Here is a 115,343-nt window from a genome sequence, read left to right as displayed (position 1 = left end):
TGATAAAGGAAGCCAGATTCTGCAAAGTTAATCCTGCTCCAGCAATCAATTGAATATGAGATTGTCTGGCTAAGCGATCCAGAGTAATCATTGGCTCGGTAGCTTGTATCACTGAAGGTTGCCCCCCTGAAGTTAAAATATGCGTAATCTGAGGATAGCGTGACAATATCTCCAGCCCTCGCTCTAGATCATCCAATTCGTCAAAAGCACGATGGAACGTAAAAGGCTTGCCATCTGCCGCATCCAGTAGTCGCTCTAATGCAATAATGTCAATCTCTCTATCCGCAGTTAGTACACCAGTGACTATCGCTGCTACATCCGTACGAGAGATATGACGGATATCTTGTATCATCTGCGTTAGATCAGCAGCATCATATACAAAATGATGACTATGTGGACGCACCATCATATTGATAGGAATAGAGACCGATTCGGTCATTTGTTCGATAACGTCGAGGCTGGGTGTAAGCCCTCCTTCTTGTTGAGCCGCTATCCATTCGATTCGATCTGCACCTGCTTGATCTGCAATGATAGCATCTGCTGGCGTTGTTGCAATCACTTCCAGTATTTTTCGCATAACAACCTCTCTTTCTGTACTCCTATTTATAGACAGCTTACCATGTTCCCGATTGCCATTTTAAGATTTTTAAAATGAATCTCAGTCTTTTTAGTAGGAAATCTGGAATTTTTGGGCATCCACCCTTATAATAGATAAGATACCTACTCTGACAAAGATTATTGTTGTTTGTCAGAATTTTGGTGATAAAATCATTTTCTCATTTGACTTAGTCGTGCTGGTATAGATAAGCACTTATTATGAAAACGTAACTGAGATGGACGGGAGACAAAGATGGATCAACCGTTATATGGAATATGGATCGGAGACGTATTTTTTTGTTTTTCCGGTGAAATGTCTGAACCTAAGGTCGATGCTTGGATGAAAGTCATGCGTCGTCTAGAGATGCCAATCGGTCGTAAGCCGTTTGCACAATCTGGATTGCGTCTAGCTGAATTGAAGTTCGGTCCTTCAGGTGGAAGTGCCAAAGAAGTACCTACACGTCGCGCAGGAAGAAGCAAACGCCTGCCAGGTAGAATGGTGGAAGGACTCGCTTTATCCCCTGAGCAAGCTTATGATTTGCTACTAAATTGGGATGAAGCACTGTTAGCACGTCAAGGAATTACACCGGGTGGAGAGATGCGCTACTGGCATAGAGCTGTTCAATTTGCACAAAAGCTATTGCGAGAAGGTAAGATTTTGCCGGATAGCACAGTGATTGCAGGAACAGGTCGCCGCAGTGCACAAGCCACATTACATGGAACATGGAAACCTCTTTTACAAGGGGAAGACCGTGAGATGTTTGGCAAATTAGCAGATGCTATTCCGATGATCGGATTATCAGCGCTATCGCTTTTCCCTGCTTCAGAACCGGATCGTCCGGCACAAGCACGTGCAGATGTACTACATTCATTCTTGGTCGCTGTGATGGATGCCGAGATTCGGCGTATGTTCCGTGATGCGGGTTATGGCAAGTTTAGAGCTTATATGGCAGCTTACCGCCGCGGAACTTCACCACAAGCTCATTTGTGGTGGAACTCGATGTTTGATGCGACAGGTGATCTAGCAGTACAAGGAACAGCCGATGATATGGCCGAACTGGCGGCACAGATTCGTGAACATAATGGAGCCGCTGTACCTGTGCCTGAAATGGACAGTGTTGAAGAACGCAAGGGAGAATTACGCCTTGTGGTGCGATTGGAACCACCGGTTTCAGCAGATGCTACACCTGCGGAACAAGCGATGTACTCGAACACTCAAGAATGGCGAATGTCTTTCTGGGCAGATGATGAATCCGATGCAGCTATATTGATACCTGTAGGTGTGTTATGGAAGCATGATGATACAGAGTTAGTTGTACGTGGTCGTACGTATGAAAATGTACAACAGCATATTTTAATTCAACTTGGACAAGCGGCAGAACGTTCACCGATTGTAGCTTCTTTTCTAGAAGTAGCAAGCCCTGAAGGTGGATATATGGAAGCTGCGGATGTCTATACTTTTCTCAAAGAAGATGTGCCTAGATTGCGCAAATCTGGCGTGGCTGTGCAGATTCCTTCACGCTGGACAAGAGAAGGTAAGCGCCGTAGCGGAGTCAAATTAAAACTTAAAACTCCACAAGATAGCAGTCGTGGACCTGAAGAAACATCCCGTCTGGGTATGAATCAGATGGTTGCTTTTGAACCGGAAGCTGTTCTAGATGGCAAAACATTAACTGTGGCTGAATTAGCGGAAATCGCTAAAAACGGCGTGCCTTTGATTCCTTTTGATGGTGGCTGGATCGAAGTCGATCTGACCGAAATTCGTCAGGTATTGCGCTTTATTCGCCGTCATGAAGAAGGCGAAATTTCGTTCAATGAATTGATGCATATCTATGCGGATGAAGACGAAAATTCATGGAATGGTCTGCATATTTTTGAAATTGAGACTGGATCGTTGTTGAATGGTCTGATGGAAGGCAATGCTTGGCGGGATATTCCTGTGCGTCAAGTACCTGAAGGTCTTCATGGAACACTACGTCCTTATCAAGAGCGAGGATTCCAATGGCTTGCGGCTATGCGTGATCTAGGATTCGGTGCTTGTCTTGCTGATGATATGGGACTCGGTAAAACAATACAGGTAATCACTTGTATGTTAGACCAACCTTCCGCAGGCCCACGTCTTATCGTCTGCCCGACCTCTTTACTCGGGAACTGGCAACGTGAATTGGAACGTTTTGCACCTGAAATGAATCTCTATATTCATCACGGCAGTCGTCGTCCACGTGGCGAAGAATTTCTACAAGAAGCTCGCTCCCATGATATTGTGCTCACCACGTATCATTTAGCTGGACGAGACGGAGAAGATTTACGTGAAGTGCACTGGGCTTCGATTGTCTTGGATGAAGCTCAATATATTAAAAATTACCGTACCAAACAAGCGCAAAGTGTAATGAAACTCAATGCGCCTCACCGAATTGCAATGACAGGGACACCTGTAGAAAATCGCTTGAGTGAGTTATGGTCTATTTTCCAATTCTTGAATCCAGGATATCTGGGCACTTCTTCATCGTTCCGTCAGATGTATAATGCGTCTGGTGTTGAGATGGAGAGTCGTTTACAGACGTTACGCAAATTAGTAGCTCCATTCATGTTGCGTCGTCTGAAAAGTGATCCTGATATTCGCCGTGATCTACCGGATAAGATCGAACTCAAATCGTATTGTTATATGACGGTCGAACAAGCCGGTCTATATCAAAGCGTAGTGTCTGAAATGTTAGGACGGATGGGCAGTAGTGGAGGCATTACACGTAAAGGGATTGTGCTCTCTTCATTGACCAAATTGAAGCAGATTTGTGATCATCCTCATCTGGTAGCCAGTAACGGTAAGCCAGATACGTCCAAACAAGAACGTTCTGGTAAAATGGCACGTTTGATTGAACTGCTGGATATGATTCGTGATAGCGGGGAATCTGCGTTAGTCTTTACCCAGTATGTCGAAATGGGTGAACTGCTTACTGCTCGTTTGAGTAAGCATTATGGACAAGAACCGTTCTTTTTACATGGTGGAGTCAGCAAAGTATTGCGTGACGAAATGATCGATGCTTTTCAAAATGATCAAGGACCTCCATTATTCGTACTTTCTCTCAAAGCAGGTGGCGTAGGGCTGAATCTAACCCGAGCGAATCATGTGATTCACTATGATCGCTGGTGGAATCCTGCGGTAGAGAACCAGGCGACAGACCGTGTATTCCGAATCGGACAGCGCCGTAATGTACAGGTGCATAAGTTAATCTGTCAGGGTACACTAGAAGAGCGTATTGATGAATTGATTGAAAGTAAAAAAACACTGGCAGAGCAAGTAATCGGTACAGGCGAGCAATGGCTAACTGAAATGTCAGATGAAGAATTGAAGCAATTGGTATCTCTTCAATCTGCGGAATGGGGAGCTGACGAATGAGTGATATAGAATGGACAGTAAGCAACTGGCAAGTCCATACAGGGCAGATTCAGGCTCAGGTCTATCCTTCTACAGCCAAAGCCACTGAAGATTCAAATGTAACTTTGCATATTGAACTTCCATCGGAAGACGAAAAGCAAAAAATGTTGGGATCACTCAGTGCTTCGGCATGGAGTATGTATCTATTGTTAAATATGGAATCTCCTTCAGCGACAACCAAAGACGTCGACCTGATGCCCAAACATGTGCTTCAAGATGTACATGAATGGTCTTCGACTGGAGAAGATTTACTACTTTATACACCTTATCTCAAAGAACAATCTACCTCTGCCAATCTACCTGTACAACAAGTGGAAAGTCAGTGGGAATTGCAAAGTCCGCAAGTGCAAGCTGTGATCCAGAAGTCGATCGAACGTCTGTCAGCGAATCCTTTGCTGGCATGGCAATTAGCAGGCTGGAGTCCACAGACGTTATCCAAAGATATTTTCCATATCTGGGGCAAACATGTCTCCGAACAAGCTCAAAGTGAATTTGCTTTAGAAGATGGTACGATGGCTGGACAGCCTTTTTCAGATGAACCGAATCTAGGCAGTTTACTTGCTGAAGCGGCAACAGCCGGAACACTGCATCAACCCGGAGAAGGACTAGCAGAGATTGAAGCATATTTGAACCAATCAAGTAAAAAGTGGAATAAGCAATTAGAAGGCGCAACCGCCAAAAAGATAATTCCATTTGTCGAAAATAAAGAATTACAAATACCTGATATTCAAGCATTATTACCAGGGGTACAAGGCGCCGGAATAGGTTATCAAGAAGTACGCAAACAGGTGGCAGAACGTATGATGCGGAGTCATTTTGCAAAATAAAGGAGATTTATAATGAATACCAAAAAGCCATTACGTGTGCAATGGAACATGATTATTCCAGCAAGTGTATTGTTATCAGGAGTCTTATTAGCAGGTTGTGGAGCAAGTGCAGAACAGGCAACGACAGCTCCGACCAACAATACAGCTGCTACAACAGCAGGTAACGATTCGTCGACTGCGCAGACAACAGGTTCGACCAGTGGCACTGCTTCTACGGCGAGCAATACAGCCAGCACTGTAGATCCATTGATTCAACAGCGTGAAGATAGTTCTCTTCAATCGACGATCAAAAAGATGAATGGCAAAATGGTAATCACTAATCCTGAATCAATGACAGTCATCGTTAACAAAAAACGTTCGCTGCCTGACGGATATATTCCGCCTGATTTGGTTGTACCGAAAGTCGCTTTTTCATATGACGGCGTATTAGAAAAAAGCCATATGCGTAAAGAAGCCGCAGGAGCATTAGAAAAACTATTTGCAGCTTCCAAAAAAGCAGGTCTGGATCTACGAGCGGTATCTGGGTACCGTTCATACAAACGTCAGGTTACGATTTACAATAATAATGTAGCGACCAAAGGACAAGCATACACTGACCGTGTGAGTGCTAAGCCGGGAACCAGTGAGCATCAGACAGGACTAGCCATAGATGTATCGGGTCCGGGTATCGGGTATGGCTTGGAGCAGTCTTTCGGAGGAACAGCAGAAGGCAAATGGTTAGCCAAACATGCGGCTGAGTACGGATTCGTGATTCGTTACAAAAAAGGTGCAGATGCCCTAACAGGGTATACATGGGAACCGTGGCATATTCGTTATATCGGCAAAGATTTAGCACAAGATGTTACCGCTAAAAATCTTACGCTTGAAGAATATTTTGATGAAGATCAGATTCAAAAATAAAGGAGGGAAGCTATGAACCATCGGCGGAAAATGACGGTATTTGCTACTATTTTACTGTTGGAAGCGACCGGATGTGCGTTTAACCCAAGCGCATCGATTCAGAAGTCGACTCCATCTGTTGAAGCGTCAGTTGCGCCATTGGTTCAAGAAGGCAAGATCAGTCTGTATGCGAGTGAAGAGAAGAACGGTGTCTATCACAACATAGCGATTGATGAAGGTCAGGGCGAGCAAGCGCAACAGTATGACTGGGAGACAGTAAGCAACCCGGGTTATGAACCGATGATTCATGAACAAGATCTAAATGGGGACGGGCAAGCAGAGATGATTGTGATCACGACTAAAGGCTATGGAACAGGTGTATACATATCCGAAGCCCATGTGATTGAGACCAAAGAGCAGACTGAAATCACTGTTGAGGATGCACTAGCGTATACCAAAGCGCATGTTTCCTTTTCAGTGGTGCATCAATCAGGAACATCTTCGGTCAAAGCTACTGTCACCGATCAGCCTGCGGTCGAGTTGTCTTTGAAAGCTACCGATAAAAATGAATTGCCTCAGTTCGGCAATATTATTGATTATCGTCTGGATGAAGATCATACATTAACCGCAGAAGTGGCGGCTCAATTAGCAGATGGTGAAGCGGTCGGAACAGCCATTTTGCATTATCAGTGGGATGCCGGAGCAATGAAAGTCAGTCGAATTACATTCGAAGCTGTGGCCTCATAAACGAACCAAAAAGCATGCGATTCTCATCCTATAATGGAGATCGCATGCTTTTTGGTGTGTATTTATAGCTTAATTTGATGATTCTTTGCGTACATATGGAGGTGGAGGAGTGACCGAATCATCTAGGGATAATACCTCTTTTCGCAGATTCAGCATTTTAAGATCCAATTCATCTGCGGCTTTGGCAGCTTCTGTCAGTTCATTTACAATATGTGCAGGGACTTGTTTGTCGTATTTATAGAAAATAATATGTTCAAGACTTGCCCAGAAGTCCATTGCCAGTGTACGTAACTGAATCTCGACTTTGATCCAACGCTTGCCTTCCATTAAGACCAGTGGAACAGCTACAATGACATGCAGACTTTGATATCCATTGGATTTGGGATTAGCAATATAATCTTTAATTTCGATAATCTTGATATCTTCACGTTGTTGAAGATGGTTGAACATGCGATAAATATCTTGCACAAAAGCACACACGATACGCATACCTGCAATATCATGAATATGTTCAAAAATATTTTCGACCGTTGTATCCAGTCCTTTACGAACAAGCTTTTCGATCATACTTTTGGGATCTTTAAGACGAGTCTTAATATGTTCGATCGGGCTAAAGCCATCGGTTAATTCCCATTCGGCTTGAATTAATTTGATTTTATTCTGCAATTCTTCTAATGCTAGCTCATACAAAATCGGTAGCTTTTTCCACTCTTCAAATTGTTTAAGTGTATCGGCATGTTCACTGATTTCTTTAAGCTTAGCTAAATCTAGATTGTTTAGATCTAGCGAAATAATCTTGTCTAATTCACTCATACGATTCACCTCTATTTCTATTGTACATGGGTTGAAAAGGGAAACAAAATATAAGGCTATAGAGCTAGCGTTACATTTGCATAAAGACTACGAATAGTTAGGATTTAAACGCTTCGATCAAAAAGCGTGACGGCGCAACTGTTTTACCATGATGCATTGCAGGCGAAGACACATACAGCTCTTGTTTGGCACGTGTAACGGCAACATAAGCAATGCGGCGTTCTTCTTCTAGTGCGGCTTTCATCAGTATCCCTTCTTTATCAGGACCTTTCATGTTTTGCGCAGCCCGCACATCTTCAGGTGCAAAATCTTGCAAAGCTGCTTCATGCGGTAAAATACCTTCCGAAGCGCCCAGTAGATACACACAAGGGAACTCTAATCCTTTGGCACGATGAATCGTCATCAGATGAACACCTTGCGGTGATTCTTGCTTGAGTAGTTCAGTCATTTTTTCACGTTTCATAGATAATTCATCGGCGAACTTAACCATTTCTTCTACTGTAGCAAATTTGCCAGCAGCACTTTCAAGTTCATCCAGTGTCTCACGAATTGTATCTTTGTGTCGGGTCGCTGGCCCACTAAAGTCTGCACTGGCGAATTTATCATAAAATACACGCCGAATTTCTTGAATGGCATACAGTGGCTTCATTTCTTTGATTTTTTTGAGAAACACAATCCGATCTTTCACTTGTTGACGCTGAAAAGATTTGAGTCGATCCCAATGATACAGATGAATTAAAGGATACTTCTTAGATTGCTGCTGTTCTTTCATCATAATGTGATCCATCCCTGCATCTCTAGAGATATAGAGTGGGCCAATCACGCCGGGAAGAGCATCCATCCGCCTTGGCTTAACGGCTAAGCGTAAATGATCCATAATTGGTCGAATCAGCGCATGATCATAGAATACAGGAGCTTCACCGTATTGAATAAATGGAATATCTTCCATCAACAACCGTTCTGCAATCGCTCGTGTACCGCTTATCGTGCGATGAAGTAAAGCAATATCACCTAACGGAATCCCTTGCTTTTGTTGTTCTAACAATCGTTGAACCACTTGATCGGCTTCAGCATCGGCATGTGCAGGACGCAGATAACGTGGAGCTTGTCCTGCGGCTACGCCAGCTTTCAATACTTTGTGATGACGAGCTGTATTATGAGTCACAATATGTGTACCCAGACCTAGAATCTGCGGATGACTCCGATAATTAATATCAAGTGCAATAATTTTGGTTCCCGGATATTCTTGCGGAAAATTCAAAATGTATTCTTGCTTCGCTCCATTAAATGAATAGATCGTCTGATCATCATCACCAACCACCATAAGATTGCGATGAGCATCTGCAATTTTACGAACCATTCCGTATTGCAGTCGGTTACTGTCTTGAAATTCATCGACCATCACATATTGAAAACGTTCCTGTAATATCGCTAACGTATGTGGATCGTTTAACAATATATCGGTACGTAACAAGATATCATCAAAGTCGATCCGGCGATATTCTTGCTTCCATTCTTCATAACGACAAAGTAAAGCGCAACGATCTCGCTCTTCAGGCGTATCTTTAGGTAGATCCTCTGCGGATCCGCCATCTAGCTTCATCGCCGATAAGGTAGCTAGTAACGTCTCGGGTGGAGTGGTGCTTGTCGAACCAATTTCTCGTCGTAAACGTTGTAATACCGCATGTTGGGCACGTGCATCACCGAAGATTTCTTCTTTCAGATTGCCATATCGTCTAAGCATCAATAGCCCAAATGAATGAAACGTACGTGCTTCAACAGCACGTGCTTTGGCGGCGGAGATGCCGGGCAAAGCGGCAATTCTGGATTTCATTTCAGCAGCGGCTTTGGTGGTAAATGTCACTAATAAAATCTGACGCGGATCTATGTTACGTACAGAGAGTAAATATCCTGCACGTGCAGTCAATACAGTCGTCTTGCCACAACCTGCTCCAGCCAATGCCAAAAGTGGACCTGTGCCATGACGAACAGCTTCAATTTGCGGTGCGTTCAGTAAAATACCCTGACTTTCCAGAGCACGGAAAAACGAAGCATCGTCCTCTTCATCCGAAATAAGGGTTATACTGGTATCACGAGGTGCGCTTTCGGCAGCCGGAACAGTTGTATGCGGTTGAATACCTTGAGGTCTCGGGTAATCTTGCCATAGGGTGTCTTTCAACAGATAAATCTTCCTTTCCGGCTTATCTTTTTCAAGTACAGCAGAAATTTGGTATGATAGAAGCAACCCGTATCCGGGTACTGCTATACATATCCTTCTATTATAATGGATAGATAGCAGTTGAAGTAGTACCCCGAGTATATTCATATGAAAAATTCAATGAAAACGGTAACGATCATTCATCCATGAGAACATGATGAAATGATGTGAATTAGAGGAGGAGAACAGTCATGAATTTGTTGCAACGGCTCAAAAGCGGCGCAGGTAAAGCGACCGAGCGTGCACAGAATGCAGTAGAGATTAACCGGTTAAACGGTCATGTGACAGATATTGAACGCGAGATTGAGGTTCATTATTTGCGGATGGGTCAAGTATTTTACGAAGGGTACCGTGCCGGAGATATGTCTCTTGCTGAAGAAGAGATGACTGATTTGTGCAAAGCATGTGATCTTCTTATGGAAGAAATCGATGAAGTGCATACGAAGATTGCTGTTTTGAAAAACGAACGGGTATGCGAATGCGGAACCGTTGTATCGTTAGAAGCTAATTTCTGTCCAAATTGTGGACGCAAAATGGAAAAGTTACCGGTTGCGTCTAAACGTGAGCAAGGATTTGGCGATGATCCAGATGATGAACGTAATTCACCTATCGTCTATCCTACTCAGTATGAACAGGAATTGGACGAAGAAGACGAAGAGTTACAAGACATGACTGTGGACGAAGAAGAATCACGTCGTGCCGATCGTCTACGTGAAGAACATGAACGTCAAGAAGAATTGGATCGTCTGGTTCGTTCATGGAAAGAAAATCTAGGTGTCGATGAGAACCCGGATGAAGAAGATTACCCTGCTCAACCTGAACCGAAAGTGAAACTGGAAAAAGAAGAGTTGCAACAAGAGCCTGTGCAGAAGCCTGTTATTCCTGCGGCGGCAACAGCTACATCTGCGCCAGTGATCGAAGAAGAGATGGAACCTGAACTAGGAACAGATATGTTCAGTTGTCAGGTATGCGGAAGTTCTTTGCAAAAAGGTTCCAAATGGTGCCCGAACTGTGGCGCAGAACAGCTATAATTTCAACATTATACTGTTCGGTAAGCATAATGATCGTATCTGCAATACATCAATAGACATCTTCTGAACACCAATCGGGAAGGATGAAGCACCTGATGGAACAATTGCTTAACCATTTACGCCATCTAGGGTTTACTGAACTGGAAGCCAAAGTGATGGTAAGTCTGACTCAGCAAGGGACACAATCCGGTTATGAAGTGGCTAAGCGACTGGGTGTATCAAGATCGAATGTATATGCTACACTGCAACGTCTGGTATCACGAGGAGTGATCCAACTGACACCAGGCGAACCTGCTCGTTATACGATGATGCCGATCAAAGAATTTACTCAGATGATCTCAGGTCAGATGGGCGAATCATTAACTTATTTAGAACAACATATGCCTAGTGAAACTCATGAACAACCTTCTTTCTTTATTGTAGAAGGAGAACGTAAAGTGATTGAGACATTGAATCGTGAACTGGATAAAGCGAGCGAAGAGATTGTAGCAGGAATATGGCGGGAAGAAGCCAAATGGTCAAGGCAAGGATTAGAGCGAGCAGAACAACGGGGTGTACGAGTACTTTGGTCTTTTGAAGGTGACGAAGATGGGAAATTCTCAGGCATGTTGCCTTTAACTGCGAGTCAACAAGGGGGACGCAAGTTCTGGCTGGTGGTCGATCGGCGTTGGTGTATTGTAGGTATGAGAGGCGATGAATTGCCTGCTCAAGCGATCGTTACAGAACATCCATTGATGGTAGAATTGTTACTTCAGCATTTTGCCCAGGAAATTATTCTGTTTGAACTTGAAAATGACCTGGGTGCTGAGCTGATTCAGCGCTATGGAGAAGGATATGAACACATTTTAAATAAATATATGCCTAGCTTTGTACACAAAGATATCGATTAAAGAGTGAGCAGCTTCTGGAAAACATCGATATAATAATGCCCTTCATGAGGAACAAATTGTTCACGATGTACAGTGAGCTTGTGAATCGTTGCTGTGGTATCTGTCGTATAGACCCCAGAAGCCATCACTTCATTGCATTTTCCTTGATAAAGTTCGATCATGGCTTGTAAAGGCGCTTCAAAAATACCGGAGACTTCATCTTGTTGCAATTGATACTTAGGAAGTTCATACGGACTGAATGCACCGAATACACTGCTGACTTCACGATCTATAAATGCTCCATGACGAGTACTTCCAAATGTCTCATCACGAATATCCAATACATGAGTTAATTGCTCATAACGAAGTGGAAGTCCTAATTCTTCTTGAATTTCGCGTGCAGCATCTATAAATGTCTCACCCGCAGATAAATGACCAGCAGCCGTAATATCATACATATCAGGAAAAGTATCTTTATCAGGATGACGCTTTTGAAAAACCAATAGTCTTCCATCAACAGTATCCCGGATTAACCAGCAATGAAAAGTATGATGCCAGTGTCCTAGTCGATGAACCTCAGAGCGTTCACATGTACCTAAATGTTGATCTTGTTCATCATAGATATCGAGCATTTCAGTTGTTACCATTTGGTGACACTTCCCTTCAAAGTTAAATAGTTCATATTCAAACAGCACATATTTGTTCTATTATTGAATTATAAGTTGTTTTGGCTACGTAAAAAAAACGACTTTCTACTATTATAATAGTAGAGTTCTTACAGAGAAGAAATACTAATATACGGAGAGGATGAGAAACAATGGAATGTATTGTAAAATTTGATGTTATTCATGACCATGAAGTGAAGGCGTTAAGAGGTCTTGTTTTTGTCGAAGATGGCAAAGCACCTACAACAGAACAGTTGGAAGAAATGTTCAAAGATATGAAATATGAAGTGACCGCAGACAGAGGAGATTCTTTACGCTTTATGCCTACCCAGTCGCCTGCTCCTTTTCACCATATTCGTATAAAAGAACTGGATACCGGTGATAAAAAGTTTACAGAAGATCGGGATTTAAAAGGAATACTGTCCAACTTGTTGCCTACCTCTAATCGCCCTATCTAATATGTATAATGATACAGAGGGAGCAGAAAAATGATTACAAGGTTGCAATCTATTCTGATTATATAAAAAAACCTCTTTCCGTATTGATGGAAAGAGGTTTTTTGTGCATATTTACGCATGTGCCTTATGTAGCTCGGATGTACACTGCGGGCAACGACTGGCTTTGATTGAAATTTCAGTCATACAGTATGGACATTCGCGTGTAGTTTTCTCAGGTGCAGGCTTTTCGTGTTCTTTCCGTTTCATCATATTGATTCCTTTGATTAATAGGAACACACATAGAGCAACGATCAGAAAGTCGATAACCGTATTAATGAATTGTCCGTATGCGATAACAGCCGCTCCTGCTTGCTGAGCCTCTGCAAGAGAAGCATATGTTGCTGTAGAACCACTGAACGTTTTGTCTAAGTCCCAGAATAAATCTGAAAAGTTAGTTCCTCCGAGCAATTTCCCAACAGGAGGCATGATGATATCATTGACGACAGAAGTGACAATCTTACCAAAAGCCGCTCCGATAATAACCCCAACTGCAAGATCGATCACGTTACCGCGTACCGCAAACTCTTTAAATTCTTTTAACAATCCCATAGTTCTTTATTCCTCTCTTTTAGCATTTATGAATAATTCACGTTACTTTGGGGTAATGCTCCATTATGCCTTTTGAACAATTCAATCGTAACATAAGTAATACAGTGGAAGAAATGGAATAATGACAACTATTTAGACTTTATACTCCTAATTATAATCATGTAAAGAAGATAATAGGCTATAAACCTAAAATTTGAATTGTTTAATTAGTTACCTGTTATTTGATTGGGAACTAGATAATAAGACTCAATTTAGATACTTTGCTCAAATAAAGTGAGTCTTAGGTATAGTCATCCGACATTTAGTGTTGCTTTCTGCTCAGTTCAAAAGGGATAGAAAGTCGAAATTTAAATAAATAAAGTTTTATTTTTATACTAGATTTCGACATGATTTTCAGATAACCTATTTTATAATTATGCGAAACGAATAAAAAGAGACAGGATTAACAGGAGGGAAATAACTGTGAGAAACCAGAACGTCCTTAATGATCAGTGGATTCAAAAGCGGAATGGTGTTAAAGCTTTCTTTCATAAACTTTCCGTAGATCCATCGCTCAAACAGGAAAAAGAAAGCAATAAAGATTTTGATGTCAATGAATGGCTTACGAAAGCAACTTCTCCATTACCTAAAGAAATATCCCATCAGTATGGCATTTATGAAGGTAAAACATATCGTCCTTTGCATACAAATACGCAAAATGGAGTCAATGTTGCTGTGTTAGTAGACTTACTTTTCAAACAATCGGGTCTAACAGCCAGTGCAGATGATCTTGTAAAACATATAAATAATGGCGGTACTTTGGAAGGATTTATCACAAAACAAGAGAAGTAAATTGCCTAAAAAAGTAAAATGTAAGAAAATTTGCAATTGAAAGAGGTTTACAAAATTTTCAGAACGCATTATAATGAGCGCAGGAGTTATTCAAAACGAATAACTTTTGGATTGGAAATCATATTACACAAATGTAATAATTTAGAAGCTTAGCTATTATGCGATGAAATTATAAAATCATTTTAAGAGAGGTGGGCGCGTGATGAAAATCAGTTTTAAAGGTATTGATATGGAGGGTACGCCTCAAGAAGTATTTATGCTGATTCGATTGATTGACGGTCCGCTTCAAGAAAAGACTCATATAGAATCAAGGACATCAGTTAACGAAGAAGTGTTGGAGACAAGTCAAAGTGAATGGACAGCTATTTCAACTCAATGGGCAGCTAAACAACCACTTCATACACAAACCTTTTTTCAAACTCCGTCAAACCCCTATCAGGTGTATCCGGATCATGTGGCTGATGAAGAAGTTACAACATTTGCTAACCTCGGCACCTAAGATGTTTCCTACTATTGCAGTACACACAATTAGATTTATGGACAGAGTTGTGATACTCTAGCGATTCCAACCCAGTCACAATAGACGGCTATCTCTCGTAATCTAGGAATTATGTGAACGCCGTTATTTCTTATTCAAACTATGTTACAAATTTGTAATAAATAAATGACAGACTGTAACTGATTGTGATACAACTTGGGTGGAGTCATGTTAGGCATTGGTCATCAGGGGATATTTTCAAAATAGGAGGAGTGTTGAAGTCATTCAATATACACATAAAGAACGGTCGCATAGGTTCGTAGCCTGAAGATCCGTTCAACTTATACGTAATTGGAGGTAGGATTGTGGAGATTAAACAATATTTTAATATTATTAAAAAGCGATTATGGTTGGTACTTTTGATTATTGTGGTGATTACGGTCGGAACTGGCGTGTACGCTTATATGACAAATAACCCGCAATACAGTGCTACAGCCAAATTGGTTGTAAACAGTAGTCCAACAGCAGGTGAGGATAGTACAACCGCTAATATCGGAGCGATCAACTCTAATATTCAGTTAATCAAAACGTACAAAGAAATTATTAAAACGCCTGCCATTATGAACAAAGTGGTAAAAGAGTATCCAGATTTGAATGCTAACGCTTCTCAGTTGATCAATCAGGTGAGTGTGAATGCAGTCAATGAAACACAAGTTATGTCTGTATCGGTAGTGGATACATCTTATGAAGGTGCTGCTAAAAAAGTAAATGCGATTGCAGCCGTGTTCCAACGTGAGATTCCAACATTAATGAATTTTGATAACATCATTATTTTGGACAAAGCAGATCCTAGTGTTCCTACAGCACCGATTACAACAAGCCCAATGTTATTTGTTCTTATTGCATTAGTATTGTCTGTGGTTGTTGGTATCGCTATTGCTTTCTTGTTGGAGTATATGGACGATTCAATCAAAAGCGAGGAAGATATCCGCGATGTTCTCGGAATGCCTGTGCTTGGAGTGATTGCCAAAATGAAAGAAGAAGACATGACGGCAAAAGAGAAAGTACCAGCTAAGCCGTTTACAGGAGGTGGAGAACGTGCCAACCACACTTAAATGGCCGTTAATTACCAAAGAGAATCCAAAGTCATTGATCGCAGAATCTTATAAAGGTCTGCGTACAAATATCGATTTTTCCCGATTGGATGCCAAAGTGAAAAGCATTATCGTCACTTCTGCTACATTGGGCGAAGGTAAAAGTACAACTGTTGCTAATCTAGCTATAGCATATGCTGAGACAGGGCGTAGCGTACTCATTATTGATGGAGACTTACGTAATCCAGCCATGCATCGTATTTTTAACATTTCTAACAATATCGGGTTATCCAATGTGTTATTTGATAAAGACGATCTATCCAAAGCGATTCAATCGACACGAACATTGAATCTGAGTGTAATGACTTCCGGTGCTGTACCTCCGAATCCTTCTGAAATCTTGGGTTCTAAACGGATGGAAGCGTTAATGGAAGAAGTGAAGTCCGAATACGATCTTGTAATTCTCGATACACCGCCTTTGTTACCATTTACCGATGCACAGGTAGCGACGCCGCTATGTGAGGGTGTTGTCATGGTTATCAAAGCAGGTGGAGCCAGTCGTAAAGATATTGTCAAAGCTACAGCAAGTCTTGAATTTGTAGGTGCTCATGTATTAGGAGCGGTACTCAATCAAGCGAGTCGCAAAACATTATCAACGGCTTATCATGAAGAGCAATAATTGACTTACAACTATATAGGTCAAGCTTGGGGTAATGTCTCCTGCACCCATATCACTGGAGATACTCGGTCATGCTGTGGGCTATGTAAGTAGCCTTAGACGTTTATCGTCAAGGGTATGATGGTGAGGACGGGTTAAATGCCCGCATTCTTATAATGTAAGAGAGCCTGAATGTGAAGATGCTGAAGATGTGCGTTATAGTAAAAAACCATTGGAGAGAATATAACTCCTGTCTTCAGACTTCCTACCGCAACAATAGGCTCTAAGCAGCGACCTCACCTTCTATGAAAAGGTTGAGATCGAAATGCTTACATACCTGCAACTTGGCCAGCATGATGCACAAAAACAAAAAAAACAGGATAGGGCGTGATTTTATGAAGAAGGTTCGTAAAGCTATCATTCCCGCGGCGGGGCTAGGCACACGCTTTTTGCCAGCAACCAAAGCTATGCCGAAAGAAATGCTACCGATCGTAGACAAACCAACGATCCAATATATCGTTGAGGAAGCTATCGCTTCGGGTATTGAAGACATTATTATCGTAACTGGTAAAGGTAAACGTGCGATTGAAGATCATTTTGACAATGCTTTTGAATTAGAAGCGACTCTGTTGGAAAAAGGCAAATTGGATTTGCTGGATGAAGTTCAGAAGTCTTCTAAAGTCGATATACATTATATTCGGCAGAAAGAGCCAAAAGGATTAGGGCATGCAGTATGGTGTGCACGTAATTTTATTGGAGACGAACCATTTGCCGTGTTATTGGGTGATGATATTGTACAATCCGATACGCCTTGTACACGTCAATTGATTGAACAATACGAACTCACTGAGAAATCAGTTATCGGTGTACAAACCGTTGCTGAAGATCAGACACATCGATATGGAATTATTGATCCGTCGGAACAATTTGGTCGACTTCATCAAGTTCGCCAATTTGTAGAAAAACCGCCAGCAGGTCAAGCACCATCCAATCTAGCAATTATGGGACGTTATGTGCTTACACCGGAAATCTTTGAATTTCTAGGAGAGCAAGAAGTAGGCGCAGGTGGAGAGATTCAACTGACGGATGCGATTCAACGCTTAAATGAATTGCAACAAGTATTCGCTTATGATTTCCAGGGTACACGCTATGATGTAGGTGAAAAATTAGGTTTTATTCAAACAACGATCGAATTTGCGTTACGAAACGAAGACCTGAAAGCACCTTTATTGCGTTCTCTTAAAGAAACATTGGAAAGAGAGTTACTGCAAGAAGAGTTGCTCGTGGTAAGAGGTGATAGCTAATGACTCCAAGACAAGGGAGTGAAGCGGAAGCCTGGGCGAACTATAGCGAATTTTATGCAAGACATGTTGGTAAAACGTCAGCTAGATTACGTTTTTATGTACTGATGAAACGCATGTTGGATATCTTTTGCTCATTGCTCGGTCTAATTGTATTGTCACCGCTCTTCATTGTACTTGGCATTTTGATTAAAGTTGAGGACTCCAAAGGAAAAGTATTTTTCTATCAGACACGGATCGGTAAAGATGAACAGCCATTTAGGATGTACAAGTTCAGATCAATGGTATCGGATGCCGAAGAGCGTCTGAAAGAACTATTAGAGAAGAATGAAATCCAGGGTGCGATGTTCAAAATGAAAGACGATCCACGTATTACTCGTATCGGACGCTTTATTCGTAAAACGAGTATCGATGAACTTCCACAATTGTGGAATGTACTTCGCGGTGATATGAGTCTGGTTGGACCACGTCCTCCATTGCCAAGAGAAGTCGAAGAATATACTAAACGTGACAAATTGCGTCTAAGTGTTATACCGGGATGTACCGGATTATGGCAGGTAAGCGGACGTAATGAATTAAGCTTTGAAGAAATGGTTGATCTAGACCTGAAATATATCGAGAAAAGAGGAATCCTGTTCGACATTTATATTCTTTTCAAAACAGTTAGAGTCCTTTTCGGTTCTAAAGACGCGTTTTGAGAACAACATCATAAGATAAGGACGAGGTGACACATTAATGAATAAAGATGCCAAAATCTATGTGGCTGGACATAAAGGGTTGGTTGGATCTGCAATCCTACGTGCGCTACAAAAACAAGGATATAATAACTTAATCTATCGCAGCAGTTCTGAATTGGACTTGCGTAAACTAGACGATGTGTATCGCTTTTTTGAACAAGAAAAGATTGATTATGTCTTCCTAGCCGCAGCAAAAGTAGGCGGTATTGCGGCTAACAACGATTTCCCTGCTGATTTCATTCGCGACAATTTGTTGATTCAGACAAATGTTATCGATGCAGCTCACTTTAACGGAGTACAGAAATTGTTGTTCTTAGGATCAACTTGTATCTATCCGAAGTTCGCACCACAGCCGCTTAAAGAAGAATATCTTCTAACAGGCGAGTTGGAACCAACAAACGAACCTTATGCGATTGCCAAAATCGCAGGTATCAAAATGTGTGAATCTTATAACCGTCAATACGGTTCACGATTTATCTCAGCAATGCCTACGAATATGTATGGTCCGAATGATAACTTCGATCTTAAATCATCTCATGTATTGCCAGCATTGGTACGCAAAATTCATGAAGCCAAAGAAAATAACAGCCCAACGGTTGAAATCTGGGGCACAGGAACACCAAAACGTGAATTCCTACATGCGGATGATCTTGCAGATGCGTGCTTGTTCTTAATGGACAACTACGAAGATAACCAAATCGTGAATGTGGGTGTTGGTGAAGATATCGCGATCAAAGACCTGGCGCTGATGATCAAAAACATTGTTGGGTACGAAGGCGACTTGGTATTTAACTCAAGCGTGCCAGATGGTACACCACGTAAATTGGTGGATACAACTAAAATTAACGCATTGGGCTGGAAAGCAAGTATTCCTTTAGAAGAAGGTATCCGCGCTGTCTATGCTGATTTCCGTAATACGGTTGCTGTAAATCAATAAATTAAACTCATACATTTCAAATATATTTTAAAAAAATAAAAACATACTGTGGAGGGAATTAATTATGAAAAGAGCACTAATTACTGGAGTTACTGGACAAGATGGATCTTACCTGGCGGAATTGCTTTTAGAAAAAGGATATCAAGTATTTGGACTTCGCCGCAGAACAAGTACACCGAACTATGAAAATGTAGCGCATATCCAAGATAAAATCGAATGGATTTCAGGCGATTTGACGGATTTGGCTTCATTGATCGAAGCGGTACGTATTTCTAATCCGGATGAAGTATACAACTTGGCAGCCCAATCATTCGTAGCGGCTTCTTGGCCACAACCGATTGCGACAGGTCAACTGACTGCACTTGCTGTAACGAACATGTTAGAAGCGGTACGTATTGCTAAGCCAGATGCTCGTTTCTACCAAGCATCCAGTAGTGAAATGTTCGGTAAAGTACAAGCTATCCCGCAAATCGAGACAACACCTTTCTATCCGCGTAGCCCTTACGGCGTCGCTAAATTATATGGACACTGGATCACAGTTAACTATCGTGAAAGCTTCAACATGTTCGCTTGCTCTGGTATCTTGTTCAATCACGAATCACCACGTCGTGGTCTTGAATTCGTAACTCGTAAAGTTACTGACGGTGTAGCACAGATCAAATTGGGTCTAGCCAAAGAGCTTCGTCTAGGTAACTTGGATTCTCAACGTGACTGGGGCTTTGCAGGAGACTATGTTAAAGCAATGTGGTTGATGCTTCAACAAGATACACCGGACGATTTCGTTATCTCTACAGGTGAAATGCACACGGTTGAAGAGCTAGTACAAGTTGCTTTTGATCATGTGGGTCTGAACTGGAGAGACTATGTAGTTATTGATGAGAAATTTGTTCGTCCAGCAGAAGTAGACTTGTTGCTTGGTGATTGCACGAAAGCGAAGCAAGAATTGGGTTGGGAATTGGAAGTTGGTTTCAAACAATTGGTAGCAAACATGGTGGACGCAGATCTTAAACGTCATGCTGGAAGACCAGTAGAAGTACCTGTATATTAATCGATTCCTTTCATAAAGCGAATAGGAAAAGATCAGTTAAGGGGTAACTTACTGCCACGGACTTTTGCAAAATGATGAAGTGAGATGATAACCACATGGCTAACCCGATCGCCAAAATGCGAAAGAAATTTTCGATGACGCCAGAGAAACGCAAAATCTTTTTCAATACCAACTGGCAGATCATGGACAAGTTCGGACGACTTGCGATCAACATGATCATCAGTATCTGGATAGCGCGTTATCTGGGTCCCGAGCAATTTGGACAATATAATTTCGCGATTGCTTTTGTCACTATTATTGGTGCTGTTGTTCCATTAGGACTTGCTAATATTATTGTCAAAGAACTGGTGCAAGACCCTGATAATAAAACGGAAATTCTCGGAACAGTCTCATTATTACGTCTGTTTAGTGGATTGATTGCTTTTGCAATTACCGTTGTTGCTGCTTTTACATTGCCTGGACAAGATCCAGTCGTACAGTGGAGCATGGTCATCATTGCAGCTAACCTTCTGTTTCAACCGCTGGATGTGATTTCCCAGTGGTTCGATTCAGTCGTGGAAGCCAAATATGCTGTCTATGCCAAAGGTGCTGCTTTTGCATTAACCACCATTATGAAAATAGTGCTTGTCGTGATGCACGCACCATTAATCTGGTTCGCCGTTTCATATGCACTAGAGTTAATTCTTGGATTTCTTTTCCTACTATTCACACAGGGAAACAAAATTCAATTTACCAAATGGTCATTTAACTGGCCGCTTGGTAAACGGTTGATGAATAGCTCATGGCCTTTGATCGTAGCCGGAATCTCCACGATCATCTATCTCAAAATTGATCAGGTTATGCTGAACTACATGATCAATGAGACAGCCGTTGGAGTATACGCTGTAGCCGCTAGACTATCTGAAGTATGGTACGTCATACCGACGGTAGTCGCTGCATCGTACTTTCCGAGTATGATCAAAAACAAGCAACTAGGCCCTGATATTTACAAAGCCGAACTGCAAAAGCTGTACAATATGCTGTTCTGGTTCGCACTGGCTATCTGTATTGTCGTCACGTTTATGGCTAAACCGGTGATCTCGATCTTATACGGTCAAGAATACACAGGCGCCATCAGTATTCTAGTGATTCACGTATGGGCATGTCTTTTCGTCTTTATGAGAGCTGCCTTAAATAAATGGATCATTAGCGAAGGATTGTATCGCTTTGAACTGATCAGTCAGGTCATGGGTGCTGTTGCCAAAGTCGGAATTAACTTAATTCTGATTCCTATGTTCGGTGGAGTCGGCGCAGCGATGGGAACAGTGGTGGCATTTATCGTATCCAGTTACGCATTTACTTTCTTATTCAAAGAAACCCGCGTATCCGGCATCATGATGTCCAAAACACTAATCTCTCCCTTCACCGCCATCTTCAACAAACTTAGACCTGGCAAACGTGAAGTCAGAACCAATAACTAATCTACATTAAAAGGGTTTGCTTCACATGCAGACCGATATTATATCTTGCTTACAAATCATTTTTGAAATGAAGTGTTCAAGTATAGGACAAGCGTCGGAACGAAGGGTGCAAAATCATTCTGAAAGAGCGAAGCGTTCGCCTTTGTTATCGAGTCCTTACCGCAAAGCGGGAAATCAAAGGAGTCGATAACAACAAGCGACGACAAGAACGATTTTGTTCACGAAGTGGTGTACCTTTTCCGAAAAACTTGAGCACTTCGTATTTCAAAGCATTTTAATCACAGACATAAGGAGGTAAGAGCTGATGAAAAAAGTACTATATGTCCATCATTCAGGATTCATGGGCGGAGCACCGAAAAGTCTGACTTATCTCATTAGTCATCTGGATAAGACCAAATTTGACGGACACGTGCTAACGATTCGCAATGGCCCGGCAGTAAAACTGTTGGAATCCGGTGGATTACCTGTAGAAGTGGCTAAAGGCATGTTTCCTTTCCACGGATCAACAGTTTCTGGCATGAGACCGAAGTTGTTTATTCGTAATCTGATCGGAGCATTACCAACTTATTTTCAAGCTAAAAAATATATTCGTAAATACAAACCAGATATCGTTCATTTGAACAGCACATGTTTGTTCCAAGTGGCAAAAGCCGTTAAAAAAGTATCTCCAGATACTAAAGTGGTCTGTCACGTACGTGAACCGCTGTTGAACTCATTTGCCGGAAATATCTTGAAGCGTATGAATCACAAATATGTAGACGGTTATATCTCTATCGATCAGTTCGATTCCGAGACGGTGGATAGTAATGGTAAAGAATTAGAAGTCGTATACAACTTCGTGGACTTTGGAACCTACAATCCAGATGTAAACGGGACTCCTGTTCGTCGGGAACTCGGTATAGACGATGACGATATCGTCTTTTTGTACATTGGTCGTGTAGTAACAGGCAATGGAGTATTGGATCTGGTGAAGTCATTTAACAAAATCAGCAAAGATCATCCGAACTTCAAGTTGATCGTTGGTGGATTTTACTTTAATAAAAATAATGCGTATGAAGACAAAGTTATGGCAGAAGCTAAAGGAAATGATCAGATCATTACACTGGCTTTCCGTGATGATGTACCGCAATTGATTGCCGCAAGTAATGTGATGATGTGCCCGTTTGTAGAACCTCACTTTTCACGCAGTATTATCGAAGCAGCCTCGATGAAGAAACCAGCGATTGCTACCAATATTGGTGGACCAAATGAACTGATTCTTCATAACAAAACAGGCTTCCTGTTCGAGGATCGTAATCACAAAGCGATGGAAGATTATATGGTTAAGATCGGTACAGACAAAGCATTGTACGAGAAGCTTTCTCAAAATGCACTGGCTTTTGCAGAAGAGAACTTCGATGCGCGTAAGAACACCAAGCGGACATTTGATTTCTATAACCGATTCTTTGTTAGGGAAACGGTATGATCACAAGCTTTATACGTTTCAAACGCAAAATAGCTAAAAAGTGTTCTACCGTCTTCACCCGGAGAATGCTGAAAGAACAGCAGATTCAATTTGGTAACAACTTGATCGCTGTAGGAATGCCGATTGTGGATCGAGAAAAGGGAAGCTCGATTCGAATCGGACATAACGCTATTTTGTGTTCATCGGATTATAGCAATCCGATAGGTCTTAATCATCGTACAGTGATTCGTACCCTTGCAGAAGGAGCAGTGATTGAGATCGGCGATGATGTAGGCATCAGCGGAGCGAGCATTTGTGCCGTATCGCGTGTAAGTATCGGTCATCAAGTGATGCTGGGCGTAAACGTACAGATCAGTGATACTGATTTTCATCCGATTAAGCCAGAGAATCGCCGCTTTAACAAAAATCCGCTAGATGTGAGTAAAGCCGATACGATCATTGAAGATAATGTATGGGTGGGTGCGAATGCGATTGTACTCAAAGGAGTAACGATTGGTCGCAATAGTGTAATCGGAGCAGGCAGTATTGTCGCTAGCTCGATTCCCCCTAATTGTATTGCTGCTGGAGTACCGGCTAAAGTCATTAAGCACTTGGAAGGAGTGGAATAATATGCTGAATGAACAGGCTTTGTCGCCAAAAATAGATATCACAGTTAAGAATAAGCTCATCATTTTTATCACGATGGTGCTTATAGTGATCACGTCGGGTTCTGTGTTATTCGGCAAATTGTATTATTCCCTCTTTATTATGATTCTGTTCGCAACAGCAGTAGTATTTTACTTTCCGAAGCGAATAGAACCCAAGCACTTTTTGACTTTGATGGTCATCTTAGCTTTTATCTTATTTAATCTATTATTATACCGCGATAATATCGGGGGCTATGGTGGATTGATCCTGAAAATTCTAGCGATTTTTATGATTATCAATCGACTGGATATTCATCAGGCTGGTAAAAGTTATCAGTGGATTATCGTTGCGTTAGCATTACTAAGTTTACCTTTTTACGCTTTGGGTGTGGTTAGCCCTGAATTTGTAAGATCCACTTTCCCAACAGTGGATGTGTGGAACGGTGTTTATCGAATCACACCATTTTATGTATATGGGAACTGGAATATGTCACGAAATCAGGGGATCTTCTGGGAACCTGGTGCTTTTCAAGTCTTTCTGAATTTGGGCATTTTCCTGATGCTGTTCACCAACCGGAAGCTGCCCAAATGGCAATTGATTCTCGTTACCGGCACATTACTTACAACGATGTCCACTTCAGGATATATGATCTGCGGATTGATCTACTTCGCTTATCTGATCCGTAGCGGTAAACGCAAGCAAATGACACAGCTCATTATTCCGTTGTTGCTGTTAATTCCGCTCATTTATTTTGAAAGTCAAAGTGGTGTTATTGCAGATAAGTTTCAAGATGGCAATCAATCGTTTGATCGTCGATCTTTGGATACCACGTCGAATCTGGAGTTGATGATAGAGAAACCGCTAGTCGGTTGGGGCTTCCAGAACAATAGCGTACTGATGGAAAGGTATGGGATCGGAGATTCATCGAACTCACTACTAACCTTTGGTTATCAATTTGGCTTACCTTTACTACTGATTATGCTGATTTATTATTATTCAAGATTACAGCGAGCGATTGGAAGTGTGTTTCAAAGCATACTGATCTTTATTGCACTGATCATTGTATTTTCAACGGAAAACATGATCTTTCAGCCATTGTTCGTCATGTTAATGTTTTTTGATGTTAAAGCTTCAGAACAAAAATTAAAGAGTGGTGAACAACTCCATGGAAACGAAGTCAATCGCTTACGTAGCCCCTTACGTGGACGAGCAATTGCACCAGAAAAGGGGATATAGCTCAAAGCATACGGCAGGCAATAAAAAAATTGACTGTATCTTGCATGCGTTGGAGGAAGGCGATAACCAGATTACGGTGATCTCGCCATTGCTACTCAAAAAGAATACATTTCGTTTTTTCAGCGCAGATCGTTATTCGATTGGACATCGAAGTGAAGTCATTTATCCGGCAACCGTAGATGCGAAATTTATCAGTCTGTTTTTGACACTATTTACGACATTCTTTCAACTGGTTCGTTGGAATCGGGCGCATAAAGGTGAATCACGTGCTGTGATTTTCTACAATTATCGCTTAGAAACCGCATTACCAGCGATGTTGTTCAAAATGCTATATCGTGTACCTCTTATCGTTGAGTATGAAGATGGAATCTATGCTGTTACAGAAACGAATAAGTACTACAAAAAGCTAACCGTCATGGTAGAGAAATTTGCTAACAAATTGTTAGATGGCGCTGTACTTGTTACATCTGTACTCAAGAAAAGAATTCGCACGGATAACTACACAGTTGTCCGCGGAGGTACGGTTCATCCTGCAAAGCTCAAACCTGTGCAGGAAGTGAATCTAGGTACAGCCGATCGAGCATTTCGTATGGTGTACTCTGGACGACTGGATTACGACCGTGGTATCGAAATTCTGCTTGAAGCGCTCCCCCATGTGAACACTGAGCGCATGATTCAATTAGATATTACAGGCTATGGTCCATTAGAAGAAAAAGTAAAACAGTTTATCGCAAGTCAGTCTAATGCACGTATTAATATCACATTCCATGGTTTTCTGGATGATAACGATTATGCTGCATTGATGGAACAAGCGGATTTATTTGTAAATACACAACGTGAAAAGATTCTGTTCAGTGAATGTTCGTTCCCTTCTAAAGTGGTCGAATATATCAAATACGGTAAGTTGGTTCTAACTTCCGGTGTATCTGATATTAATCTGATTAACCAAAATATGTTTGTCACCTATGGTAATGATAGTGCACAAGAATTAGCAGCAGCAATCAACGAAATTTTGCGTCATCCAGCACAATACAGTCTATATCCAGCTCGTGCGATGCAATGGTTGATCAGCGATTGTTCTCATAAAGTCGTGGCTGGCAAATTGGATAAAGTACTGAATCGTGCAATCAGCGGTGGTACCAAAGAGAAAGTCGTCTATTCGGAATCCACCTCAATGAAATAAGCAGGAAGGAGGGATGAAGATGGTAAAGATCAGACTGGATCAATATTCACAAGAAGAGTATTCACGCGGAAGATCAGGACTCTATTGTCTACTGTGGTGGTTTGTACAAGGAACATTATTCCGTTTCTCCCTACACAATATGTATAACTGGAGAAGATTTCTTCTCAATAGCTTTGGAGCGAAGCTTGGACTAGGTGTTCATGTTCGTCCATCTGCTAAATTCACGTATCCGTGGAAAGTTACGATCGGAGAGTATTCTTGGATCGGCGACAATGTTGAATTTTACAGTCTTGATGAGATTGTTATCGGCAGCCATTGTGTGATTTCCCAGAATTCCTATCTGTGTACAGGTAGTCATAAGCTCAATGATCCAACGTTCGGATTAATTACAAAGCCTATTCATATTAAAGATGGTGCATGGGTAGCAAGCGACGTATTTGTCTATCCAGGCGTTACGATTCATGAATTAGGTGTTGCAGGAGCAAGAAGTACGATTTTCAAAGACATTCCAGCGAATGAAGTGCATATCGGGTTCCCGGCTGCATTTCACAAGCATCGTTTCGCTGAAGAAGTACCGACAGAACATCAAGTTACACCGATTGCTCAAGTACACCGTATCAAATAAACCAAATGAGTCCTATAGACAAAAGAGGGATGAATGTGAAACCAAAAATAGTTTTTGTCATTAACTACTTTTATCCCGATTATGCATCAACGGGACAATTATTAACCGAGTTGTGTCTGTACTTACAACATGACTTTGATATTACAGTGATTGCAGAATGTCCTCCAGGGTATGGAGGCGAAGCCGCAGCAAAAGGACGTTATATTACCGATCATCTTGAAAATATTAAAGTGATCCGTATTCGTCTTCCTGAGGTGGATAAGCAAAGTAAGTTTAGCCGGATCAAGTATATTTCGACGTACTTCTTCTATGCGACTTACTTGTTATTGAAGCAAAAAAATACAGACTTTATCTATACGATCTCTACACCACCAGTACTAGGCGGTTTGATCGGTACCATCGGTAAATTATTCAAACGTTCCAAACATATCTATAATATTCAGGATTTCAACCCTGAACAAGCAGAAGCTGTCGGTTACACGAAGCGGCAATGGATTTTCAATGTAGCGCGTGCGATTGATAATATCAACTGCTCGATGGCGGATCATATTATCACCGTAGGTAAAGACATGCAAGAAACATTGGTGAATCGCTTTGGTGGACGCAAGCATATCGAGAATACAGTGATTAACAATTGGACGAATGAAGAAGAAATTGTTCCTTTGGATAAACATCATCCACGAGTCGCTAAGTTTATCGCCGATCATGGCTGGCAAGATAAATTTGTTGTAATGTACTCCGGTAATCTAGGTCTTTATTATGATCTAGAAAATCTAATGACGATTATACCGGGTCTGAAAGATTGCAAAAACTTGGTCTTTGCTTTTATCGGAGAAGGTGCGGTAAAGAAAAAGATGCAGGAGTATGCAGCACAACATGGACTCGAAGAATCCGGTCAAGTGTGTTTTCTCCCTTTCCAACCGAAAGAGGATTTGAAATATTCGCTTAATGCAGCTGATGTTCATCTGGTCGTGAATCAGAAAGGCATCAAAGGGGTCTCTGTTCCAAGCAAAATCTACGGCGTTATGGCGGCTGGTAAAACAGTACTGGGTGTACTGGAATCAGGTAGTGAAGCTCACCGTCTAATTGTAGAAGGCGCTTGTGGACTTGTAGCAGAACCTCAAAATTATGAGGATATTGCAATTCAACTTCGTCGTCTGTATGAGATGGATGCTGAAGAAATTCAAGCGATCGGTCAAAATGGCCGGGACTATCTGGAAAAATATTTACGCCGCGATGTATCGCTGGAAAAATATCGTCAGCTATTGTTATCCATGGCGACACAGTCCCCGTCCACAACTATGGTTTCTGAATCAAGATAAATATAGTCTGAACGACCAACCATCCGTAACATACTAAAAAAAGAAATGGGAGGGATTGGAGTGAAACTTATCCTTTTATCTGGAGGTTCAGGTAAGCGTTTATGGCCTCTGTCTAACGATGCAAGATCAAAACAATTTTTGAGAGTACTGGAAAATGAACAAGGTGAACTGGTATCAATGGTTCAGCGTGTATGGAATCAATTGGATGCTTGTGGATTAAGCGAATCTAGCCTTATCGCAACCGGTCAATCTCAAGTCGAGATTATGCGGAGTCAAGTCGGTGCTGATGTACCTCTTATTATTGAGCCAGAACGAAGAGATACGTTTCCTGCTATCGCACTTGCAGCAACCTATCTATATTCCATAGAAGGTGTCAGCTTGGATGAAGTCATTACGATTTTGCCAGTTGATCCTTATGTAGACAATATGTTTTTTGACACAGTAAAAAGTATGGAAATGGCACTACAAGAATCCGATGCAGATATCGCACTAATCGGTGTAGAACCAACATATCCTTCTTCTAAATATGGTTATATTATTCCTTCAGGTGAAACGACAGAAACCGGCCTTCGCAAAGTAAGCCGTTTCCAAGAAAAACCGACGGAAGAGTATGCAGAACAATTAATTGCAGAAAATGCACTTTGGAACTGTGGTGTATTTGCTTTCAAACTAGGCTATCTGATTAGCTTACTTGAAGAAAAAGGATTACCAATTCAATATGAGCAATTCCTTAAACAGTATGATCGTTTACCAAAAATCAGTTTTGACTATGAAGTTGTCGAGCAAGCTAAAAATATTATTGCTCTTCCATATACCGGTTACTGGAAAGACTTGGGTACATGGAATACATTGACCGAGGAAATGAGCAGCGTACAAATTGGACGCGGTATTATCAGTGAAGACTGTGTAAATACGCATTTGGTTAACGAAACAAACGTACCTGTTACGATTCTAGGTATGAAAGATGTTGTTGTTGCTGTAAGCCCGGACGGTATTCTGGTATCTGACAAAGCATCCAGTCCACGTTTGAAAGAATTAGTGAATTTTGATCAAGGTCCTATGTATGAAGAGCGTCAATGGGGCTGGGTTGTTGTATTGGATGATCAGAAGTATGAAGACGGACGCTGTGTATTAACGAAGCGTATCGGTCTACAAGAAGGCAAGAACTTGAGCTATCAGTCACATACGGATCGCGAAGAAGTATGGACAGTGGTTAAAGGCGAAGGCGAATTTGTTCTCAATGGTAACATGATGCGGGTAAGAGCAGGGAACGTACTGCATATTCCAGTCAAAGCACTTCATAGTATCCGTGCAGTGAAGGATCTAGAAGTGATCGTTGTACAAACGGGCTTTAATGCGCAGAACGATCAAATTGTGGAGCTATTCCATTCATGGGAAGAGATCGAACAAAACTGCATGAAGATTTAATCACCATCTGTTATTACATTTCAGATTACGGATATGGACATGCCACGCGAAGTATCGCAATTATCCGCACGGTACTAGAGCGACATCATGATCAACCTATCCGATTAATCGTTAATTGTGGCAAAGCATTACCGTTTTTAATCGATTCATTACAAAAAGAAATGTTGCCATGGATCAGCAATGATCATCGTATTGAATTTAGAAGTATATTTTCTGATACCGGTTATGTGTTACAACACGATTCGATTGCAGCAGATATACAGAGCCTTAGACAACAATATAACCTCGATATGTCGTTGTTTGAAGAAAGAGTTACCCAAGAACAGAAATTTTTACTTGGAGTTAAGGCGCAACTGGTGATCAGTGATATTTCACCGATTCCGTTTGTCGCCGCACAGCGTGCAGGTATAGAGTCTTTAGGCATATCGAACTTTACCTGGTACACCGCTTATCAAGATATGTTGGAAAAGTCAGATTTAAATACATTGCGTGCCGCTTATGCTCAAATGGATCATTTTATCAGTCTAGCCGGTTGTGCTGAACCCGAGTGGGGACGCAAATGCCGAATAGATACTGGATTCTTTTGCAGACAACCTGATCTTCAGGAAGTCGAGCGTATACGTACAGAATTAGATCCGACCGGGCAACGTAAAATTATCTTTTTCGGCTTAGGTCGTAGTATACAGGTGGATCATTGGTCAACGATGGAACTGTGGGATAGTGAACAATGCATATTTATCGTATCGTCCAATATGGATATTGACCATCCCAATGTTGTACAGATTCCTGATCAATACACCGAATCACAGAATTATGTAGCTGCCGCCGATCTGGTGATTACTAAGCCAGGTTGGGGTACCGTCTGTGAAGCTATCGAGTTAGCAAAGCCACTCATTTTGCTTAATCGCAGTCATTTTTATGAAGATCGTCATACGATTGCAGCTGTTCCTAGCGACCATCCATTGTACTTAATGTCATGGGAAGAGATTCAGCAGCTAACATTATCAACAGAAGACGAGATAGGTCAACTTCATGATGCACAATCAGGCAAAGGATTAAGCATACATGAACGATCTAGTTCTACTTTAGTTGAGATTGCAGATTATATTCAAAATCTTTTACAACATGTAAAAGTGGTCTGAACTTAGTGCATAACGATCCAGACGATAGCACCCCATAATAATAGTGAAAGTGCAGTGCCCCATAGGCATCCTTTTGCAAATGATGGATTGGTTTGATATCTCATAATGGTCAGCCTCCAAATATAGAATGAGATTGAAAAGTATTTGTCCAATCATAGATTGAATCTGTCAATCTGACAAATGAATCAATTTCTTATAAATACTATATCGGTTGAACTACGGGATAGATGAATAGAGTTTAGGAATAACATACTCAATCTGTTTTGAAATATAAAATTACAAATAAGGAACAGGAGTGGTAATGATGAATATTACTGTAATAGGTACAGGTTATGTAGGTTTGGTATCAGGTGTCTGCTTTTCAGAAATAGGAAACAACGTACGTTGTGTGGATAAAATTGCTTCTAAAATCGAGACGTTGCAAAATGGTGGCATCCCGATCTACGAACCAGGTCTTCAAGAAATGATGATGAAGAATGTAGAAGCAGGACGATTAACATTTACAACGGACTTGAGTGGACCGGTATCCGAATCGGATCTCGTGATTATTGCAGTAGGTACTCCACCACTTCCTTCCGGTGAAGCAGATCTACAATATATCGAAGCGGCTGCTCGTGAAATTGCACTTTCCATGAAAGGCTACACTGTCGTTGCTGTGAAAAGTACAGTTCCTGTTGGAACCAATGAGCGCGTAAATAGCATTATTGCTTCTTTAACCGATCAACCTTTTGATACAGCTTCGATTCCAGAATTCTTGCGTGAAGGTTCTGCGGTTAAAGATGCATTCAATCCAGATCGTCTAGTACTTGGTGTACAGACACAACAAGCAGCAGACTTGCTACTTGAATTGCACCGTCCTTTGACTGAAAATCTAGTAGTAACAGATATCCGTAGTGCTGAAATGATCAAATATGCATCCAATGCTTTCCTTGCAACCAAGATTTCATTTATCAACGAAATTGCTAACATTTGTGATAAAGTTGGCGCAGATGTTGATGAAGTTGCCAAAGGAATGGGAATGGATCGTCGTATCGGGCCTTCATTCTTGAATGCAGGTATCGGTTACGGTGGTTCTTGCTTCCCGAAAGATACGCATGCTTTGATCCAAATCGCAGGTAACGTAGAGTATGACTTTAAATTACTGAAATCTGTAGTTGAAGTCAACCAAGCACAGCGTTGGGGAATTGTTGATAAGTTGTTAGAAGCATTAGGTACTTTACAAGGTAAAAAAATCGCTGTCTGGGGTCTAGCATTCAAACCAGATACAGATGATATTCGTGAAGCACCATCATTGGAGATCGTACCGAAATTAGTAGAATTCGGTGCAAAACCACAAGTATTTGATCCAGTAGCCGCAGAAAACTTCCGCCGTGAATATGATCACGAATCGATTACTTTTGCAGAAAGTGCTTTAGAAGCCGCTCGTGGTTGTGATGCAGTCTGCTTGTTAACCGAGTGGGGCGAGTTCGTGAATATCGATCTTAAAGAAGTAGAAGCCGTTATGAATCAAGCTGTACTTGTAGATGGACGTAATGTATATAGCGCGCAACGTGTGAAGGAAACAGGCTTCGATTACCATTCTATGGGTCGTCCAGCATTGCTTCGTGATCACTTTATCGCGACTCAATCTTAATTCTTACCTCTAACCTATATAGCAAAAACCGACCTTGAAGTGTATCTTCAGGGTCGGTTTTTTTGCTGTTGTATTCAGATATGAGGATCAGGACATCTATCCATAATCATCAGCGAAAATTGGAGAGCTCTGGTTGTAGATCGTGATTGAATATTCTTACGCTCGATCAGCGCTAATCATGAGAAATAGAATGGAAATTTCACTGGGAATGGGAACGATCTCTTACTACACGCTCTAACAGTTGACGAATCAATTGAAGATCTTCTTCTTCAAGTGGCACACCATCCCAATGAAGCTGGGTATAGTTGAGAAATTCACGTGCATTCGTATTTTGTTGAGTAGGATCATATTCTTCGGTCAAACCGAGCAAATAATCAGAAGTAGTACTCAATTTTTTAGCAATAGATTGGATCGTTTCCAAAGTGGGTTGTCTGTATCCGGACTCGTAGCCTGCGTATGTGCTCTTAGCTACTCCTACATGATCTGCAACTTCCTTCATCGACATATTTCGCTGTTTGCGAAGTAGTTTGAGGCGTTTGGCAAACAATTCAAAAACCCCCTAAATAACCTAAAATGTGTGCGACCGGATGCTGTTACAGTTAGGAAAAAAGCCGCAGACAATAATACATATTATATCATGTGAAGTCATTATTGCCTATATAAATACAATTCCTAACTAGCATGTCTTACCATCTATACTCTTGTTTTCGACGATATACTTTCTTATACTGCTATATACTAATTTAGTAGATAAATTATAGAGAGTGGAGTCTAGTAGGTATACATCTTAGTATATATAATGATTAGGTAAAATTGCATATGCTGTTTTATGTAAAATATAAGAATACAACATATAACTTACCTACTTAGTTATTGTTTTACTCAATAACCAATAAATGTATATAAAATATACGCAAAAAGAAGGTAGTATGGATCACTTTATATATCGGATTTTAGAAAAATATAATGAACATACAACCTAAATAAACGAATAATAGTTATATAGTCCTACTATACCACTACTTTGCTATGCTTTACTATGGCATTTAGACAAGTCCTTTCAAATATAAAAAAGAATTTAAATGATTTTGTAGCTGTATAGCGCAGTACAAGTGAAGTAGACATGATATAGTTTATGTACTTTCACTTGTTTTTGTATTCTTTAAAGATAACCAAGGAGGAATCAATTATGGAATTACTTCGTCAAAAAGTGATCAATGAGGGGATTGTCCTTGAAGGACAAGTACTCAAAGTCGATTCTTTTCTCAATCATCAGATGGACCCTGTATTAATGCAGGCAATCGGCAAAACATTTACACAATTATTCGCAGATACAGGTGTAACAACGATTTTGACGATTGAGTCTTCAGGCATTGCTCCTGGTATTATGACAGCATTAGAATTTGGAGTTCCATTGATCTTTGCCCGTAAGCAGAAGTCTCTTACATTAACAGAAGATATTTTTGTAGAAACCGTATATTCCTATACCAAAAAGCAAAGTAATGATATTACCGTCTCCAAAAAATTTATACATCCTGGTGATCGGGTACTGATTATTGATGATTTTCTAGCTAATGGAGAAGCCGCTTCTGGTCTTGCACGTATAGTCAAACAAGCAGGCGCAGAAGTTGTAGGGATTGGTATTGTGATCGAAAAGTCTTTCCAACCCGGCGCTCAATTGCTTATAGATGAAGGATATCGCTTAGAATCACTGGTACGAATCCGTTCGCTAGATAACGGACGTGTCGAATTTGTAGATGAATAGTCTCTTTTTAATTAATCGTTGTTCGCAGATTGGGCTTCAGTGGTACTTTGACTAACTGAGTAGCATGAGCTTGAGACAGATAACGTTCAATCAGATCATCGGCAATATAATGAGAAGCTTGAGGTGTCTGAAGTGTACGAAGCTGTGCTTGCATACGTTCTAAAATCTCCGGTTGATCTAAAGCGATCATCAGACGTTCAGCTAATACCGTTGAAGAATCGCATATTTCAGCAGCTTGATACGATTGCAAATACAGAGCATTCGCTAATTCTTGTCCGGGTACAGGTTTGAGTAGAAATAGTGGCAATGCACAGTGAATACATTCAGCGACGGTAAGACCGCCTGGCTTGGTAATCACACAGTCGCTCATCATCATCCATTCATTCATTCGATCTGTAAAACCTATCAGGGTAAAAGCAGGATGATCACCATAATGAGTATTTAATTCTTGCAATAAAGACTCATTTTTACCACAGATCACGATCACTTGGGTATCGGTACGACTAGCAAGCTGATCACAGACTTCACGAACGTTTTTAAGCACACCATAAGCACCTGCAAGTAACAGTACGGTTTTGGACTCCGGTTGCAGACCAGCACGTATACGAAGCTGTGCACGCTCTGCTTGATGAGATACTTCATACGTATCGGTAGATAGATGATCAAAGTCAGCTCGTAAAGGAATACCGGATACACTGATCTGTTCTGGTAGGATATCATGAGTCAACATATCCTGCTTCATGTCTGTACTTGGTACATAATAATGATCAACATGAGGATGCAACCAGCGTCCATGTAGATCATAATCAGTTAGTATATTTACAAGTGGCATCGTAAGTTTCCAACGCTTTTTCATATTAGGTAATACCAATTGAGGAAAAGTATGAATCACTAGATCAGGTTGCTCCTGCTCTAATACCGTTTGTAAACGTTGCATACCTAGCGAATGAAGAGCTTTGCCGAATAAAGAAGTGGCTTTCATTTTGCGTGTGCTGTAATATACCCAGCCATACAAGTGAGGAATGGTAGTAAAGCTTTGCATATAAATGAATTGACTCACTTTATTGATCAAAGGGTGAGATTCAGCCATCACATCAAGTAACGTTACACGTGGAACACCACGTTCGAATAGACTGGCTTGCAAAGACTTGGCAGCTTGATAATGTCCATGTCCATAACTTGCATATAAGATTAGAATTGAAGATGAATTGTAAGACATACTAGAATTCCTTTCTAAGCCATATATATTCTGTTTCTATATGAGCTGCTTCTCTATTCTTGTTGAGCATAGCACGAGAAGTTATAGATAATCCAATGTGGACATTTTTACGTATATAATATAGAGACAACTCAATCTGCAAAAGTCACTTTCTACTATAGTTTACCCGTTGGTTTCCTTTTCGAGACAACGCATTTTTATTTCATGTTCTAAAGAGTTTTTACCGCTATAAAAACGATGATTATTCGCCCAAAAATTAACCTATTTCGTACCTTTTTTTAACAAACAAAAGTGCTACAATCTTAAAAAGTATGATATTATAAAATAATAAGGTGCTTAGATAAGGGTTGGCGTTGAACACGTTGCTAACAGCGACCAACACACTAGAGAGGCGCTTAGATGCGCAGGGATATACCATATGCGGGTAGATCAGCCTTGTACTAAGAAGATAAGAGCATTCAGCCGGATTGATTCAGCATTTATCTTAAAGGGTATGTAATATGTCAGATGCCCGAAGAAAGTGCTAAAAGATCACAGATGAGATACAACTTCATATCTAACTACAAACACACCAAAGGATCTTTTCGGCGTTCTCAAAAACAAGGCACGTTTTGGGAGGGAATTCCATGGCAACTAAAGGACACAATGAAGTCAAGGAAAGTCTACGAGAAATGACACGCATTTTTCGGCCTAAGGATCCAAAGAAATTTGTTAAGGAATATGTTCGCAAGTATCACATAACCGGGGGATACGAAGAAGAACTCACGCTTCTTGTCGAGGATGAACTTGTTAAGTTAGATTCGTCCGTCTCTTGATTAAGTATGTAAGCACATGCGACGATTATTGAAAATGTAATGATTAAGATTTAATGTAACAACTGAACAATGAATGTGATGATTATTTTCGTAATTTAATGAAAGCAAGACATACCGTCCTTTGGCGACTGACCGCCAGAGGACTTTTTTTGTGTTTTTAAGATAAAAATATTAACTATAATTCTTATAACAACGTATTTAAGTTAATATTCGAACATGGAAGATAATAATCTCCAAAAATAAAGTACGAATATCTCTAAATCTATTGACACTGTATATATACAATGTATACTGTGTATATATATATATACAGTATATACACCGAATGGAGGATATATTTATGATAGAAAATTTCAAATACGGTTGGATATTAGCTCGTAAAGATTTTGCGAACAATCGGCTGATGTTTGTCTGGTCTAGTATATTTGTACTTTATATGGGTGGTGTACTAGGTATTCTTTTTTATACAGGTACATTAGCTGGACAAAATCACTTTTTACAATCGAGTACAACTGATTTTATTATGCTGATCTGTGCACCGTTGTTGGGAACTGATTTTTCTAGGCGAGCATTTAATTTACAAAAAGAAGATACGTACACCAAAAATTTAGTCTATCTTCGTATTTTGCCTGTTTCCTCAGCTGCGATTATATGGGGAAGATTTCAACAGATGGCACTTATCTTTTTATATAACTGGACATTATTTTTCTCTATTCTGTATATCATGAGGATTCGTTTTGAAGTAGATATTTCACTCATTTCTTATATTGCTTTTGCACTCACTTGGGCTGGCTTTTGTATAACATTAATGAGTTTTTATTTATATTTTGAATTTAGTCTCTCCGGTAAAAAGTATATGAAATTTACTTTTATTGTTATTTTTGTACTTGTTATATTGTCGATTTGCAGTGTCTGGTTAGATTGGAATATCACCAACACCTTTTTGTTAGTGGCTATGAAATATGGCTTAGCTTCACCAATAATGTGGAGTTGTATTGCAGTAAGTATAGTGTGTATGACGTTATCTATTTATGGGATTCGGCGTACATTAAGACATAGAGATTTGGTATAAGGTAATGGATTTGAGAGCGCTAGGGTTAGGAGGTGTAGGCGTATGAAGATACCTGTGCAGATCAATGAAGATAGTGCTGAACCATTATATCGGCAGGTAGAGAATCAATTACGTTCTCTCATTATTGGAGGCAAATTGCAAGAGGGTACATTATTACCTTCTATTCGTGAATTTGCAGCGGATCTGAAATGTAGTGTTATTACAATTCGACGCGTGTATCAAGACTTGGAGAATGAAGGATGGTTACGTACACGCCAGGGAACAGGAACATTTGTTACGAAAGTCGAACAAGGGCAACTTACCCAGATGAGTGAAGAAAATGTACGCAAAATTCTAAATGAAGCGATTCAGAAAAGTACCGCCCTTGGATGGGATGAACAGCAGTTGCAACAATTGTTTGCAGAGCTAATCCATCAACATTTTACAACATAACATCACTATTGAATGATAAGCCTATCATATAGCTAAGGAGGAAACAGCTATGCAGGAACAATCAGTCATTTCATTACATGAAGTCTACAAAACACGAGGTCAACATACTATTGGGCCTATTAATCTTGAATTACCTCAAGGGTATATTACTGTTCTTGTCGGTGAAAATGGAGCAGGAAAAAGTACATTGTTAAATCTGATGATGCAGACCATTTATCCAGATCAAGGATGGATGACATGGTTTGGACAACCAGCCAAAGGCGAATTGCCTCTCTCGATCCGGCAACGAATCGCTTATGTATCTGAACATTCATCAATTGAAGAAAATCGGATGACTGCTCTAGATGCCGCCCATTTCCGCTCTCAATGGTATCCTAAATGGAATCAAAAAAGATTCGAACAAATGTTGACTGAATTTCAAGTACCTTCTACGACCAAGTTAAATAAAGTGTCCAAAGGACAACGGCAAAAATTTGAATTGGCTGCTGCAATAGCCACTTCACCTGATCTGCTGTTGATGGATGAACCGTCTTCTGGACTAGACCCTTTCGCATGGAAAGATATGATTCGTACCTTGCATCAACTTATGGATACCGATGAGCTTAGTATTCTGATTACCACTCATCGGATGGAAGAAGTGGAACGGCTTGCTGATTATGTCATGTTGATGAATGACGGCATGATCTATGGTATACAGGAAAAAGATACACTGTATCAAACATGGAAAGAAATATGGATCAATGCAGGTGTAGGCGATGCAGATGTTATTCATAGCCTGCATGAATGTGACGGCATTGTCGCATGGGAAGCACAATCCGATCTCTCTGTACGTGTGATAACAACGAATGCTATTGAATTAGAAGAAGCCGCCGCTGAAAATAATATCCCCATCCAAACCCGCGGACTCGAATGGGAAGACTTACTATACTACTGGCGCCAGAGCGCTTGGCAGTATAAGCGCGACCCCAGTTCAATGAAGAAATGATTTTTGCTTTAGCAAAATATCTTACGATAAGCGCTTGGCAATATAAGCGCGACCCCAGTTCAATGAAAAAATGATTTTTGCTGATGCAAAATATTTGATATGAAGGGACGATAAAGTGATGAAACCATTGGTATTGAATCAAATTATCAAACATTATGCAGGTAAAACGGCTGTAGATCAACTGTCTCTTGAAGTAGAAGCAGGAGAAATTTACGGCTTGCTTGGAGCAAATGGAGCAGGCAAAACAACAACGATGCGGATGGTACTGGGACTAATTTATCCAGATGAAGGCGAGATTCTGTATGACGGTCGTCCATATCGCAAAGAGTTACAACACAAAATGGGATATCTACCGGAAGAACGTGGATTATACCCTAAAGTCAAAATCAGTGATCAACTGGTCTATCTTGGACAATTGCGTGGTATGACTCACAAAGATGCTGTTCAAAGTCTACACAAGTGGCTAGAACGGTTTGATGCGATGGAGTATTTAGATAAACGGATAGAAGAGTTATCCAAAGGAAATCAGCAAAAAATGGGCTTTATCGCTGCTGTCATACATCATCCGAGTATTTTAATTCTCGATGAAGCATTTAGTGGACTTGATCCCGTCAATGTAGAAATGCTCAAAGAAGTGATTCAAGAATTACGGGATGATGGCACAGCGATCTTATTTTCTACTCATCGGATGGAACATGTAGAAGAGTTATGCCGTAATATGACGATACTTCGTCGTTCTAAGCCTGTATTGCAAGGAAATTTACGAGATATCAAAAACACATATCCACGCGAGAAAGTGGTCTTGCGTACAGCTCATCCATTATCTGGTTTAAGCGATATTGAAGGTATCGTGCATGTAGAGCCACAAGATGAGAACGGACGTTATCTGATCCATATTAATCAAGAACAAGCAGCACAACAGATTTTACAATTAGCAATGCAACATGGAAATGTAGAACAGTTCGAGATCAAGGAACCAACATTGAACGAAATCTTTATTAAGGTGGTGGGCAATAATGAATAAGCTTGGACATGTCATTAATTTTACCTATCGTAATAAAGTCAAAAATAAATCGTTTCGGTGGACTACATTAACTCTTGCAGTATTGTTACTGGTTGGACTCAATGTGCCGTATTTTATTCAACTATTTTCGGGTAACAACGGTGAAGACAATATGAAGATTGGTATTGCAACCAGTAGCTACAATGAGATTGCGACTCAGATTCAGCAAGCAGCGCAAAAGCAACAAACGTTATCTTCAGCGGCAGAGGACACAGCTACGAATGCAAGCAGTCAAGCCAAAGACACACAGCTACAATGGCAAGCCAAAGCAGAATCTGAATCGGTTCTTCGCCAACAGGTCGAAGACGGAAGTATTGGCGGCTATCTATTATTGCAAAAGCCGACTACAGGTGACGTGGCTTTCCCAACGGTTACGTATGTCAGTGAGAAAAATAATGCAACGATTCAAAATCTATTACAAACGGCTACTCAAACCGCCAAAGTTCAATATATTGCAGAAGGCAAGTTAACCAATACGCAGTTGGAACAGATTGGGACACCTGTTATAGTCAATCAGACTTCTATTGATGATCTGAATAAGAACTCGACAGAACCGAAAGAAAATCCAATAAAGTCCAACACTGAGAACTATATTCTGGTCTATTTGTTAATGATATTGTTCTTCTTCTCGCTTACCATTACAGGCAATATGATCGCTTCCGAGATAACAGCAGAAAAAAGTTCGCGTGTTATGGAAATCTTAATTTCCAGCCTATCTCCGCTGACTCAAATGTTCGGTAAAATCATTGGTGTTTTCTTAGTGGGACTAACACAAATTGCTTCCTATGGTATCGTGATCGCGATTAATTTATCTCTTCCGTACTATCAAGAAGTACTAGCTGGATTCGATCTACATGTAAGTAATCTATCTTTGAACGTGGTTGGATTTGGATTGCTGTATTATGTACTGGGTTATTTCTTATACGCTACCTTGTTTGCAGCGATCGGTTCTATTGTGAGCCGTACAGAAGATTTAGGGCAAGCAATAGCACCGATCACCATGTTAACATTAGCGGCATTTTATATCGGAATATTTAGTATCTCGAATTCAGATTCGTTATTAATGCGTATCTCTTCCTATATTCCATTCTTCTCTCCAACGACAGTTATTGTACGTATTGGACTCGGTTCTATGCCGATCTGGGAAATAGCGATCTCGATTGCTATTCTACTAATATCGATTTTCTTCTTCGGTTGGTTATCTGCCAGAATCTATCGTACCGGTGTATTAATGTATGGTAAACGTCCAACCTTGAAAGAATTACGTAAAGCAATGAAATCTTATAAATTATAGTATATAAAGAGGTGCAATATGATGAAAAAAAGAAACAATGTAAACTGGATGCATTACAGCAAAATGGGATTAGCTTTAGGAGCCCTTACCGTAGTTCTAGCAGCTTGTGGAGGTAATGCAGCTCAACCCTCTCCAACAACGGTAGAAACCACCACACCGCCAGCAACCACTGAACAACCGACAACCGATTCCGACAAGCTTACAGCGGAAGACATTCCAACAGCATTATTAGATGGTAAATATAAAGAAGTGTACGATCAATTTAGCGACGATTTTAAAAAGCAAATATCGGAAAAAGACTTTATCACTTCAGCCGAAACATCAATAAAACAAGTCAAAACATTCAACGAAGCAGCAGATATGGAGATCAACGATGCTGATGTTCGTTCATGGGTGAGTGATTCAGGTGATCTAGGATTGAATGTGACGATGGACAAGCAAGGAACGATTCTAGGGCTACAAGCTAAAGCATTAACACCAGCACCAGCTACAGATAAAGTTACTACCAAAAATGAATACGTATTTCCTTTTAAAGGCGACTGGTTTGTATTCTGGGGTGGGAATAATGCATTGATCAATTACCATTATGAGTACGAAAGTCAGCGTTATGCGTATGACTTTATCCAGCGCAAAGATGGACACTCTTATAGTGGCGATCCACTCAAAAATGAAAGCTATTATGCTTTTGGACAACCGCTATATGCACCTGCTGATGGTAAAGTCGTATCGGTATTGAGCAATATTGCAGATAACGAGCCTGTAGGTAAAATGAACCCGGAAGTTCCTGCGGGTAATGAAGTGGTGATTGCTCACGCGAATGGAGAATACAGCGTAATCGGTCATATGAAAAAAGGATCGGCATTAGTAAAAGTTGGAGATATGGTCAAGACTGGCGATCAACTAGGATTGGTCGGTAACTCCGGTAATTCCAGCGAAGCGCATTTACATTATCAGGTGTCTGATGGGGCGGATCTGTTCAAGTCCAAAGCGATTCAGATCAAGTGGAAAGATGGAAGTGAACCTGTACAAGGCGAGACGGTTACAGCCAAGTAAATCAAATATCATAAAAAGGATAGTCATGATGACTATCCTTTTTTGTTTTATATAAAAAGTTCAATACACCTTGAACATTTTATAGTTATCTTGATAATACGAAATAATAAAGTCACGAAAATGTGTTGCTGAAGAGGATAACGTCTTGTGTTTTACCCAGGATAAGCTAACAGGATAAGTAGTAGAGTCATCCGTAATTTGTATATAATTTAACCCCAATGTTCTACAAACGGAAATAGGAATTAAAGCGACCCCCTGATCAAGCTTGATAATTTCGACCAGTAAATGGGAATCGACTTCAAATGCAATATTTGGGCTAAAGCCTGCTTTTTCACAAAGAAGAGTAGTAAACGCACTATACTCCGCATTATTCGCTAGCATGATAAATGGTTCATCAGCGACATGACTTAAAGAAATTTCATTTTCCCCTGTTAATCTGTGGTTAGAAGGTAAAACGAGAACGATATCTTCATCGACCAGTAAACAACTGGCTAGCTCCTCATCTTGAATAGGGTGACCTGTTATTCCTAAATCAATATCCCCTTTTTTCAAACTAGTTAATATGTCGCTTTTCACTCCAATAGACTGAAGAATTTTGGATGTAGGAAAAAGATTGATATGTTCACTGATTAGTCCTGTTAGAAATCTTGGATTGGAAATGGCTATTTTTATAGTGTTAGCAAGGTGTTGTTCTTTCGATTGAATTTCGATTTGGGCATTTTCAATCTCGATAAAAATTCGGTTGACGTGCTTCAGAAGAATTTTGCCTGACGCACTCAGTTGAATATTTCTTCCTTTGCGATCAAATAGCGTTGTTCCCAGTTCGTCCTCAAGTCTTTTGATAGTCAGGCTTAAAGAAGGCTGGGCGATGTTCAATAGTTGGGCTGCTTTGGAAATGTGTTCTGTATAGGCAACAGTCTGAAAGTATTTGAGCTGAAGCAATTCCATAGATATCCCTCACTTATTTATTGGAGTAAATGTATATATACATTATTATATATTAGATTATATGTAAATATAGATGTATTATAGATATATAAGATATATGAGTAAACACTAACCAATAAGTAAAATAGCTACTAAAAACTTTGAGTGAAAAAGGAAGGTGCATGATGAAAATTGATATCAATAATATAGCCCGAAATCTCAACACACCATTAACTGCACCCGCTTACCCTATGCCACCCTACAAATTTATTAACCGTGAATATCTCAATATTATTTATCGGACGGATGAGAAAGCTTTACGAGCAGCCGTACCAGAACCTCTTGAAATCGGTGAACCTTTAGTCAAATTCGAAGTAATGTGGATGCCCGATGTGTCTGGATTAGGTGCTTATACTGAAGCGGGTCAAGTCATTCCTGTCCGATTTAATGGTGAGGATGGCGATTACACCCATTCGATGTACGTCGATAACTTTCCAGCGATTGCAAGTGGCCGAGAGCTTACAGCATATCCCAAAAAGTTAGGTGCGCCTAAACTTTATGTAGATTCAGATACACTAGTAGGCACGCTTGATTACGGTTCACTTCGTATAGCAAATGCCACTATGGGGTATAAGCATGTTGAAATGGATAAAGAAATAGCAAAAAGTGAAATTTGTCGACCTAATTTTATGGTTAAAATTGCTACGGATTACAATGGGAATTTAAAGATTTGTGATTTGGTACGAACACAAATAACGAATATAGATGTTAAATGGGCTTGGACTGGACCGGCTAGACTTCAATTATTTGAACACGCACTGGCACCGCTTGCCGATCTGCCTGTTTTGGAAGTCGTTTCAGCATCTCATATTCTTACAGATTTAACGTTGAATGCGGCACAACCTGTATATAATTATCTAGAAGAACAATAAGGGAGATTTTTAAATGAGAATTGCAGTCTTAGGAGCAGGTTCTTTGGGAACCATAGTGGGAGCATATCTTGCTGCTGGAGGAATAGACGTTGAGTTGATTGATGCTTACCAAGAACATGTAGATACTCTCAACCAAGTAGGAGCTAAAGTCATTGGTACTACCGAATTTCAGGCTAAGGTGAAAGCTATTACCCCTGAAAACAAGTCAGGGAAATATGATTTAGTCTTACTGTTAACCAAACAATTATATAACGACTCTGTACTTGAAGAGTTGCTTCCATTCTTGAACGAAGATAGTGTAGTCTGTTCTTTACAAAACGGTATACCTGAACAGAAAGTAGCTTCTATTGTTGGTGAGGAACGTGTTATTGCAGGTTCTGTTGAATTTGGCGCTACATTTATTGAACCCGGCGTATCCAAACTGACAACCGATTATACTCAATTTAAAGAGTACACTTTTCAAATTGGAGAATTAAACGGTGAAACGACAGCAAGAATCCAGCGTATTAAATCGGTTTTGGATCTTGTAGGCGGAACACATATTTCCGATAATTTAGTGGGAACGAAATGGTCGAAATTACTGATTAACAATGCATTCAGTGGTTTATCCGCAGCATTAAACGGGGAATATGGAGATATTCTTGATCATGACATGGGTATTGTTAGTGCCGTTCATATCGCAGATGAGACAATAAAAGTTGGACACGCCAATGGGGTCACATTTGCTAAAATGGGTGGATTTGACTTGGAATCTCTAGAATTAACAAGCGAACATGATGTGCCTGAACGTATCCAAACCTTTAGAGTCGTCATGGAACCCTCTAGATTGCTAAGAGCAAGTATGCTTCAAGATTTGGAGAAAAAACGTAAAACTGAAATCGATTATATTAATGGAGTGGTTCCACAAATGGCAGAAGGCACTGGAATCTCCACACCATTTAACGATTTGGTTATAGCACAGATCAAATTTGCTGAAGAATCTCAAACGGTGCCTAACTTTGATACTAATATCAAAGCATTTGAGAAGTTATTGAGCATCCCACAGAATAAGTGATATATACACAACATGTAAAGGACTTCCAAGCATAAGGAAGTCCTTTTTTTCGTTAGAACCGCTATAGATTGTATTCTTTTAATTGAGATCCACGATGAATTAGTTTAGACGTACCATTTGAACAATATGTTCTGCCACATTTTGTTGGCTTAGTTTGGTTTGTTCAGAAGTATGCAGAGTAACAGCTTCATTAATCATGTGGGCATAGATTTGTACATACAAAGTACGTTCTTCAGCATATATATCCTGCATTGCCAGATCCAAATAGTTCTTTAGAGCAACGATTAATTTAGAAGAGAGTAGCGGAATGATTTTTGAGTAATTCCGAAGGCACTTTTGTTTAACTTGCTGGTGATATTCAAAGGATGCGAATACTAATTGCATTATCGTTTCTTTGGTAAATGCGCACACGCCATTTGTATGCTGTTGAACAAGTTCTTCGGAGGATTGTCGTATAATTTCATCGAGTAATTCATATTTATCTTGGAAATGAGCATAAAAAGTGGCTCTATTGATTTGGGCACGTTCAGTTAAATTTTGTATGGTTATTTTATCCACATCTTTTTCTGCGATGAGTTCAAAAAGTGCTTCAAAAATCGATTCTCTTGTTCGAGTGGTGCGTATATTTCGTACTTTCATTCCCATTCATTCAACTCCTTTGTTTAAACCAACATATCGCTCATATTGTTGGTTGTTACTCCATACTGTTCCAGATAAGATTGAACTACTAAAGCAACTACTGTTGTAATAGTATAATCCTACGAAGGCGGTTAGTCTATTCAGAACGATTAAAGAGTAAGGTAAGGAGCAACATCTTATTCAGCTAACCATGTAATCAATCACAAAGTTATGCAAAATAAAACAGTGGAGGAATTAGATATGAAACTTACAGGGAATACGATTTTTATTACAGGTGGCGGTTCAGGAATTGGCCGTGCGCTAGCAGAAGCATTGCACCATCTTGGTAACAAAGTCATCATTTCAGGTCGCAGAAAAGAGCGTCTGGAGGAAGTTCTGAGTGCTAATCCCGGAATGTCAGCAGTTGAATTGGATATACAAGATCTATCCAGTATTGAGGCAACATCTAAGCAACTTATTCAGGACTTTCCCGAATTGAATGTGTTATTTAACAACGCAGGTATTATGCTTTTCGATGAGGCTGTGGGTGTCATAAATGAGGAGATTCTGATTTCAACCGTTTCTACCAACTTACTTGGACCGATCCGCATAACATCGTCATTGATCGAACATTTGAAGTCTAAAGAAGACGCTGTGATCATCAATACGACTTCTGCGGTTGGATTTATTCCCTATGCAGCAACAGCGATCTATTCAGCGACCAAAGCAGCACTTCATTCTTACACATTATCCCAACGTTATTTGCTAAAAGACACCACCGTAAAAGTACTCGAAATCATACCGCCGGGTGTTCAGACAGAACTTATGACAGATCTGAGTAAAGATCCGCATGCTATGCCACTTGAAGACTTTATTAAAGAAACAATACGATTACTGGGTACAGATACTGAAGAAGTAATCGTTGAGCAAGCAAAAATGATTCGTGATCAACAAGGTTCTAATGAAGGCGCTTTTGTTACTCAACTGAACGATATGGCATCACAAACAGGAATAGATCAATAAATGTTTGAGCAGGTGCTAAAAGTGCCTGCTCTTTGTTATAAGAATAATTAAGAATATTTTTCAAGAAAAATATTCTTAATTATTTGCTTTAGGTCGTGCAAGACGTTCAGAAAAAGAAGCCATAAATTTACGTGTGAAAATGCGACTAAGATTAGCCGTCCAATAATTTCCAATACCGTCAACCACATAGCTACGATTCTTTTCAAGACCACGAAAAGCAGTTCTTACTACAGACTGAGGAGTCCCTGTAACACCTCCAGGCATATCTGTAGTACCAACCACATCGAAAAATCCTGTTTTAGTTGCTCCTGGACATAGTGCTAGAACTTGAATACCTAAATGCCGATTCTCGGCCCAAAGTGATTCTGAGAAGGATAGCACAAATGCTTTGGTAGCGGCATAAGCACCCATATAAGGAAACGGATAAAAGCCTAAGAAAGAAGAAACATTAACAATAATACCATCTTTCTGTTGTTGCATATAAGGTAGAAATTGAGCAGTCATATCCATAAGTGAAGAGATATTTAGATCAACCATTTCACGGTAACGATCTATGGGTGTTTCTTCAAATCGTCCGTGAGTACCAAATCCTGCGTTGTTGATAAGAATGTTCACTTTTAGACCAAGTGCTTTAATTTGTTCCGCTAGTTCTCTAGCAGCCTCTGGCTTAGAAAGATCGCTTGCTAATGCATAGGTATTTACCCCACAGGAATCTTTTAGCTCTTTTGCAAGAGTTTCAAGTTTATCTTTCGAGCGTGCAACAACAATCACATGACTACCTCTAGCAGCAAGTTCTCGTGCATATGCCTCTCCTATACCAGATGAAGCACCTGTAACCAGTGCTACTTTGCCTTTATAATTGACCATTTAAATAACCTCCTGATTTTTTGAAACTAAAATAAATTATATTAGTACCATTTAGAAAATATTTTCTAGTATTAATATAATTATAAGAGGTATAAATGTCAACAAAATAGAAAAATTATTCTAATTTTAAGTATTTTAATGGATTAAAAGCAAAAAAAATCATTTTTAAATTTAATAAACGGAAAATTTATTCTAAAATTGACAATGAAAAATATGAAACTTATAATAAAATAGAAAATATTTTCCTGAGAGGAATGAATAAATACGGGTAAACGAGAAGATATTATGGTCGCAACGTTGGACTTAATTATTGAAGAGGGCATACAGTCTGTTACTTTTCCAAAAATTTTCAAACGAGCTAATGTTGGCTCTAGTACTTTTTATAATTATTATAATAATAAAGAAGAACTAGTTAATGAGCTTTATAAAAATGTACTCATGCATATGGGCGAGGAAATAATGATCGGTTATGATTCTAATCTTACTATCTACGAACGAACCAGAGGCATCTTGAAACGTATGATAGATTATGGATTGAACTTTCCTAAAGAAATTCTTTTTTTAGAAGGATATAGCGATTCGCCTTATATCCACGAAGAAGTTAGAAATATGATGAATCCTGCATTGATTGAGATTTTTGCTATTATCGAAGAGGGACAGAAGCAAGGCATTATTAGCGAAATGGATCAAATGTTTTGCTGTCATCTTATCAAGGGTATGGTGGCTACTTCGATCAGGGGATACTTGGGAGGTAAATATCCTTTCGGTGAGGAACAGATTCGTCAAACGTTGGATGCATGTTGGAGAGCTATTAAGGTATAGATCAGTAGAGATTCGAAAAGCTTGTATTTCTGTTAAAAGCTAAGTAGAAATAGGAGCGAACATGGAAAAGGACAGGGTTTATACCTGTCCTTTTTTGATGTATTGATACCATGTACTGAATATATGTTTGGAATAGAGTATTATAATTCCACTCTCAAATTACCTAGCATTTTGGCGATCTCTGGATCAAGGTAAGATAAGAAAAGACTTTCTCCTGTATCTAGAGTAGCAATTTGCTCCATTTCTTCTCTACTCAGTTCAAAGCTGAAAATATCAAAATTCTCAGCAAGACGTTCTCGACGTACTGACTTGGGAATTACGACAACATCGCGTTGAACAAGCCAGCGTAATATGACTTGGGCGACTGATTTGGAATACTTTTCAGCAATAGAAGTTAGTAATTCGTTACTAAACATCTGATTACGTCCTTCTGCAAAAGGCCCCCAGGATTGGATCTGTACACCTTGTTCTTTCATAAAAGTAGCGTTATCGATCTGTTGATGAAAAGGATGGGTTTCGACTTGATTGATCGCAGGTAGGATGTCATTATGCACGATTAGATCCATTAAACGATCAGGTAAAAAGTTGCTAACACCGATCGCTTTGATTTTCCCTTCCTTATAGAGTTCTTCCATCGCCCGCCAAGCTCCATAATAATCACCGAATGGCTGATGAATTAGATATAGATCTAGATAGTCGACTTGAAGTTTCTGTAAAGACTTGGCAAAAGCTAACTTTGCACTCTCGTAGCCAGCATCTTGAATCCAGAGTTTGGTTGTAATAAATAATTCTTCGCGGGGCACACCACTACGCTGGATAGCATGTCCTACCGCTTCTTCGTTCATATAGCCAGCCGCTGTATCAATCAAACGATATCCAATTTGTAACGCTTCATAGACAGCATTTTCACATTCTTCTGCATCTGGAATCTGATAGACACCAAAGCCTAAGATGGGCATAGTAACACCATTATTCAATGTGACAGTTTGCATGATTATTCCTCCTGTACTGGTTCTGTATTTGAAATAGCAAAGGATCACTCATCTATATACATAGCGCGTGAATATAGATTCTGCTTGTGATATGTTTGCAGTATAATGAGCTTATTCCCTTCGTGCTACACGAAGTCAAGCGATTCTCTATCATGAATTTGGAAAGGTGGATATGGCGATGCTTACTGTAAAAGAAGCTGCTCTGATAACAGGACTTACTGAACATGCTGTACGCTTTTACACCGATAAAGGATTAGTGCCTAGTGTCCAACGTAACAAAAATAATATTCGGTTATTTGATGAAGAATCGATCAACTGGTTGTATGGAGCAAGATGTCTAAAGCAGACAGGAATGCCAATTGAAACGATCAAATTATACGTTGACCTTTGCTTAGAAGGAGATGCTACTATTCCTCAGCGCAATGAAATGATGATGGAATACAAAGAAGTGGCTTTGATCCAACTACAAGAAGCACAAAAGCGGGTAGCCCATTTGGAACAAAAAACGATTCAATATCAGGCTATTCTCACGGAGGGTATTCCTGATACGACCAATCCTCGTACATGGGGACAAAATAAAGCGATATCTGCAACGCCCACACATTCCTAAGTTTCAGTGACAACAAGGAAAGATTTACCTTATATCAAAGTCGTTTGGCTGTCTTATTACTACTTTAAAATAAATCATCAAAAAGCTCCTTAGTCCTTAATAGACTAAAGAGCTTTTTTAATTATAGATATACTTATTTTTATTTACTTATTGAAAGAAGTGGCAGTGAATAATAATAAAATTCAGCGAAAATTTCAAATCCAACAGACTTGTAAATACTTAATGCTTGTCGATTTACTGTCACTACACTTAAACGAATCTCAGTATATTGTTGATCTTGTAATAAAGTAATCAGTTGAGCAAGGATATTTCGACCATAGCCTTTACCTTGAACAGTAGGAAGTACACAAAAATCATGTATAACCGCGGTGTTGGCTTGAATCGTATTGACTCGAATCATTCCGACAGGATGTGATTTGTCTAGAGCCAGATAAGTTAATCGTGTAGGCTCTTGGCTTGTGTTGTCCAGATATTCTTTCGTCCAAGACGCTGAATCTCCAAATGCTTGTGCAAAACAGTGGACGAGAAAGGCGGTATCTTTTTTCTCGGCAACTTTTAAATGAAGATGATTGTAGCAAGCGATATTATCCTGTATAGAGTTAAAAGTCATTGAAAATTGAGAATGACTCAAATCAGCATCAATATGCTGTATACAATCTATACCTGATTGGGAATTAGAAGGGATTCTAAACAAACAATGTTGTATATCTATACGGTGCATATCAGCGACGGCATGGTTTAATAGACTTCTAAAGATACCATTACGACGGAAATCTGGATGAACCATAGCATTGATGTTAGCTTCAATCCTGTCCGACGTGTACCAGCTTAAAAATCCGATAAGCTGATCTTCGTTATAGCACAGAAAAGCCTCGTCTCCATGTACTTCTTTCAAACTTTCTATACCCACTCGTAAGTTAGATGCGTCAGAAATTGCACATTTTTTTTCTAATAATCGAATTCGATCGATTTGCTGATCTGAAAAATCAGTCATTTTGCTAATCGTATATGTTGGCATGACTTTAGTATTGCTTAAATAATAGATAGAATCAACAAGAAAATAGAAAGGGTATAATGCCATTCTATCAAGTATTTAGCATTATTTTTAGTTATAAAAATTTTTGATTATAATTTATATTCTCTTGCATAATTCGACATATTCGTTTACTATTTCCCCATAAATTAGTGCTTTAGACATATAATTTTTGGGTAGCGGTCTTCAAAAGTTTGCTTTGATCAGAGGGGAAGAAAGCGAATGATCGGTTTTTTTAGAAAACGCTTAGTGGTACGTATTATTGCTTTTGTTACATTGGTTATTACTATTATTGTTGTTGGAAGTATATTGCTACAGGTCGCTAATATGAGATCAGCCGCACAAGGCGCTATTTCAAGTTACAATATTCAAATTGCGCAGAGTTATGTGAACCAGTTGGACAAAGCCTCGTATGCAACATTTGCGAAAGACCCCAAAGAAAACGATATGTTTCTGAAGATTCGTGATGAACTGGATGATTTTCGTGAACGTATTGGTGCTATGTATGTTTATTTTGTCAAAATAGACGATAAAGGTACCCCTCTTATTATGATAGACGGCATGAAAGATCCGGATAAAGCTTCCGCTATCAATGAGGTTACCGATATTCCTGTAGAAGCGATTCAAAAGTTACAGCAAGGAGAAACAGCTAGTTCTCCTGTTATTAACAATCCCGAATATGGGAACTATATTTCGTCGTATGCACCGATTCTCGATAGTAATGGCGTGCTTATCGGTGTTCTCGGTATTGATACAGCAGTCTCCATTATCGGAAGTGTAGAATCTGATATTATCCAACAAAGTATTCCGTTCTATGGTTTGCTGGTCTTGATTACAATTGTGGGGATAGCGATTGTGATGTGGTTTATTATTAGAGGATTACGTCCACTGAAGCCACTCAAAGCAAGTGTGGAAAAAATGGCACAAGGCGAACTTGCAGCAGCCCATCAGATTTTAACCTCATACCGCTTACGGAGTGAAGATGAGATAGGAACGACTTATCAGGCGATGATGCATATGTCAGGTCATCTGAACAAAATAGTAAGCGATATGGTGGAAGGTGTAGTTGTAACGACAGACATTTTATCAGAATCGACCAAGCAGTTTAACCATAATACTCAAGAAATGTTAGCCATGAGCACGACAGTCCATCAATCGGTTGAACAGATTAGACATGGCGCACGTACTCAAAAGCAAGGGGCAAGTGATAGTGCGCATGCGATGGAAGAGATCGCTAAAGGCATTACAGAGATATCGGAATCTTCTATGGCGGTATCGGATGCGGCTACAAGTGCGCTAACGACCGTAGAATCAGGTAAACAAAGTATGTCACGTATGAAAAAGCAAATGGAACATATTTCAGATGTGTCGGGTAAGGTCGTATTGAGAGTCGAAGTGTTAACTAATTATTCGCAAGAGATTGGTACTGCATTACAAGCAGTGCGTGACTTTGCCAGTCAGACCAAATTGTTAGCGTTAAATGCGTCTATTGAAGCGGCACATGCAGGTGAGCAGGGCAAAGGATTTGCTGTAGTTGCTGCTGAAGTCAGAAAGCTTGCAGAAGCTTCAAGCACTTCTATGGAAAATATCTCGAACTTGTTATTGCATATTCAACAAGAATCTCAGCAGATTGGTTCACAGGTTGGAGTGACCGTGCAAGAAATTGGACAAGGAGTGACACTGACTGCTGAAGCAGAATTAGCATTTGCTCAGGTCTTGGATACGTTCCAAACGGTGACTGCACGTATTCAAGAAGTCTCTACAGCAGCCGAAGAAATATCGGCAGGTTCAGAAGAAGCAGCGGCTTCTGTCCATACGATTGCTCAGATTTCGGTAGAAGTATCGGATCATTCGGATGAAATCTATCGCTTGATCCGTGAACAAGCAACCATGTTCGAAAGTGTAGCACAGACATCTACTGTATTAGAACAACAGACTCATGAAATGAATAAAGCGATAAAAACAGTAAAAGTCTAATTATAGAACGCTAAAGTGATTGTCTGATTAGAACTGGAAATATATAGCAACGATTTCTCGAAATCTAAAATAACACCCCAAAAAGTAGAGTGCATCGTTATATGCGTTCTACTTTTTTTAGATGGGCGAGATCATGAAGGTTGTATCATTTGGATGAATACATAGAATACAATAATTGTAGAGTTAAATAGCAAGGAGCGATGCAGAGATGAATACTATACCGTCAATCAAACAACGATATGATTTACTGTTTCCAGATGAGGTGATCACACCACAGGTAGTGACTAAGATTGAGCAACAATTACAGCTGCAATTACCTGACGATTTTAAAGAGATCGCTTTATTTTTTAATGGAGGGTTGGTCGGGGGCATTTCTATATTTAGTTATGCCAATCATCATCCTAATCTAATCGAAGAAACACTCCGCTTACGAAAAGACATTCAATTTCCTCATTCGTTAGTGTTTTTAGCAGAGCCTGCGGGAAGTATGATCGTATTGGATACAGCAACCACTCCATCGGTGATCTGGTGCGATAGCATCGATGTCTATCAACTGCATGACCGATTATTTCAAGTAGCGCCTGATACATGGGATACGTTTAGTGACTTTTTTGCATATCTTCTGACACAAGAAGAACAAGAAACATAAACGTTATACCAAGTTGATAAAGTTTATATCATGAAGCTATTGAATAGAGAACAAATATTAGAGTTATATCTATCTACAGATATACACGATGACATTTATATCGATCTTTAAGTAGATGTAAATCTTTGCATATTGATCTACAATAAATACAATCATACAGATGTTATGTAGATCAGCGGAGGGTACATATGGATATAGAGCAAGAACATGCGTATAGGTATTTGATTCGTATATTTGGAACGATCGTACTGATGATCACTAGCTATAATGAATATGCGAATTACGGAGTATTTAATCAGTATGGCACTTTATTGATTTTGCTTCTCTATGTATCTATTATTTGGATTCCTACAATATGGCGGAATCGAACGATATATATTATTCTTTCTACGATTATTATCAGTACAGCATTATATCTTCATTATCAGTATGGATCTGTGAATTCAAGTTTATTATGGCCGTTATTGTTTTTGAGTATATTTATCAATCGTAATTACCGGTATGTCACGATCGTTGTGAGTCTGGTTACGATCACAGTGATTGTGTTAGTGTATGCTTTTTCTTTTGGGAGTTTGTTGGCGATTATCGGTGTTTTTCTAGTCGTACGCAGTTCTCAAATTCGTCAAAATGCTTATGCTTTGACCAAATCACATCTGGAGCAATTAGATCAAGCGCATAAGGAGTTACAAGAAGCCCATCTGGAATTGCAAGAAGCAAGTGCTCATTCCGTACGTTATGCCGCATTAGAAGAACGAACACGGCTAGCGCGAGAAATACACGATGGATTAGGGCATCAACTGACATCGCTTATTATTCAATTACAAGCTTTGGAAATTATGCAATCTACAGAACCACAACATATGCCAGAGCGCATCAAGCAATTAATAGGCATCGCTCGTCAAGCTCTTACAGAGGTGCGCATAGCTGTTAAAGAATGGTCAAATGATGAGATGGGCTTAGGATTGGTCGCTTTAAAAGGATTAATTACACAAACAGGGCAACGTTCTGCGCTCAAGCTTACTTTTGTGGAAGATTCTCCCATAACAGAATGGTCGATTCAGACCAGTATTGTGTTGTATCGAGTCCTACAAGAATCATTAACCAATGTACTTCGTCATGCACAAGCGGATACTGCTTCCGTCCATATTGAAGAAAAAGATCAGCATGTCTATTTACGTATTGCCGATAATGGAATCTATACAAATAAAGATGCTGTAAAGATAGGCTATGGATTAAAAAGTATGATTGAACGTTGTAAGCAACAAGGAGGAACCTGTCAATTTGAGCCTGTGTTACCTCATGGTTTCTGTATTCAAGCTATGATTCCGATCGGAAATCCAATCCAACCTTAAGGAGAAATAATCATGAGTGATCTATCCCAAATTCGCATCGTGCTTGCAGATGATCAACCGATTGTACGTCAAGGATTACAGTATATTATTAATGCGCAACCTGATATGGAATGTGTAGGTGAAGCAAGTAATGGGAACCAAGCGTTAGAAGTTACGCTAGCGCAACAGCCTGATATGGTATTGATGGATATTCAGATGCCAGAGTGCTCCGGGTTAGAAGCGACAGAACAGATTTTACGTGTGTTACCGGATATGAAAATTGTGTTGCTGACCACATTCGATGTACAAGACTATATCAAAGAAGGCATCCGCGCAGGAGCCACTGGTTTTCTACTGAAAGATGCAGACACGCAAGAATTACTAGCAGGCATTCGGGCAGTGTATAAAGGTGAAGCACTATACAAAACACCACTTGCTAGCAAAGCACTCGCTGAAGCACTCAAAAAGGCAGAACCCTCACAACCACCTCATCCGACCACATATGAAATGATCGAGCCGTTAACCGATCAAGAATTAATTGTGTTACAGCAGATGGCGTATGGCAAACGCAATTCAGAGATCGCACTGGCACTACATATTTCACATGGTACTGTCAAAACGCATGCACATCGTATTTTTCAAAAATTAGATGTAGAAGATCGGACGCAAGCAGTAGTATTGGCGATACGACAAGGTTTAGTGCAATAAGAGAGAAAGTCAGGTATATCACTAGATAGATACAAAGGTGCTGAAAGATCAACCTGCAAGTAGACGAATACAAACGGTGAGACTCTTAGAATAAAAGTATAACCAAATTCCAAGGAGGTCATCTTATGTATTCGAATGTAGGTACAGCATTACTCGTGATTTGTATTATTGTGTGGGTTATTTTTCGTCAATTGCGTCCCAAACCGGTCAAGAAATTATTTTTTATTCTATTACCATTGCTTGCCGTCTATGAAGTGCATCAGACCTTTCCTCAACAAGCGGTGCCGATGATCCAATGGATCGAATGTATTCTTGTTATCACTTTCGCTTTGATCGCTGGAACCATACAAGCATGGTACAGCAAAGTATATATTCAGAATCAAATTGTTTATGTTCAAGGAACAGCAATTACGCTCATTACGTGGGCAAGCTTTATCGGGATTCGAATGACATTAGGTTTTGCTTTTGGAGAGTTTGCAACAGGGTATCATCGTATTCAATGGATATTGTGGATCGGAATTGCTGTTATCTTCGCTACACGCAGTCTGATCTTGTATGCCAAATTCCCGGAGATTAAGCAGGCATTTACACCTTCTAAAGTCAGTTAATTGATTTACAAATATCCCTTTATTTATCACAAAGTATAAATATAACGAAATAATGTATTGTACTTGAAACTAGATTATGCAATATTTAAAAGGACACGTTTGGCTTTGAATGCACATTACACATTCAGAGGGAGTTCTATCATGAAAAATTGGCACCAAAAGATGCTTTCGCTTGTGCTCGCAGCAGGTCTACTGGCGACAGCTTCACCAGCAATGGCGGCTACATCCACACAGTCGTTAACCGTTAAGGTAAATGATCAGAAGATTCAATACAGTAAAGGCATTGCACCTACTGTTCAACAGAAAGTTACTTTAGTTCCACTTCGTTCGACATTACAAGCAATGAATATTCAATTATCCAAAGTATCCAAAGACAGCATAACGGTTGTCGCTAATGGTAAAAGCGTTACTGTTAACAGCAAACTATTTAAAATCAATGGAACTGCTTATGTGCCGATTCGCATATTTGGTGAATTAACAGGATACACAGTCATTTGGAATGCCAAAACGCGCACAATCCAGCTGACTTCACCGCCAGTTGCACCCACTCTTCCTGTAGTAGAAAACAATACTCCTCCTGTCGATACAACGACTGCTCCTACAGAGAATACAGCACCACCTGTCGTGACTCCAGACCCTAGCAGTACTGTAACACCAACACCTGCACCATCTACAGAAACTGCCGATACAGGTGGTCGTGGATTTATGTGGGAAGTACAAAATAACGGGAATACCGTGTACTTGGTCGGTTCTATACATATTGCCAATGAAAGTTTTTATCCGTTACGTAAAGAGTATGAACAAGCATTTGCGCAAGCTAATTATCTTGGGGTAGAAGTAGACATTACCCAGATATCGGACGAAGCGATGCAAAAGCGTGTATTGGAAATCGGTGAGTACAAAGATGGAAGCAGATTGCAAGATCATCTTTCTACGTATACGTATGCCAAATTAGGTAAAGCGCTTCTAGCGAATGATTGGAAACGCGATGCGTTAGATCGTTTCAAACCATGGGTAGCAGACATGATTGTTAGCTCATTTGCTCCAAGTGATCCAGAGTACAAATCTGCTGATGGTATCGATCTGCATTTTATTCAACAAGCCGCAGAACGCAAAATCACAGTGATGGAATTAGAGTCACAAGACTCACAGCTTACGATGCTAAATAACTTCTCTGATGAATTACAAGAACAAATGCTGTATTCTACACTCTATGATTTGGACAACCCGAATCAAGCTGATCTGCATGAAAATACAGATGAAGCCGCAGAAATGTGGAAAACAGGCGATGAGAAAAAATTGCTAGAATTAACAAACAGTACAGCAGGTAATGAAGAATATAATAAAGCGATACTGGTTGACCGCAACGTTGGAATGGCGCAAAAAATTGATGGCTATCTAAAAAGCGGTGGCAATCAGAAATACTTTATCGTTGTCGGTGCTGCTCATTATCTAGGTAACGATGGTATTATTCATTTGCTTGAGAAAAAAGGATATACAGTTACACGAAAATAATAGGTATTACCAGCATTTGTATTGATCATTAGTTCTATCCAGTGACATTCAAACCATAAACGTGCTCCGAAAAGCCACCTCATTCGTTGATGAATGAAGTGGTTTTTTGTTGCATTTACAACAAAATTAAATTATATTAATATCAACTATTTGTTGCATTTACAACAAAATGATTAAAGGAGATAGATATGAAAGAGATACTTCGTGAAATTGGAATGATTGCTAGAGCGCTAGATAGTATTAGCAATATTGAATTTAAAGAGTATAACCTGACAAAAGGTCAGTATTTGTACCTTGTACGTATCTGTGAGAACCCTGGTATGATTCAAGAAAAATTAGCAGAAATGATCAAAGTCGATCGAACAACAGCTGCTCGCGCGATTAAAAATTTAGAAGCGAATGGATTGGTGCACAAAAAAGAAGATCCACATAACAAAAAGATCAAAAAGCTTTTTGCTACAAATCAAGGAGAACAGATCTATCCTATGATCAAAAAAGAAAATGATTACTCTAATCTGGTGGCACTGGAAGGATTGTCAGAAGCCGAAACTGATTTGATTTTCGACCTTCTGCAAAAAGTAAGAAAAAATGTAGAAAAGGATTGGACATTTGTGAAGAAAGGCAATAAACGCAATTATCAAGACGGTATAAAGGAGCGATCTGCCCAGATGAGTATCACAATACGAACATGTACTTTAGAAGATATCGAAGAGTTACAAGAGATTAGTTATCAGACATTCAACGAAACATTTAGAGAACAGAATTCACCTGAAAATATCGATCATTATTTGGAGAAAGCATTCAATCGTCCACAGTTGGAAGAAGAATTAAAGAATCCGTATTCGCAGTTCTTTTTCGCTGATGTGAATAATGAACTTGCTGGTTATCTCAAGATCAATACCGATCAAGCACAATCGGAAGAAATGAGCGAGGATGCTCTGGAAATTGAACGCATCTATATCAAGCAATCATTTCAAAAACATGGCGTAGGCAAGTATTTATTTCAGCAAGCCCTTCAGATCGCGCAACAATTGAATAAACAGCAGATGTGGCTGGGCGTATGGGAAAAGAATGATAATGCTATCGCCTTTTATCAAAAGCTAGGGTTTGAGCTAACCGGTCAACATTCGTTTTATATGGGAGATGAACAGCAGACCGATTTAATCATGACAAAAAGACCACTTTAATGATAAGTGGTCTTTTTGACTAGAATAGGATGCAATTAGTATGAAAACTTAGCCTGATACGCATTCATTTCTTTATGGAACTGTGTCAGTAATTTGTTAGCTATTGCTAATTGAGTATTTGCTTTTTTGGAGATGCTAGGATCTAATTTCTTTTTGGATAAATACTTTTGGAAAAGAAGCATACCTTGCAATTGATAATTAGCGCCTTTTACATATATTCTATGCATACGAGCCAAGTCTTTGTTAGGAGTATAGATTTTTTGTACCCCTTTAACAAACTTTTTATAGTTCGGAAGGGCAATACCTGTAATCTCTACATAAGAAGGACGATGATCTGAAGCTTTCACTTTTTTATTTTCTTTAAAAATAGTCAGAGCAATCTGTTCATATTCTTGAAGAGGTTCCAATTGAGCATCATAATCCACATAGTCATGATACGCCTGCTTGTATTTGGCAGGGACATGGCTATCATCATAACCATATTCAGAAGAAGTTGCTGCATGAGTGGACTGAAGAGGTGCAACCAATAACGCACTTTGTACGATCAAAAAGGTCAGCGTCAATATCCACAATAATCGAGCTTTCACGTTACTATATAATCCCCTTTCGCTAATATATTTAGAGAAGACTCATTATAACATAGGTTGATTTTGTCATTTCCTGTTACTATTTGTATCGTCATTTTGCACTCTTTCTTTTAGAAAGTTAGCAAGCATATTTTAGTGTATATCGTCAATATAAGCAAATTTAATTGCTTGGTGAGTATTGGAAACGGTTAACTTATAAAGAATGAACCTTTAGCACACTGCTAAATACGGTAACATGTTAACACGTTCTATAGGTGCTTTGCTATCTTCTTAAGGAAAAGGAAGTGTACAGATGGTCAAAAGAGTGATTGTAACAGGTGGTAGTGGACTTGCTGGTAAATGGGTAGTGAAAGAACTATTTGAACAAGGGTATGAGGTACTGAATCTGGATAAAGTGCCTTTGGATCATCCACATGTACGGACATTAATTACAGACCTTACGGATGCAGGGCAAGTGTTTAACGCTCTAGCTAGTCCTACCATTGATAAAAGTTACCACGAATCGATAGCATCACAACCGATTGATGCGATTATTCATCTGGCGGCGATTCCGCAAATTTTAACGTATCCCGACAACGAAGTGTATCGAATTAATGTGATGAGCACCTACAATATATTAGACGCTGCAACTAAATATAATATTCCTAAAGTGATTCTCGCTTCGAGTGAAACGACTTATGGTACTTGTTTTGCAGATGAACATCGTGATCCTGATTATTTCCCATTGGATGAAGAGTATCCTATTAATCCGATGGATAGTTATGCTATGTCTAAAGTAGTTAATGAAGTAACTGCCAAAGCTTTTCAGACCCGTACAGGTATTGATGTGTACTGCTTCCGGATTGCCAATGTGATTGATCCTGCGAGATATGTAGATTTCCCTGCTTATTTTGCCGACCCTATTCAGCGCAAACGGATAACATGGAGCTATATTGATACTCGTGATCTAGCACTGGCATGCCGATTAGCGGTAGAGACAGATGGCTTAGGATTCCAGGTGATGAATATTGCGGCTGATGATGTGTCTTCTGATCGACCGACCAAAGAATTAATCGCAGAGTATTATCCGAATGTTCCTGTGAAAAAAGAATTAGGTGAATATGAGACATTGGTGAGCAATACCAAAGTCAAACGATTGCTTGGATTCGAGCAACAGCATTATTGGAGATCTTATGTAGACGTAGATACAAAATAGAATACAACATACGATCAAAAAGGGATTTAGCCGTCATATCAGCTAAATCCTTTTTTTATTATTGATCTACGATAGAGTCATTACTGTGAAAATGGAGCGTTATACAAAGCGATTTCTTCATTAAATTCACTGATCAATAACTGACCTTGAGTGAATTTGACGTTCGCTTTTTTGATAATGGTTGGGTCAGGGTTAAGCTTAGACACGTATTTCTGGAAAAGGACCATCCCTTCCAATTGAAGCGTAGTTCCTTTGATCAATTTGGAGTGGATAGTGGAAAGATCATTGTTGTTAGGCTTTAGTTGCTTCATTCCACTTAGAAATTTTTTGTAATTGGGAATCGCGATATTCGTCATTTCGCTATAAGCTTGCTTGCGTGTAGAAGCTAATACTTTTTTGTACTTGTTTAGAATCGAGACTGCTTTGGTCTCATAAGGAACCCACTCTTTATATTGACTATAATAATCGGCATAATCGTCAAAAGCTTGCTGTAGCTCAGGAGCGACTTCATGATCGCTGTAGGTATCTTCTTCAATATCAATCGGTTCAGGTGCAGAAGGACTTTGGTTAGACAGTGGTTTGTTTGTTGTTGCTGCATGTATAGTAGCTGATGAATAAAACACAGGGATAAGTGTAAATACCATCAACATCACGATCACTCGCAACGATTGCTTTTTCATAGACAATAAAGTCTCCTTTGTACCTTTTTTTCTATAAAAATCCATTTATAAAGGTATCATATCAGAAAAGGTTCGCCAAGAGGTAACACTAAAATAACACAATCCCAATAACTGCTGAACCTGTGATCACCATTAAAGGATGAAGCTTGTACTTAACAATAGCCCAGAATGCGGCAACACCAATCAGTAAAGTCGCTAGTGTTGTCCAGCTCATGACAACTTCAGCATGATTAGACAGACCAAAATGGATCGCTGCATAAGCAATCAATCCAGTAATAATAGGGCGCAATCCGTAAAAAGATGATTTGACCCACCTATTCGAATGGATACGGTAAAAGAACGCTGCAATGATAATCACAACAATCAGCGAAGGAAGTACGATCCCTGTCGTCGCTACGATAGCTCCTGTTAAGCCTGCGGTCTCATAGCCAATCAAGGTTGCACTATTGGTAGCAATCGGTCCGGGGGACATTCCAGCAAGGGAGACTGTACTTTGAAATTGTGCATCGGTTAGCCATCCGTATCGGCTAGATTCATACTGGATCATCGGAATCACAGCATAACCGCCACCGAATGAGCTAAAGCCAATTTTTAAAAAGCTTAAAAATAATTGCCATAATAACATGATATCTCCCCCTTAGATATAATACTCAATCGTCGGTGGAATATGATCATGGGTGGCTTTTTCAGTACGTGTGGTCATGCCTAGTTTCTTTTTGGCTTGAATAATTAAGATCCCTATTCCAAGTCCGAAAAGAATCATAAAGATCGGATTCAGACCGGTGATCAACAGTGTAATGAGTGCGCCAATCGCAACAACAATCGTAGAGCGATCAAAGAGTGCATTTTTACCCATCCGATAAGCCGCAACAGCAATCAGCCCGATCACAGCGCCATGAATCCCTTGAAAAGCTGCTTGCACTTTAGGTTGATCTTGAAAAAAAGAATAAAAAGCGCTTAAAGCAAATACGATAAAAAACGTAGGTAATGTAATACCGAGTACAGCTGCTATCGCTCCGGGAATCTTACCCATTCGATATCCTAGAAACGTAGAAGCATTCACTCCTACACCGCCAGGAGCAGAACCTGCAATCGATAATAGATCGCTCATGTCTTGTGCATTAATCCATTTACGCTTGTACACCACTTCTTTTTCCAATATCGGAATCATTGCATAACCGCCGCCAAAAGTCGCAGGGCCAATTTTGAAAAAAATCCAGAAAAGATTCCATAATAAATGTATGTTGAACTGAAAATGTTCAGTTTTAGTTGTTTTCATGTTCTTCACTCCGCTCTTAGTTACAAGTATATCATCTTTTAATCATTTTGAAATAAACTTTGGCTTGTGAGGAGTTCAATGTTTCTAATCATTGCTAAAGTGTTTGCTTATAAATCAAAAATAAGCTATAAAATAAGTGTATTCATGTTCTTTTTTTCTCGTTGATAAAAAGTGGTCAAGGCGATGTTTACAGGATACAATGAAGGCAGATTTTAACCTTGAAGCGGAGTTGAAGAGGGATAGATCGTTTACGGTATCACCTCTTTTTTTATAAAATATGTCGCATGTATCCTGCTAAATGTTAGAGAAGGGAAGAACGTATGAATACATTTCAATTTCCAATGAAAATGGTCAAACGGCAAGTCTATGATCGTATAGCGGTGCAAGACCAGATTTCCAAAACCGAGTTGTTGCAAGAAATGGATATTACCAGTAGCAGTCTGAATCGTATTCTCGATGAACTGGTACGAGAAGGATGGATCAGTGAATCAGGTCAAGGACAATCGACAGGTGGACGGCGACCTACATTATATCGGATCGATCCTACTCATCGTTATATTTTGGGATTGGAGATTTCTCGTGTCTATTCGGTGCTAGGATTATACGATCTTCAGATGAACACGATTGCTTCGTATCGCTGGTTTATGGATGAACAGATGACACCGGAGCGCTTAGTCGATTATGTGGAAGAACGTATCGACTGGATGTTGAATGATTATCAATTAACATGGAGTCAGATTATCGGTATAGGGATTGGTGCAGTCGGCCCTCTAGATCGAGAAAAAGGGATCATTCTGAATCCTGTTTATTTTCCGGCGACCGGTTGGAAAAATGTTGCGATCTGCCAGATGCTGAATGAACGTACAGGACTGATGGCTGTGCTTGAAAATGGAGCGAATACAGCTTTGATCGGCGAACACTGGGCAGTTCGAGATGAGAACATGCAACATATGTTATTTGTAAATGTAGGAGCAGGGATTCGTTCTGCTATGATGTCTGGTGGACAATTGGTACGTGGGGCTGTAGATCGTGAAGGATCTATCGGACAGATGATTATTCAGACCGATGGAGAAAGACTTCATGATCAAGGAAATTATGGAGCATTAGAAGCCTTTGCTTCGGTTCAAGCATTAGAACAACAAGTTCGGCAACGGATGAAGCTTGGCATGGATATCTGGGAAGCTGCAGAAGATTTAACACCGGAACAAGTTCATTTTGATACGTTGATTACAGGGCTGAATCAAGGGAATATTTTTCTACAAGAGTTATTTGCTCGTTCTGCTGGTTATATGGGGATTGGTCTTGCCAATATTATTCATATTCTACTACCGGAGAAAGTGATCCTTGGCGGAGCTCTGATTAATGCCAATCCTTCTTATTATGAACAAGCCATAGCTGTGGCTCGCAAGAAAGTAGGGTATGATGATAGTTACCAGCCTATCTTCTCCAAAGGCGTGTTACAAGAACGCGCTGTCGCTGTAGGCGCTGCTGTAATGATTTTGCAACAGATGGAGTTGTAATCGGATCGGTTGGATTGACGCTACGTCGGGATGATGCTAACATGGCGATGTGACATTACAATATCTGTATATCTGAGGAGAGAAAAATGATGAGTAACCACAACAACTTTCCGATCGAACTAGGGCAATTCCGTGATGATCTTGGATTGCTAGAAGACGAAGCATTTCAAAAAGGGTTTCTCATATTGGACGAACAAGGTAATGAACATGATATGATGATTGTCAAAACGTTTACGTATGATCAGATTCCATATGCTCTTTTGTTACATAAAGAACCTTCTCCGCTAGATGGTACGATTTTGAAAGTCGAATATGATGAGGAAGAAGATGAATTTTTCTTAAATCATATTACCGATGATGAAGAATGGGAACGCATGGGGCAAGTGTATGAAGTTATTATTCAGTTAAATAAAGACAATCCTACCGATAAGTAGAATAAAAATAAAGCCCTCCTCATAGATGTAGAGGAAGGCTTTATTTTTATTTATTCAAATTTAACAATATAATTTGCAAATCGATCATTGAATTGCTCTACCAAGTCGCCGCCTTGCCCGATCAGATTAATTCCTTTTTGGACAGAGGTGTAATTCACTTTAGAAGTAGATAATCCTTTTTTGATTAATTTCATCCCTTGCAGATTGAGAGAAGCTCCTTTGATGTACACTTTGTGCATAGAAGCTATTTCTTTATTGTTGGTTTTGATCTTTTTCATGCCTTTTAAAAACAAAGTATAGTTCGGGATAATCGTCTTGGTCAGTGCAGTATAAGCAGGTTTACGATTAGAAGTACCGAATCCGTTAAACGTATTGAGTTTGTCTACCGATTTGTTCTCATAATCAGCCAAGACCGCAACGTCATCTGCATAATCTAACAATTGCTCGTATTCTTCTAACAAAGCAGGATCAATATCTTCGTCAGCATACGTATCTTCATCTACATTTGTACTATTGTCCTCTGAGATCCATTCACTGTCTGTTGAATCTGTCGAAGTGGTATCTTCGGCTGCGAAGGCAGAAGCAGTAGGCATCAAAGGAGTAACGATCAGTAGAAAAGCAAGTAATGCTGTACATAAATTCTTTTTGTTCATGAGTAATAATAGCCCCTTAGTGTGTAAAGTACGATTTGGATATATTCACATGCTAAGGTTTATTGTGCAGGTAGGAATTTGGAAATATAAGCTTCCATTTCTTTATCAAATTGAAGCAACAAATCGCCGCCTACATCTAGTTTAGCATTAGACTTGTTCAGTATATCATCATTTAATTTGGTTTTGGATACATATTTTTGGAATAAAACGAAGGCTTCCATTTCAATAGTAGCGCCTTTTATATATTTAGCATGCATCTTAGCCAGCTCAGGATTAACCGGTTTGATTTGTCTGATGCCAGTTAAGAATTTTTTGTAATTTGGGATAATCGTATTGGTGACAAGCAGATATTCTTGCTTGCGATTGCTGCTAGTTACATAATCATTTTTGTAATAAGCTGTCCATGCCTTTTTCTCATACTCCAACAACGGAGCCATCTGATCACTGTACTCTAAAAGCTGAGAAGCTTCTTCAACGAGAGCGGGGTCCAGATTGTCTACACTTTCACTATCTTCATACGTGTCTTCATCTACAACTTCTGTACTGTCATCTAGCGAAGAAGAAGAGAATGAAGAAGCCATCGTTTCCAGATCCATCGTATACGTGCCATCCGGTAAATCAGTATCCGTAGCCGCATAGGTAGCGCTTGCAAACATCAAATTAGAACCTGTCAAAACAGCTGTGAGCACCAGTGTAAGCATGAGTTTTCTATTCATCTGTGATAATCCCCTTTTATCTAGCGTTTGGCAGTATAAACGCGACCCCATGCAATCAAAAATGATTTTTGCAACGCAAAATATCTGACAATCAGCGTTTGGCAGTATAAACGCGATCGAGTTCTATAAGAAATGATTTTTGCGAGGCAAAATATCTTACATTTCGAATCTAGCGTTTGGCAGTATATAAAATGATTATGTTGAAAATTTAACACGTAAATTGAAAAAAACCAATACTAATTTATCCATATTTTAAAAATAATAATAATCGTTAACAAACCGTGGTAGATTGCTATCTTGTTTTAAGGTTTAAAGTATTAAAGAGACTGTTATTCATAGACCAATATTGCGACAAGTTATATATAAATAAGACTCAAGGGGGAAATGAAGATGGAGAAGCAATATGACCTGATTGTTATTGGAACAGGTAGCGCAGGAGCAGGTGTAGCCATCGCTTGTAGCAAAGACGACTGGAAAGTAGCGATTATTGATTCGAGAGCTTACGGTGGCACTTGTGCGCTTCGTGGATGTGATCCGAAGAAGGTTCTGGTTGGTGCGGCTGAGATAATTGATTGGAACGAACGAATGCGTGGCAAAGGGGTACAAGATCAGCCGACGATCAACTGGGCAGACCTGATGGCTTTTAAAGAAACATTTGTCGAAGATATTCCTCCTGCTCATGAACAGAAATTAAAAGATGCAGGTGTTGAGACTTTCCACGGATTCACTTCGTTTATCAATGAAGATACCGTTCAAGTAGGAGACGATCAGCTGAAAGGCAAACATATCTTAATTGCAACGGGTGCTAAGCCTGCTCCATTATCGATTGAAGGAGAGCAGTATCTAGGTAACAGCGATGATTTCCTGAGTTTGGAACAATTGCCGTCTACGATTGTATTTGTCGGTGGAGGTTATATTTCGATGGAATTCGCTCATATTGCGGTAAGAGCAGGAGCCGAAGTACATATCATCCATCATGGAGAACAACCACTGAGTCATTTTGATCCTGATTTAGTGGATGAATTGATGAAGCGTTCACGAGAAGTCGGTATCCAATTTCATCTGAATACAGAGATTCAAGCGATCAAGCAGACAGCAGAACATCAATACAGCGTACAGGCTGTGCAGAAATCTAATGAACAAGAAAAATCGGTACAGATCGAATGTGGTCTGGTGATCCACGGTGCAGGACGTGTACCTAATATCGATAAGCTTGGGCTGGATCAAGCCAATATTGATTCAGAGAAACAAGGAATAACGGTGAATGAGTATTTGCAAAGTACCAGTAATCCACGTGTCTATGCGGCTGGTGATGTAGCAGCAACCAAAGGATTACCACTCACTCCGATTGCAGGGATGGAGTCTCAAGCGGTACGAGCGAATTTGCTTCAACACAATGTGCAAATACCGAATTACAAAGTGATGCCAAGTATCGTATTTACTATTCCCAAGTTAGCATCGGTTGGTATGACTGTTGAAGAAGCGCAAAAGTTAGGTGATGATATCAAAATAAACGATATGGATACTTCCTCATGGTACACCTACAAACGAACCAATGAAAAACATGCTCGCATCAAAGTCATTATAGATACGCAAGCAAGACGAGTACTAGGTGCTCATATATTAAGCGGAGAAGCAGATGATTTGATTAATCATTTTGCAACAGCGATTCAATTCGATCTGGATATTGATGAATGGAAAAAAACAATCTATGGTTATCCGACAGCGATGTCTGATCTATCGTACTTTTTAGAAGAATAGTCATTGTTAAAAAGATCTATAAAGTGCAATCCTTATCCAAAGGATTGCGCTTTTTTTATATGGCACTGCGTAATTTCCCTCTTGTCAGACGTTAACAATTCAGATATCATCGAAATAAAGCGCTTACATTTATTGGAGAAGGAGACTGTATATTCTGTAATCATCACAAGGAAAGGGGTATTACTATGTATGCAGAATTAACGGCTGATCGTTATTTGTTAGCTGGACCATCGCCTTGTTACCGTCCGCAGGTGCAACAGAAATGGGTTATTCTTTATACATTGTCCGGTCAGGGAATGATTCATGATCAGGATCATCGTCTGGAATGTCGTGCAGGAAGTATTGATATTATTCCACCCGGTATGCAAAAAAGCGTCTGCCAGCCGTCACATCATCGTTTGGAAGGCATTTGTTGTTATTTTACCGCTCATCCTCAATGGTCTATTCTACTCAAAAGTATTCAAGATTTCTGTCCTAGCCTACATATACAAATCGATCATTCTATTTTAGCTTCACGTGTCCAACATGCCTTTGAACGACTGCTTGAATATTGCACAGAGCCTGTGAGCAGATATGATAATGAACTTTCTTTTCATACCCTTAGCGAAATTTTACTATCGATTACGGTATACTATGAGCCTCAAGAAGATCGTACCGATTCCAGAATTACAGAGATCATTCATTACTTGAAAGAACACTACAAAGAAGACATACGTATCGAGCATCTCGCACAGCATGTCTGTCTTTCGCCTTCGCGATTGTTACATCTATACAAAGCAGAGACAGGGGAGACCATCGTCGATACAGTCACACGTATGAGGCTAGAACAAGCTGAATATCTGTTACGTTTCACCCCGCAGTATATTAACGAAATTGCCTATGAAGTAGGCTTCAATTCACAGACTTATTTTTCCCGTAAATTTGCTGAGCACTTTGGTGTCAATCCATCGACATTTCGCCAAGGACATACATTACAACCGATCATACTGACTTCTTAATGGCACAAAAAAAGCCCCTGTGGCTTAGAACAGAAACGATAATCGCTATCGTTCTGTTCTAGCACAGGGGCTTTGTGTATTCATGTAACGGAAGTTACATTTTATTATTTAGAACGATTTTGTTTGTTGTGTTGCACACGTCTCATCAACAATCCAAACAATAATAATGCAGATCCAGCTAACCAGAAAGGCATGTTACTGGACTCACCTGTTTGTGGCAAACGATCCACATCAGGTGTGCTTGTTGGGTTAGACGGATTCGTTGGTACTGTTCCTTTAGGAATCGGATCATCGTTAACCGGAATATCTTTGTCCGGTGTCACAGGTACATTACCTTGAGGGATCGGATCATCATTGATCGGAACCTCTGGGTCTGATGGTGAACCCGGTGTTGGATTGTTGCTTACCGGAGTTGACGGCTCATTCCCTGGTTGTGACGGCTGTGTTGGTGAATCCGGTGTTGGTTCTGTATTACCTTGCGGAATCGGATCATCATTTACTGGAACCGTTGCAAATGGATCATCCGGTGTAGGCTCTACACGTCCACCAGGAACATCATCATCGTCATTGTTAGATGGTTGTCCAGGAGTCGTTGGTGTCGAACCATCTGGTGTTGTCGGCGTTGTTGGTGTCGTAGGTGTTTCGCCACCACCGCCGCCTCCAGGTGGTGTGACTACTGGTGGTTCTGTTACCGGCGGGATCACAACAGGTGTTTTTTCGTTAGTGATCGTCATGGATAACATGTTGCCTTTTTTCTGAGTAGTCGCATCAATCGTTACATTATGAATCGTTGGATCAAGAACATATCCAGCAGGTGCTTTGATTTCTTGCAATGTATATTTACCATAGAGCAGGTTCGTATACATCACTTGACCTTGTGCATCTGTTGTAAGTTCGATCGCTGGCTTCGCTTGAGCTACATCTTGTAATTTGAAAGTTGCATCTTCCAGCGGCAAGCTCTTATCGTCTTTATCCACTTTTTGTACAGATAACTTACCGACTACTCCAGAACCCGTACCAGAACCTGAAGAAGTACGAACTTCAATTTCTTCCTGAGTCACGAGTGTACCTGTTTTGATACCGTTACCTGTAAAGGCTACGCTATTGCTTACTTTTTCTCTATCCGATGCTGTAATCATACTTGAATACTCTAGAATGAATGCAGATGAGATCGGTTTGAGGAAAGTCAGTTCAAAGCGAGGTGCATCGCCTGCAAAAAATGCTAATTTATAGTCTGTATCTTTCACCAATTCATTACCTTTGGCAAGTGCGCCATTGCTCGCTACATTAGCTGCGAACAAGTGGAAAGAACTAGCAGATAACATTTGGTTAGTTGTAGGAGTATCTATAATTTTGGCATTTTCAACATACGATTGACCACGGTTGATATACACCGTCCAATTAATTTTATCTCCATCTTGTGTACCTGTTTTGGAGACATATTCGCCACCTTTAGGAATCTGAACAACAGCTGCCCACGGATAATAATCATTTCCGCTACGAAGTACAGCTTCATTATGAATGTTCGATTCAATCACTTGATTCTCAAGCGTTGTTTTGAACGTAATCCAGTAAGGTGTTTTGATTGTGTTATTAAAAGCAAGTTTTAGTACATTTGTACTTTCTGCCGTTGGAGCAGTGAATGTATACGCTGAAGGATCTACTGTAGAACCTTTAGAAGTACCATTCCACCAGCCTAAAATATTCAGATTGTTCACTTCAAGTGAGCCAGGTACATAGGTCTGACCTGATTCAAGTGTATCTGTAATCACAGCATTAGGTAGTTCCTTTTTGTTGTAATTCGCTTTGATTGTCCATGTGATTTCTTTGGTTGTTGCATTATAGACGCCTTCTTTAGAACCGTTATTAACGGTCATATTATCTGGCCAGAAGCGTGCTTCTGTCGTCTGGGAACGAGGTGTTCCGTTCTCCGTCCAAGTCAATTTAGCACCATTGTAGAATTCAGGTTTTGTTTTATCTATTTTCCAATCGTTATTGAACGTTGTACCATACTGGATAGTCAACTGTTCTGTCACGTCTTGAGCAAATTTGATATCAAAACCAGACTTGGCATTGCTAGTTGTTACCGTATAAGCAGCAGTTGGAAGCTTACTGCCATCGGCTTTGCGAATCACTAGCGTAGAAGGTAAAAATTCTAAGCCACCGTTAGTGAAATAATCATTGATCGCTACATTGGACATTGTATATCCATCGCGATTAACAACTAATTTCCATGTCGCAATTTTACTACTATAATTGGCATCTGCTAATGTTTTGACAAAAATCGTACTTTGCAAGTTTTGACCTGCTTGTTCGCTTGTTCCGTCTGAAGTTACTTTGTTGATTACTTTTTCATCGGTATAGACACGTCCAGTAGCTTGTGTCTGATAAGTGATTGTGTAACCAGAAGTAATATCAGAGTTGAATTGAAGATCAAAACCGTTAGTGCCTTTGTCGTTAGTTACAGGCGTTAACGTATAATCTGTACCTTCGACCATTGTAGTACCTGTCGTTACATTAACCACTTTAAATGTATTCTGAAGGAATTGTTGTGTGCCATTAAAGCGATCTTTAAGTAGTGCTTTGGCTTGTGAAATGGGCTGTTCATTCATGTTGTAATTGATAGCCCATGAGATGGTGCGAGTCTTATCATCATAGCCGACTACGTTTTTAGATAAAAATTCACCACGTTTGACACTGACTGTAGCACTGGCTTTGACTGATTCAACATCACTTGTAAGTGTCGCTGTATTCGTATAGCTCGTTTGTGTACCTTTATCTACACTTGTAGAGTAAGTCACACGGTAAGCTGAGCGAATACTTTGATCAAATGTAATTTTGAAATCAGCAGGGTTTGTTGTTAATTGATAACCTGAAGTGATTTCTTGACCGACTTTAGTACTACCGTCTACATTGACATTCAACTCATACACATGAATCGAATTAGGATCAAGAGTAAGACCGGCTGGAATGGGATCGGTTAGAACACCATTTTGAACATGTTTTAGATTGGTATTAACATCAACCGTCCAATTCACTTGTTGATTTTTTTGCACTTCACCTTTTTTGCTGATTGCTGTACCTTTTTGAGGTTTGATAAACACAACAATCACTTGATCCGCACCATTAATAGGAAACGGGATCTTGACTTCTGTACTGCCTGTTAAGATTTCTTTGCTAAATTCAGTATTAACTTGAAGCATACCGCCAATTTGAGAATGTTCTTCAACGAATTTGTTAAATGTCATCGTAACATGACCTTTAGTCGTTACATTGAAGCTACCTACAGAATCACCATCAAAACTGAGCGGCACGTTATTGATATCATTGTACAATTTGAATGCTGAAGGAATATCAAATTCAAAAGTAGAACCTGCTTTGTATGATCCGTTATCCGGCAATTGCCATTGATAGATCAGACTGACAGGAGCACCTGCTTCGATCTGATAATCTGGATTTTTGACCATATCGATTACGTTATTGTTAGCATCAACAATAGTAACATTCGTTAAGATACTTTGTGAGTTAGCTACTGGAGCAGGGTCCGGGGCAGCTGGCGTTGTAGTGGTAGGGTCTGTAGGTGGAGTTGTACCTGGATCTCCTGTTGATCCATTACTACCAGATCCACTTCCATCTGTCGGGGCGTATGTATCCGACTGTACAGTAGATTGACTATTGTTACTTGTAGCATCTGTAGAACCCGATTGAACGGCTTGAGAGGAATCAGTAGATTCCGGGCTAGCTGGTGTTGTATCGGCAGCGTATATGGTACTAGTTGCACCAACAAGAAGGTGAAACATAAGAATTAGCGACAGTACGAATGCGCTTATTTGTTTTGCTGTTTTCATCTAATATCCCCTTGCAATCTGAATGATAAGTGGCATGCGAGCCTGACGACTAATAGTTGACTTACTGTAAGTTTTAAAATTAAGCTATTTGTGTGAGTTGCTCCTTTCATTTTTGATAGTACCTGCTTTGACATTATACATGCTGTTTCTGAACAATTTCTCAACAACTTTTAGCAATTGGGCAGGAACTTTTGGACAAGTAATAAATACAAAACAATGAATTGAAGCAAAACCAAATACTAGAAATTAAAACTGACTCATTATTTATATCATACAAGCCGATAGAAACGCATAAATAAATCGTATCTATTTTAAAAATAAGTCGCTAGTACTATAACAAGCCAATGATAGTTTATAAACCAGGAAGAAAGTTTTGTAACACCTTGTCGAAAATGAAAATAAAGTAGGAGATCTTAAAAGATAATTCTTTAGGATCTCCTACTTTTGATTTAAGCTTTAATTTTTATTTCGTACCGGCACTATCCATTTGCGCTTTATAAGCATCTAATTGACGTTGTAGCTCAGCGATTACTTTATCATAACCAGCCAATTTGAGCTTATCCCGATACTCTTGAACAGCTTGCGCAGGATCGCCTGCTTTACCATAAGAGATCGCAGGTCCCATTTCGCCTGTGACTTGAGAGATAGCCGTTAATTCAGATTCAATAGCTGTTTTGTCAAATACAAATTGTCCATACGGATAAGGTTTTTTGATTTTGTCGTACTCATCGTACATTGTACCGATCTTATCCCATGTGGTGTCGCTAGGAATCTCAAATTTGTCCATACGTCCTGCCCAGAAGTCAGAATAGAATGAATCGTTAGTTTCATTGTAGTTCGCAGGAAGTACACGTTTGCCATCTTTGATATCATATTGAACGCCTTCCATACCATAGTTAATCAACTGGTACACTTCTTTATCGTTACGAATAAGATCGTATGCCATCAATGCACGTTCTGGATTTTTGCTATGTGCACCAAGAGATACACCGCCATGAGTAATCGGCATTTCTAGTAAATTATTGCTAGTGCGGGAGAACGGATACATCATCAGTTCAGAACCGGGTTGATCTTTATCCATTTGTACACGAAGTCCAGAGAATGTCTGTGTATGATGACTGTCCATACCGTTCTGACCTGCACGTAGTGCGTTACGTGCATCATTTTTGTTGTTTAGTACATCTTCACGCCAGTATCCTTTATCCGCCCAATCTTTCATCAATTTAGCAAAGTCTAGGAACGTATCTTCAAATACCGGGCTAACGACTTTATACCGATCATCATACGATTCGGTGTTGAAAATAGGCATATATCCTGTCGAGATCGGTAACTCTAGATGAGGCGTATACGATTGCACCCAACCTCCAAAGTTACTTGTACTGGCTTGAACATCATAAGGAATCACATCAGGTTTGTTGTCTTTGATCCATTGCAGATATTTGCCAATCATATTCCAATCTTTGATCGGTTCTGTAATGCCTGCTTGTTTCGCCCAATCTCCACGATAGAAGAATCCATGGTTGATCCATTGCGTGTAATCGTTCTCAGGAATAAGAACGATTTTGCCATCGTATTTGCTTTGTGCCCAGTCTTCTTGTGGAATCTCTTTCCACGTTTTTGGAGCGTATTTAGGTAGAAGATCGTCTAGTGGTAAAAAGGCACCACGTTGTGCATTAGACCATGTATCCAACCAGTCCGTTCCGATTGTCACTAGATCTACAGGTTCACCGGATGCAAGCAACAGATTGTATTTGGTCTGCCAATCTGCCCATTCGACCCATTTCCATTGTAGTTCAGCATTGATCTTTTCTTTCATAATAGCATTAACTTTTTCCATCACTTTTTCGAATTGACCGTTTTTTGGTTTGTCCCCTAAGACGACAAAGCTAATAGTCACGAATTGAGAAGTATCGCCACCTGCACTACTGCTTTCTTTTTTACCTCCACATGCTGCAAGACTAATGACCATCACTGCAATCAGTATTGAAATCGTTAATTTACGAAATCTGGACATCTGTTAACCTCCTTAGAATAAAAGCGAATCTTTCGCATAGACGGTAGGATGAACTTAGCCTTTGACCGCACCAACAGTAATCCCTTTAATAAAATAACGTTGCACAAATGGGTAAAATAAAATAACAGGCCCAGTCGCTACAACCGCAGTTGCCATTTTCATCGTTTCCAGTGGAACATCGCTCATCGCTACATTTGATGAAGCCGCAGAGTTACGAATAAAGTCTGCACTGGTTACCACGTTATACAAAAATAACTGCAAGGGACGATAATCCATATCCGGTGAAAGAAATAGCATCGCGTTATACCATTCATTCCAGTATCCAAGTGCAATAAATAGTCCAATCGTAGCTAGTGCTGGAGTCGTCATTGGCAAGATCAGTCGTAAAAAGATTGTAAAATCGCCAGCGCCATCAATTTTCGCAGATTCAGTGATCGCATGGGGAATAGAACGTACAAAACTTTTCATCATAATGATCAGAAAAGGAGTTAACAACCCCGGTAAAAGAACAGCTAAGTAACTATCTTTGAGATCTAAGTATTGAGTGATCAGTAGATAAAAGGGAACCAATCCCCCGGAGAATAACGTTGTGAAATAGATAAAAAATGAGATCTTATTACGATACGAAAAATCAGGTCGTTGTAATGCATAGCCTGTCATGGCTACGATAAATAGACCCACCACAGTACCCACAATCGTAATGCCCATCGTGACCAGATAAGAACCGATAATCAATTTGGGATTTTCAAAAACGATCTGGTAAGCAAAAGTACTGAATTCATGAGGCCATATATTGAAGCCAAACTTTTTGACAGCCGCTTCACTTGTAAAAGAAGTGCCTAGAATGATCAAAAAAGGCAGCAAACAAGAAATGGCGAATAACCCGATAAAAATGTAACCAAACCAGCTCATAATGATTTCAGTGTAATCGGTACGAATCCGTGCAGGTCGTGGAGTATTACCTCCAATCAGATCACGTTCATTGCGAATATCCATTCATGTTCACCTCCTAGAATAGTGAATTTTCAGGCGATACTTTTTTGACGATCCAGTTTGCTGTTAATACCACAACAAATCCAAAGACAGATTGATATAGACTCACTGCGCTACCCATAGAGAAGTTAAAGTTAGTCATCAAGGAACGGAATACATACGTTTCGATAATATCTGTACTTGCATATAGCGCTGTATTATTTGCACCTACCAAGTTGAAGAATAGTCCAAAGTTTCCTTTCAAAATACCACCTAATGAGAACAACAAAAGAATAATAAAAGTAGGCTTAAGCCATGGAAGAACGATATAGATAATACGTTGGAAAGCATTGGCTCCATCAATCTCAGAAGCTTCTACAATTTCACTATCAAGCCCCATAATTGCGGCAAAATATACAATTGATCCATATCCAGTGGTCTGCCAAAGATATGTGATCACAATAATAAATGGCCATAGATGAGGTTCAGAGTAAGCTTTGACCGGATCAAGATGAAGAGAACGCAAGATGCCATTCAGCAACCCGTAATCATAGCTCAAAATATTATAAGCAAGCAGACCGATCAGCACCGCAGAGATAAAATAAGGCAAAAACATAAGCGTTTGCGATATTTTTTTGAACCATTTTTTGCGAATTTCATTTAACAAAATAGCCACGGTGATCTGGGCAATATTACCAAGTACAATAAAAGCAATATTGTATGCCACTGTGTTAAAGGTGAGTCGCCAGAGATCGCCGGTAATAATAAGGAATTTGAAATTATCCCATCCGACAAATGGACTGCTGAATATTCCATCGGTGTAATTATATTTGACAAAAGCCAGATATAATCCAGGCATAGGTAGATAAGCAAAAATGCAAAAGAATACGATAGCTGGCAAGCACATCAGCAGGAGCACACGGCTGTTGCGGAAATGCTTACGTTTGGAATTTTTGACACGTACAGCAGGGATCGATTTGGCTGTATCCAAGTGATATTCCTCCTTTGTGCTTTAAACCATTTCTTTTTTTGTAGCGCTTACATTTTGCTAAGTGTGTTGTTGTTCTTTTTATTGTAAGGGGTTCTTTGCGTTTTCTATTGCACAATACTGCTATTAACCATCATCATTCTGCTACGATTTGAATTTTAGAAAAGGGTAAATCATAAAAATGAAAAGGGTTACAAAAAGAGGTTGTATGATCAATTTCGACATGATATGATAGCAGGCTTAATATTGTAAATGATTCATAGTTTGGAACCCTGTGCATTTGGGGTAAAGAGTAACGAAAGCATCTAATTGAAGATGCATACAGAATCGTTAATCTATTGTTCTCAAAGAGAGGGGCATCATTCCAATGACATCATTCAAGTATACGACACTTACTGTACTAGGCAGTCTATTGATTGCAGGAGCAGTAACCGGATGTTCCAACCCGGACGCAACACCTGCTGCACAAGACCAGACTGAAAATAAAGGTCCAAATACAGGTCAGACCGATAGCAGCACAACCGATCAAAAAAATGCGAGCGAGCAATCAGACCTAGCGGATCTAAGACAGTATTCGTCTGATCCGAACAAATCAGATATGAATGCTGATTTTAATGTAGTAGGTACTTTTGTTAGTCAAAATGAAGATAATTTGACGATTAAAGTGAGCGGAAACGAAGTTGTGATTCCGAAGAAAAGTTCGTTTGAAAAAGGCGATTCGTTGCCAGACAATATGGATGGACAAGAGATCAGTGTCAAAATTGATAATCAAAGTCAATCCGCTGTCAGTGCAGAACTAGCTAAAGCAGCGAATGATGAAGATAATACGACTAAAGATCCAATCGGAACGTATGTAAGTGAAGATACGAAGACCGTAATGATCAAAAAAGGTGAAAAAGAAGTATCTTATAACAAAGCTGCTGATTTTGAAGAAAATGTAGAAGCAGGCGCAGCTGATATGACAGGCAAAACGGTTCAATTAGAACTAGACGCTGAGGGTAATGTTAAACGCGTAAGCTTGCAGTATCAAGATACAAGTTCAGGTTAATAAGCATAATATATTCGCCATTTGTCTGAGTTTGATTGTATCTATAATGAGTACTAATGAAAAAGCACCTCTTATCTGCTAAATCTTGCCCTGAATGACAGGGAAAGTTTTCGGATAAGAGGTGCTTTTTGTTGTACATATGGATAGTGATGATCTAACAGCTAGCATATATGATTTACCTGTTAGACCTCATCCTAACTTATGTGCGCTGGTTTACTTATTTGTAGACTTTAACGCGTTCTTCAACAGGTTGGAATGTTTTTTCGCCAGCAGGAGCAGCAGGTTTACCGAAAGGCATTTGTGCAACCAATTGCCATTGTGCTGGGATATCCCAAGTTGATTTTACTTCTGCATCAATCACTGGATTGTAATGTTGTAGTGTAGCGCCTAGACCTTCTGCTTCAAGTGCTGTCCAGATCACCAATTGCAACATACCGTTAGCATGGTGTCCCCAAAGTGGGAAGTTGTCTTTATAAGCTTCAAATTGGTTTTGAAGATTTGTAATAATGTCTGTATCTTCAAAGAACAATACAGTACCATATCCATTTTTGAACATGCTCATTTTGTCAGCTGTTCCTTGGAACGCTTCTTCGTTATTTACAATACCACGCAATGTTTCTGTAGTGATATCCCATAATTTATCATGTTGCTCGCCTAGTAATACAACAACGCGTGCGCTTTGAGAGTTAAAAGAAGATGGAGTATATTTTACCGCTTCTTCAACGATTTCTTGGATTCTGCTATCTTCAATTGGAGATTCTTTGCTGATTACGTAGATAGAACGTCTGTTTTCAAGTGCTTGGAAAAAGTCTAAAGCCATAATGTGTTTCCTCCTTGGAATGTATAAATGTTTGTTACTTACTTTTATAATGATACTACATATTTGTTATAAATCAATAGGTAATCCAAAAAAATCTTAACATTAAGATAAATAAGGATAACTTTCCGAAAAAAGTTATACACATGTGGATAGAATAAATTTAGAGTGTAGAGTTAGAAGAATGTTCCTTGTAATAGCACTTGTCCTGTGTACAAGCATAAAAAACAGTAACTACTTTATAAGATCAAAGTAGTTACTGTTTAATCTTTTACACGATCGATGTTTGATTAGAGAACTACAATTATAGAGCGCCAACCAATATTTCAGCAAATTCTTCTAAAAAGGCTTGATCTTCTGCATCAAAACGCTCTTTTAGAGGGCTGTCGATATCGAGTACACCAATTAACGTATCGCCTTTGACTAAAGGAACAACGATCTCGCTGTTTGAAGCGGCATCGCAAGCGATATGTCCAGGAAATTCGTGTACATCCGCAATGCGTAATGTGCGACGTTCTGAAGCGGATGTACCACATACACCTTTACCTAAAGGGATGCGAATACAAGCAGGCAATCCTTGAAAAGGACCTAATACTAATTCTTTACCATCATATAGATAGAATCCTGCCCAGTTCGTATCGTTTAAGCATTGTTTTAGCAACGCAGATGCATTAGCCAGATTCGCTACACGATCAGGCTCATCCGCAATTAGACTTTTCAATTGACTCAAAGCCGTCTTGTATTGTTCTTCGCGCGTACCACTATACGCTATATTTTCAAACATGAGTTTCACCTTTTTTCCAATAGATTATAACCATCAAGCCTATAAAACAGTATACAACTGCTCTATTTATTTGCAAATAGTAAAGTCGAAATTGTGCATCATCCCAACGATTAGGTAAATGATCAATAAATAACCCAGAAATTGTTTCCGCTTCTAGGGCGACGGGTAATTACAGCGTGAATCTAATAACCGGAAGGAGAGGAATTTATGCACGCTGAAGTACAGAATTTGTTTATTCGTATTCATCTACTTCACCATTCCCATGAAGCCAAATTAACAGTCAATGATATGCAACCGTTTCTGGAAGATCGGGGTTATCGTGTAGGCGAACGTGAGATTAAGCAAGAACTAGAATATCTGGTACAGGAAAATATGCTGACCTCCAGTAGCGATGAATATATAATCACAGGTACAGGGATTCAAGAGTTAAAAGCGATCCGTAAACGATTATCTCTATTGTGCGGAGAAGTGGTTCCGGGTTCTTCCAAATCGGTAAGTCAACGCAAATCATATAAAGAACCATCGGTGGTAGGTTAACGATTATTCTTTATTCCAATCTATAGCTTAATATCGTTCCCATTGAAAAGAGCGCTGATCTTCGCTATCTAAGCGGATATCAACGCTCTTTTCAGTATATTTATAAAAATAAATTGACTTCTTTTAATTGTTAACCTAAATTATATAAAGTGGTTAACAATTAACGGAGGTTAGAACATGACAACAAAAGAAATGGTATATGCAGCCTTATTTGCTGCTCTTATTAGTGTATTCGCATTGATCCCACCGATTCCTTTAGGATTTATTCCGGTGCCGATTACTGTACAGACACTGGGCGTTATGATTGCTGGAGGATTTTTAGGTAAAAAGGTTGGCGGTATTGCTTTGCTCTTATTTCTTGTTTTGGTAGCGATAGGGTTGCCTGTACTACCCGGTGGACGTGCAGGATTATCTGTTTTAGTGGGACCCACAGGAGGATATCTATTGAGCTGGCCGATTGCTGCTTTTTGTATCGGATATGCTACCGAAAAAGTATGGTCTCATTTGAAATTATGGAAAATGATTCTGATCAATATCATTTTCGGCGTATTGTTGATCAATTTGATCGGTGCTCCGTTTATGGCAGGGGTGACGAATACTTCTGTATGGGCAGGGCTTGTTGGAGGTGTTGCATTTTTACCGGGAGACTGTATCAAAGCGGTGATTGCCGCTATTATTGTATGGCAGTTAAAAGCGATTAGTCCGATAGAAGTAAAGGCTAATCAATAAAGGAAGTGAACGAATGCTGACATTCAATCATGTTCATTTTTATTATAAAAAAGGACAGCCTATTATAGAAGATATGAGCTTCACTATACATCCAGGTGAATTTGTAGCGATTGTCGGAGCCAACGGTTGTGGGAAGTCTACGATTGCCAAGTTGATCGATGGATTGGTATTACCCCAGCAGGGCACAGTGCAATGGAACACATTAGATACATCTAACCAGAGCGAACTTGCAGATATTCGGCGACAGATCGGCTATATTTTTCAAAATCCAGAAGATCAGTTTATTACCACCACGGTTAGAGATGAAGTGCTATTTGGCTTAGAAAATATAGCTGTACCCCGCGCTGAAATGGAATATCGAGTACTTGAAGCATTACAAGCAGTGCAGATGGAATCCCATATCGATGCAGAACCTCATCAATTATCTGGTGGGCAAAAGCAACGTGTAGCGATAGCAGCCATACTAGCGATGCGTCCGCATATGATTATTTTTGATGAAGCGACATCGATGCTTGATCCGCAAGGGAGAGAGCAGGTACTTCATATTATGCACAAGCTTCACCAACAAGGTATAACGATTGTTCATATTTCCCATCATATGGATGAAGTGTTAACCGCAGAACGTGTATTACTGATTGATCAAGGACAACTGATCTTCGATGGCTCACCACAATCTTTTTTTACAGACGTTCCTGTAGCCCAGTATCAATTACAAGTTCCTTTTGCTGTGCGTGTTCATCAGCTCCTTCAACTTACCACTCCTGTGGCACCCCAGTGGAAAGAGGCGGTTCAGACACAATGGTCTATCAACTCCAACAGGTAAGTGTACGTTATCAAGATCATCATGCTTTACAAGATATAAGCTGTACGATTGAATCCGGCCAATGGATTTCAGTGATTGGACAGACTGGAGCAGGCAAGTCGACACTAGTGCAAGTATTGAAAGGATTAATTCCTCTATTCCAAGGAGAGTATCTTGTTAATGATCAAACAGTAGCAACAGATGCCAAAGGAAAGGTCAAGGTTCGACCTGAGATCGGTTATGTTTTTCAATATCCAGAGCATCAATTGTTCGAGACAACTGTAGCTAAAGAATTAGCTTTTGCATCCAAACAACAACGCTGGTCTGCTTCAGAAATCCAGCAAAGGATTACAGCTATTTTGCCTCAAGTAGGACTATCCGAAGACATATTAGAGTTAGCGCCTTTTCAATTAAGTGGCGGGCAAAAAAGAAGGGTAGCACTGGCTTCTGTTTTAATGATGAATCCTCAAGTGTTGATTGTCGATGAACCTACCGCAGGTCTCGATCCTGTCGGTCGTACAGATATGCTACAGTGGCTTCAGCAATGGCAACAACAAGAGAATCGCACTCTGATTTTGGTGTCTCATCATATGGACGATGTAGCTCAATATTCAGACGAAGTTCTTTTATTGCATCAAGGTCGATTGATCGGACAGTATGATCCTGTTACTTTATTTATTGAGCAATCTCATCTATTAGAACAAAGCGGATTGGTTTTACCAGAATCTATTCAATTATTGAAGTTGATCGAACAATGCTCCGGGCAGAAGATAGAGATAGACAGTTGCCGTGAACAAGATATTTTCGCCAAAATTATACCTGTTTGGCATCGAAAGGAGCAGACTTTTGGCTAATCCCGTACTTATTGGTCAATATGTAGAGACTCATTCGATTATTCATCGCTTAGATCCACGTACGAAATTGATCAGTTTATTTATATTTATGCTGAGCTTGATATGGCTGAATACAGGAATTAGCTATATCGTAGCTAGTTTATTTGTGGTCATGATTGTAGGAATCACTCGTATTCCAGTTGTTATTTTTTGGCGTGGACTGATTCCATTAGTCGTTATTTTATTATTTACGTTTGTCTACAATATGCTATTTACAGAGGGCACCGTTATTTGGTCATGGGGATGGTTATACATTACGATAGAAGGATTAGAGAATGGTGTACGTTTGGTGTGGCGCATTATTTTGTTAGTCATACTGGCAGCGATCTTAACATTAACGACTAAGCCGTTAACACTAGCCTACGGGTTAGAAAAATTAATGTATCCACTGGGCAAACTCAACGTACCTATTGAACAATTTTCATTAATGATCGTGATAGCAATTCGTTTTATCCCGACTATTTTAGAAGAATTAGAGCGTATTTTGTTAGCGCAAAAAGCAAGAGGATACGATATCACTACACTTCGCTTACCACAACGTGTGCTAGCATATACTCCTATTCTAGTTCCATTGCTATTTACGATTGTTCAACGGGCTGAACATCTTAGTGATGCGATCGATGCTCGTGCTTATGGCAAAGGTAAAGGCAGAACATCGTATCGACAACTACAGTGGCAATCTATCGATTATATCGTGATGATTATCGCCATCCTAATTGCGCTAGGTCTGTTATTATTAAATATAATGAATATATAGACCTATCAGATAAGGATGATAACGATGAAATGGAATACAAGAATAACAGAGCTATTACAGATTGAATATCCCATCATAGAAGGTGGACTAGCCTATCTAGGTTACTCTGACCTTGCGGCTGCGGTCTGTAATGCAGGTGGACTCGGGCAAATTACAGCTATGAGTCTGCCAGATGCCGAAGCATTACGTGAAGATATTCGTCGTCTACGTACATTGACAGATAAGCCGTTTGGGGTGAACTTTGCGATAGGGCAGTATGGATTCGGTTATGAAGATCGAGTACAAGTGGCTATAGATGAACATGTTCTAGTAGTCACAATTACAGGAGGCAATCCAGCACCTGTATTAGAGATGCTTAGACCTACAGCTATCAAAGCATTAGTGCTTGTATCGTCACCCAGACAAGCGCAAAAAGCAGAGCAATTAGGTGCAGATGCTGTGATCGTTGTTGGACAAGAAGGTGGTGGACATCTAGGGATCGATGATGTAGGAACGATGGTATTGGTTCCCCAAGTAGTTGATGCAGTGAGTATTCCAGTGGTCGCTTCAGGAGGGATCGGAGACGGTCGAGGCTGGATGGCGGCACATGCGCTAGGTGCAGAAGGTATAGAAATGGGCACACGCTTTATTGCTACAACCGAATGTATACATGCATCAGCTTCTTATAAAAAAGCACTGGTCGACAGCGCAGCATCCGATACCGTGATTATCAAACGTTCTATCAAAGCACCTGCAAGAGTATTACGGACGGACTATACCAATGAAATTCTAAAAATCGAACAAGTCACACCCACCTATGAAGCCCTAAAATCCTATATCAGTGGCGAAGCCAACAAACGATGGATCTATGATGACCAACCCGAACAAGGCTTCGCCTGGGCAGGACAAGTCATCGGTCTCATCAAAGACATCCCAACCGTAGCAGAACTCATCCAACGCATGCTCCAAGAAGCCCAAGACATCCGCCAAAAGTGGTCAACCTAATCAATTAATAGGGTTAACTTTTTTCTTGAAATATCTCCCACCACGATGTAGAGCGGAGGGGAATAATCATTCTGAAAGAGCGAAGCGCTCGCCTTTGTAAGCTAATCCCTACCGCAAAGCGGTTATTCAAGGGATTAGCTTGCACCAGCGACGACAAGAACGATTATTCCCCGTAGCGCTCTCATTCACCCACCCAAGCGATATTTTCAAAAAACAAACCCAAAAAGGATCATTTCGCATTCTCTCCTGCAAAACATGGAGAAAATAGGGAATGATCCTTTTTTTAATAGAGTATGCGGAACGTACAAACGGTTTATTTACGCATAGCAGGAGACAAACGTTCTGCTTCCATACCTAATTTTTTGAGTAAGAAAATCATTTGTTCTTTCTCTTGGAAATTCAGACCGCTTAACGCATAATTCAGACGTTCTTCATATTTTGGATAAATTTCATCCATCACAGCACGTCCCACATCAGTCAATTCAGCATAGATCACACGACGATCGGTAGGGCAAGGATGACGACGTAACAATCCGCTGTGTTCTAACTTGTCGATCACATAAGTAACATTACCACTTTGTAGTAATAATTTAGCACCAATTTGTTGTATCGGTTGGGCGCTTTTAAAATAAAGAACTTCCATTACAGCAAAAGCAGTAGAGTTGAAGCCTTCAATTTTGCTTCCAGCTACAGCATGTTCACTCAAACTTTTAAAAGCTTTAGCGAAAACACGGTAAAGGTGCATAGATTGTTCAGTATCATTCATGGACATATTGATCATGATAAATTCACCCTTTCTAGGCAGTTTAGTGTGGAATATATTCATCAAATGAATTAATGGATTGGAATATAAATCTATTTTACTTGTAATTTTATTGAAAAAACATGCGATTTGTCACAATGGTAGACTTTTTAAATATTAAATTTAAATATTAAATTCCAATCAAAGCGTGGAAAAGTAGGATAAATTGTGGATAACGATTTTTGAAACATAAAATTTACAAAAAACTAGATTTTTTCTTGCTTTGTTTGCTGTGTGTTAACTGTGTATAAGTGGATGAAATTTGTGGATAAGTGTGTGTATAAATAGAGTGAATATTAAATTACGGACAATATACGTAAAATTAGTATAGAATGTATAGAAAAATCGTATAAATAAGCAGTTTTCCACAATCTATCCCCTGATTTCGGTGCATAATTATTTTTTTAAATGATTAAGGTGGAAGTATTTTACTTAAATCTATCCTCAGGCTGTGCATAACTTGTTGATAAAGTGTGTGTAAACCCTTAATATCTGGTACTAATTTGTGTATAAGCTGTTTATAATTCAAAAATCGAATTTACATAAAAAGAGATCAAATATCTACTGATTTTGACCCTTATTGATTACAGTATAAAGATCAGTTATAACGCAGAAACCACATCTGATGAAATTCAATTAATTCTAACGAATAAAAGAATAGAGGAATGATACATGGTGAGAAATAATATCGCTGCTGCACGCAAACAACCTTCAGAATCGTCGTTGAAAGAGATTTTATCTAGCTTTTGGGACCCGAATGGTCGAGTGATGATGGCTGTACACAGAGGAAATTGGAAGCAAGCACCAGAAAACTCATTAGCAGCGATTCAATATTCAGTTGTTGCTGGAGCGGATATGATTGAAATTGATGTACAACAGACTGCGGATAGTGTATTGATTCTGATGCATGATGAGACCGTCGATCGAATGACCAATGGAACAGGCTCTATTAATGAAATGACGTTTAGACAGTTGCGGGAACTTCGTCTGCGTCAATATCAAGGTGGAATCAATCAACCATTAACCAATTACAGCATTCCTACATTAGAAGAAATATTAATTTTGATCAAAAATAAAGTTATGATTAATTTGGATAAATGTTGGGATTATCGGGAGCAAGTCTATGAAGTATTATTACGTACAGGTACAGTATCGCAAGCTTTATTTAAAAGTACAGCCAGTGCGGCAGAAGTACAGTTATTTTTGGCAGATAAAATAGAGCAACCGTTGTATATGCAGATTATTGATGATTCGAATCCGGAGATGGTTCAAGATATTGATTACATCTGTGCAGCGGTACAGCCACAAGCTTTTGAGATTTGCTTTGAAGATGAAGCAGACGAACGGATATCCATAGAAGTATTAGACCGTATCAAAAGCAATCATTGCCGTATTTGGACAAATACAATGTGGGATTCGATCTGCGGTGGTCATTCAGATATTATTTCTCGGGTAGATGTATCAGAAGGATGGGAATGGCATATTCGCCGTGGTGTGAATATGATTCAGACCGATGATCCAGAAGGATTATTTGCGTATCTTAACGAATAACATAAGAATAGCTATTATTTGATCTATATTGCATAACTATCATACAAAAAAGAAGCTTTCCATAACGATAGGAAAAGCTTCTTTTTGTGTATGAACAAAATCGTTTATACTTGACTGGCTTGGAGTGCTGCACTTTTGCCTGCATTATAACCGGTAGTAAAAGCAGCAGTAATATTGTATCCACCTGTATAGCCATGAATATCTAACACTTCACCACAAAAGTATAATCCGTTCATTAATTTAGATTCCATGGTTTTGGGATCGACTTCTTTCAGGTTTACACCGCCACCTGTAACAAAAGCTTCTTTGATCGACAGTGTACCATGCATCGCAATCGGGAAAGCTTTGAGTAATTTCGCCATCTCTAACCATAATTGACGGGGAATATTATAGAAGGTAATATCGTCTTCTAGCCCTGATTTGCTCAAGATCAGCGGAATCATGCGTTCAGGTAGATAACCTTTTAATACATTTTTAATCGCTTTTTTTGAATCCGTTTCCGCTAAAGCAAGAGTTTCATTATAGACATCATCTACCGATTTGTCAGGAAACAAGTCTAGCGTGACCATAATAGAAGTAACCGGAAATTTTTTGAGTGCTTTGACCACATATTGGCTACATCTTAGAGCAGTAGGGCCAGATATCCCGAAATGGGTAAAAATCATATCGCCATCATGATAAATTAACTTTTTGCCCTTTGGATTCCAGACGGTTAAGCCGATATTACGTAAAGATAATCCTTGAAGTTCTTTGCTCTGAATAAATGGTTCTGGTGAAGTCATAGGAACTTCAGTAGGATAAAGGTCTGTAATCGTATGTCCTGCTTGTTCTGCCCAGGCATAACCATCGCCTTCTGAACCAGTCTGAGGAACCGATTTACCACCTACAGCGATAATAACAGCTCGGCTGTGAAATACTTCGCCAGAGCGAAGTCGTACTCCGACAGCCTGTCCTTGATCGTATAGCACTTCGTCTACAGGGCTATTAGTACGAATCTGTACGCCTTGAGAACGCACTTTATTAATCAGTGCATCGACAACTGTTTTGGCTTTGTCTGATACAGGGAACATTCTACCGTTATCTTCTTCTTTAAGCTGAATACCCATATTTTCAAAAAAAGTCATAATATCTCGATTGCTAAAATTAGCGAGAGCACTGTATAGAAAACGTCCGTTACCCGGAATGTATTTGATCAAGTCATCGATTTCTTTGGCATTGGTGACATTGCAACGTCCACCACCAGAGATTCCAAGCTTACGCCCTAATTTGTTTCCTTTATCAACGAGTAGAACCTGTGCACCATCTTCACTTGCTGCGACACTTGCCATCAGTCCAGCTGATCCGCCGCCAATTACTATAATATCGTATATCAACATGTATCTTTCCTTTGTCTTAAAAATAGGAACAGACTCTATACTATCCAAGAATCGTTCTTTTTCAATATACCACTAATAAGGAATGGATAGGACAACAAATCATAAATAGTTACTGAACAAATGTTTATAATGATAGCGAGCAGGGGTATTGAGTAGATGATTTCAAAATATTAGCGTAAATTTCTATATATTGTAATGTAATGTCTGCTATGATTTAATCGGGATAAGACATATGTAAAGGAGGGGCACGTCATTATTATTGTCGTCAAGGAAATTCTACTGCAAATGTTGTCTGTAGGTTCTGCTATTTTTTTCTTCATGGGCGTTATTGAACGCAGTGGCTACGATTCCTTGCATAATGGACGATTAGCATGGCGTGGATATTCTCCCGTTATTGTAGTTTCCTTCGCCATTAGTATAATGATTTGTTGGTTTTTCTCGATGTATAGTGCATCTCCCTACGCTTTACATATGGGCGTAGTTTCACTGATTGTTGGAGTCATGTATATAGGCCCTCTTCGCGGTATAGTTTTACTGGGGTTAGGTATCGCAATGTATTTTATATTTAACAACCATTGGAGTTGGAATGGCTTACTTATAGATACCGGATTATTACTGTTTCCGTTTATATGCCTGATTTCTTTACGATTTCGCATAGCGACTTTAAAAGTTAAACGCTCGTTTGTAGCGTCTCTTATTTTGTTAAGTGCTGTATTATCTATGATTATTTCGTTGTTAAATCAAAATGCAGTACCGATGAGTCCGGAACTCTGGATCATGGTCGTGATGATTGTTTTGGCGGCATTAGCTGCAGGAGATTATTGTGTGCAAGCGATTGAACGCATTATAGAGAAAAAAGAAATTGATCGACAGATGTTACGTTTATCGAACAAATTTATTACAGAAGCTGAAAAGTTACGTCAGATTATGAATGTATCACCTATGATTATTACATCGCTTGATGAACATGGACGGATTACTTCGATTAATGCAAGCGCTTTGCAATTGATGAAACGCTCATTCCCGGATATGACCGCAGAATCTGCAATCGGGTTTCATTTCACCGGCTTGCAAAAAGAAGATATTACACCAGGTCTACACGAAGTAGTGACGTTAACGAAAGCTGCTCAAGCAGGGCAAGAAACGATTAACAAATTGCTTCGTCTAGGTTATGGTTCATTTTATGTGAATATTGTGCCTTTGCGTACATTTTCAGAAGAACCGTCTGGTGTGGTTATTTTGAGTCAAGATACGACAGAGTTAGAACGGTTACGTAACGAATTGGATCATGTCGAGCAATTAAGCCTTGTTGGTAAAATGGCTGCTAGTATCACGCATGAGATCCGCAATCCAATGGCAGTCGTTAGAGGGTTTTTGCAGTTAATGCAAGAAAAAAGCCCACCTTCGCTTGATCATTATTACGTGATAGTAATGGATGAATTGGATCGTGCAAATAGTATTATTAACGACTTTTTGTCTCTGGCACAGAATCGAGTGGTTGAGAAGCAGTGGATTCATTTACATTCTATTATAGAAGAATTGCTACCGTTATTATGGGCAGATGCGAATCTACGAGGACAAAGTATCGTTTTTGTACCCGGCAAAGACTTGCCTGAACTGAACTTGAATTCCAAAGAGATCAAACAGCTTATTCTGAACCTGGCACGCAATGGAATGGAATCGATGGATGACAAAGGTGAACTCAAGATCGAGACGTATTGTCATGGCAATGAGGTGACCATGAGTATTCAAGATATAGGACCGGGAATTTCTCCAGATAAGTTAGAGAAATTATTTGAGCCATTTTATACGACCAAATCCAAAGGGACAGGCTTGGGGTTATCGCTTTGCCTGAGTATTGTAGAGCGCCATCATGGTCGTATTCAGGTAGAATCAGAAGAAGGCGTCAAAACAACGTTTAACGTCATCTTTGATCCTTCGCATGATCAAGTGAATTCTACTGAAAATAAAGATTAATTTATGGTATTGTCTTAACAAGTATTGTATTCTGTTGCTTGCTTTCAGCCTATATGACTGTATAATATAACTTAACGCTTATTAAAAGTAAGGAGTGAATAACAATGTCAATGTCTTTTGATCAATATATGCGAGATATGGTTCAACCGATGCGGGATGAACTAACTACACTAGGTATTACGGAGCTTCGTACTCCAGAAGAGGTAGAAGCACATCTTCCTGATCAAAAAGGAACAACACTGGTTGTCGTGAACTCTGTATGCGGATGCGCAGCAGGTCAATGTCGTCCAGGCGTAGCTCAAGCACTGCAAAATGAATTAAAACCGGATCATTTGTATACGGTATTTGCAGGACAAGATAAAGAAGCAACAGCCAAAGCACGCGAATATTTCGCACCATTCCCACCGTCTTCGCCTTCGATTGCTTTGATGAAAGATGGAGAATTAGTCCACTTTATCGAGCGTCACCAGATTGAAAATAATTCAGCAGAAGATATTGCTTATGCATTGAATGATGCATTTGAAAAATATTGCCTGTAATCTAACCTAACGGTTTATATAAACATCTATCAATGTCCTGCGATTTTCGGCTAAGCTGAAAATGGTAGGACATTTGTTTTTTTTAGCTGATATGAATAGAATGGAATGGGTAAAGATGTATTACAGAATGAATAAAAGGAGTGGAAATAAAGATGAGTATACAACAGCAAATTATTGATGATTTACGTGTTCAACCAACAATTGAACCGGATGCAGAGATTCGCAAGCGTGTTGATTTTCTCAAATCCTATATTCAACAATCAGGTACACAAGGATTACTGATTGCAATTAGTGGTGGAATTGATAGTGCAGTTGCCGCAGGTCTTTGTAAACAAGCAACGGATGAGCTTAGTGAGTCCACAGGTAAAAAATACATGACACTTGGTGTATATCAACCTTATGGACAACAATCAGATATCGCTGATAGTTATGCGGTTGCTGAAGCATTCAAGCTTGAACATACAGTTGAAACTGATGTACAGAGCGGTGTAGATGCCATCACTGACCTTGTAAATAAAGTGTTGCCAAGCATTGATATTCAAGATCCGATTACACCTCAAGCCAAAGGTAATATCAAAGCAAGAACACGTATGGTCACTCAATATGCACTAGCTAATGAATTGAATTTGTTAGTAGTCGGAACCGATCATGCTTCTGAAGCGATCACAGGCTTTTTCACCAAATATGGGGATGGAGCAGTAGATATCACGCCATTAAGCACGTTAAACAAACGTCAGGTTCGTCAATTGGCTACACATATGGCTGTACCCCAATCGATTCTAGATAAAGCTCCTTCTGCTGGACTATGGGAAGATCAGACGGATGAAGACGAATTAGGGATTACGTATAATGACAATAGTGACTATCTAGAAGGCAAAACAATAGATCCAGTAGCAGCAGAGCGTCTTGAAAGTTATTACAAACGTACTGCACACAAACGTGATCCAATTCCAGGTATCTAAATCACAGTTGCTATACTATAAAGTCTGAACATAATGACGGATTTTTTTATACACACGAAAAAAACAGCGTTCTTTTAACCTGAGCAAAGGTTGAAAGAACGCTGTTTTATGCTTGGATGTAAAGTGGCAACCCAAATAACTAAATAGATTAATCCAAACGACTACCAATAACACTACGAATAAATGTACTGCTGGCTTCCAATGCTTGATCCAATTGAGGAGAAGAACCGACAAAAGGATGAACCGTATTAAACATATGGTTACCGCCTTCAATAGCAACATAATTAATCGAAGGATTAGCATTTAACAAAGCTTGTGAGCCTTCAAGCAGATGAGGATGATCTTCTGTTCCTTGGACAAGCATAATCGGCAATGCCGCTTCTGTTATTCGATGAAGCAGATCATATTGTTCACGGTGCTCCTCAATATCATCAATAATGATTCGATCAAGTGGCATCTGTTGACCTGTACGTGCATTGGTAATATAACTTCTGCCCGCAGTCACCATTTCTTTTTTCTGTTCTGTCGTGAATAAGCTTGGCAGATCGCTTATACCATTCCATGATAATACACCAGCAATCTGATCTGGATGATCGAGTGCATGCACTAGACTCACTCCACCTCCACGGCTATGACCAAGCACAAAAATAGGTACTTCTTGATATTGTGATTGTTCTTTTATATAATTCGTCAAGTTCGATAAATCTTCCAATTCAAAACCATACGTATTACGAGCAAATAACTCAAGCTCTGTAAATTCTTCTGGCTGTTCGCCAATACCATTATGTGAGAAATTAAATGTAATCACATCACCGATACTGCTCAACTGCTGTGCAACATACGGGAACATGCCCCAATCTTTGAATCCTTTATAACCATGAGCGATAATAATAACAGCTCGTACTTCATGCTTAGCAGGGTAGCGAGTACAACGAATGACTGCCCCGTCTGCTCCGGGGATCGTGAATGAATTTGACATCATCATTACCTCCTTCTAAGTACTACTTACCCAAAGCACTTGGTAATCAAAGCGTAACCGATATCGAATAAGCAATGATTCGGGCTTTAGCTCAATATCTAACTAGACATGCTTGGCAGTACAAGCAACACCAATGGTACAATAATAGTATTCAAGATTGGAATGTGCAGGAGGTACGTATTTTGATTTATGGTATAGGACATGATGTCCTTGAAATTAAACGGGTAGCTAGAATTGTCACAGGTTCACAAGGGTCCAAATTTATAGATCGTATACTAACACCAGCCGAACGTAACATTGCTCAGACCAAAGGAGCCAAACTACACGAATTTGTAGCTGGACGGTTTGCTGCCAAAGAAGCTATTTCTAAAGGATTCGGCTCTGGGATTGGCGCTACAATAAGCTTTGGTGATATAGAGATTGTACCGAATCCTTCAGGCAAACCTACGGTTGCCTTATCTGCTCAAGCATGGGAGCGATTAGGATTATCAGATCAAGCTGAACAGTATGCTATTCATTTAAGTATTTCTCACCAGACCGAATTAGCTTCTGCTTTTGCCGTCATCGAAAAAATAACGTTAACCCATTGAAATCATGCATGTTATCTACACTTATGCACCTCATTTACAACATGATTCTACATCATATCTGATCACATAAGATTGCGATCATTGAAGGAGAGTACTATGTCTAATTTAGCCTTACAGCAAGAAGCCAAAACGTATTTTAGTCGTGAATTGTTAGTCTGGTATGACGAACATAAGCGTGATTTGCCATGGAGACGAAGTCGTAACCCTTACCATATCTGGATCTCTGAAATTATGTTGCAACAGACACGTGTCGATACTGTAATTCCTTACTTTACTCGCTTTATCGAGAAATTTCCGACGGTAGAAGCATTAGCGACTGCACCGGAAGAAGAAGTGTTAAAAAGCTGGGAAGGGCTAGGTTATTACTCACGTGCCCGTAATCTACAAGCAGCGGCGCAACAAGTGGTAGAGCGTCATGAAGGCATTGTACCGAATACACCAGAAGAAATCTCTGCCCTTAAAGGAATAGGCCCGTATACTGCGGGTGCAGTGCTTAGTATTGCTTATGGTGTTCCTGTTCCAGCCGTAGATGGTAACGTGATGCGTGTATTATCGAGATACTTCTGCTTAGAAGATGATATTGCTAAAGGGCCTACACGGGTCAAAATGGAAGTGCTCGCTAAAGAGTTAATTCCACGTGGTCGTGCTTCGGATTTCAATCAAGCGTTAATGGAACTTGGAGCTATGGTATGTACGCCCAAATCCCCGGGTTGCCTTACCTGTCCGGTGATGAAGCATTGTGAAGGACGAATGAATGGGATGGAGCTTATATTGCCGATCAAAACCAAATCCAAACCTCCACGTCCTGAACATCGTTTACTGGCTCTGGTTGAAGGAACAGGAGAACGCGCAGGACAAGTATTGATTCGCCAACGTCCAGCTACAGGATTACTTGCACGCATGTGGGAGTTGCCTCATATTCTTGCAGACGATTCCAAAAAAGCAGGTGCAGGTGCAGACTTGCCGGATGCAGATGCAATGAAGCGCTTAACCTATGGGATTCATAACGAAGGAGTAGATATTCAACCGCTAGAGCCGTGGATTACAGAAGAGCATACGTTTAGCCATATCCATTGGACGATGCGTGTATTCCGCTGTCGTGAAGCTGGAGTCTCTGCTACAGGGCAACAATCAGAACCTACTGTTCGTTATACAAGTTCGGCGACACAGCCGTTAGAAGCGTCACAAGGCGCTTTGAAAGAGATCGATCCTTTGGAATATGAACAAGCTACACTAGAACTCAAATTATCAGGTTCAACACCAAGCAGTCTACAGAAAATCCAAAAACAACTTCACCTTGATGATACATTGGCAGTAGAACAACAAGAAGCGGTTGCAGAGCATCCAGAAGTTTATGAAGCTGTTCCAAGTACACTGGTGGGTGAAGCTTTTGCTTACGATTATCGCTGGATTGCCGCAGACGATATGAAAAACTATGCGTTTCCCAATCTATTCCTCAAAATTCTGCAACAGCATTTTGCCCAGTAAAAAGGAGCGATATAGCCATGATATCGTTAGAGGAAAGTGAACAATCATTAACCGAGCACGAATGGCAGACCTTTGCTAACAGTATAGACTATCCAATTCCAGAATCGTTCAAAGACTTCTATCTACAGCATAATGGAGGTTATCTAGAACCGTTATTTGTAGATGGGGAAGAATATGCACCTTTGATTCATGGATTTATGCCTATTACGTATGGTTCACTAACGATAGAGCAATTAATGATAGATATGCAGTATGCGTGGGATATTTTGCAAGAAGTCTGTATTCCATTTGCTTCTGATGCTGGAGGTAACAGCTTTTTGTTACGAATAGTGCCTCAACACTATGGAGAAGTTGTTGTCTGGCTAGAGGAAGAGGAGTCGATCATTCCTTGTCGTCATTCTTTTGCCGAATTGCTAGAGGATCTGCCTTATTATTAGTTATGACTGATTTTTAAAGCTTGATAGTGACATTATAAAGTATAGTTACAACGAGAATATAGCGTACAGTAGAGATTCAGTGGTGTACGCTATTTCTGTTGTGAACATAGCTATACTAATTTTGCTTTGTAAATTTGCAGGACAAATCCAAAAGCAATCAATTGAAAGTTTTATCATCCGGTGTGTTTTGATGTAACTTATTTTGGAGAACATGTTGAAACAATGGGTACTCTAATCTATAATGATAATCATTATCAATTAGAGTTAATTGCTGAAAGTCTAACGAAAATACATAGTACACAGAGATATGATATTTTGGAAATGATGGAGGTAAGTCATTATGAAACCTAAAGAATTAGGAGCGTTACTGTTATTGGGTGCTCTCTGGGGAGCCTCATTTATATTTATACGAATAGCCGCACCTGTATTGGGGCCGATCTGGCTGATTGATTTACGTGTATGGATTGCAGGTATTGTACTACTTATCTATGCGCTTATTGTACGCAAATTGCCTGATTTTAAAAAGGAATGGAAATATTATCTGATGTTGGGTCTATTAAATGCAGCTATTCCTTTTTCACTTATTGCGTATTCAGCTGTTCATCTTAATGCTTCTTTAACAGCTATTTTGAATGCTACAACCCCCCTTTTTACAGCGATTGTAGCTCGCATCTGGTTAAAAGAATATTTATCTGTTCGTAAAGTGATTGGTATTCTGATTGGACTTGTAGGTGTGTGTATTCTGATGGGTTGGAGTTCCGTTCCGTTTACTCTAGAAGTATGGTTGTCGATCGGTGCTTCGCTAACAGCGGCGTTATTTTATGGCATTGGCAGTGTATATACGAAACTTACCTTTACCAATACACCGGCTCTTTCGTTATCGATCGGGCAACAGCTAGCAGCCGGAATTATTCTTATTCCTTTAAGTGTAGTGACTGTACCGACAGCAACGATTTCGCTAACGGTGATGATCGCTGTATTAGGGTTAGCGGTGTTATGTACGGCTATTGGCTACCTGTTATATTTCTATCTCGTGGAGCATGTCGGCCCAACCAAAACAGTAAGTGTAACTTTTTTAGTTCCGCTATTCGGTATTTTCTGGGGAATCTTGCTCTTAAATGAACATATTACTTTAGGAACGATTGTCGGGTTGATCGTGATTTTTATAGGTGTTATTTTGATGAATGGTGTACAGAAGACCAAGAAGATCAGAATATAAAGAATACAAAAAAAGCCCTTTGGAATATAAATACTCCAAAGGGCTTTTTGATACTGCTATTGTAAAAGAGTATATTCTTATTTTGCAGCAGCGTAACGTTTGTTTACTGCATCCCAGTTGATTACATTCCAGAAAGCTGCAATGTAGTCAGGGCGTTTGTTTTGATATTTAAGGTAGTATGCATGTTCCCACACATCAATACCAAGCAATGGAGTAGCACCTTCCATAACCGGGCTATCTTGGTTAGGAGTACTTGTTACTGCCAATTTGCCATCTTTAACAACTAGCCAAGCCCAACCGCTACCAAAACGAGTAGTTGCTGCTTTAGCGAAGTCTTCTTTGAATTTCTCAAATCCGCCTAGTTCGCTATCGATTGCTGCTGCGATATCACCAGTAGGTGCGCCGCCAGCGTCAGGTCCGATAATTTCCCAGAAAAGACTGTGGTTGTAATGTCCGCCACCGTGGTTACGAACTGCTGTACGAATACCTTCAGGTACGCTGTCCAGGTTGCTGATCAATTCTTCTAAGCTTTTGCTTTGCAATTCAGGAGCACTTTCCAAAGCGGTATTCAGACTAGTCACATATGTGTTGTGATGACGGTCATGGTGAATCATCATCGTTTGTTCGTCGATGTGTGGTTCCAGAGCGTTGTTAGGGTACGGTAATGCTGGTAATTCGAATGCCATTGTAAAATACCTCCCAGAATTTAGAATTCAGAAACGAAAGTTAGCAGAAACAATAAGAAAAATAGTATTCAACTTAATGACAACTGCTAAAAACCGTTCCCTATGTAAATAAACATATTACTCTCTATATTAAACCGTATATTTTTGACTAAATCAACTTTTATGTTTAGAAAGTTGATGTGGTGCGGGTTCCGAGCGATTTATTTTATTTTAATATATAGAAGTAATAGAAAGAAATAGAGTCGAAAATGCACGAAATATGACAAAAAGTATAGTGAGGCTACTAAAGTAGTGTTATACTATATTTTGTCCCGCATACAACTTTAATTGAAGATATAATAATTGTCGTGAATATTTATAAGCGTTTATTTATAAATATAATTGGATATCCTTTAATTACCAAATTATGTTTAAAGTGGAACCGATAGGTGGAAAACAGAGTAATTAAGCGCTTTCAAAAGAAAATTGGTGTAATCTGGCGGAAATTGTGGTTTAATTATCGTTGAGGTTATATTCTGCACATTTTTGCAGTTTTTTGTTGTCTTTTGGTCGATGTGTACTATAGGATTTTATGCAATCCTTTATCGTTGGACGCAACGCTTCTATAAGCGAATGTCCTTCTTTTTGTTTTTTTATAAGGGTGTACTTAATCAAGCTGATGAAAAGGGAGTTTGGAGTATGAATGTTCGTTCCTTTAAATTAAGTGATTTGAGTCTCGTTACAGAACTCTTGCAGGTGGCTTTATCTGAAGAATGTTACGAGAACACGATGGGACCGTTCGCCACACAATTATCATGGGATTCCGAGCTAATCGTAGTAGCGGAACAAGGCGAAGAGATTGTTGGTCTATTAATCGGTACAATCGATCGGAATTTTGGTTGTTATTACCGCATCGCTGTACATCCTGATGTTAGACGCAGAGGTGTAGGTACGGCACTTGTCAAAGCTATGGAACAACGTTTTGAGCAACGCAATGTCAGTGGCATTATGGTCGCTGGCGATGAGCACAACAAGGCTGTATTACCACTTTACGAAGCAATGGGATATGGAGAGAATAAAGTCTTGAAGACTTTTGACAAACTCAGTATCGTTGCTGTTCATGCGTAAAGTTTAGAGAGAAGAATTTTATGTAATATCCACATATGAGCACATCTTGCCCTCCGAAACACGGATGGGAATAAAGATGTGCTTTTCTATATTTAGGAAGAATTTAAGGTATAATAAACATAACGTAAGATTTTAAATGAGGTGTATTATGTATTGGCGGGAATGGCTCAAGACGATGGTCTTGGCATTAATCATACTCGGCATATTGAATAGTTGGGTATTTAATATATCAACAGTCAAAGGACAGTCGATGCAGCCAACTCTTGTACAGCAAGAACGGTTGTTTATCAATAAATTAATCTATAAATTTCATACACCAGCACGTGGAGATATTATTATTTTGCATGATCCTATATTGAGTGCAAGCCCTAGCTCCAAATTGTTAGTGAAACGAGTCATTGCTATCGGCGGAGATACGATTGAGATTCGTAACCACCGAGTATATATCAATCAGATCGAACAGCAGGAAACGTATATTGATACCGATATAGGAGATGAAGATCACAAGCCGATGATAGTGCCAGAAGGGCAATATTATGTCATGGGTGATAATCGTCATGAAGGAATGAGTAAAGACAGTCGTATTTTTGGTACGATAGCTTTAACGCAGATTGTCGGGCGTGCCGATTTTATTATATGGCCTTTATCCAAATGGGCATTTTTATAGAACGTATTATAGGAGGTGACAGTGCATGACGCAGCAAGAAGTATTACAACAACCAACAACCAGATGGGAACAGCTCAAGCTTGAAATCAAGCAGGCTGCGCCATCGCTGGGCATAGATGATGTAGGCTTTACGACAGCAGATCCTTTTTTGTATTTAAAAGGAGTCTTGGAAGAGCATCGTCGTAAAGGGCATGAATCAGGTTTTGAAGAACCGGATATTGAGAAACGTATTCACCCGAGCTTGGCATTAGATGGAGCGAAGTCGATTATAGCGATATCTGTTACCTATCATTCCAAGATGGAAAACCCGCCTAAGTCAGAACCCGGACAATATCGAGGCATTATGGCACGTTCAGCATGGGGCAAAGATTATCATTATGTACTACGTGATCGGATGCAGCGTTTAGAAGATTTTATTCGGGAAAAGGTACCGGAAGTTCGAATAGAAAGTATGGTAGATACCGGGGTGTTGTCAGATCGCGCGGTGGCTCAGCGTGCAGGGATCGGTTTTTACGGTAAAAACTGTGCTGTGATTTCACCTACATTAGGTTCATGGATATTTCTAGGTGATATGATCACGGATATTCCGTTTCCACCCGATACGCCAGTTACTGAAGATTGTGGAACATGTACCAAATGTATAGATGCTTGTCCAACAGGGGCATTAGTAGGTCCCGGACAATTGAACTCACAAGTCTGTGTTTCTTTTCTAACACAGACTAAAGGCATGTTATCTGATGAGCATATGCGTAAGATCGGAAATCGATTGTATGGTTGCGATACCTGCCAGATTGTATGTCCCAAAAACAAAGGCAAGAACTGGAATCATCAAGAAGAACTTCGCCCTGATCCAGAAAAAGCCAAGCCATTATTATTACCGATACTTGATCTCAGTAATCGAGAATTTAAAGAACAATTTGGTGATACTTCTGCGGCATGGCGTGGCAAAAAGCCCATTCAACGCAATGCAGTTATTGCACTCGGGAATTTCCGGGACAAATCAGCTGTGCCGAAGTTAACCGAATTACTGCATCGTGATCCTAGACCAGAGCTCAGAGGAACAATCGTATGGGCGCTTAGCCGAATAGGTGGCGAAGATGCGCTACAAGCAGTGATCCATGCGCTCGCCAAAGAAGTAGAGCCTGAAGTCACGGAACGTTTGCTCCAAGCCAAAGCTATACTTGAAGGAGAGATCGCAGAATGATTTCTTTGTATTACGATGAAATTAAGGCGCCTACAGGAACAATAACGCTAACATCGTCACTTCACGGGATATGCCGTTTAGATTTTAAATCTTATGCCGATAATAAAGATAAGATGGCGATTTGGGCAAAGCGCTGGTATGGAGAGCATGAGTATATATATTCGCCTGATCGTTTACAGTCAGCCGTACAGCAGTTACATGAATATTTTGCAGGAGAGCGGCAAATATTTGAGTTGTCGTTTGATTTCCAAGGTACTGATTTTCAGCGTCTGGTCTGGCAAGGGTTACAGACTATTCCTTATGGAGAAGTCGTTTCGTATAAATGGATCGCCCAGCAGATTGGTCATCCTACAGCAGTACGAGCCGTTGGAGGCGCTAATAATCGTAATCCAGTACCGCTGCTTATTCCATGTCATCGTGTGATTGGAATGAATGGACAAATGGTCGGTTATGGTAGTGGTCTGCCACTGAAAGAATGGTTGTTGAATCTGGAAGGGTATCCTATTGAACCTGTGCTATTTGAATTGAAATAGAGCTCATATCCTAATATCGGTAAAGGAGACTTCCCATGAGGTACGTAAACATCGATAAAGTAGAGACAGGGCAATATTTAGGCAAAGCGATTTATTCAGGTAATGGAGCGATTCTATTGTCTGCTGGTGTACAACTGACCGTCTATATGATTAACACGCTCAATCGGATCGGGGTCACGATGTTGTATATTCAAGATGAGAACTTTGCTGATATTGAAATGGAAGAGGTACTCAGCGAAGCGACCAAACAGATGATGATCCGTGAAATGAGTGATACGTTCGATGCTGTTCGTTCCGGTAAAGAATGGAGTCCGAATAAAGTAGCTTTTAGTATTGAACAATTGCTTGAAGATATTACAAGTATGCGTGAAGTACAGGTGCAATTAACTGATATCAAAACAAACGATAATGTGCAATATGTACATGCGATGAATGTCTGTCTTTTATCCGCTATGATGGGTATGAATATGGGACTTAATCAACATCAACTGAAAGATTTAGCAACAGGGGCTTTACTGCATGATGTCGGTAAATTTTCAAAGATAGCGGAAGATGATCTGGAGATTGGTTCCAAAAACCATCATACATGGCGTGGATTCGAACTCATCAAAACCAAGCGAGAATTCAACTTAATGATTGCTCATATTGCGCTTCAACATCATGAACGAATGGATGGCAAAGGCAAGCCGCGTGGACTTAATGAAGAAGAAATTCATGTGTATGCTCGTATTGTAGCCACAGCGAATACTTATGATAATCTGATTACATCCAAAGACAACGGTGGACAGGGATTATTGCCTCATCAAGCTTGCGAAGAAATGATGGCTCAATCGGATCGTATGTTAGATCATGATGTGTTAGTGGAATTTACACGTATTATCTCGGTTTATCCTAATGGTACAGGTGTGCGATTATCAAATAAAGAAACAGGTGTGATCGTCAGACAACATCGTGGCTTACCCGGTCGTCCGGTGGTACGCATTGTAAGCGGAAGTGGTGGCGATCTAGACGTCAAAGAAATTGATCTGGCGAATGCAACGACTACATTTATTGAAGCGGTTATGATGTAACTTCTAACGATTGAAAATGTTTGCTAAGCCGATCACGGAAATGGTATGATAAATGCTGTTCCTGCCTTTATCGGTTAAGGGCCTAGTGTACCCTTTTACAAGGAACTTCACACTATAATTCATCTACAGGGGTGGCAGTTATGACGTGGTTAAACTGGGTCATTCCAATCGTGACTTTGATTGTCGGTCTGATTGGCGGCTTTTTTATTGGTGCATATTATTTGCGCAAACAGATGGAAAAAATGCAAAACGATCCAGCAGCTTTGCAAAAAATGGCGAAGCAAATGGGTTACAACCTGAATGGTAAGCAGATGCAACAAGCTCAACAAATGATGAAAAATAATCCACAAGGTGGCAAAGCGCCTAAAGCTAAAATGCCTCCTATGGGTCGCGGAAATACAGGTAAACGCAGAAGATAAGCAAGTAGCATCACAGGGATCAGGTCCATAAAGACCTTGTAATGGGAAGAGGAGGTCACTATGGCTGGTATCAAAGATTATACCAATCTTGATGTCGGTGAAAACCGTGCACAGATTGAAGACCATATCCGTCAGATTTTGAAATTGATCGGAGAAGATACAGAACGTGAAGGTTTGCTTGATACGCCTGCACGTGTTACTCGTATGTACGAGGAGATTTTTGCTGGTTATAGCGTAGATCCTAGAGAAGCGCTAGGTGTAACTTTTAACGAGAATCACGAAGAAATGGTTATCGTTAAAGACATTGTCTATTACAGTCAATGTGAGCATCATATGGCTCCTTTTTTCGGCAAAGTGCATATCGGTTATGTACCTAGCGGTAAAATTGCAGGCTTAAGCAAATTCGCTCGTCTGGTCGAAGCTGTCAGTCGTCGTCTACAAGTTCAAGAACGTATTACTTCTCAAATCGCAGATATATTGGTGGAAGTACTTGATCCAACAGGCGTTATGGTTGTGGTTGAAGGCGAACATCTATGCATGTGTGCACGAGGTGTTAAAAAGCCAGGTAGTAAAACGATCACTTCCGCAGTTCGCGGTGGATTCCGTACAGATGCACCATTACGTGCTGAATTTTTAGCATTGATTAAAGACTAAACAAACTATTCAAAAATGGTAGGGATGATGCCGAATGGCAGTGTTCCTGCCATTTTTTTATGTAGAGGACATATAGAAACTGATATAATACAATGATTAGAATCAAGCAACTGAAGTGGAGGAATCATGATGTCAGCAGACAATCATCGACATTCTATCCCTACATTAATCGATGTGCCTGTAGGTTTGGAACAGGCGGTATGGGTAGAACGACCATTGGTAGAGCAAGGAGATTCGATATTAGCACCATTAGCATGGGAAGAGTTAATGTGTCGTCAAGTGGGGCAAGGGCATCCTCCTGTGATTCATCTCTGGCGACATACAGATGGTATGGCGATTGGTCTGCGTGATCGGCGATTGACGTACGCTACACAAGCAATGGAACAATTTCGGCAAAAGGGTACATCGGTCTGTGTACGTCCTTCAGGTGGTGCGGCAGTTCCTTTACATCCCGGTATTTTGAATCTATCGATTATACTCCCTAATCCTAAGCGCAATATTAGTATTCATCGCGATTTTCGCTTTATGGCGGATTGGATCAGTCGAGCAGTCGATCCGTGGAATGCACATGCTCATGTGGGTGAGATCGAAGGAGCATTTTGTCCGGGAGATTATGATGTGAGTATTGCTGGACGCAAGTTCTGCGGTATAGCTCAGCGTAGACAAGCCAAAGCCTATATTGTTACAGCTTTTATTATTGTAGAAGGAAGTGGAGATGAATTGTCCGCAGGGATTCGGCGCTTTTATGATCTGGCAGTAGGGGAGCAGGACAAAGGATATCCTGTTGTACAACAAGGCACGATGGGCAGTCTATCTGAATTAGCGCAAGTACCCGATGTAACTTCATATACAGAGCAATTAAAATCTATTTTAGCAGAAGGTCAATCGATTGAAATGATCAAGGAACAGACTTTATTTTCACCACAAGATATTCAACAGATGGAAGAGTACTTGATCCAACGATATGACGAATAGAGAACCGAAGTAGAAGTGAATTAAGAACGGGATTGAATAAGAAAAGAGGTCTATCATGCAATTACGCAAAGTGAAAATCGTAGGAACCGGTAAATATTTACCGAAGCGTGCAGTAACCGATGAAGAATTGGATCAGAAGCTAGGAGTACAAGCAGGTTGGACGCACAAAGCGACAGGGGTGGGCACCAGATATTATGTGAGTGAAGGTGAGACAGCTTCGATGATGGGTGCACAAGCGGCGCAAGATGCTTTGGATGCAGCAGGTCTTACATTTGCAGATATGGATTGTCTCGTATGTACAAGTGGAACCAAAGAACAGCCATTACCAAGCACAGCGGTATTTATCCAGCAAGCGATGGGACAAGAAGAGTCAGGTGTGCCTGCTTTTGATATTGATGCGACCTGCTTAAGCTTTTTGGTCGGCTTGGATACGATGTCTTATCTGGTAGCCGCAGGACGATATCGGTATGTTCTTTTGGTAGCTACAGAGATTGCATCGGCAGGGCTTAATTGGGAAAATAAAGAAAGTGCAGCTTTATTCGGAGATGGAGCAGCCGCTGTGATTATTGGTGCATCTGCGCCAGAAGAGTCTGCTCGAATTATACATACTTCGCTTCAAACCTACAGTAAAGGCGCACGTTATTCCGAAATTCAAGGTGGAGGTACACGATTGCCTGCTCATTTGCAAAAAGATCTAGCAGAATCCTTTTTATTTTTTATGGATGGACAGAAAATCTTCCGCATGGCTTCCCGATTATTACCTGACTTTATTGATCAATTGTTAGAGCAATCTCATACCAAAATGGAAGATTTCAAATTGGTTATTCCTCATCAGGGTAGTGCTATGGCAATGCGCCTGATACGCAAAAAGTTAGGTATTAGCAAACAACAATTTCTCGATATCACTCTTAATCATGGAAATACGATAGCTGCCTCTATTCCGATGGGCATTCACGAAGCGATTGTACAAGGAAGAATAGAACGTGGCGATCGCATTCTATTAATGGGAACAGCGGCAGGATTATCATTAGGAGGAATGGTGCTTGAGTACTGAGCCAGTCACACCGCAACGGATATTGATTACAGGTGGACGTGCTCCTGTAGCGCTTGAGTGGGCTCGCCTTTTGCATCGTAACGGTCATTATGTCTATGTGGCTGAAAGTAGTAGGTATCATCTGTGCCGTGTATCGAGTGCTGTGGTGGAGAGTTTTCAAGTGCCACCGCCCCGCCAACAACCGCAATTATATCTGTCTGCATTAGAGCAATTGATCATAGAGCATCAGATCGATCTTTTGCTACCGACATGTGAAGAGATTTTTTATATTGCGCAAGGTCTGGAACGATTGCAAAGGGTTTGTCGAGTGCTTACACCTTCGCTCTCTACACTGCATACTCTGCATCACAAAGGAAAATTTATTGAACAAGTGATAATGAATAATCAAGTCGCTCCGAACACTTTCTCGGTAGCAGAGCCTTCAACAGAGTCTTATGATTATTCGGTGCCTGATGCAGAAGGTCATACATTTGTGCGGAAACCGATTTATTCTAGATTTGCATCGCGAGTGATTATGCCGTGGGAACGCAGACGTATTATAGCTTCAAAAAAGCAAAAGACTACAGCAAATACAATGATAACAACAGAAACAACAGTAATGAATAAACAATATGAATTATCAGCTTGGATTGCTCAGCAATATATCAAGGGGAAAGCTATCTGTACCTATAGTCTTGTACATAAAGGTATCGTGATCGCTCATGCTACGTATACAAGTAACTATAGAACATCACGTACAGGAGCGAGTGTATATTTTGAAGCTATAGAGCATAATAAAGCGTACGAGTGGGTATGCCAATTTGTTCAAGGGATATCTGTAGATCATGCACATCTATCCAATACTGCTTTTAGCGGACAGATTAGTTTTGATTTTATTGAAGAAGATTCGACAGGCATTCTATATCCGATTGAATGCAATCCACGAACGACCAGTGGTATTCATCTTTTTCAACGTCAAGATCAAGTGATTCAAGCATTGCTAGATCCTGAGTCAATAGCGCAAAGTGGTCAAGTAATTATGCCAGCCGTAGGAACAGCTAGAGTATTGACGTTACCGATGTGGATAGCAGGCATCAAATACAACCGGGATTGGCAAGCTTGGAAAAACTGGTGGAACGGTCTACAAAGGGTGACAGATGTGGTCTATCAGGCAGACGATCGCAAGCCATTTTGGGAGCAATTTCGATTAGTCGCTCAAGCGTTGCGAACTTGTCGTACAGAGCGTATTTCACTGACTGAAGCATTAACCCATGATATCGAATGGAATGGAAAGGAGAGCTTATGACCAGAGCATTAATTACCGGGGCAACAGGATTTTTGGGTGGACATCTAGCCAGACGATTAGTTGAACTAGGCTGGGATGTTCATGGAACAGGGCGAGATGAAAGCCGTGGACAAGCATTAGAACGTATTGGCGTACAGATGAATTATTATGATTTAGGGAATGCAGAGCAAGCGATACAAGCTTGTAAAGGACAAGATATCGTTTTTCATTGTGCTGCATTGTCTTCGCCGTGGGGCAAATATCAACAATTTTATCAAAGCAATGTAAAAACCACTCAACATATTGTTGATGGTTGTATTCGGTATGATGTCCAGCGATTGATTCATGTGTCTACACCCAGTATTTATTTTGATGGCAAAGCTCACTACGGGATTCGAGAATCCGATCCTTTACCTCGTAAGTCAGTCAATCATTATGCGGCAACCAAATTATTAGCTGAACAGATTGTATTGCAAGCTTATAAAAAGCAAGGTTTAGCTTCAATTATGATTCGTCCGCGTGCGATTTTTGGACCGATGGATCAGACGTTATTTCCACGGTTATTAGAAGTCAATCGTCAATCCGGTGTGCCCTTATTACAAGGGGGGCGTGCGCCGATAGATCTGACCTATGTAGATAATGTTGTCGATGCAATGTTACTAGGTGTAAAAGCACCACAGACAGCGCTTGGACAGGCGTACAATATATCCAATAGTGAACCGATTGCGTTTGTCGAATTGTTGTCGCGTTTATTTGAACGCTTAGATATACCTTTACATACTCGAAATGTACCTTATTCGGTAGCCCATCTGATCGCAGGAGGAATGGAAGCTGTGTATCGTCTATTCCCAGCGCTAGGCGAGCCTCCATTGACTCGTTATAGTGTAGGGTCGATTGCGGTACCTCATACACTGGATATCTCGTTAGCACAGCAACAATTAGGTTATATGCCTCGTATCAGTGTCGATCAAGGGTTAGAGCGATTTGCAGATTGGTGGTGTGCTCAATGATCACTTCATCAGCAGTGCGATTATGGATCGGAGCAGCTGGATATTGTACTCATCCTGAATTTTTGACATTACAAGGCGGTTCTCTACGAGCCGTATCATTTCCAGCAGGGTTTGCTTGTATTCAGCATCCTGAGCACGGGTATATCTTATTTGATACAGGATATAGTGCGCGCTTTTTTGAAGAAACAGCCACGTTACCGCAATGGTTGTACCGTTATATTACACCGGTGATCTATCAGGAAGAGGATTCGGTCATTTCGCAATTGCAACAGCAAGGCATTATGGCAGATCAGATTAGGTATGTGATCTTGTCGCATTTTCATGGAGATCATATTGCTGGAGCAAAAGACTTTCCGCAAGCAACATTTATATATCTTTCCGAATCGTATCAAGCGGTCAAAGATTTGAGTTCGATCCGAGCAGTCAAAGCAGGATTTCTAGCAGGTTTATTGCCGGATGATCTCACTGAGCGCTCGCGTGTGTTGCATCGATCAGATTCTCAACCATTAACCTCATTGCTATATAGTCATCTTGTACATGATGTATCCCGAGACAACGATCTGATTACACAAGAATTTCCGTGGCAAACGGGGTACGATATATTGGGAGATGGAAGTCTGATCGCTATTGAATTGTCTGGTCATGCAGAAGGGATGATCGGACTATTGGTATCGACAACCACTGATGATTATTTGTTATGTGCGGATACCGTATGGTCTAGTATCGCTTTTACTGAGAATCGTCCGCCTCATTTTCTGGCAGGTATGATTATGTCAGATCGTCAGCAATATAGGCTTAATCTCCAAAAATTACGTCAGTTGCACCTCTCATCTCCATCTATTCGGATCGTGCCTAGTCATTGTAAACAGGCATTACAGCAGTGGGGAGGGCGATGGTTGTGAAAAGATTAAGCGAACTCACCAATACGATGCGTATCCTTTATCATTATGTATGTACTCGTTATCGTAAAGGGTGGAACAGTCGAGCAGAGATTGAGCAATGGCAAGAAAAGAAAATTATCAAGCATGTGCTTTATATACGGCAAAAATCTCCTTTTTATCAGCAATTGTGGCAAGGGATAACTGATGATCAGTGGCGTGACTTTCCGTTGATAGATAAGTCGATAATGATGGAGCATTTTGATCAATTGAATACGCTGGATATTGCCAAAAGAGAAGCGATGGAGATTGCCGATCAAGCAGAGCAGACACGAGATTTTGAACCTACTTTGCAAGGAGTGACTATTGGGTTGTCTTCGGGTACATCAGGTAATCGAGGGTTATTTCTAGTGAGTCCCCAAGAACAAGCACAATGGACAGGGACCGTGCTTGCCAAGTTGTTACCCGGAGGCATTCGGCAACCTGAGAAGATTGCGTTCTTTTTGAGAGCGAATAGTAATCTGTATGAATCGGTACAAAAAGGAAAACTGCAATTTTGTTATTTCGATCTATTGGTACCGATCACAACGCATATTGAGCAGCTTGAACGATACCGACCGAGTCTATTGATTGCGCCTGCTTCCATGTTGCGTTTATTAGCAGAGCAGCAATCATCAGGCTTGTTAACGATAGAGCCACGCAAAATCATTTCGGTGGCAGAAGTATTAGATCCTTTGGATCGTCAATATATTGAATCTGTTTTTATGCAAAAAGTACATCAGGTGTATCAGTGTACAGAAGGTTTCCTCGGAGCGACGTGCGAATATGGTAATCTGCATCTGAACGAAGATATTGTACATATTGAGAAAGAAATGTTGGATCAGCAAAGCAGACGGTTTGTACCGATTATCACGGACTTCTCGCGGGTATCTCAACCGATTATACGGTATCGTTTAAATGATATTCTGACCGAAGCCGCAGAGCCTTGTCCTTGTGGATCACCGATGCTTACTATCGAACAGATTGAAGGACGATGCGACGATATTCTTTATGTCACTCATCAGACGACAGCAGAAAAAGTACCGCTATTCCCTGATCTGATCACAAGAGCGATTATAGGAGCTTCCGCAGGTATTGAACATTATCGTGTGATCCAGTATCAGATCAACCAACTGGAAATCAGCTATCGTCTTACTGGAAAAACAGATCATATAGCACAGGATCAAGCTGTCGAAGCGCAAATCATTCATCGTATCCAGCATATCTGCGATACTTTACAAGCCGTCATGCCAGCGATTACCTTTACAGCATATGAGTTCACGCCCGGAATCATAAAGTTACGGCGAGTCGAACGAAAGTGGGCGTTGTGAGTCAGTAGATAAGTAGCTCTATAGCTATTTTCTATATCGAAATGAAATAGGATCATTCTAAAATAAAGTAGTATATTCAGACATAAAGTAGATAAAGGAGGATCTTATGTCCAACCAAGTAGAAGCGTCATTGGAACGCAAACGTATCGCTTTGGTGACAGGCACATCAAGTGGATTTGGATTGTTGATTGCGGTCTTATTAGCAGAAAAAGGAATTACTGTTATTGCTACAATGCGAGATTTGACACGCAACGTAGAACTGGCACGTATCGCTGAGCAAAAAGGAATCACTGACCGTATTCATTATATCCAGCTGGATGTGACCGATTCTTTATCTATTCAGATTGCAGTCATAACTATCCAACAGCAGTATGGAAATATAGACATTCTTATCAATAATGCAGGGTATGCTGTAGGTGGATTTATCGAACATGTACCGATGGAGACATGGCGTGCACAACTGGAAACGAATGTGTTTGGACTGATAGCAATGACTCAAGCGGTTCTTCCGATGATGCGTGAGCAAAAGCAGGGCTATATTATTAATATGAGCAGTGTGAGTGGACTATCTGCTTTTCCCGGATATGCACCGTATGCCACTTCCAAATTCGCAATCGAAGGATTTAGTGAAAGCTTGCGTCATGAGGTGGCTGAATTTAATATCAAAGTGGTATTAGTAGAACCCGGTTCATACCGGACATCAATCTGGGAAAAAGGGCTAGCTGATATCCATACAGCCCCTCATTCACCTTATCAATCTCGCTTAGAAGCAGTATTGCGTTATTCTCGTAAATCCGCAGCATCCGCTCCTGATCCGCAAGAAGTCGCTGATCTTGTCGGGAAAATTGTAGATAAGCGTTCTCCAAAGTTACGCTATGCTATTGGAGAAGGTTCTCACATCATGATCTGGGCACGCAAACTATTACCATGGCGTGTGCTCGAATGGATGATCGGTCGAGTGTTGAAGTCTTAAGAGACTTTTCAATGAATACAAAACAAAAGCACAATTCACCTATCGTTAAGGTAGAATTGTGCTTTTTGCAATACAGTGATTATTTACTTATTTGTGTTCTCTTTAGTAGAAGTGGATGAACTGGAAGTAGACGAAGGACTGTTAGACAATTCATCATTCAGTAACGGTTCATTATTAACGTCTTCTTCTTCCGCTAGATTTAGACTACTTAAGAAATCTGAGACTTTGCGTAAATATTCTCGTGGATGTTCACGGAATTCCAGTTCATGATGAGCACCCTGGATCACCCAGCTTCCTGAATCAGGATTCGTCTGATTGGCTGCAAGTTGCTCTGCTATCTGGTAAGGAGCTTTATCATCGTTTGTCCCATGAATAAAGAAAATAGGAAATGGATAATCTTCCTTTTTCACCTGTTGATATGGAATCTGGTTCAAGCTTGTTCCGTTAACAATAGGTAATAGAAATTCCAGAATTTCCAGCGATGGATGTCGTGGAAGATCCAACTGTTGCTGGATATTATAGTAGAGTGTATCCGGTTCTAACAAGAAGGTACTGTCCAAAATCATCGCAGTCACATCTTTTGTTTTGAGACCTGCTTGTAGAGCTGTACCTGCTCCCATCGAGAATCCCCAGACGACAATTTCTTGAGAACCTTTTTGTTTGGCAAGTTGAATCGCTCCGAGTAATTGTTGCGATTCTTTTTTACCACCTGTTGCGACTTCTTTGTTTGTTTTAGCGGCAAATCCATAATCAAACATAATCACATTAAAATTAAGCTTATGCGCATAATGAGCGAGATCGTACATCGGAATCCATGTTTCTTCTCGATTTGCACCATATCCGTGGCTAAACACAATCGTTTTGGACGATTTCTGTTCCGCTGGAATATACCAACCTTGCATCATCCGGCTGTCATCCGCTGCCGGGAATGTTACATCTTCGTAAGCCATTCCTTTTGCCTGCATTGGATTAGAGTAGACACTTGCTACTGTCGGATTAGACAGCACCCAAGCAATATAGGCATGCAGTGCCACAAAGCAAAACAGGAAAAAAAACACTATGGATAACACAAAAGCTACCACAACATGCTTTATTCGAATCTGTCTTGGTGAAACTACAGGAGGTGTCTCTTCTAGCTCAGACGAATGGGGCTTTGCATTTTTTTGCAAAGTACTGGACATCTTGCCCCTCCTAGAATTAAAAGTTTGTAGTTGTATCTCATCTTCATTGTTGCGTTAACCGATTTGATTCGACAATATCTACTTATGGTAAAAGTCTAGTTCAGCAAAGTCAATGTTAGATGATCGTCTTCTTCCTTATTATCGACGTATTTCTCTTTACGATTAGAGCTAGCTTCGATATAATTTATGTAACCAAGTTTCATTGAGTGAAACTTACAAAAATAGACAGTATTCGTTGTAAACAGATTCAAATGCGGAGGCGACAACAATGGAAGATCGCAAGTTGACTGTACGAGCAGTAGAACGTGCGTTAGACATATTACTGTGTTTTACCCGAACGAGCGATCTTGGACTCACCGAGATTGCTACGGAAATTGGATTACACAAAAGTACGGTACATCGGTTATTAGCTACGTTAGAAGAAAAAGGCTTTGTCATTCGCAATAGCAGTACAGATAAATACCGTCTAGGGATCAAAATCTGGGAGTTATCGACTCACCTGTCACAAAACGATGACCCTGCGTTGTTATTGCTTGCAGATATGGAAGAATTGCGTGAACAATTGGGCGAAACGATCAGCCTGTACTTGCGAGATGGAGACGAGCGCTTACGGATTCAAGCGGTGCAAAGTAATCAGGCGGTACGACGTGTTGCACCAGTAGGAGCACGATTGCCTTTGACAGTAGGAGCATCCAGTAAAGTGTTAGTCGCTTTTTCCAGTAGTGAACAGCAAGAAGAACTGTTAAATAGTCCAGATTGGCCGCTTACCGTAGATGTTGAGCATTATCGTCAACAGCTTGCAGAAGTGCAGCGTAACGGATATTCAACCAGTTATGAAGAGCGTGAACCGGGAGCCGCAGCGGTTGCTGTACCGATTTTTGATCGAACAGGAGCATTACGAGCTTCGTTATCTCTTTCAGGGCCTGTCAGTCGTTTGTCGATGGATAAACTGCATGAATATGCACCAGTATTGATTCAAGCGGCGCAAGAGATGGGCTTTAAATTAAGATAAGCAATGTTCTGCTCATAAGGATCACACGCAGTAAAGTCTTATTTTAGTTAGATTTTTAATTATGTTTTAGAGGTGTTATTATAGATTAATGTGTAGATAGTATGAAATCATATCTCAACCTGTTGATTCATCAGCAGGTTTTTTTGATCTGGAAATAAATCATGTGGAGCATTTTTTCCTATATTAAACATAGAGAGTACCAAGGTATGATACAATCAGAACAACATTTATGATCAAGCCCTCTATTTAACACGATCTATGATATTTAAATAAATATCTATTAAGAATAAGGAGGAATTCAAAGCATGTATGCTTACCCTTCTTCAAAAACAGATCATACGTCCAAAAAACTCCCGCATCCCAAAGCCCATTTGTATACCTCTAATACTTCTACACCGATCCAATTACAAGCGGTCACACAACAGATGCTTACTCAAGATGCAACACATCCTATGTCTATGTATCCTTCAGCTCTACCTCATTTGCAAAAACAAATGGGTAATCAAGCAGTTACTCAAATGATGTTAATATCGACTCTTAATACAGATCAATCGCTTCAACCTGCAATTATTCAGCGCAGGCTCCGTATAGATGGTCAAAAAACAACACCTGCTGATTTGATGATTGCTTTTGACAAAGTAGGGGTTAAAGAAAAAATAACGGCTGCTCGTGAGCAATACGGATTAGATATTGCGTTATTTACAGCTATCTTGCAACAAGAGATTGACGAATACGACCAAGCTATTTCTTTTATCGAAAATAAAGAATTAGCTTATGAGCAAATAAAACAAATAGCAAGTAACGTATTACAAAAATTTTCTTTAAATGCTGTAATGGATAAAGAGGATGGAGAAACAACTATTTTTTATGATAGCGTAGAACAACATGTCACCAAAGAAGAAGTGAAGTCCCGTTTAAAAGTACTTAAATTTCAGTGGGCTATTTTTCCGAAATCGATGCAGACCACGTTATTAGCCTATAATCAGATGAGTTCTTTATCCCAAGCCAATGCACCAATGGCAATAGATATGACGCCAATTGATGCTATGGAGCAGTATCTCCAACAGTATCTCGACCAAACGAAAACTCAACTGGATATGACAGATGCTAGAATTCAGGCAGATCCGATGCTAGTAGTAGTCGCTCCTCAACTTTCAGAATATTTGAATGGATTTAAATATTTATCAAGGGGACATCTATTGAATTATTTATTGAAAAATCTAAATGACAACTTGCTATTTCTAAATCGCCGTTTAGATGGCTTGTATTCAGAGATGAGGGAAACGAACCCTAGCCCTGTTGTATATCTTCATTCGACAGTAGTAGGAACCCCGAATAATTATATTTCGATGGTGCACAACAATTGGAATGCAGGTAGAGGAAATCCAAAGACAGCCACTTCTGCCAAACATATTCATGTGAATGGTTATAGTGAAAATGTGATCTATACGATGCAAAGAGGTAATCAAGATCTATATATTCATGGCTATGTCACTTGGCATTTGGATAAGGATATGAAAGGTTCTGAAGTAACAGCTACTCAAAAAATAGAGAATTATAGTCAGAATTTAGTTCTATTTTCTATATATATGAAAGATTATGATAATCAATGGATTCCACAATTAACATGGTATCAACAAGCCGCTAATAAATATGTAAAGATAGATCATTTTTTATAAAATAAATAATATGGCTATACGTTAAGCGGTCTTAGCTATCAGTAATTTCCCTATATAAATAGAAACTAAAAAAGAATCCTCTTGCGCCATATAAAATGGACAAAAGGATTCTTTTTTATAAATAAAAGTATATTATACCGTTTCACCTTTGTTGGTGTTTTGCATCATTTGACGAAGTACAGTTTGCAAGATACCACTGTTATGGTAGTAATCGACATCAACAGCACTATCCAGACGAGCCGTTACTTGGAATTCAAATGTTGTACCGTCTTCACGAGTACCTTTGACCGTAACTTGTTCACCTGGTTTAACATCGTTGCTCAAACCAATGATATCAAAAGTCTCAGTACCTTTAAGTCCCATACTGCTCCAACCGTAACCTTCTTGGAATTGTAGTGGCAATACGCCCATACCTACCAAGTTACTACGGTGAATACGTTCAAAGCTTTCAGCGATAACGGCTTTAACGCCAAGCAAGAATGTACCTTTGGCAGCCCAGTCACGGGAACTACCTGTACCGTATTCTTTACCTGCGATAACGATCAAGTTCTGACCTTCTTCTTGATAACGCATCGATGCATCATAGATCGACATGACTTCATTAGTAGGAAGGTAAGTAGTTACGCCACCTTCTGTACCTGGAGCCACCTGATTACGAATACGGATATTTGCGAACGTACCGCGCATCATCACTTGGTGATTACCACGACGGGAACCATAAGAGTTGAAGTCTTTGCGCTCAACACCGTTTTCTTTCAAGTATTCGCCTGCTGGTGAAGAAGGAGAGATATTACCTGCTGGTGAGATATGATCGGTTGTTACCGAATCGCCAAGTAGTGCAAGCACGCGTGCGCTACGAATATCTTCGATATCTTTCATACCATCAGCCAGTTTTTCAAAGAATGGCGGATTTTGGATATAAGTTGATTTGTCATCCCACTCATACAATTCGCCTTCTGGTACAGGAATTTCATTCCAACGTTTGTTCGCTGTAAATACATGCTCATAACGGCTACGGAACATTTCTGGAGAAATGGATAAGCCGATCGCATCGCGAATTTCTTTCGCTGTAGGCCAGATATCTTTCAAGTATACAGCTTCACCTGTAGGATCATAACCGATAGGATCGTTTTGTAGATCGATATCAACTGTTCCTGCAAGAGCATAAGCCACAACCAGTGGAGGAGATGCTAGATAGTTCATTTTCACCTGAGCATGAATCCGTCCTTCAAAGTTACGGTTACCTGACAATACAGAAGCAACTGTTAGATCGTTATCTGCAATCGCTTGTCCTACTTCGTCTGGCAATGGACCGGAGTTACCGATACATGTTGCACAACCGTAGCCTGCAAGATAGAAACCAAGAGCTTCTAAATCTTTGTCTACGCCTGCTTTTGCCAGATATTCAGTAACGATCAAGGAACCTGGAGTTAAGCTTGTTTTTACATAACTAGGCACTTTCAATCCACGAGCTACTGCTTTTTGTGCAAGTAATCCAGCACCAAGCATAACGCTAGGGTTAGATGTATTCGTACAACTGGTGATTGCTGCAATAACAACTGCACCAGCACCCATTTGAGTTGTTTTACCGTTTGGATGACTCACTGTGATTTTCTCAGCGATCTTCTCATCAGACAATCCGTAACCGCCTGCTTCTACAGGAGTACGAACAGCACTACGGTAGCTAGATTGCATATTAGTCAATTCGATGCGATCCTGTGGACGTTTAGGTCCTGCAAGACTTGGTACAACAGAAGCTAGATCCAATTCAATCGTATCTGAGAATACTGGATCAGGTGTTTCTGCT

Annotated in this window: 110 protein-coding genes and 2 pseudogenes (2 of these 112 only partly in view); 81 read left to right on the top strand and 31 right to left on the bottom strand. The window is 40.0% G+C overall.

What is annotated here, in order from left to right; genetic code table 11:
• Positions 1 to 577, bottom strand: the 5' portion of a protein-coding gene (locus tag RCP16_RS16700; protein ID WP_308640857.1) for a copper homeostasis protein CutC. It extends 122 nt beyond the left edge of the window; the window shows 577 of its 699 coding nt (coding positions 1-577); it begins with the start codon at positions 575 to 577; its stop codon lies off the left edge, out of view.
• 273 nt (positions 578 to 850) lie between these two features.
• Between RCP16_RS16700 and RCP16_RS16695 the strand changes: the two genes are divergently transcribed.
• Genes RCP16_RS16695 through RCP16_RS16680 form a run of 4 tightly spaced genes read left to right on the top strand, consistent with a single transcriptional unit; the run spans position 851 to position 6,486 of the window.
• Positions 851 to 3,994 carry a DEAD/DEAH box helicase gene (locus RCP16_RS16695; protein ID WP_137224848.1) on the top strand — a complete coding sequence of 1,048 codons (3,144 nt, stop codon included), beginning with the start codon at positions 851 to 853 and terminating at the stop codon, positions 3,992 to 3,994.
• Complete coding sequence (locus RCP16_RS16690) at positions 3,991 to 4,860, top strand: hypothetical protein (protein ID WP_273593067.1); 870 nt, start codon at positions 3,991 to 3,993, stop codon at positions 4,858 to 4,860. Before RCP16_RS16695 ends, RCP16_RS16690 begins: the two co-directional genes overlap by 4 nt.
• Before the next feature lie 12 nt (positions 4,861 to 4,872).
• The gene (locus RCP16_RS16685) at positions 4,873 to 5,760 is read left to right on the top strand and encodes a M15 family metallopeptidase (RefSeq protein ID WP_069329518.1); all 888 of its coding nucleotides are present in this window, start codon (positions 4,873 to 4,875) and stop codon (positions 5,758 to 5,760) included.
• A 12-nt stretch (positions 5,761 to 5,772) separates the two neighbouring features.
• The gene (locus RCP16_RS16680) at positions 5,773 to 6,486 is read left to right on the top strand and encodes a hypothetical protein (protein WP_308640856.1); all 714 of its coding nucleotides are present in this window, start codon (positions 5,773 to 5,775) and stop codon (positions 6,484 to 6,486) included.
• A 69-nt stretch (positions 6,487 to 6,555) separates the two neighbouring features.
• Here RCP16_RS16680 and RCP16_RS16675 read toward each other — a convergent pair whose 3' ends face one another.
• The gene (locus RCP16_RS16675) at positions 6,556 to 7,299 is read right to left on the bottom strand and encodes a GTP pyrophosphokinase (protein WP_069329516.1); all 744 of its coding nucleotides are present in this window, start codon (positions 7,297 to 7,299) and stop codon (positions 6,556 to 6,558) included.
• A gap of 97 nt (positions 7,300 to 7,396) precedes the next feature.
• Positions 7,397 to 9,478 (bottom strand): ATP-dependent helicase, encoded by a 2,082-nt coding sequence (locus RCP16_RS16670; RefSeq protein ID WP_069329515.1) that lies wholly within the window; start codon positions 9,476 to 9,478, stop codon positions 7,397 to 7,399.
• A gap of 230 nt (positions 9,479 to 9,708) precedes the next feature.
• On the opposite strand from RCP16_RS16670, the gene RCP16_RS16665 reads away from it, so the two are divergent.
• Positions 9,709 to 10,548: a zinc ribbon domain-containing protein gene (locus RCP16_RS16665; RefSeq protein ID WP_308640855.1), complete on the top strand. Its 840-nt coding sequence runs from the start codon at positions 9,709 to 9,711 to the stop codon at positions 10,546 to 10,548.
• A 95-nt stretch (positions 10,549 to 10,643) separates the two neighbouring features.
• The gene (locus tag RCP16_RS16660; protein WP_069329513.1) at positions 10,644 to 11,438 is read left to right on the top strand and encodes a TrmB family transcriptional regulator; all 795 of its coding nucleotides are present in this window, start codon (positions 10,644 to 10,646) and stop codon (positions 11,436 to 11,438) included.
• Here the strand turns inward: RCP16_RS16660 and RCP16_RS16655 are convergent.
• A complete protein-coding gene (locus tag RCP16_RS16655) occupies positions 11,435 to 12,064 on the bottom strand; it encodes an NUDIX hydrolase (RefSeq protein ID WP_308640854.1) in 630 nt (209 codons plus the stop codon). The genes RCP16_RS16660 and RCP16_RS16655 overlap by 4 nt on opposite strands.
• 170 nt (positions 12,065 to 12,234) lie before the next feature.
• Between RCP16_RS16655 and RCP16_RS16650 the strand changes: the two genes are divergently transcribed.
• The gene (locus RCP16_RS16650; RefSeq protein WP_273593070.1) at positions 12,235 to 12,540 is read left to right on the top strand and encodes a hypothetical protein; all 306 of its coding nucleotides are present in this window, start codon (positions 12,235 to 12,237) and stop codon (positions 12,538 to 12,540) included.
• 111 nt (positions 12,541 to 12,651) lie between these two features.
• Here the strand turns inward: RCP16_RS16650 and mscL are convergent, their stop codons facing one another.
• Positions 12,652 to 13,128, bottom strand: coding sequence for a large conductance mechanosensitive channel protein MscL (mscL, locus tag RCP16_RS16645; RefSeq protein WP_069329510.1), 477 nt, complete (start codon positions 13,126 to 13,128; stop codon positions 12,652 to 12,654).
• Between the two features lie 462 nt (positions 13,129 to 13,590).
• On the opposite strand from mscL, the gene RCP16_RS16640 reads away from it, so the two are divergent.
• The 9 genes from RCP16_RS16640 to RCP16_RS16600 all read left to right on the top strand — a co-directional run bounded on the left by RCP16_RS16640 (position 13,591) and on the right by RCP16_RS16600 (position 21,672).
• Positions 13,591 to 13,959 (top strand): hypothetical protein, encoded by a 369-nt coding sequence (locus RCP16_RS16640; RefSeq protein WP_069329509.1) that lies wholly within the window; start codon positions 13,591 to 13,593, stop codon positions 13,957 to 13,959.
• Between the two features lie 202 nt (positions 13,960 to 14,161).
• On the top strand, positions 14,162 to 14,458 hold the full coding sequence (locus RCP16_RS16635; RefSeq protein ID WP_069329508.1) for a hypothetical protein: 297 nt from the start codon (positions 14,162 to 14,164) through the stop codon (positions 14,456 to 14,458).
• A gap of 344 nt (positions 14,459 to 14,802) precedes the next feature.
• Complete coding sequence (locus tag RCP16_RS16630; protein WP_308640853.1) at positions 14,803 to 15,552, top strand: YveK family protein; 750 nt, start codon at positions 14,803 to 14,805, stop codon at positions 15,550 to 15,552.
• Positions 15,536 to 16,210: a CpsD/CapB family tyrosine-protein kinase gene (locus tag RCP16_RS16625; protein WP_069329506.1), complete on the top strand. Its 675-nt coding sequence runs from the start codon at positions 15,536 to 15,538 to the stop codon at positions 16,208 to 16,210. Before RCP16_RS16630 ends, RCP16_RS16625 begins: the two co-directional genes overlap by 17 nt.
• A 374-nt stretch (positions 16,211 to 16,584) precedes the next feature.
• Positions 16,585 to 17,493 carry a UTP--glucose-1-phosphate uridylyltransferase GalU gene (galU, locus tag RCP16_RS16620; RefSeq protein ID WP_069329505.1) on the top strand — a complete coding sequence of 303 codons (909 nt, stop codon included), beginning with the start codon at positions 16,585 to 16,587 and terminating at the stop codon, positions 17,491 to 17,493.
• Entirely contained in the window at positions 17,493 to 18,188 is a 696-nt protein-coding gene (locus RCP16_RS16615; RefSeq protein ID WP_069329504.1) for a sugar transferase, read from the top strand. The genes galU and RCP16_RS16615 overlap by 1 nt, the downstream gene beginning before the upstream one ends.
• A 37-nt stretch (positions 18,189 to 18,225) precedes the next feature.
• Positions 18,226 to 19,164 (top strand): GDP-L-fucose synthase family protein, encoded by a 939-nt coding sequence (locus tag RCP16_RS16610; protein WP_069329503.1) that lies wholly within the window; start codon positions 18,226 to 18,228, stop codon positions 19,162 to 19,164.
• A gap of 64 nt (positions 19,165 to 19,228) precedes the next feature.
• A complete protein-coding gene (gmd, locus tag RCP16_RS16605; protein ID WP_069329502.1) occupies positions 19,229 to 20,212 on the top strand; it encodes a GDP-mannose 4,6-dehydratase in 984 nt (327 codons plus the stop codon).
• 116 nt (positions 20,213 to 20,328) lie between these two features.
• Entirely contained in the window at positions 20,329 to 21,672 is a 1,344-nt protein-coding gene (locus RCP16_RS16600) for a flippase (RefSeq protein WP_308640852.1), read from the top strand.
• A 145-nt stretch (positions 21,673 to 21,817) separates the two neighbouring features.
• On the opposite strand, the gene RCP16_RS16595 is transcribed toward RCP16_RS16600, so the two are convergent.
• Entirely contained in the window at positions 21,818 to 21,940 is a 123-nt protein-coding gene (locus RCP16_RS16595; protein ID WP_308640851.1) for a hypothetical protein, read from the bottom strand.
• A gap of 36 nt (positions 21,941 to 21,976) precedes the next feature.
• Between RCP16_RS16595 and RCP16_RS16590 the strand changes: the two genes are divergently transcribed.
• The 9 genes from RCP16_RS16590 (at position 21,977) to RCP16_RS16550 (ending at position 32,333) form a co-directional block, all read left to right on the top strand.
• Positions 21,977 to 23,137 (top strand): glycosyltransferase family 4 protein, encoded by a 1,161-nt coding sequence (locus RCP16_RS16590; RefSeq protein ID WP_069329500.1) that lies wholly within the window; start codon positions 21,977 to 21,979, stop codon positions 23,135 to 23,137.
• Positions 23,138 to 23,202: 65 nt separating this feature from the next.
• Entirely contained in the window at positions 23,203 to 23,745 is a 543-nt protein-coding gene (locus tag RCP16_RS16585; RefSeq protein WP_161594295.1) for a DapH/DapD/GlmU-related protein, read from the top strand.
• Between the two features lies 1 nt (position 23,746).
• On the top strand, positions 23,747 to 25,000 hold the full coding sequence (locus RCP16_RS16580) for a hypothetical protein (RefSeq protein WP_069329498.1): 1,254 nt from the start codon (positions 23,747 to 23,749) through the stop codon (positions 24,998 to 25,000).
• Positions 24,930 to 26,183 (top strand): glycosyltransferase family 4 protein, encoded by a 1,254-nt coding sequence (locus tag RCP16_RS16575; RefSeq protein WP_083243656.1) that lies wholly within the window; start codon positions 24,930 to 24,932, stop codon positions 26,181 to 26,183. The genes RCP16_RS16580 and RCP16_RS16575 overlap by 71 nt, the downstream gene beginning before the upstream one ends.
• Positions 26,184 to 26,202: 19 nt before the next feature.
• Positions 26,203 to 26,808, top strand: a complete 606-nt coding sequence (locus tag RCP16_RS16570) for a putative colanic acid biosynthesis acetyltransferase (RefSeq protein WP_083243655.1) — start codon at positions 26,203 to 26,205, stop codon at positions 26,806 to 26,808.
• A 35-nt stretch (positions 26,809 to 26,843) separates the two neighbouring features.
• Complete coding sequence (locus tag RCP16_RS16565; RefSeq protein ID WP_273593073.1) at positions 26,844 to 28,130, top strand: glycosyltransferase family 4 protein; 1,287 nt, start codon at positions 26,844 to 26,846, stop codon at positions 28,128 to 28,130.
• A 60-nt stretch (positions 28,131 to 28,190) separates the two neighbouring features.
• Complete coding sequence (locus RCP16_RS16560; protein ID WP_069329494.1) at positions 28,191 to 29,558, top strand: sugar phosphate nucleotidyltransferase; 1,368 nt, start codon at positions 28,191 to 28,193, stop codon at positions 29,556 to 29,558.
• Complete coding sequence (locus RCP16_RS16555) at positions 29,522 to 30,700, top strand: glycosyltransferase (protein WP_308640850.1); 1,179 nt, start codon at positions 29,522 to 29,524, stop codon at positions 30,698 to 30,700. Before RCP16_RS16560 ends, RCP16_RS16555 begins: the two co-directional genes overlap by 37 nt.
• Positions 30,701 to 31,004: 304 nt before the next feature.
• Positions 31,005 to 32,333, top strand: a complete 1,329-nt coding sequence (locus tag RCP16_RS16550) for a UDP-glucose dehydrogenase family protein (RefSeq protein WP_069329492.1) — start codon at positions 31,005 to 31,007, stop codon at positions 32,331 to 32,333.
• A 199-nt stretch (positions 32,334 to 32,532) separates the two neighbouring features.
• Here RCP16_RS16550 and RCP16_RS16545 read toward each other — a convergent pair whose 3' ends face one another.
• Entirely contained in the window at positions 32,533 to 32,880 is a 348-nt protein-coding gene (locus RCP16_RS16545) for a helix-turn-helix domain-containing protein (RefSeq protein WP_083243654.1), read from the bottom strand.
• A gap of 642 nt (positions 32,881 to 33,522) precedes the next feature.
• On the opposite strand from RCP16_RS16545, the gene RCP16_RS16540 reads away from it, so the two are divergent.
• Positions 33,523 to 34,098: a xanthine phosphoribosyltransferase gene (locus RCP16_RS16540; protein ID WP_069329491.1), complete on the top strand. Its 576-nt coding sequence runs from the start codon at positions 33,523 to 33,525 to the stop codon at positions 34,096 to 34,098.
• A 7-nt stretch (positions 34,099 to 34,105) separates the two neighbouring features.
• On the opposite strand, the gene RCP16_RS16535 is transcribed toward RCP16_RS16540, so the two are convergent.
• Positions 34,106 to 35,317, bottom strand: a complete 1,212-nt coding sequence (locus RCP16_RS16535; RefSeq protein ID WP_273593075.1) for an MGDG synthase family glycosyltransferase — start codon at positions 35,315 to 35,317, stop codon at positions 34,106 to 34,108.
• Between the two features lie 626 nt (positions 35,318 to 35,943).
• Between RCP16_RS16535 and RCP16_RS16530 the strand changes: the two genes are divergently transcribed.
• The 7 genes from RCP16_RS16530 to RCP16_RS16500 all read left to right on the top strand — a co-directional run bounded on the left by RCP16_RS16530 (position 35,944) and on the right by RCP16_RS16500 (position 42,031).
• Complete coding sequence (locus RCP16_RS16530) at positions 35,944 to 36,132, top strand: hypothetical protein (RefSeq protein ID WP_069329489.1); 189 nt, start codon at positions 35,944 to 35,946, stop codon at positions 36,130 to 36,132.
• Positions 36,133 to 36,472: 340 nt separating this feature from the next.
• Positions 36,473 to 37,204 (top strand): hypothetical protein, encoded by a 732-nt coding sequence (locus tag RCP16_RS16525; protein ID WP_308640849.1) that lies wholly within the window; start codon positions 36,473 to 36,475, stop codon positions 37,202 to 37,204.
• 42 nt (positions 37,205 to 37,246) lie between these two features.
• Positions 37,247 to 37,636, top strand: coding sequence for a GntR family transcriptional regulator (locus tag RCP16_RS16520; RefSeq protein WP_069329487.1), 390 nt, complete (start codon positions 37,247 to 37,249; stop codon positions 37,634 to 37,636).
• A 49-nt stretch (positions 37,637 to 37,685) separates the two neighbouring features.
• Positions 37,686 to 38,621, top strand: coding sequence for an ATP-binding cassette domain-containing protein (locus tag RCP16_RS16515; protein WP_308640848.1), 936 nt, complete (start codon positions 37,686 to 37,688; stop codon positions 38,619 to 38,621).
• Positions 38,622 to 38,739: 118 nt separating this feature from the next.
• Positions 38,740 to 39,645 carry an ABC transporter ATP-binding protein gene (locus tag RCP16_RS16510; protein WP_069329485.1) on the top strand — a complete coding sequence of 302 codons (906 nt, stop codon included), beginning with the start codon at positions 38,740 to 38,742 and terminating at the stop codon, positions 39,643 to 39,645.
• The gene (locus tag RCP16_RS16505) at positions 39,638 to 40,978 is read left to right on the top strand and encodes an ABC transporter permease (protein WP_273593076.1); all 1,341 of its coding nucleotides are present in this window, start codon (positions 39,638 to 39,640) and stop codon (positions 40,976 to 40,978) included. Before RCP16_RS16510 ends, RCP16_RS16505 begins: the two co-directional genes overlap by 8 nt.
• Positions 40,979 to 40,996: 18 nt before the next feature.
• The gene (locus tag RCP16_RS16500) at positions 40,997 to 42,031 is read left to right on the top strand and encodes a peptidoglycan DD-metalloendopeptidase family protein (RefSeq protein WP_308640847.1); all 1,035 of its coding nucleotides are present in this window, start codon (positions 40,997 to 40,999) and stop codon (positions 42,029 to 42,031) included.
• Positions 42,032 to 42,091: 60 nt separating this feature from the next.
• Here the strand turns inward: RCP16_RS16500 and RCP16_RS16495 are convergent, their stop codons facing one another.
• Entirely contained in the window at positions 42,092 to 42,979 is an 888-nt protein-coding gene (locus tag RCP16_RS16495; protein ID WP_308640846.1) for a LysR family transcriptional regulator, read from the bottom strand.
• A gap of 164 nt (positions 42,980 to 43,143) precedes the next feature.
• Here RCP16_RS16495 and RCP16_RS16490 point away from each other — a divergent pair, with 164 nt between their 5' ends.
• Both RCP16_RS16490 and RCP16_RS16485 read left to right on the top strand, forming a co-directional pair.
• A complete protein-coding gene (locus tag RCP16_RS16490) occupies positions 43,144 to 43,890 on the top strand; it encodes an acetoacetate decarboxylase (protein WP_137224880.1) in 747 nt (248 codons plus the stop codon).
• 13 nt (positions 43,891 to 43,903) lie between these two features.
• Entirely contained in the window at positions 43,904 to 44,944 is a 1,041-nt protein-coding gene (locus RCP16_RS16485) for a ketopantoate reductase family protein (RefSeq protein ID WP_308640845.1), read from the top strand.
• Positions 44,945 to 45,043: 99 nt separating this feature from the next.
• On the opposite strand, the gene RCP16_RS16480 is transcribed toward RCP16_RS16485, so the two are convergent.
• On the bottom strand, positions 45,044 to 45,589 hold the full coding sequence (locus RCP16_RS16480) for a TetR/AcrR family transcriptional regulator (protein ID WP_308640844.1): 546 nt from the start codon (positions 45,587 to 45,589) through the stop codon (positions 45,044 to 45,046).
• 234 nt (positions 45,590 to 45,823) lie between these two features.
• Between RCP16_RS16480 and RCP16_RS16475 the strand changes: the two genes are divergently transcribed.
• Positions 45,824 to 46,585 (top strand): SDR family oxidoreductase, encoded by a 762-nt coding sequence (locus tag RCP16_RS16475; protein ID WP_308640843.1) that lies wholly within the window; start codon positions 45,824 to 45,826, stop codon positions 46,583 to 46,585.
• 75 nt (positions 46,586 to 46,660) lie between these two features.
• Here the strand turns inward: RCP16_RS16475 and RCP16_RS16470 are convergent, their stop codons facing one another.
• Positions 46,661 to 47,452, bottom strand: a complete 792-nt coding sequence (locus tag RCP16_RS16470; RefSeq protein ID WP_308640842.1) for an SDR family NAD(P)-dependent oxidoreductase — start codon at positions 47,450 to 47,452, stop codon at positions 46,661 to 46,663.
• 285 nt (positions 47,453 to 47,737) lie between these two features.
• On the opposite strand from RCP16_RS16470, the gene RCP16_RS16465 reads away from it, so the two are divergent.
• A complete protein-coding gene (locus RCP16_RS16465) occupies positions 47,738 to 48,274 on the top strand; it encodes a TetR/AcrR family transcriptional regulator (RefSeq protein ID WP_308640841.1) in 537 nt (178 codons plus the stop codon).
• A gap of 140 nt (positions 48,275 to 48,414) precedes the next feature.
• Here RCP16_RS16465 and RCP16_RS16460 read toward each other — a convergent pair whose 3' ends face one another.
• Positions 48,415 to 49,266, bottom strand: a complete 852-nt coding sequence (locus RCP16_RS16460) for an aldo/keto reductase (protein WP_308640840.1) — start codon at positions 49,264 to 49,266, stop codon at positions 48,415 to 48,417.
• 178 nt (positions 49,267 to 49,444) lie between these two features.
• Here RCP16_RS16460 and RCP16_RS16455 point away from each other — a divergent pair, with 178 nt between their 5' ends.
• Positions 49,445 to 49,876 carry a MerR family transcriptional regulator gene (locus RCP16_RS16455; RefSeq protein WP_069329475.1) on the top strand — a complete coding sequence of 144 codons (432 nt, stop codon included), beginning with the start codon at positions 49,445 to 49,447 and terminating at the stop codon, positions 49,874 to 49,876.
• A 139-nt stretch (positions 49,877 to 50,015) separates the two neighbouring features.
• Here the strand turns inward: RCP16_RS16455 and RCP16_RS16450 are convergent, their stop codons facing one another.
• A complete protein-coding gene (locus RCP16_RS16450) occupies positions 50,016 to 50,870 on the bottom strand; it encodes a GNAT family N-acetyltransferase (protein WP_308640839.1) in 855 nt (284 codons plus the stop codon).
• Between the two features lie 261 nt (positions 50,871 to 51,131).
• On the opposite strand from RCP16_RS16450, the gene RCP16_RS16445 reads away from it, so the two are divergent.
• The 8 genes and pseudogenes from RCP16_RS16445 to paiA all read left to right on the top strand — a co-directional run bounded on the left by RCP16_RS16445 (position 51,132) and on the right by paiA (position 58,884).
• Positions 51,132 to 52,886: a methyl-accepting chemotaxis protein gene (locus tag RCP16_RS16445; RefSeq protein WP_308640838.1), complete on the top strand. Its 1,755-nt coding sequence runs from the start codon at positions 51,132 to 51,134 to the stop codon at positions 52,884 to 52,886.
• Between the two features lie 208 nt (positions 52,887 to 53,094).
• A complete protein-coding gene (locus RCP16_RS16440; protein ID WP_308640837.1) occupies positions 53,095 to 53,535 on the top strand; it encodes an SMI1/KNR4 family protein in 441 nt (146 codons plus the stop codon).
• A 188-nt stretch (positions 53,536 to 53,723) separates the two neighbouring features.
• A complete protein-coding gene (locus RCP16_RS16435; RefSeq protein ID WP_273593094.1) occupies positions 53,724 to 54,887 on the top strand; it encodes a sensor histidine kinase in 1,164 nt (387 codons plus the stop codon).
• 12 nt (positions 54,888 to 54,899) lie between these two features.
• Complete coding sequence (locus tag RCP16_RS16430) at positions 54,900 to 55,574, top strand: response regulator transcription factor (protein WP_308640836.1); 675 nt, start codon at positions 54,900 to 54,902, stop codon at positions 55,572 to 55,574.
• Between the two features lie 125 nt (positions 55,575 to 55,699).
• The gene (locus tag RCP16_RS16425; protein WP_308640835.1) at positions 55,700 to 56,182 is read left to right on the top strand and encodes a hypothetical protein; all 483 of its coding nucleotides are present in this window, start codon (positions 55,700 to 55,702) and stop codon (positions 56,180 to 56,182) included.
• Between the two features lie 141 nt (positions 56,183 to 56,323).
• Complete coding sequence (locus tag RCP16_RS16420) at positions 56,324 to 57,697, top strand: TraB/GumN family protein (protein WP_308640834.1); 1,374 nt, start codon at positions 56,324 to 56,326, stop codon at positions 57,695 to 57,697.
• Between the two features lie 188 nt (positions 57,698 to 57,885).
• Positions 57,886 to 58,335: pseudogene (locus RCP16_RS16415) on the top strand (MarR family winged helix-turn-helix transcriptional regulator); the annotation flags it as partial.
• Positions 58,336 to 58,365: 30 nt separating this feature from the next.
• Positions 58,366 to 58,884, top strand: coding sequence for a spermidine/spermine N(1)-acetyltransferase (gene paiA / locus RCP16_RS16410; protein WP_308642501.1), 519 nt, complete (start codon positions 58,366 to 58,368; stop codon positions 58,882 to 58,884).
• Between the two features lie 35 nt (positions 58,885 to 58,919).
• Here the strand turns inward: paiA and RCP16_RS16405 are convergent, their stop codons facing one another.
• The gene (locus tag RCP16_RS16405) at positions 58,920 to 59,471 is read right to left on the bottom strand and encodes a hypothetical protein (protein WP_069329467.1); all 552 of its coding nucleotides are present in this window, start codon (positions 59,469 to 59,471) and stop codon (positions 58,920 to 58,922) included.
• A gap of 292 nt (positions 59,472 to 59,763) precedes the next feature.
• Here RCP16_RS16405 and RCP16_RS16400 point away from each other — a divergent pair, with 292 nt between their 5' ends.
• Positions 59,764 to 60,666 (top strand): NAD-dependent epimerase/dehydratase family protein, encoded by a 903-nt coding sequence (locus tag RCP16_RS16400; RefSeq protein WP_069329466.1) that lies wholly within the window; start codon positions 59,764 to 59,766, stop codon positions 60,664 to 60,666.
• Between the two features lie 80 nt (positions 60,667 to 60,746).
• On the opposite strand, the gene RCP16_RS16395 is transcribed toward RCP16_RS16400, so the two are convergent.
• The 3 genes from RCP16_RS16395 to RCP16_RS16385 form a co-directional block, all read right to left on the bottom strand.
• Positions 60,747 to 61,346: a hypothetical protein gene (locus RCP16_RS16395; RefSeq protein WP_308640833.1), complete on the bottom strand. Its 600-nt coding sequence runs from the start codon at positions 61,344 to 61,346 to the stop codon at positions 60,747 to 60,749.
• 88 nt (positions 61,347 to 61,434) lie between these two features.
• Positions 61,435 to 61,971, bottom strand: coding sequence for a chromate transporter (locus RCP16_RS16390; protein WP_308640832.1), 537 nt, complete (start codon positions 61,969 to 61,971; stop codon positions 61,435 to 61,437).
• A 12-nt stretch (positions 61,972 to 61,983) separates the two neighbouring features.
• Complete coding sequence (locus RCP16_RS16385; RefSeq protein WP_308640831.1) at positions 61,984 to 62,625, bottom strand: chromate transporter; 642 nt, start codon at positions 62,623 to 62,625, stop codon at positions 61,984 to 61,986.
• A 320-nt stretch (positions 62,626 to 62,945) separates the two neighbouring features.
• Between RCP16_RS16385 and RCP16_RS16380 the strand changes: the two genes are divergently transcribed.
• Entirely contained in the window at positions 62,946 to 64,145 is a 1,200-nt protein-coding gene (locus RCP16_RS16380; protein WP_308640830.1) for an ROK family transcriptional regulator, read from the top strand.
• An 89-nt stretch (positions 64,146 to 64,234) separates the two neighbouring features.
• Positions 64,235 to 64,579, top strand: a complete 345-nt coding sequence (locus tag RCP16_RS16375; RefSeq protein ID WP_161594296.1) for a DUF1292 domain-containing protein — start codon at positions 64,235 to 64,237, stop codon at positions 64,577 to 64,579.
• Between the two features lie 50 nt (positions 64,580 to 64,629).
• On the opposite strand, the gene RCP16_RS16370 is transcribed toward RCP16_RS16375, so the two are convergent.
• On the bottom strand, positions 64,630 to 65,232 hold the full coding sequence (locus RCP16_RS16370; protein WP_308640829.1) for a hypothetical protein: 603 nt from the start codon (positions 65,230 to 65,232) through the stop codon (positions 64,630 to 64,632).
• 59 nt (positions 65,233 to 65,291) lie between these two features.
• Complete coding sequence (locus tag RCP16_RS16365) at positions 65,292 to 65,948, bottom strand: hypothetical protein (RefSeq protein ID WP_308640828.1); 657 nt, start codon at positions 65,946 to 65,948, stop codon at positions 65,292 to 65,294.
• 390 nt (positions 65,949 to 66,338) lie between these two features.
• On the opposite strand from RCP16_RS16365, the gene RCP16_RS16360 reads away from it, so the two are divergent.
• Complete coding sequence (locus tag RCP16_RS16360) at positions 66,339 to 67,709, top strand: dihydrolipoyl dehydrogenase family protein (protein ID WP_308640827.1); 1,371 nt, start codon at positions 66,339 to 66,341, stop codon at positions 67,707 to 67,709.
• A 185-nt stretch (positions 67,710 to 67,894) separates the two neighbouring features.
• Entirely contained in the window at positions 67,895 to 68,707 is an 813-nt protein-coding gene (locus tag RCP16_RS16355) for a helix-turn-helix domain-containing protein (protein ID WP_273593104.1), read from the top strand.
• Between the two features lie 104 nt (positions 68,708 to 68,811).
• Here RCP16_RS16355 and RCP16_RS16350 read toward each other — a convergent pair whose 3' ends face one another.
• From RCP16_RS16350 to RCP16_RS16335, 4 genes are all read right to left on the bottom strand, one after another.
• On the bottom strand, positions 68,812 to 72,555 hold the full coding sequence (locus RCP16_RS16350) for a collagen binding domain-containing protein (protein WP_308640826.1): 3,744 nt from the start codon (positions 72,553 to 72,555) through the stop codon (positions 68,812 to 68,814).
• 463 nt (positions 72,556 to 73,018) lie between these two features.
• Positions 73,019 to 74,569: a DUF3502 domain-containing protein gene (locus RCP16_RS16345; RefSeq protein WP_308640825.1), complete on the bottom strand. Its 1,551-nt coding sequence runs from the start codon at positions 74,567 to 74,569 to the stop codon at positions 73,019 to 73,021.
• Positions 74,570 to 74,623: 54 nt separating this feature from the next.
• Positions 74,624 to 75,565: a carbohydrate ABC transporter permease gene (locus RCP16_RS16340; protein ID WP_069329455.1), complete on the bottom strand. Its 942-nt coding sequence runs from the start codon at positions 75,563 to 75,565 to the stop codon at positions 74,624 to 74,626.
• 13 nt (positions 75,566 to 75,578) lie between these two features.
• The gene (locus RCP16_RS16335) at positions 75,579 to 76,448 is read right to left on the bottom strand and encodes an ABC transporter permease (protein WP_241669423.1); all 870 of its coding nucleotides are present in this window, start codon (positions 76,446 to 76,448) and stop codon (positions 75,579 to 75,581) included.
• Positions 76,449 to 76,896: 448 nt separating this feature from the next.
• On the opposite strand from RCP16_RS16335, the gene RCP16_RS16330 reads away from it, so the two are divergent.
• Positions 76,897 to 77,577, top strand: a complete 681-nt coding sequence (locus tag RCP16_RS16330) for a hypothetical protein (protein WP_069329453.1) — start codon at positions 76,897 to 76,899, stop codon at positions 77,575 to 77,577.
• A gap of 217 nt (positions 77,578 to 77,794) precedes the next feature.
• Here RCP16_RS16330 and RCP16_RS16325 read toward each other — a convergent pair whose 3' ends face one another.
• Entirely contained in the window at positions 77,795 to 78,397 is a 603-nt protein-coding gene (locus RCP16_RS16325) for a nitroreductase family protein (RefSeq protein WP_308640824.1), read from the bottom strand.
• A gap of 301 nt (positions 78,398 to 78,698) precedes the next feature.
• Positions 78,699 to 79,178: a free L-methionine (R)-S-oxide reductase MsrC gene (gene msrC, locus RCP16_RS16320; RefSeq protein ID WP_273593106.1), complete on the bottom strand. Its 480-nt coding sequence runs from the start codon at positions 79,176 to 79,178 to the stop codon at positions 78,699 to 78,701.
• Positions 79,179 to 79,385: 207 nt separating this feature from the next.
• Here msrC and RCP16_RS16315 point away from each other — a divergent pair, with 207 nt between their 5' ends.
• From RCP16_RS16315 to RCP16_RS16290, 6 genes are all read left to right on the top strand, one after another.
• Positions 79,386 to 79,715, top strand: coding sequence for a hypothetical protein (locus tag RCP16_RS16315; RefSeq protein ID WP_069329450.1), 330 nt, complete (start codon positions 79,386 to 79,388; stop codon positions 79,713 to 79,715).
• A 177-nt stretch (positions 79,716 to 79,892) separates the two neighbouring features.
• Positions 79,893 to 80,444 (top strand): biotin transporter BioY, encoded by a 552-nt coding sequence (locus RCP16_RS16310; RefSeq protein WP_308640823.1) that lies wholly within the window; start codon positions 79,893 to 79,895, stop codon positions 80,442 to 80,444.
• Between the two features lie 13 nt (positions 80,445 to 80,457).
• Positions 80,458 to 81,267: an energy-coupling factor transporter ATPase gene (locus tag RCP16_RS16305; protein WP_308640822.1), complete on the top strand. Its 810-nt coding sequence runs from the start codon at positions 80,458 to 80,460 to the stop codon at positions 81,265 to 81,267.
• On the top strand, positions 81,243 to 82,100 hold the full coding sequence (locus RCP16_RS16300; RefSeq protein WP_308640821.1) for an ATP-binding cassette domain-containing protein: 858 nt from the start codon (positions 81,243 to 81,245) through the stop codon (positions 82,098 to 82,100). The genes RCP16_RS16305 and RCP16_RS16300 overlap by 25 nt, the downstream gene beginning before the upstream one ends.
• On the top strand, positions 82,093 to 82,896 hold the full coding sequence (locus RCP16_RS16295; RefSeq protein ID WP_308640820.1) for an energy-coupling factor transporter transmembrane component T family protein: 804 nt from the start codon (positions 82,093 to 82,095) through the stop codon (positions 82,894 to 82,896). The genes RCP16_RS16300 and RCP16_RS16295 overlap by 8 nt, the downstream gene beginning before the upstream one ends.
• Before the next feature lie 24 nt (positions 82,897 to 82,920).
• Positions 82,921 to 83,880 carry an NAD(P)H-dependent flavin oxidoreductase gene (locus RCP16_RS16290; RefSeq protein WP_308640819.1) on the top strand — a complete coding sequence of 320 codons (960 nt, stop codon included), beginning with the start codon at positions 82,921 to 82,923 and terminating at the stop codon, positions 83,878 to 83,880.
• Between the two features lie 313 nt (positions 83,881 to 84,193).
• Here RCP16_RS16290 and RCP16_RS16285 read toward each other — a convergent pair whose 3' ends face one another.
• A complete protein-coding gene (locus RCP16_RS16285; RefSeq protein WP_069329444.1) occupies positions 84,194 to 84,661 on the bottom strand; it encodes a MarR family winged helix-turn-helix transcriptional regulator in 468 nt (155 codons plus the stop codon).
• Positions 84,662 to 85,354: 693 nt separating this feature from the next.
• On the opposite strand from RCP16_RS16285, the gene RCP16_RS16280 reads away from it, so the two are divergent.
• Positions 85,355 to 86,233: a glycerophosphodiester phosphodiesterase family protein gene (locus tag RCP16_RS16280; protein ID WP_308640818.1), complete on the top strand. Its 879-nt coding sequence runs from the start codon at positions 85,355 to 85,357 to the stop codon at positions 86,231 to 86,233.
• A gap of 104 nt (positions 86,234 to 86,337) precedes the next feature.
• On the opposite strand, the gene RCP16_RS16275 is transcribed toward RCP16_RS16280, so the two are convergent.
• On the bottom strand, positions 86,338 to 87,606 hold the full coding sequence (locus tag RCP16_RS16275) for a BaiN/RdsA family NAD(P)/FAD-dependent oxidoreductase (protein WP_273594634.1): 1,269 nt from the start codon (positions 87,604 to 87,606) through the stop codon (positions 86,338 to 86,340).
• Positions 87,607 to 87,927: 321 nt separating this feature from the next.
• On the opposite strand from RCP16_RS16275, the gene RCP16_RS16270 reads away from it, so the two are divergent.
• The 3 genes from RCP16_RS16270 to nadE all read left to right on the top strand — a co-directional run bounded on the left by RCP16_RS16270 (position 87,928) and on the right by nadE (position 91,087).
• Positions 87,928 to 89,586: an ATP-binding protein gene (locus RCP16_RS16270; RefSeq protein WP_161594297.1), complete on the top strand. Its 1,659-nt coding sequence runs from the start codon at positions 87,928 to 87,930 to the stop codon at positions 89,584 to 89,586.
• A 104-nt stretch (positions 89,587 to 89,690) separates the two neighbouring features.
• The gene (locus RCP16_RS16265) at positions 89,691 to 90,125 is read left to right on the top strand and encodes a BrxA/BrxB family bacilliredoxin (protein WP_069329441.1); all 435 of its coding nucleotides are present in this window, start codon (positions 89,691 to 89,693) and stop codon (positions 90,123 to 90,125) included.
• Between the two features lie 152 nt (positions 90,126 to 90,277).
• Positions 90,278 to 91,087, top strand: coding sequence for an NAD(+) synthase (nadE, locus tag RCP16_RS16260; RefSeq protein ID WP_273593113.1), 810 nt, complete (start codon positions 90,278 to 90,280; stop codon positions 91,085 to 91,087).
• Between the two features lie 148 nt (positions 91,088 to 91,235).
• Here the strand turns inward: nadE and RCP16_RS16255 are convergent, their stop codons facing one another.
• Entirely contained in the window at positions 91,236 to 92,066 is an 831-nt protein-coding gene (locus tag RCP16_RS16255) for an alpha/beta hydrolase family protein (RefSeq protein ID WP_069329439.1), read from the bottom strand.
• 182 nt (positions 92,067 to 92,248) lie between these two features.
• Between RCP16_RS16255 and acpS the strand changes: the two genes are divergently transcribed.
• The 4 genes from acpS to RCP16_RS16235 all read left to right on the top strand — a co-directional run bounded on the left by acpS (position 92,249) and on the right by RCP16_RS16235 (position 95,800).
• The gene (acpS, locus tag RCP16_RS16250) at positions 92,249 to 92,656 is read left to right on the top strand and encodes a holo-ACP synthase (RefSeq protein WP_069329438.1); all 408 of its coding nucleotides are present in this window, start codon (positions 92,249 to 92,251) and stop codon (positions 92,654 to 92,656) included.
• Between the two features lie 96 nt (positions 92,657 to 92,752).
• A complete protein-coding gene (gene mutY / locus RCP16_RS16245) occupies positions 92,753 to 94,144 on the top strand; it encodes an A/G-specific adenine glycosylase (protein WP_308640817.1) in 1,392 nt (463 codons plus the stop codon).
• Positions 94,145 to 94,161: 17 nt separating this feature from the next.
• Complete coding sequence (locus RCP16_RS16240; protein ID WP_137224945.1) at positions 94,162 to 94,581, top strand: SMI1/KNR4 family protein; 420 nt, start codon at positions 94,162 to 94,164, stop codon at positions 94,579 to 94,581.
• 340 nt (positions 94,582 to 94,921) lie between these two features.
• Complete coding sequence (locus RCP16_RS16235; protein WP_308640816.1) at positions 94,922 to 95,800, top strand: DMT family transporter; 879 nt, start codon at positions 94,922 to 94,924, stop codon at positions 95,798 to 95,800.
• A 77-nt stretch (positions 95,801 to 95,877) separates the two neighbouring features.
• Here the strand turns inward: RCP16_RS16235 and RCP16_RS16230 are convergent, their stop codons facing one another.
• Positions 95,878 to 96,486, bottom strand: coding sequence for a superoxide dismutase (locus tag RCP16_RS16230; RefSeq protein WP_069329434.1), 609 nt, complete (start codon positions 96,484 to 96,486; stop codon positions 95,878 to 95,880).
• A 678-nt stretch (positions 96,487 to 97,164) separates the two neighbouring features.
• On the opposite strand from RCP16_RS16230, the gene RCP16_RS16225 reads away from it, so the two are divergent.
• The 13 genes and pseudogenes from RCP16_RS16225 (at position 97,165) to RCP16_RS16165 (ending at position 109,664) form a co-directional block, all read left to right on the top strand.
• Positions 97,165 to 97,593 carry a GNAT family N-acetyltransferase gene (locus tag RCP16_RS16225; RefSeq protein ID WP_069329433.1) on the top strand — a complete coding sequence of 143 codons (429 nt, stop codon included), beginning with the start codon at positions 97,165 to 97,167 and terminating at the stop codon, positions 97,591 to 97,593.
• A 148-nt stretch (positions 97,594 to 97,741) separates the two neighbouring features.
• Complete coding sequence (gene lepB, locus RCP16_RS16220) at positions 97,742 to 98,260, top strand: signal peptidase I (RefSeq protein ID WP_069329432.1); 519 nt, start codon at positions 97,742 to 97,744, stop codon at positions 98,258 to 98,260.
• A 25-nt stretch (positions 98,261 to 98,285) separates the two neighbouring features.
• A pseudogene (queG, locus tag RCP16_RS16215) lies at positions 98,286 to 99,997 on the top strand (tRNA epoxyqueuosine(34) reductase QueG).
• A 35-nt stretch (positions 99,998 to 100,032) separates the two neighbouring features.
• Complete coding sequence (locus RCP16_RS16210) at positions 100,033 to 101,067, top strand: HD-GYP domain-containing protein (protein WP_069329429.1); 1,035 nt, start codon at positions 100,033 to 100,035, stop codon at positions 101,065 to 101,067.
• A gap of 140 nt (positions 101,068 to 101,207) precedes the next feature.
• Complete coding sequence (locus tag RCP16_RS16205; protein WP_069329428.1) at positions 101,208 to 101,486, top strand: YneF family protein; 279 nt, start codon at positions 101,208 to 101,210, stop codon at positions 101,484 to 101,486.
• A gap of 60 nt (positions 101,487 to 101,546) precedes the next feature.
• On the top strand, positions 101,547 to 102,140 hold the full coding sequence (folE, locus tag RCP16_RS16200) for a GTP cyclohydrolase I FolE (RefSeq protein ID WP_069329427.1): 594 nt from the start codon (positions 101,547 to 101,549) through the stop codon (positions 102,138 to 102,140).
• A 129-nt stretch (positions 102,141 to 102,269) separates the two neighbouring features.
• On the top strand, positions 102,270 to 103,115 hold the full coding sequence (locus RCP16_RS16195) for a lipoate--protein ligase family protein (RefSeq protein ID WP_308640815.1): 846 nt from the start codon (positions 102,270 to 102,272) through the stop codon (positions 103,113 to 103,115).
• A 55-nt stretch (positions 103,116 to 103,170) separates the two neighbouring features.
• Positions 103,171 to 104,169, top strand: a complete 999-nt coding sequence (locus RCP16_RS16190) for a beta-ketoacyl-ACP synthase III (protein WP_137224957.1) — start codon at positions 103,171 to 103,173, stop codon at positions 104,167 to 104,169.
• Positions 104,159 to 105,454, top strand: coding sequence for an ATP-grasp domain-containing protein (locus tag RCP16_RS16185; protein ID WP_308640814.1), 1,296 nt, complete (start codon positions 104,159 to 104,161; stop codon positions 105,452 to 105,454). Before RCP16_RS16190 ends, RCP16_RS16185 begins: the two co-directional genes overlap by 11 nt.
• Positions 105,451 to 106,443 (top strand): NAD-dependent epimerase/dehydratase family protein, encoded by a 993-nt coding sequence (locus tag RCP16_RS16180; protein ID WP_308640813.1) that lies wholly within the window; start codon positions 105,451 to 105,453, stop codon positions 106,441 to 106,443. The genes RCP16_RS16185 and RCP16_RS16180 overlap by 4 nt, the downstream gene beginning before the upstream one ends.
• Positions 106,440 to 107,345, top strand: a complete 906-nt coding sequence (locus RCP16_RS16175; RefSeq protein ID WP_308640812.1) for an MBL fold metallo-hydrolase — start codon at positions 106,440 to 106,442, stop codon at positions 107,343 to 107,345. The genes RCP16_RS16180 and RCP16_RS16175 overlap by 4 nt, the downstream gene beginning before the upstream one ends.
• Entirely contained in the window at positions 107,342 to 108,691 is a 1,350-nt protein-coding gene (locus RCP16_RS16170) for a F390 synthetase-related protein (protein ID WP_308640811.1), read from the top strand. Before RCP16_RS16175 ends, RCP16_RS16170 begins: the two co-directional genes overlap by 4 nt.
• A 106-nt stretch (positions 108,692 to 108,797) precedes the next feature.
• Positions 108,798 to 109,664, top strand: a complete 867-nt coding sequence (locus RCP16_RS16165) for an SDR family oxidoreductase (RefSeq protein ID WP_308640810.1) — start codon at positions 108,798 to 108,800, stop codon at positions 109,662 to 109,664.
• A gap of 83 nt (positions 109,665 to 109,747) precedes the next feature.
• Here RCP16_RS16165 and RCP16_RS16160 read toward each other — a convergent pair whose 3' ends face one another.
• Positions 109,748 to 110,845, bottom strand: coding sequence for an alpha/beta hydrolase (locus RCP16_RS16160; RefSeq protein ID WP_308640809.1), 1,098 nt, complete (start codon positions 110,843 to 110,845; stop codon positions 109,748 to 109,750).
• A 268-nt stretch (positions 110,846 to 111,113) separates the two neighbouring features.
• Here RCP16_RS16160 and RCP16_RS16155 point away from each other — a divergent pair, with 268 nt between their 5' ends.
• Both RCP16_RS16155 and RCP16_RS16150 read left to right on the top strand, forming a co-directional pair.
• Positions 111,114 to 111,857, top strand: coding sequence for an IclR family transcriptional regulator (locus tag RCP16_RS16155; protein ID WP_069329416.1), 744 nt, complete (start codon positions 111,114 to 111,116; stop codon positions 111,855 to 111,857).
• A gap of 305 nt (positions 111,858 to 112,162) precedes the next feature.
• Entirely contained in the window at positions 112,163 to 113,536 is a 1,374-nt protein-coding gene (locus RCP16_RS16150) for a hypothetical protein (protein WP_308640808.1), read from the top strand.
• A 132-nt stretch (positions 113,537 to 113,668) separates the two neighbouring features.
• Here RCP16_RS16150 and acnA read toward each other — a convergent pair whose 3' ends face one another.
• Positions 113,669 to 115,343, bottom strand: the 3' portion of a protein-coding gene (gene acnA / locus RCP16_RS16145) for an aconitate hydratase AcnA (protein WP_069329415.1). Its footprint extends 1,055 nt past the window's final position; the window shows 1,675 of its 2,730 coding nt (coding positions 1,056-2,730); the start codon falls outside the window, past its right edge — the gene reads right to left on this strand; it ends in the stop codon at positions 113,669 to 113,671.

The organism is Paenibacillus nuruki, from assembly GCF_963311185.1.
GTDB lineage: Bacteria > Bacillota > Bacilli > Paenibacillales > Paenibacillaceae > Saccharibacillus > Saccharibacillus nuruki.
Note: the sequence above shows the minus strand (reverse complement) of the source record. Positions and strands in the feature narration are given on the sequence as shown.

Coding starts and splice junctions, on each gene's coding strand:
- RCP16_RS16555 (WP_308640850.1), top strand. CDS start 29,522: ATGGGAAGAGATCGAACAAAACTGCATGAAGATTTAATCACCATCTGT.
- RCP16_RS16440 (WP_308640837.1), top strand. CDS start 53,095: ATGAATACTATACCGTCAATCAAACAACGATATGATTTACTGTTTCCA.
- gmd (WP_069329502.1), top strand. CDS start 19,229: ATGAAAAGAGCACTAATTACTGGAGTTACTGGACAAGATGGATCTTAC.
- RCP16_RS16390 (WP_308640832.1), bottom strand. CDS start 61,971: ATGTTATTATGGCAATTATTTTTAAGCTTTTTAAAAATTGGCTTTAGC.
- RCP16_RS16365 (WP_308640828.1), bottom strand. CDS start 65,948: ATGAATAGAAAACTCATGCTTACACTGGTGCTCACAGCTGTTTTGACA.
- RCP16_RS16430 (WP_308640836.1), top strand. CDS start 54,900: ATGAGTGATCTATCCCAAATTCGCATCGTGCTTGCAGATGATCAACCG.
- RCP16_RS16660 (WP_069329513.1), top strand. CDS start 10,644: ATGGAACAATTGCTTAACCATTTACGCCATCTAGGGTTTACTGAACTG.
- RCP16_RS16535 (WP_273593075.1), bottom strand. CDS start 35,317: ATGTCTTACAATTCATCTTCAATTCTAATCTTATATGCAAGTTATGGA.
- RCP16_RS16235 (WP_308640816.1), top strand. CDS start 94,922: ATGAAACCTAAAGAATTAGGAGCGTTACTGTTATTGGGTGCTCTCTGG.
- RCP16_RS16470 (WP_308640842.1), bottom strand. CDS start 47,452: ATGGTCAATTATAAAGGCAAAGTAGCACTGGTTACAGGTGCTTCATCT.
- RCP16_RS16455 (WP_069329475.1), top strand. CDS start 49,445: ATGCTTACTGTAAAAGAAGCTGCTCTGATAACAGGACTTACTGAACAT.
- RCP16_RS16445 (WP_308640838.1), top strand. CDS start 51,132: ATGATCGGTTTTTTTAGAAAACGCTTAGTGGTACGTATTATTGCTTTT.
- RCP16_RS16460 (WP_308640840.1), bottom strand. CDS start 49,266: ATGCAAACTGTCACATTGAATAATGGTGTTACTATGCCCATCTTAGGC.
- RCP16_RS16350 (WP_308640826.1), bottom strand. CDS start 72,555: ATGAAAACAGCAAAACAAATAAGCGCATTCGTACTGTCGCTAATTCTT.
- RCP16_RS16525 (WP_308640849.1), top strand. CDS start 36,473: ATGATAGAAAATTTCAAATACGGTTGGATATTAGCTCGTAAAGATTTT.
- RCP16_RS16205 (WP_069329428.1), top strand. CDS start 101,208: ATGACGTGGTTAAACTGGGTCATTCCAATCGTGACTTTGATTGTCGGT.
- RCP16_RS16160 (WP_308640809.1), bottom strand. CDS start 110,845: ATGTCCAGTACTTTGCAAAAAAATGCAAAGCCCCATTCGTCTGAGCTA.
- RCP16_RS16590 (WP_069329500.1), top strand. CDS start 21,977: ATGAAAAAAGTACTATATGTCCATCATTCAGGATTCATGGGCGGAGCA.
- mutY (WP_308640817.1), top strand. CDS start 92,753: ATGTCTAATTTAGCCTTACAGCAAGAAGCCAAAACGTATTTTAGTCGT.
- RCP16_RS16635 (WP_069329508.1), top strand. CDS start 14,162: ATGAAAATCAGTTTTAAAGGTATTGATATGGAGGGTACGCCTCAAGAA.
- RCP16_RS16255 (WP_069329439.1), bottom strand. CDS start 92,066: ATGTCAAATTCATTCACGATCCCCGGAGCAGACGGGGCAGTCATTCGT.
- RCP16_RS16210 (WP_069329429.1), top strand. CDS start 100,033: ATGAGGTACGTAAACATCGATAAAGTAGAGACAGGGCAATATTTAGGC.
- RCP16_RS16370 (WP_308640829.1), bottom strand. CDS start 65,232: ATGAACAAAAAGAATTTATGTACAGCATTACTTGCTTTTCTACTGATC.
- RCP16_RS16380 (WP_308640830.1), top strand. CDS start 62,946: ATGAATACATTTCAATTTCCAATGAAAATGGTCAAACGGCAAGTCTAT.
- RCP16_RS16425 (WP_308640835.1), top strand. CDS start 55,700: ATGTATTCGAATGTAGGTACAGCATTACTCGTGATTTGTATTATTGTG.
- RCP16_RS16435 (WP_273593094.1), top strand. CDS start 53,724: ATGGATATAGAGCAAGAACATGCGTATAGGTATTTGATTCGTATATTT.
- RCP16_RS16585 (WP_161594295.1), top strand. CDS start 23,203: ATGCTGAAAGAACAGCAGATTCAATTTGGTAACAACTTGATCGCTGTA.
- folE (WP_069329427.1), top strand. CDS start 101,547: ATGGCTGGTATCAAAGATTATACCAATCTTGATGTCGGTGAAAACCGT.
- RCP16_RS16575 (WP_083243656.1), top strand. CDS start 24,930: ATGGAAACGAAGTCAATCGCTTACGTAGCCCCTTACGTGGACGAGCAA.
- RCP16_RS16520 (WP_069329487.1), top strand. CDS start 37,247: ATGAAGATACCTGTGCAGATCAATGAAGATAGTGCTGAACCATTATAT.
- RCP16_RS16505 (WP_273593076.1), top strand. CDS start 39,638: ATGAATAAGCTTGGACATGTCATTAATTTTACCTATCGTAATAAAGTC.
- RCP16_RS16270 (WP_161594297.1), top strand. CDS start 87,928: ATGGGCGTTATTGAACGCAGTGGCTACGATTCCTTGCATAATGGACGA.
- RCP16_RS16240 (WP_137224945.1), top strand. CDS start 94,162: ATGATATCGTTAGAGGAAAGTGAACAATCATTAACCGAGCACGAATGG.
- RCP16_RS16610 (WP_069329503.1), top strand. CDS start 18,226: ATGAATAAAGATGCCAAAATCTATGTGGCTGGACATAAAGGGTTGGTT.
- RCP16_RS16495 (WP_308640846.1), bottom strand. CDS start 42,979: ATGGAATTGCTTCAGCTCAAATACTTTCAGACTGTTGCCTATACAGAA.
- RCP16_RS16345 (WP_308640825.1), bottom strand. CDS start 74,569: ATGTCCAGATTTCGTAAATTAACGATTTCAATACTGATTGCAGTGATG.
- RCP16_RS16515 (WP_308640848.1), top strand. CDS start 37,686: ATGCAGGAACAATCAGTCATTTCATTACATGAAGTCTACAAAACACGA.
- RCP16_RS16420 (WP_308640834.1), top strand. CDS start 56,324: ATGAAAAATTGGCACCAAAAGATGCTTTCGCTTGTGCTCGCAGCAGGT.
- RCP16_RS16675 (WP_069329516.1), bottom strand. CDS start 7,299: ATGAGTGAATTAGACAAGATTATTTCGCTAGATCTAAACAATCTAGAT.
- RCP16_RS16490 (WP_137224880.1), top strand. CDS start 43,144: ATGAAAATTGATATCAATAATATAGCCCGAAATCTCAACACACCATTA.
- RCP16_RS16465 (WP_308640841.1), top strand. CDS start 47,738: ATGGTCGCAACGTTGGACTTAATTATTGAAGAGGGCATACAGTCTGTT.
- RCP16_RS16180 (WP_308640813.1), top strand. CDS start 105,451: ATGACCAGAGCATTAATTACCGGGGCAACAGGATTTTTGGGTGGACAT.
- RCP16_RS16330 (WP_069329453.1), top strand. CDS start 76,897: ATGACATCATTCAAGTATACGACACTTACTGTACTAGGCAGTCTATTG.
- RCP16_RS16310 (WP_308640823.1), top strand. CDS start 79,893: ATGACAACAAAAGAAATGGTATATGCAGCCTTATTTGCTGCTCTTATT.
- RCP16_RS16165 (WP_308640810.1), top strand. CDS start 108,798: ATGTCCAACCAAGTAGAAGCGTCATTGGAACGCAAACGTATCGCTTTG.
- msrC (WP_273593106.1), bottom strand. CDS start 79,178: ATGTTTGAAAATATAGCGTATAGTGGTACGCGCGAAGAACAATACAAG.
- galU (WP_069329505.1), top strand. CDS start 16,585: ATGAAGAAGGTTCGTAAAGCTATCATTCCCGCGGCGGGGCTAGGCACA.
- RCP16_RS16480 (WP_308640844.1), bottom strand. CDS start 45,589: ATGGGAATGAAAGTACGAAATATACGCACCACTCGAACAAGAGAATCG.
- RCP16_RS16265 (WP_069329441.1), top strand. CDS start 89,691: ATGTCAATGTCTTTTGATCAATATATGCGAGATATGGTTCAACCGATG.
- RCP16_RS16510 (WP_069329485.1), top strand. CDS start 38,740: ATGAAACCATTGGTATTGAATCAAATTATCAAACATTATGCAGGTAAA.
- RCP16_RS16150 (WP_308640808.1), top strand. CDS start 112,163: ATGTATGCTTACCCTTCTTCAAAAACAGATCATACGTCCAAAAAACTC.
- mscL (WP_069329510.1), bottom strand. CDS start 13,128: ATGGGATTGTTAAAAGAATTTAAAGAGTTTGCGGTACGCGGTAACGTG.
- RCP16_RS16190 (WP_137224957.1), top strand. CDS start 103,171: ATGCAATTACGCAAAGTGAAAATCGTAGGAACCGGTAAATATTTACCG.
- RCP16_RS16335 (WP_241669423.1), bottom strand. CDS start 76,448: ATGTGCTTGCCAGCTATCGTATTCTTTTGCATTTTTGCTTATCTACCT.
- RCP16_RS16450 (WP_308640839.1), bottom strand. CDS start 50,870: ATGACTGATTTTTCAGATCAGCAAATCGATCGAATTCGATTATTAGAA.
- RCP16_RS16340 (WP_069329455.1), bottom strand. CDS start 75,565: ATGGATATTCGCAATGAACGTGATCTGATTGGAGGTAATACTCCACGA.
- RCP16_RS16305 (WP_308640822.1), top strand. CDS start 80,458: ATGCTGACATTCAATCATGTTCATTTTTATTATAAAAAAGGACAGCCT.
- RCP16_RS16375 (WP_161594296.1), top strand. CDS start 64,235: ATGAGTAACCACAACAACTTTCCGATCGAACTAGGGCAATTCCGTGAT.
- RCP16_RS16385 (WP_308640831.1), bottom strand. CDS start 62,625: ATGAAAACAACTAAAACTGAACATTTTCAGTTCAACATACATTTATTA.
- RCP16_RS16290 (WP_308640819.1), top strand. CDS start 82,921: ATGAAATGGAATACAAGAATAACAGAGCTATTACAGATTGAATATCCC.
- RCP16_RS16655 (WP_308640854.1), bottom strand. CDS start 12,064: ATGGTAACAACTGAAATGCTCGATATCTATGATGAACAAGATCAACAT.
- RCP16_RS16315 (WP_069329450.1), top strand. CDS start 79,386: ATGCACGCTGAAGTACAGAATTTGTTTATTCGTATTCATCTACTTCAC.
- RCP16_RS16690 (WP_273593067.1), top strand. CDS start 3,991: ATGAGTGATATAGAATGGACAGTAAGCAACTGGCAAGTCCATACAGGG.
- RCP16_RS16225 (WP_069329433.1), top strand. CDS start 97,165: ATGAATGTTCGTTCCTTTAAATTAAGTGATTTGAGTCTCGTTACAGAA.
- RCP16_RS16300 (WP_308640821.1), top strand. CDS start 81,243: ATGGTCTATCAACTCCAACAGGTAAGTGTACGTTATCAAGATCATCAT.
- RCP16_RS16485 (WP_308640845.1), top strand. CDS start 43,904: ATGAGAATTGCAGTCTTAGGAGCAGGTTCTTTGGGAACCATAGTGGGA.
- RCP16_RS16325 (WP_308640824.1), bottom strand. CDS start 78,397: ATGGCTTTAGACTTTTTCCAAGCACTTGAAAACAGACGTTCTATCTAC.
- RCP16_RS16175 (WP_308640812.1), top strand. CDS start 106,440: ATGATCACTTCATCAGCAGTGCGATTATGGATCGGAGCAGCTGGATAT.
- RCP16_RS16285 (WP_069329444.1), bottom strand. CDS start 84,661: ATGATCAATATGTCCATGAATGATACTGAACAATCTATGCACCTTTAC.
- RCP16_RS16395 (WP_308640833.1), bottom strand. CDS start 61,346: ATGAAAAAGCAATCGTTGCGAGTGATCGTGATGTTGATGGTATTTACA.
- RCP16_RS16650 (WP_273593070.1), top strand. CDS start 12,235: ATGGAATGTATTGTAAAATTTGATGTTATTCATGACCATGAAGTGAAG.
- RCP16_RS16475 (WP_308640843.1), top strand. CDS start 45,824: ATGAAACTTACAGGGAATACGATTTTTATTACAGGTGGCGGTTCAGGA.
- lepB (WP_069329432.1), top strand. CDS start 97,742: ATGTATTGGCGGGAATGGCTCAAGACGATGGTCTTGGCATTAATCATA.
- RCP16_RS16550 (WP_069329492.1), top strand. CDS start 31,005: ATGAATATTACTGTAATAGGTACAGGTTATGTAGGTTTGGTATCAGGT.
- RCP16_RS16600 (WP_308640852.1), top strand. CDS start 20,329: ATGCGAAAGAAATTTTCGATGACGCCAGAGAAACGCAAAATCTTTTTC.
- nadE (WP_273593113.1), top strand. CDS start 90,278: ATGAGTATACAACAGCAAATTATTGATGATTTACGTGTTCAACCAACA.
- RCP16_RS16230 (WP_069329434.1), bottom strand. CDS start 96,486: ATGGCATTCGAATTACCAGCATTACCGTACCCTAACAACGCTCTGGAA.
- RCP16_RS16680 (WP_308640856.1), top strand. CDS start 5,773: ATGAACCATCGGCGGAAAATGACGGTATTTGCTACTATTTTACTGTTG.
- RCP16_RS16685 (WP_069329518.1), top strand. CDS start 4,873: ATGAATACCAAAAAGCCATTACGTGTGCAATGGAACATGATTATTCCA.
- RCP16_RS16580 (WP_069329498.1), top strand. CDS start 23,747: ATGCTGAATGAACAGGCTTTGTCGCCAAAAATAGATATCACAGTTAAG.
- RCP16_RS16400 (WP_069329466.1), top strand. CDS start 59,764: ATGGTCAAAAGAGTGATTGTAACAGGTGGTAGTGGACTTGCTGGTAAA.
- RCP16_RS16355 (WP_273593104.1), top strand. CDS start 67,895: ATGTATGCAGAATTAACGGCTGATCGTTATTTGTTAGCTGGACCATCG.
- paiA (WP_308642501.1), top strand. CDS start 58,366: ATGAGTATCACAATACGAACATGTACTTTAGAAGATATCGAAGAGTTA.
- RCP16_RS16360 (WP_308640827.1), top strand. CDS start 66,339: ATGGAGAAGCAATATGACCTGATTGTTATTGGAACAGGTAGCGCAGGA.
- RCP16_RS16280 (WP_308640818.1), top strand. CDS start 85,355: ATGGTGAGAAATAATATCGCTGCTGCACGCAAACAACCTTCAGAATCG.
- RCP16_RS16195 (WP_308640815.1), top strand. CDS start 102,270: ATGTCAGCAGACAATCATCGACATTCTATCCCTACATTAATCGATGTG.
- RCP16_RS16615 (WP_069329504.1), top strand. CDS start 17,493: ATGACTCCAAGACAAGGGAGTGAAGCGGAAGCCTGGGCGAACTATAGC.
- RCP16_RS16695 (WP_137224848.1), top strand. CDS start 851: ATGGATCAACCGTTATATGGAATATGGATCGGAGACGTATTTTTTTGT.
- RCP16_RS16570 (WP_083243655.1), top strand. CDS start 26,203: ATGGTAAAGATCAGACTGGATCAATATTCACAAGAAGAGTATTCACGC.
- RCP16_RS16540 (WP_069329491.1), top strand. CDS start 33,523: ATGGAATTACTTCGTCAAAAAGTGATCAATGAGGGGATTGTCCTTGAA.
- RCP16_RS16530 (WP_069329489.1), top strand. CDS start 35,944: ATGGCAACTAAAGGACACAATGAAGTCAAGGAAAGTCTACGAGAAATG.
- RCP16_RS16500 (WP_308640847.1), top strand. CDS start 40,997: ATGATGAAAAAAAGAAACAATGTAAACTGGATGCATTACAGCAAAATG.
- RCP16_RS16665 (WP_308640855.1), top strand. CDS start 9,709: ATGAATTTGTTGCAACGGCTCAAAAGCGGCGCAGGTAAAGCGACCGAG.
- RCP16_RS16155 (WP_069329416.1), top strand. CDS start 111,114: ATGGAAGATCGCAAGTTGACTGTACGAGCAGTAGAACGTGCGTTAGAC.